The organism is Sphingomonas natans (genome assembly GCF_030546695.1).
GTDB lineage: Bacteria > Pseudomonadota > Alphaproteobacteria > Sphingomonadales > Sphingomonadaceae > Sphingomonas_I > Sphingomonas_I natans.
Map to the genome: position 1 here is coordinate 55,686 of NZ_JAUOTP010000006.1, position 115,343 is coordinate 171,028.

93 protein-coding genes, 5 tRNA genes and 1 pseudogene (2 of these 99 cut by a window edge) are annotated in these 115,343 nt (G+C 67.5%); 53 read left to right on the forward strand and 46 right to left on the reverse strand.

What is annotated here, in order from left to right:
• Positions 1-268, forward strand: partial view of a hypothetical protein gene (locus Q4F19_RS13820; protein ID WP_303543492.1) — the 3' portion only. The gene continues 218 nt to the left of window position 1, outside the view; the window shows 268 of its 486 coding nt (coding positions 219-486); its start codon lies beyond the left edge, outside the window; its stop codon occupies positions 266-268.
• On the opposite strand, the gene Q4F19_RS13825 is transcribed toward Q4F19_RS13820, so the two are convergent.
• Positions 246-998 (reverse strand): helix-turn-helix transcriptional regulator, encoded by a 753-nt coding sequence (locus Q4F19_RS13825; RefSeq protein WP_303543494.1) that lies wholly within the window; start codon positions 996-998, stop codon positions 246-248. The genes Q4F19_RS13820 and Q4F19_RS13825 overlap by 23 nt on opposite strands.
• Positions 999-1,637: 639 nt before the next feature.
• Between Q4F19_RS13825 and Q4F19_RS13830 the strand changes: the two genes are divergently transcribed.
• Entirely contained in the window at positions 1,638-3,071 is a 1,434-nt protein-coding gene (locus tag Q4F19_RS13830; protein ID WP_303543495.1) for a vWA domain-containing protein, read from the forward strand.
• A gap of 154 nt (positions 3,072-3,225) precedes the next feature.
• Here the strand turns inward: Q4F19_RS13830 and Q4F19_RS13835 are convergent, their stop codons facing one another.
• Complete coding sequence (locus Q4F19_RS13835; RefSeq protein WP_303543497.1) at positions 3,226-3,777, reverse strand: DUF4136 domain-containing protein; 552 nt, start codon at positions 3,775-3,777, stop codon at positions 3,226-3,228.
• A gap of 270 nt (positions 3,778-4,047) precedes the next feature.
• Between Q4F19_RS13835 and Q4F19_RS13840 the strand changes: the two genes are divergently transcribed.
• From Q4F19_RS13840 to Q4F19_RS13845, 3 genes and pseudogenes are all read left to right on the forward strand, one after another.
• Positions 4,048-4,278: a hypothetical protein gene (locus Q4F19_RS13840; protein WP_303543498.1), complete on the forward strand. Its 231-nt coding sequence runs from the start codon at positions 4,048-4,050 to the stop codon at positions 4,276-4,278.
• 559 nt (positions 4,279-4,837) lie between these two features.
• Positions 4,838-4,981 (forward strand): annotated as a pseudogene (locus Q4F19_RS21485) (helix-turn-helix domain-containing protein); the annotation flags it as partial.
• 68 nt (positions 4,982-5,049) lie between these two features.
• Positions 5,050-6,165, forward strand: a complete 1,116-nt coding sequence (locus Q4F19_RS13845) for a tyrosine-type recombinase/integrase (RefSeq protein ID WP_303543499.1) — start codon at positions 5,050-5,052, stop codon at positions 6,163-6,165.
• 6 nt (positions 6,166-6,171) lie between these two features.
• On the opposite strand, the gene Q4F19_RS13850 is transcribed toward Q4F19_RS13845, so the two are convergent.
• The 6 genes from Q4F19_RS13850 to Q4F19_RS13875 all read right to left on the reverse strand — a co-directional run bounded on the left by Q4F19_RS13850 (position 6,172) and on the right by Q4F19_RS13875 (position 12,162).
• A tRNA-Lys gene (locus Q4F19_RS13850) sits at positions 6,172-6,247 on the reverse strand.
• A gap of 105 nt (positions 6,248-6,352) precedes the next feature.
• Positions 6,353-7,459, reverse strand: coding sequence for a rod shape-determining protein RodA (rodA, locus tag Q4F19_RS13855; protein WP_303543501.1), 1,107 nt, complete (start codon positions 7,457-7,459; stop codon positions 6,353-6,355).
• Complete coding sequence (mrdA, locus tag Q4F19_RS13860; protein ID WP_303543503.1) at positions 7,456-9,459, reverse strand: penicillin-binding protein 2; 2,004 nt, start codon at positions 9,457-9,459, stop codon at positions 7,456-7,458. Before mrdA ends, rodA begins: the two co-directional genes overlap by 4 nt.
• Positions 9,459-9,986 (reverse strand): rod shape-determining protein MreD, encoded by a 528-nt coding sequence (locus tag Q4F19_RS13865; protein ID WP_303543505.1) that lies wholly within the window; start codon positions 9,984-9,986, stop codon positions 9,459-9,461. Before Q4F19_RS13865 ends, mrdA begins: the two co-directional genes overlap by 1 nt.
• The gene (gene mreC, locus Q4F19_RS13870; RefSeq protein ID WP_303543507.1) at positions 9,986-10,864 is read right to left on the reverse strand and encodes a rod shape-determining protein MreC; all 879 of its coding nucleotides are present in this window, start codon (positions 10,862-10,864) and stop codon (positions 9,986-9,988) included. Before mreC ends, Q4F19_RS13865 begins: the two co-directional genes overlap by 1 nt.
• 263 nt (positions 10,865-11,127) lie before the next feature.
• Positions 11,128-12,162 (reverse strand): rod shape-determining protein, encoded by a 1,035-nt coding sequence (locus Q4F19_RS13875; protein ID WP_303543509.1) that lies wholly within the window; start codon positions 12,160-12,162, stop codon positions 11,128-11,130.
• A gap of 109 nt (positions 12,163-12,271) precedes the next feature.
• Here Q4F19_RS13875 and mutL point away from each other — a divergent pair, with 109 nt between their 5' ends.
• Positions 12,272-14,089 (forward strand): DNA mismatch repair endonuclease MutL, encoded by a 1,818-nt coding sequence (mutL, locus tag Q4F19_RS13880; protein ID WP_303543510.1) that lies wholly within the window; start codon positions 12,272-12,274, stop codon positions 14,087-14,089.
• A gap of 66 nt (positions 14,090-14,155) precedes the next feature.
• On the opposite strand, the gene Q4F19_RS13885 is transcribed toward mutL, so the two are convergent.
• Positions 14,156-14,737 (reverse strand): DUF308 domain-containing protein, encoded by a 582-nt coding sequence (locus Q4F19_RS13885; protein WP_303543512.1) that lies wholly within the window; start codon positions 14,735-14,737, stop codon positions 14,156-14,158.
• A gap of 93 nt (positions 14,738-14,830) precedes the next feature.
• Between Q4F19_RS13885 and Q4F19_RS13890 the strand changes: the two genes are divergently transcribed.
• Positions 14,831-15,409: a TetR/AcrR family transcriptional regulator gene (locus tag Q4F19_RS13890; RefSeq protein WP_303543514.1), complete on the forward strand. Its 579-nt coding sequence runs from the start codon at positions 14,831-14,833 to the stop codon at positions 15,407-15,409.
• Between the two features lie 214 nt (positions 15,410-15,623).
• Here the strand turns inward: Q4F19_RS13890 and Q4F19_RS13895 are convergent, their stop codons facing one another.
• The 3 genes from Q4F19_RS13895 to Q4F19_RS13905 are packed head-to-tail and all read right to left on the reverse strand — an operon-like array spanning position 15,624 to position 18,049.
• Positions 15,624-16,319 (reverse strand): aspartate/glutamate racemase family protein, encoded by a 696-nt coding sequence (locus Q4F19_RS13895; RefSeq protein WP_303543515.1) that lies wholly within the window; start codon positions 16,317-16,319, stop codon positions 15,624-15,626.
• Positions 16,320-16,335: 16 nt separating this feature from the next.
• On the reverse strand, positions 16,336-17,052 hold the full coding sequence (locus Q4F19_RS13900) for an SDR family NAD(P)-dependent oxidoreductase (RefSeq protein ID WP_303543517.1): 717 nt from the start codon (positions 17,050-17,052) through the stop codon (positions 16,336-16,338).
• A gap of 40 nt (positions 17,053-17,092) precedes the next feature.
• On the reverse strand, positions 17,093-18,049 hold the full coding sequence (locus Q4F19_RS13905; RefSeq protein ID WP_303543518.1) for a bifunctional helix-turn-helix transcriptional regulator/GNAT family N-acetyltransferase: 957 nt from the start codon (positions 18,047-18,049) through the stop codon (positions 17,093-17,095).
• 98 nt (positions 18,050-18,147) lie between these two features.
• Here Q4F19_RS13905 and Q4F19_RS13910 point away from each other — a divergent pair, with 98 nt between their 5' ends.
• Both Q4F19_RS13910 and Q4F19_RS13915 read left to right on the forward strand, forming a co-directional pair.
• Positions 18,148-18,666: a GNAT family N-acetyltransferase gene (locus tag Q4F19_RS13910; RefSeq protein ID WP_303543519.1), complete on the forward strand. Its 519-nt coding sequence runs from the start codon at positions 18,148-18,150 to the stop codon at positions 18,664-18,666.
• Positions 18,663-19,076 (forward strand): protein tyrosine phosphatase family protein, encoded by a 414-nt coding sequence (locus Q4F19_RS13915; RefSeq protein ID WP_303543520.1) that lies wholly within the window; start codon positions 18,663-18,665, stop codon positions 19,074-19,076. The genes Q4F19_RS13910 and Q4F19_RS13915 overlap by 4 nt, the downstream gene beginning before the upstream one ends.
• Before the next feature lie 151 nt (positions 19,077-19,227).
• On the opposite strand, the gene zapE is transcribed toward Q4F19_RS13915, so the two are convergent.
• The 3 genes from zapE to Q4F19_RS13930 form a co-directional block, all read right to left on the reverse strand.
• Positions 19,228-20,376, reverse strand: coding sequence for a cell division protein ZapE (zapE, locus tag Q4F19_RS13920; RefSeq protein WP_303543521.1), 1,149 nt, complete (start codon positions 20,374-20,376; stop codon positions 19,228-19,230).
• Positions 20,373-20,768, reverse strand: coding sequence for a PaaI family thioesterase (locus Q4F19_RS13925; protein WP_303543522.1), 396 nt, complete (start codon positions 20,766-20,768; stop codon positions 20,373-20,375). Before Q4F19_RS13925 ends, zapE begins: the two co-directional genes overlap by 4 nt.
• Positions 20,769-20,833: 65 nt before the next feature.
• Positions 20,834-21,616, reverse strand: coding sequence for a succinate dehydrogenase iron-sulfur subunit (locus Q4F19_RS13930; protein WP_303543523.1), 783 nt, complete (start codon positions 21,614-21,616; stop codon positions 20,834-20,836).
• 326 nt (positions 21,617-21,942) lie between these two features.
• Between Q4F19_RS13930 and rpiB the strand changes: the two genes are divergently transcribed.
• From rpiB to Q4F19_RS13960, 6 genes are all read left to right on the forward strand, one after another.
• Positions 21,943-22,401, forward strand: coding sequence for a ribose 5-phosphate isomerase B (gene rpiB, locus Q4F19_RS13935; protein ID WP_303543777.1), 459 nt, complete (start codon positions 21,943-21,945; stop codon positions 22,399-22,401).
• A gap of 6 nt (positions 22,402-22,407) precedes the next feature.
• Positions 22,408-23,718, forward strand: a complete 1,311-nt coding sequence (gene glyA / locus Q4F19_RS13940) for a serine hydroxymethyltransferase (RefSeq protein ID WP_303543524.1) — start codon at positions 22,408-22,410, stop codon at positions 23,716-23,718.
• 177 nt (positions 23,719-23,895) lie between these two features.
• Complete coding sequence (gene nrdR / locus Q4F19_RS13945; protein WP_303543526.1) at positions 23,896-24,357, forward strand: transcriptional regulator NrdR; 462 nt, start codon at positions 23,896-23,898, stop codon at positions 24,355-24,357.
• 90 nt (positions 24,358-24,447) lie between these two features.
• Positions 24,448-25,569, forward strand: coding sequence for a TrmH family RNA methyltransferase (locus Q4F19_RS13950; RefSeq protein WP_303543527.1), 1,122 nt, complete (start codon positions 24,448-24,450; stop codon positions 25,567-25,569).
• Between the two features lie 153 nt (positions 25,570-25,722).
• The gene (gene rpsD / locus Q4F19_RS13955) at positions 25,723-26,337 is read left to right on the forward strand and encodes a 30S ribosomal protein S4 (protein ID WP_303543529.1); all 615 of its coding nucleotides are present in this window, start codon (positions 25,723-25,725) and stop codon (positions 26,335-26,337) included.
• A gap of 223 nt (positions 26,338-26,560) precedes the next feature.
• Positions 26,561-27,163, forward strand: a complete 603-nt coding sequence (locus Q4F19_RS13960; RefSeq protein ID WP_303543530.1) for a PEPxxWA-CTERM sorting domain-containing protein — start codon at positions 26,561-26,563, stop codon at positions 27,161-27,163.
• A 93-nt stretch (positions 27,164-27,256) separates the two neighbouring features.
• Here the strand turns inward: Q4F19_RS13960 and Q4F19_RS13965 are convergent, their stop codons facing one another.
• Together Q4F19_RS13965 and Q4F19_RS13970 are read right to left on the reverse strand one after the other, a co-directional pair.
• Positions 27,257-27,688, reverse strand: coding sequence for a DUF5990 family protein (locus Q4F19_RS13965; protein WP_303543532.1), 432 nt, complete (start codon positions 27,686-27,688; stop codon positions 27,257-27,259).
• A 26-nt stretch (positions 27,689-27,714) separates the two neighbouring features.
• Complete coding sequence (locus Q4F19_RS13970) at positions 27,715-28,998, reverse strand: APC family permease (protein ID WP_303543533.1); 1,284 nt, start codon at positions 28,996-28,998, stop codon at positions 27,715-27,717.
• A 355-nt stretch (positions 28,999-29,353) separates the two neighbouring features.
• Between Q4F19_RS13970 and Q4F19_RS13975 the strand changes: the two genes are divergently transcribed.
• A complete protein-coding gene (locus tag Q4F19_RS13975; protein WP_303543534.1) occupies positions 29,354-32,251 on the forward strand; it encodes a TonB-dependent receptor domain-containing protein in 2,898 nt (965 codons plus the stop codon).
• 67 nt (positions 32,252-32,318) lie between these two features.
• Here Q4F19_RS13975 and Q4F19_RS13980 read toward each other — a convergent pair whose 3' ends face one another.
• From Q4F19_RS13980 to Q4F19_RS13995, 4 genes are all read right to left on the reverse strand, one after another.
• Positions 32,319-32,498: a hypothetical protein gene (locus tag Q4F19_RS13980; RefSeq protein WP_303543536.1), complete on the reverse strand. Its 180-nt coding sequence runs from the start codon at positions 32,496-32,498 to the stop codon at positions 32,319-32,321.
• 35 nt (positions 32,499-32,533) lie between these two features.
• Positions 32,534-33,682 carry a PepSY-associated TM helix domain-containing protein gene (locus tag Q4F19_RS13985; RefSeq protein WP_303543537.1) on the reverse strand — a complete coding sequence of 383 codons (1,149 nt, stop codon included), beginning with the start codon at positions 33,680-33,682 and terminating at the stop codon, positions 32,534-32,536.
• 21 nt (positions 33,683-33,703) lie between these two features.
• Entirely contained in the window at positions 33,704-35,851 is a 2,148-nt protein-coding gene (locus Q4F19_RS13990) for a TonB-dependent siderophore receptor (protein ID WP_303543539.1), read from the reverse strand.
• Between the two features lie 324 nt (positions 35,852-36,175).
• Positions 36,176-38,788, reverse strand: coding sequence for an AAA family ATPase (locus tag Q4F19_RS13995; RefSeq protein ID WP_303543541.1), 2,613 nt, complete (start codon positions 38,786-38,788; stop codon positions 36,176-36,178).
• Positions 38,789-38,823: 35 nt separating this feature from the next.
• Between Q4F19_RS13995 and Q4F19_RS14000 the strand changes: the two genes are divergently transcribed.
• Together Q4F19_RS14000 and Q4F19_RS14005 are read left to right on the forward strand one after the other, a co-directional pair.
• The gene (locus Q4F19_RS14000) at positions 38,824-39,057 is read left to right on the forward strand and encodes a hypothetical protein (RefSeq protein ID WP_303543542.1); all 234 of its coding nucleotides are present in this window, start codon (positions 38,824-38,826) and stop codon (positions 39,055-39,057) included.
• A 536-nt stretch (positions 39,058-39,593) separates the two neighbouring features.
• Positions 39,594-40,871: a patatin-like phospholipase family protein gene (locus Q4F19_RS14005; protein ID WP_303543543.1), complete on the forward strand. Its 1,278-nt coding sequence runs from the start codon at positions 39,594-39,596 to the stop codon at positions 40,869-40,871.
• Here the strand turns inward: Q4F19_RS14005 and Q4F19_RS14010 are convergent.
• From Q4F19_RS14010 to tkt, 9 genes are all read right to left on the reverse strand, one after another.
• The gene (locus tag Q4F19_RS14010) at positions 40,863-42,308 is read right to left on the reverse strand and encodes a hypothetical protein (protein WP_303543544.1); all 1,446 of its coding nucleotides are present in this window, start codon (positions 42,306-42,308) and stop codon (positions 40,863-40,865) included. The two genes, Q4F19_RS14005 and Q4F19_RS14010, sit on opposite strands and share 9 nt — an antisense overlap.
• Positions 42,245-42,940, reverse strand: coding sequence for a thiamine phosphate synthase (gene thiE, locus Q4F19_RS14015; protein ID WP_303543545.1), 696 nt, complete (start codon positions 42,938-42,940; stop codon positions 42,245-42,247). The genes Q4F19_RS14010 and thiE overlap by 64 nt, the downstream gene beginning before the upstream one ends.
• Positions 42,927-43,409 carry a hypothetical protein gene (locus Q4F19_RS14020; protein ID WP_303543547.1) on the reverse strand — a complete coding sequence of 161 codons (483 nt, stop codon included), beginning with the start codon at positions 43,407-43,409 and terminating at the stop codon, positions 42,927-42,929. Before Q4F19_RS14020 ends, thiE begins: the two co-directional genes overlap by 14 nt.
• Positions 43,406-43,717 (reverse strand): DUF2834 domain-containing protein, encoded by a 312-nt coding sequence (locus Q4F19_RS14025; protein ID WP_303543549.1) that lies wholly within the window; start codon positions 43,715-43,717, stop codon positions 43,406-43,408. The genes Q4F19_RS14020 and Q4F19_RS14025 overlap by 4 nt, the downstream gene beginning before the upstream one ends.
• Positions 43,718-43,815: 98 nt before the next feature.
• A complete protein-coding gene (locus Q4F19_RS14030; protein ID WP_431312404.1) occupies positions 43,816-44,697 on the reverse strand; it encodes a fructose bisphosphate aldolase in 882 nt (293 codons plus the stop codon).
• Positions 44,698-44,765: 68 nt separating this feature from the next.
• On the reverse strand, positions 44,766-45,950 hold the full coding sequence (locus Q4F19_RS14035) for a phosphoglycerate kinase (RefSeq protein WP_303543552.1): 1,185 nt from the start codon (positions 45,948-45,950) through the stop codon (positions 44,766-44,768).
• Positions 45,947-46,351 (reverse strand): MOSC domain-containing protein, encoded by a 405-nt coding sequence (locus tag Q4F19_RS14040; protein ID WP_303543554.1) that lies wholly within the window; start codon positions 46,349-46,351, stop codon positions 45,947-45,949. The genes Q4F19_RS14035 and Q4F19_RS14040 overlap by 4 nt, the downstream gene beginning before the upstream one ends.
• 196 nt (positions 46,352-46,547) lie before the next feature.
• Positions 46,548-47,555, reverse strand: a complete 1,008-nt coding sequence (gene gap / locus Q4F19_RS14045) for a type I glyceraldehyde-3-phosphate dehydrogenase (RefSeq protein WP_303543556.1) — start codon at positions 47,553-47,555, stop codon at positions 46,548-46,550.
• 11 nt (positions 47,556-47,566) lie between these two features.
• On the reverse strand, positions 47,567-49,540 hold the full coding sequence (tkt, locus tag Q4F19_RS14050) for a transketolase (RefSeq protein WP_303543559.1): 1,974 nt from the start codon (positions 49,538-49,540) through the stop codon (positions 47,567-47,569).
• Positions 49,541-49,740: 200 nt separating this feature from the next.
• Here tkt and Q4F19_RS14055 point away from each other — a divergent pair, with 200 nt between their 5' ends.
• The 6 genes from Q4F19_RS14055 to Q4F19_RS14080 all read left to right on the forward strand — a co-directional run bounded on the left by Q4F19_RS14055 (position 49,741) and on the right by Q4F19_RS14080 (position 52,474).
• Positions 49,741-49,950, forward strand: coding sequence for a hypothetical protein (locus Q4F19_RS14055; RefSeq protein ID WP_303543560.1), 210 nt, complete (start codon positions 49,741-49,743; stop codon positions 49,948-49,950).
• Positions 49,950-50,294: a cell division protein ZapA gene (zapA, locus tag Q4F19_RS14060; RefSeq protein ID WP_303543562.1), complete on the forward strand. Its 345-nt coding sequence runs from the start codon at positions 49,950-49,952 to the stop codon at positions 50,292-50,294. Before Q4F19_RS14055 ends, zapA begins: the two co-directional genes overlap by 1 nt.
• Positions 50,295-50,447: 153 nt before the next feature.
• Complete coding sequence (locus tag Q4F19_RS14065; protein WP_303543563.1) at positions 50,448-51,068, forward strand: 5-formyltetrahydrofolate cyclo-ligase; 621 nt, start codon at positions 50,448-50,450, stop codon at positions 51,066-51,068.
• Complete coding sequence (locus tag Q4F19_RS14070) at positions 51,065-51,271, forward strand: DUF2842 domain-containing protein (protein ID WP_303543564.1); 207 nt, start codon at positions 51,065-51,067, stop codon at positions 51,269-51,271. The genes Q4F19_RS14065 and Q4F19_RS14070 overlap by 4 nt, the downstream gene beginning before the upstream one ends.
• 71 nt (positions 51,272-51,342) lie before the next feature.
• Complete coding sequence (locus tag Q4F19_RS14075; RefSeq protein ID WP_303543565.1) at positions 51,343-51,531, forward strand: hypothetical protein; 189 nt, start codon at positions 51,343-51,345, stop codon at positions 51,529-51,531.
• Positions 51,532-51,544: 13 nt separating this feature from the next.
• A complete protein-coding gene (locus tag Q4F19_RS14080) occupies positions 51,545-52,474 on the forward strand; it encodes an alpha/beta fold hydrolase (protein WP_303543567.1) in 930 nt (309 codons plus the stop codon).
• A gap of 13 nt (positions 52,475-52,487) precedes the next feature.
• Here the strand turns inward: Q4F19_RS14080 and Q4F19_RS14085 are convergent, their stop codons facing one another.
• From Q4F19_RS14085 to Q4F19_RS14095, 3 genes are all read right to left on the reverse strand, one after another.
• Positions 52,488-52,754, reverse strand: coding sequence for a hypothetical protein (locus tag Q4F19_RS14085; RefSeq protein WP_303543569.1), 267 nt, complete (start codon positions 52,752-52,754; stop codon positions 52,488-52,490).
• Positions 52,755-52,910: 156 nt separating this feature from the next.
• A tRNA-Asp gene (locus tag Q4F19_RS14090) sits at positions 52,911-52,987 on the reverse strand.
• Positions 52,988-53,047: 60 nt separating this feature from the next.
• Entirely contained in the window at positions 53,048-54,220 is a 1,173-nt protein-coding gene (locus Q4F19_RS14095) for an AI-2E family transporter (RefSeq protein ID WP_431312405.1), read from the reverse strand.
• 296 nt (positions 54,221-54,516) lie between these two features.
• On the opposite strand from Q4F19_RS14095, the gene Q4F19_RS14100 reads away from it, so the two are divergent.
• Complete coding sequence (locus tag Q4F19_RS14100) at positions 54,517-55,092, forward strand: cell wall hydrolase (protein ID WP_303543571.1); 576 nt, start codon at positions 54,517-54,519, stop codon at positions 55,090-55,092.
• A gap of 36 nt (positions 55,093-55,128) precedes the next feature.
• Here the strand turns inward: Q4F19_RS14100 and Q4F19_RS14105 are convergent, their stop codons facing one another.
• From Q4F19_RS14105 to Q4F19_RS14130, 6 genes are read right to left on the reverse strand one after another with little or no spacing between them, the layout of a single operon-like run.
• Entirely contained in the window at positions 55,129-55,749 is a 621-nt protein-coding gene (locus Q4F19_RS14105; protein WP_303543573.1) for a DUF4230 domain-containing protein, read from the reverse strand.
• Positions 55,749-56,606, reverse strand: a complete 858-nt coding sequence (locus Q4F19_RS14110; RefSeq protein WP_303543575.1) for an MBL fold metallo-hydrolase — start codon at positions 56,604-56,606, stop codon at positions 55,749-55,751. Before Q4F19_RS14110 ends, Q4F19_RS14105 begins: the two co-directional genes overlap by 1 nt.
• 45 nt (positions 56,607-56,651) lie before the next feature.
• On the reverse strand, positions 56,652-57,644 hold the full coding sequence (locus Q4F19_RS14115; protein ID WP_303543576.1) for a DUF2891 domain-containing protein: 993 nt from the start codon (positions 57,642-57,644) through the stop codon (positions 56,652-56,654).
• Positions 57,641-58,567: a 5-oxoproline transporter, DUF979 family subunit gene (locus tag Q4F19_RS14120; RefSeq protein WP_303543578.1), complete on the reverse strand. Its 927-nt coding sequence runs from the start codon at positions 58,565-58,567 to the stop codon at positions 57,641-57,643. Before Q4F19_RS14120 ends, Q4F19_RS14115 begins: the two co-directional genes overlap by 4 nt.
• Positions 58,564-59,223, reverse strand: a complete 660-nt coding sequence (locus tag Q4F19_RS14125; protein ID WP_303543579.1) for a DUF969 domain-containing protein — start codon at positions 59,221-59,223, stop codon at positions 58,564-58,566. The genes Q4F19_RS14120 and Q4F19_RS14125 overlap by 4 nt, the downstream gene beginning before the upstream one ends.
• A complete protein-coding gene (locus tag Q4F19_RS14130; RefSeq protein ID WP_303543581.1) occupies positions 59,220-62,912 on the reverse strand; it encodes a hydantoinase B/oxoprolinase family protein in 3,693 nt (1,230 codons plus the stop codon). Before Q4F19_RS14130 ends, Q4F19_RS14125 begins: the two co-directional genes overlap by 4 nt.
• A 112-nt stretch (positions 62,913-63,024) precedes the next feature.
• Between Q4F19_RS14130 and moaA the strand changes: the two genes are divergently transcribed.
• The 8 genes from moaA to Q4F19_RS14170 all read left to right on the forward strand — a co-directional run bounded on the left by moaA (position 63,025) and on the right by Q4F19_RS14170 (position 70,659).
• Positions 63,025-64,029: a GTP 3',8-cyclase MoaA gene (gene moaA, locus Q4F19_RS14135; protein WP_303543583.1), complete on the forward strand. Its 1,005-nt coding sequence runs from the start codon at positions 63,025-63,027 to the stop codon at positions 64,027-64,029.
• On the forward strand, positions 64,026-64,802 hold the full coding sequence (locus Q4F19_RS14140; RefSeq protein WP_303543585.1) for an NAD kinase: 777 nt from the start codon (positions 64,026-64,028) through the stop codon (positions 64,800-64,802). Before moaA ends, Q4F19_RS14140 begins: the two co-directional genes overlap by 4 nt.
• A gap of 65 nt (positions 64,803-64,867) precedes the next feature.
• Positions 64,868-64,942 (forward strand) — tRNA-Asn (locus tag Q4F19_RS14145).
• A gap of 476 nt (positions 64,943-65,418) precedes the next feature.
• Complete coding sequence (locus Q4F19_RS14150; protein WP_303543587.1) at positions 65,419-65,805, forward strand: hypothetical protein; 387 nt, start codon at positions 65,419-65,421, stop codon at positions 65,803-65,805.
• Positions 65,806-65,910: 105 nt separating this feature from the next.
• Positions 65,911-67,335, forward strand: a complete 1,425-nt coding sequence (locus Q4F19_RS14155; protein ID WP_303543589.1) for a helix-turn-helix domain-containing protein — start codon at positions 65,911-65,913, stop codon at positions 67,333-67,335.
• A gap of 96 nt (positions 67,336-67,431) precedes the next feature.
• Positions 67,432-68,529, forward strand: a complete 1,098-nt coding sequence (gene ychF / locus Q4F19_RS14160) for a redox-regulated ATPase YchF (RefSeq protein ID WP_303543591.1) — start codon at positions 67,432-67,434, stop codon at positions 68,527-68,529.
• Positions 68,530-68,635: 106 nt separating this feature from the next.
• Positions 68,636-69,082 carry a MaoC family dehydratase gene (locus tag Q4F19_RS14165; RefSeq protein WP_341850193.1) on the forward strand — a complete coding sequence of 149 codons (447 nt, stop codon included), beginning with the start codon at positions 68,636-68,638 and terminating at the stop codon, positions 69,080-69,082.
• A gap of 326 nt (positions 69,083-69,408) precedes the next feature.
• Positions 69,409-70,659 (forward strand): alkaline phosphatase family protein, encoded by a 1,251-nt coding sequence (locus tag Q4F19_RS14170; RefSeq protein ID WP_303543592.1) that lies wholly within the window; start codon positions 69,409-69,411, stop codon positions 70,657-70,659.
• A 115-nt stretch (positions 70,660-70,774) separates the two neighbouring features.
• Here the strand turns inward: Q4F19_RS14170 and Q4F19_RS14175 are convergent, their stop codons facing one another.
• The gene (locus Q4F19_RS14175; protein ID WP_303543594.1) at positions 70,775-72,367 is read right to left on the reverse strand and encodes a peptide chain release factor 3; all 1,593 of its coding nucleotides are present in this window, start codon (positions 72,365-72,367) and stop codon (positions 70,775-70,777) included.
• A 74-nt stretch (positions 72,368-72,441) separates the two neighbouring features.
• A complete protein-coding gene (locus Q4F19_RS14180) occupies positions 72,442-73,095 on the reverse strand; it encodes a hypothetical protein (protein ID WP_303543596.1) in 654 nt (217 codons plus the stop codon).
• Between the two features lie 144 nt (positions 73,096-73,239).
• Here Q4F19_RS14180 and Q4F19_RS14185 point away from each other — a divergent pair, with 144 nt between their 5' ends.
• Both Q4F19_RS14185 and acs read left to right on the forward strand, forming a co-directional pair.
• On the forward strand, positions 73,240-74,220 hold the full coding sequence (locus tag Q4F19_RS14185; protein ID WP_303543598.1) for a bile acid:sodium symporter family protein: 981 nt from the start codon (positions 73,240-73,242) through the stop codon (positions 74,218-74,220).
• Positions 74,221-74,300: 80 nt separating this feature from the next.
• Positions 74,301-76,238 carry an acetate--CoA ligase gene (acs, locus tag Q4F19_RS14190; protein WP_303543600.1) on the forward strand — a complete coding sequence of 646 codons (1,938 nt, stop codon included), beginning with the start codon at positions 74,301-74,303 and terminating at the stop codon, positions 76,236-76,238.
• Between the two features lie 124 nt (positions 76,239-76,362).
• On the opposite strand, the gene Q4F19_RS14195 is transcribed toward acs, so the two are convergent.
• Positions 76,363-77,100 carry a prepilin peptidase gene (locus tag Q4F19_RS14195; RefSeq protein WP_303543602.1) on the reverse strand — a complete coding sequence of 246 codons (738 nt, stop codon included), beginning with the start codon at positions 77,098-77,100 and terminating at the stop codon, positions 76,363-76,365.
• Between the two features lie 130 nt (positions 77,101-77,230).
• Here Q4F19_RS14195 and Q4F19_RS14200 point away from each other — a divergent pair, with 130 nt between their 5' ends.
• From Q4F19_RS14200 to Q4F19_RS14220, 5 genes are read left to right on the forward strand one after another with little or no spacing between them, the layout of a single operon-like run.
• Positions 77,231-80,272 (forward strand): CHAT domain-containing protein, encoded by a 3,042-nt coding sequence (locus Q4F19_RS14200; RefSeq protein ID WP_303543604.1) that lies wholly within the window; start codon positions 77,231-77,233, stop codon positions 80,270-80,272.
• A gap of 10 nt (positions 80,273-80,282) precedes the next feature.
• A complete protein-coding gene (locus Q4F19_RS14205) occupies positions 80,283-82,316 on the forward strand; it encodes an adenylate/guanylate cyclase domain-containing protein (protein WP_303543605.1) in 2,034 nt (677 codons plus the stop codon).
• Positions 82,317-82,341: 25 nt separating this feature from the next.
• Positions 82,342-83,061 carry a hypothetical protein gene (locus Q4F19_RS14210; protein ID WP_303543607.1) on the forward strand — a complete coding sequence of 240 codons (720 nt, stop codon included), beginning with the start codon at positions 82,342-82,344 and terminating at the stop codon, positions 83,059-83,061.
• Between the two features lie 58 nt (positions 83,062-83,119).
• Complete coding sequence (locus Q4F19_RS14215; protein ID WP_303543609.1) at positions 83,120-84,916, forward strand: ShlB/FhaC/HecB family hemolysin secretion/activation protein; 1,797 nt, start codon at positions 83,120-83,122, stop codon at positions 84,914-84,916.
• Positions 84,916-94,740 (forward strand): hypothetical protein, encoded by a 9,825-nt coding sequence (locus Q4F19_RS14220; protein ID WP_303543611.1) that lies wholly within the window; start codon positions 84,916-84,918, stop codon positions 94,738-94,740. Before Q4F19_RS14215 ends, Q4F19_RS14220 begins: the two co-directional genes overlap by 1 nt.
• Positions 94,741-94,770: 30 nt before the next feature.
• Here the strand turns inward: Q4F19_RS14220 and Q4F19_RS14225 are convergent, their stop codons facing one another.
• On the reverse strand, positions 94,771-96,087 hold the full coding sequence (locus Q4F19_RS14225; RefSeq protein WP_303543613.1) for a M28 family peptidase: 1,317 nt from the start codon (positions 96,085-96,087) through the stop codon (positions 94,771-94,773).
• Positions 96,088-96,147: 60 nt separating this feature from the next.
• On the opposite strand from Q4F19_RS14225, the gene Q4F19_RS14230 reads away from it, so the two are divergent.
• Positions 96,148-96,444 carry a GNAT family N-acetyltransferase gene (locus tag Q4F19_RS14230; protein WP_303543615.1) on the forward strand — a complete coding sequence of 99 codons (297 nt, stop codon included), beginning with the start codon at positions 96,148-96,150 and terminating at the stop codon, positions 96,442-96,444.
• Between the two features lie 74 nt (positions 96,445-96,518).
• Positions 96,519-96,592 (forward strand) — tRNA-Cys (locus Q4F19_RS14235).
• Positions 96,593-96,801: 209 nt separating this feature from the next.
• On the opposite strand, the gene Q4F19_RS14240 is transcribed toward Q4F19_RS14235, so the two are convergent.
• On the reverse strand, positions 96,802-97,920 hold the full coding sequence (locus Q4F19_RS14240; RefSeq protein ID WP_303543616.1) for a M14 family metallopeptidase: 1,119 nt from the start codon (positions 97,918-97,920) through the stop codon (positions 96,802-96,804).
• Positions 97,917-98,522, reverse strand: coding sequence for a DUF4136 domain-containing protein (locus Q4F19_RS14245; RefSeq protein ID WP_341850194.1), 606 nt, complete (start codon positions 98,520-98,522; stop codon positions 97,917-97,919). Before Q4F19_RS14245 ends, Q4F19_RS14240 begins: the two co-directional genes overlap by 4 nt.
• A gap of 159 nt (positions 98,523-98,681) precedes the next feature.
• On the opposite strand from Q4F19_RS14245, the gene ykgO reads away from it, so the two are divergent.
• Complete coding sequence (gene ykgO / locus Q4F19_RS14250) at positions 98,682-98,807, forward strand: type B 50S ribosomal protein L36 (RefSeq protein WP_003046794.1); 126 nt, start codon at positions 98,682-98,684, stop codon at positions 98,805-98,807.
• Between the two features lie 205 nt (positions 98,808-99,012).
• On the opposite strand, the gene pyk is transcribed toward ykgO, so the two are convergent.
• On the reverse strand, positions 99,013-100,470 hold the full coding sequence (pyk, locus tag Q4F19_RS14255; protein WP_303543619.1) for a pyruvate kinase: 1,458 nt from the start codon (positions 100,468-100,470) through the stop codon (positions 99,013-99,015).
• A 210-nt stretch (positions 100,471-100,680) separates the two neighbouring features.
• Here pyk and Q4F19_RS14260 point away from each other — a divergent pair.
• The 10 genes from Q4F19_RS14260 to Q4F19_RS14305 form a co-directional block, all read left to right on the forward strand.
• Positions 100,681-100,755 (forward strand) — tRNA-Gly (locus Q4F19_RS14260).
• Positions 100,756-100,830: 75 nt separating this feature from the next.
• Positions 100,831-101,301, forward strand: coding sequence for a YaiI/YqxD family protein (locus Q4F19_RS14265; RefSeq protein WP_303543621.1), 471 nt, complete (start codon positions 100,831-100,833; stop codon positions 101,299-101,301).
• 122 nt (positions 101,302-101,423) lie between these two features.
• Complete coding sequence (locus Q4F19_RS14270) at positions 101,424-102,191, forward strand: sulfite exporter TauE/SafE family protein (RefSeq protein WP_303543623.1); 768 nt, start codon at positions 101,424-101,426, stop codon at positions 102,189-102,191.
• 59 nt (positions 102,192-102,250) lie between these two features.
• Positions 102,251-104,308, forward strand: a complete 2,058-nt coding sequence (locus Q4F19_RS14275; protein WP_303543625.1) for an autotransporter assembly complex protein TamA — start codon at positions 102,251-102,253, stop codon at positions 104,306-104,308.
• Positions 104,308-108,456, forward strand: a complete 4,149-nt coding sequence (locus Q4F19_RS14280; protein WP_303543627.1) for a translocation/assembly module TamB domain-containing protein — start codon at positions 104,308-104,310, stop codon at positions 108,454-108,456. Before Q4F19_RS14275 ends, Q4F19_RS14280 begins: the two co-directional genes overlap by 1 nt.
• A gap of 285 nt (positions 108,457-108,741) precedes the next feature.
• The gene (gene paoA, locus Q4F19_RS14285; protein WP_431312406.1) at positions 108,742-109,380 is read left to right on the forward strand and encodes an aldehyde dehydrogenase iron-sulfur subunit PaoA; all 639 of its coding nucleotides are present in this window, start codon (positions 108,742-108,744) and stop codon (positions 109,378-109,380) included.
• Positions 109,377-110,327 carry an FAD binding domain-containing protein gene (locus Q4F19_RS14290; RefSeq protein WP_303543629.1) on the forward strand — a complete coding sequence of 317 codons (951 nt, stop codon included), beginning with the start codon at positions 109,377-109,379 and terminating at the stop codon, positions 110,325-110,327. Before paoA ends, Q4F19_RS14290 begins: the two co-directional genes overlap by 4 nt.
• Entirely contained in the window at positions 110,324-112,534 is a 2,211-nt protein-coding gene (paoC, locus tag Q4F19_RS14295; RefSeq protein WP_303543631.1) for an aldehyde oxidoreductase molybdenum-binding subunit PaoC, read from the forward strand. The genes Q4F19_RS14290 and paoC overlap by 4 nt, the downstream gene beginning before the upstream one ends.
• Before the next feature lie 257 nt (positions 112,535-112,791).
• Positions 112,792-114,189 carry a polysaccharide biosynthesis tyrosine autokinase gene (locus Q4F19_RS14300; protein WP_303543633.1) on the forward strand — a complete coding sequence of 466 codons (1,398 nt, stop codon included), beginning with the start codon at positions 112,792-112,794 and terminating at the stop codon, positions 114,187-114,189.
• 72 nt (positions 114,190-114,261) lie between these two features.
• Positions 114,262-115,343: the 5' portion of an MFS transporter gene (locus Q4F19_RS14305; RefSeq protein ID WP_303543635.1), read on the forward strand. 238 nt of this gene lie beyond the right edge of the window; 1,082 of the gene's 1,320 nt are visible here — the first part of the coding sequence; the start codon lies at positions 114,262-114,264; its stop codon lies beyond the right edge, outside the window.

The following is a 115,343-nucleotide window of genomic DNA, read 5'->3' on the forward strand; positions in this document are numbered from 1 at the left end:
GGAAAGCCTGAACGCGGACCGTATCAGCTGGGTTTACCCGCGCTCTCCGCCTCAGGCCTGGAGCGTGTATCGCGTCGCGCTGAGCCATGGAGACCGAAGCGTCGACCTGACGTCGCTCGCATCTCGCGATGGTGTTCACCCCGGGGATTACCGAGCAGCGGCCCGGTTGATACTCGTCAGCGCCTTTGCCTCGCGACGCAGGTTGCAACAGCGTGATCGTCAAACCGTTGGCGAGCGGGCTCTGGCTATCGCCGAAGGAGGTCGGTGAAGCTGACCTGCCCATCGAACAGTGCACGTGCGATCAGATGAGGTCGCTGCGCATTGCCATACTTCCTCCTGACGCCTTCGACATGCTCATGGGCGGTAGAACGGCTCACCCCGAGCAATTCCGCTATCTCACTATCATTCTTGCCCCGCCCGATCAGAACAAGCGCGTCCATTTGCCGGGGCGTGAGCCCGGGCACTTCCCCGTTTTCCGAGTGACTCCGCGATCGCATGATCCGGCGCGCAGCCTCGAACGCAAGTGTGCCGCATGCCTGTGCCGCCCAGAGCGTGCTCGCATCGAAGGGTTGAACCGTGTCCGATGCGAACGAACAGGTGCCATTATATTCCCCTGGCACGTGCACCGGGATTGTGAAGCCGCTCACGAGGCCGAATCCCACCGCCTCCGTCAAGATTAGCTTGTGCCGTGGCGTGAGTTTAATGATGTTACCGACATCGCTCCAAGGGAATGCGCCGCCCGTTTTGCTACTCGCAAGGTGCATAGGATCGTCGGCAAAATAGCCGCGCTCCATCACATGATAAATCCAGTCTGTATTGTAAGAAGTCAGTCTGATGGCATCGTCCGCCGGACGCGCCAGATCGACATGATGCCCCATGGCGAACTGCGAAAAGCCGAGTTCCGCCGTCGCTGTCAGCAAAGCTTCGTGAAGCGCGTGCTCGGTTGTGGCGGCGCGAAACGCCGCGACGAGGCCGTCCAACTTGGCAATGGTTATCATCGGCGCGTCCTTCACGAACTTAACTGCCCCGCGTGCGCCTCTCCTTTTGAGCTTCGACAGACTCTCCGGCTATACAGCACGTACACCGTGCATCTTCCTTCAAGATACGGCTTTTTCTGGGAAATTTGCAACGCGGATGATAATTAATTCGGGCGGGTTCGTGAGGCTCGTTCGAAGCACTTCACATCCGGTTCGAAATTCATCTCGCACTCATGCAAGAGCCCGCAGAATGGTTCGGTCGGATGGTATTGCCAAGCGACGACACAGGACAATGAGGCGCTCAACGGACATCAACTTGAGTAATGAGAGAGGGGATATCGAATGGTCTCGCGGATATGCGGATGGGCACTCGTCGCCAGTCTTGTCGCTCCCTCTCCCGTCGCGGTCGCGGCACCAGATCATGCCGCGCACGCCCGAACCGGATCGCCTGTGCGCTGCGCCAATGGCTCGCCGATTAGCTATACGAACGGGCGAGGCTCGGCTGCGGTCGTCACAGGGCAGGCGATTTCGCCTCCGATCGTGGCGGGCCCATTCCCGGCGGCGCCCGTCATCACGCCGGCGGCTCCTCCTGCCCCGCCGCCGCCGCCTTCCGGATTGGCGCGACGACAGGTGCAGAGCGAAGTGTTTGCCGCGCGATCCATGACAGCGCCGTCAATCTTCTTTCAACCGCAGGACCAAGAGCGCTACGCCGGCAAGGCCGTGGCGCCGATCCACGCGGTCGCCGACGAGCCGGTTTCGACCTTCTCGATCGATGTCGACACGGGCGCTTACGCCAACGTCCGGCGAATGCTGAATCAGGGGCAGCGCCCGCCCGTCGCAGCGGTCCGGACAGAGGAACTGCTCAATTATTTCCGCTATGATTATCCGGTCCCTGCGTCGCGCGCCGCGCCCTTCAGCATCACGACCGACGTCTCGCGCACGCCCTGGAACAAGGACACGCGACTGCTTCGCGTCGGCTTGCGCGGCTATGATGTCGGCGCCTCGAAGCGCCCGGCGGCCAATCTGGTCTTTCTGATCGACGTATCCGGATCGATGAATTCCCCGGACAAGCTGCCGCTCGTCAAATCGGCGCTCAATCTGCTCGCGGACCGGCTAACACCACGCGATCACGTGTCGATCGTCGTCTATGCGGGCGCCGCCGGTATCGTCCTCGAGCCGACGTCGGACCCGGCCTATGTCCATCAGGCCATCGATTGCCTGTCCGCCGGCGGTTCGACGGCTGGCGGCGCCGGCATCGCCTTGGCCTATGCCACCGCGCGGGCGACGCGCATTCCCGGCGGCATCAACCGAGTCATCCTCGCGACGGACGGCGACTTCAACGTCGGCGCAGCAAGCGATGAATCGCTCGAGCAACTGGTCAAGCGCAACCGCGACGACGGCATCACGCTGACGTCGCTTGGGTTCGGCCAGGGCAATTACAACGAATCCATGATGGAGAAGATCGCGGACGTCGGAAACGGCAATTACGCTTATATCGACAGCGCGCTCGAAGCGCGAAAGGTGCTGGATGACGAGCTTTCGGCGACGCTCGTGACAATCGCCAAGGACGTGAAGATCCAGATCGAATTCAATCCGGCCGTGGTCTCGGAATATAGACTGATCGGCTACGAGAACCGCGCTCTGGCCGAGGAGGATTTCAAGAACGACGCCGTCGATGCGGGCGATATGGGGGCGGGTCATCAGGTAACCGCGCTCTACGAGATCGTCCCCACGGGCGCAGCCGGCTGGCTGCCCGCGCGACATTTTGCGGCCAACCGCACTGCGGCCGGCGCCGCGAGCGGGTCCGAACTCGCCTGGCTGAAATTGCGATACAAGCTCGCGAACGGAGCGGCCTCCACATTGGTCGAGCGACCGGTGAAGGCGAGTACCATCGCCTCAGCCGTCGGCCCCAAGGGAGATCAGGCCTTCGCCGCCGCTGTCGCCGCTTATGGCCAGATCCTGCGCGAGGACAGTCATTTCAACGGCTTCACGCTCGCGGATACGCGGCGACTGGCAGGTGTGCAGTCGGACTATCGTCGACAAGAGTTTCTCGAACTGACAAGACTCGCGGAGCAGGCGTCGACGGCCAGATAACGCATTAGCCCCCGACTTCGTGACTGTGGCGCCGAGGTTTCCAAGCCTCCCTCGGCGCCACGGCATCAAGCCATTATGCGCTGGTTTGATCCGGCGTGGTGGCTGCTCGAGCCAGTCAGCGGCTTCCCCCGAGAAGGTTAGGGGGGGATGGGTATCAAGGGATGCTGATCGTTTCGCCCGATTGGAGAGGATAGCCGCGGAGAAGCGCGTCGCTCAGGTCTGCGGCCACCGCAGCATCCTTGCCCTTGACCGTGCCAGCGGGCCGAACCGTGAGCGCGGTGCCCTGCCAGAGGATTGTCTCGCTCCCTCGCCTTCGGATCCGGAGCTCGAGCTTCGTTCGCTGAAGGGGGACGCTCCTCGCTTTGTTGATAGGAAACGGAAGAACGACCCCGGCACCGACCCGGTTCGGCGAGTCACTGGTCCGTGCGGCTGGATCGGACTTCGCAACCGGAGCTGACACCGTCCCGAGCTGGTCTCGGGTTACCGCGAGGTCCGCGACCAGCGCGGCGTGTCCGGCTTCGTCTATCGTCGTGAAGCCCCGCTTTGTCAGCGCCTGATCGATCGCATCGACGAACACCGGTCGAAGCGGGCCTGATGAACCATCTTGTTTCGCATCGACAGAGATCGTCCCCGGCGAAGACGCCGAGATGTCCTCCATCTGACCACCAAGGCCTGCTGCCAGCATCAGCGCGGCGAATATGCTCAAGTCGCATTCCTTATTTTCGATCGCGCTTCTCGAGCGAACGATGTTCCTGGCAGAGATGGGCGCTCTTTGTGCCGCCGCTAGGGCGCCTGTCCGATCGCAGCGATCGTTTCGCAGGTGCCGCGGGTCCCCACGGCACGTCATGCCAGCCACACGCCTGACGCGCGCATTCACGACCAAAAAGTGCGCATGTGACGGTGCGCTTTCGATTTTGACCAAGCAATCAAGCGACCTTATCGCTACAGTCTCCGCCCGCGTTGAATGGAGTTGATTTTGAAGCTGCACGGATCGCTGCAAACAAATCTGGAAAGTGCGATCCTGAGCTCGAGACGGCTTCGTGGGCGCGTCGTCTATTCTGATACGCTCATTCATTGGTCCGACCTGTTGGCTCATGCATGGTGGGAGATCGGCAATACTCCTGCACCCGCTGCTTTCATTCTCACCCAGTTGGCCAAGGATCTTGAGGCGGAGCTGGGCATGAGACGGGATGCCGGGCCCGCTTGATCGATTGTGCGTTGCTAGCTTAGCCTATGCCGACTGCCTGCTGGATTTCAGGGCACCAAGCGAGAAGAGCTTGCGCTTCAGCATCATGATTCCGGGGTAAAACACTAATTCGGCTGTCTGCCGCTTGTTAGAAATAACTGCGTGTTTTTCTAACAAGAAAGGAGCTTAGCCGTGTCTGCGATGGCATATAGAATCATGAAGCGTATCGGCGGTAAGGGTCGCGGTTGGGTGTTCACGCCCAAGCGCCGGCTTCCCCCTTGGCCGGCGGGCTCAATTGTTTCCGGCACTGCCTTAGTGTCCGGCTTGATCTAAGACCCTGATCGCGAGATAGTGGCGCCTGGCGGGCAGACCTTTCATTGGAAAGGTCGCCTCATGATTGCCTCTCTGATTGCTGTCGATCTCCCGGTCCCGCTTTGCGCCGGCTGGTACGAACGATTTCCCCCTCCTTTACAGACGTGGCCCTCTCGTCGCGCGTCAGCATCGGCGCTCTCTCGTCTCGCGCCTCGAAGGCCGCGACAATCAGCAGTCCGCTGGCAATCGCCACCAAGGCCTGAGCGCGATGACGACGCCGCTGCTTAAGCTCGGGGAGGCGGCGGGCCTGCTCGGGGTTCACCCTAACACGCTACGTGCGTGGGTCCGCGCTGGTCGCGTGCCCGGCGCGCGGTTTGGCCGGGATTGGCGCTTCATTGAGGCCGATCTTGTTGCGGCGACGCGGGAGAGATATTCTGGCTCCGCACAGACGCAGCTGAGTGCCGACCGACAGGAGGCAATATGGCACTCTGGACACGTGCAGGAATCTATTACGTCAAACTCACAGCACCGGACGGAACGCTCCTTAGACGCTCTACTGGAACGACCGACCGGACGAAGGCCGAAGAGTATCACGACAAGCTGAAGGCCAGCCTGTGGGACCTTGCCAGACTGAAGCTGAAGCCGAAGCGGACCTGGGACGAGGCGGCTTTGCGGTGGTTGCAGGAGAAGGCGCACAAGAAGTCCTACAGGGACGATGTGAGCCGGATCCGGTGGTTCACCCGGCATCTGCGCGGCAAGACATTGGACCAGGTGAGCAGGGACATGATCGACGGGATCGTGTCGCGCCAACTCTCGAAGTCCAGCGCACGCACGAAGGATCTCTATGTGGCGCTCATCCGCGCCATGTTCCGGAAGGCGCAGCGGGAGTGGGAGTGGATCGACCAGATACCGGCGTTCAGGACCTACAGTACGGACAAGTCGGTCAGGGTCAGATATCTGACCCAGGACCAGGCCAAGGTCCTTCTGGAGCGTCTGCCAGCTCACCAGCGTGAGGTAGTGCTGTTCGCGCTTGCGACGGGCCTGCGCCAGGGAAACGTTCTTGGTCTTACCTGGGACAGGGTCGACATGACCCGGCGCCAGGCGACGATCGAGCATGGTGACACCAAGAACGGGGATGCTTTGGGCGTTCCCCTCAACGATGTCGCGATGGGCGTCCTGGGCCGTCAGAAGGGTAAGAACCGCGTCTACGTGTTCACCTATCGGGGCGACAGGCTCCGGTCGGCGAACAACCGGGCCTGGCGGTCCGCATTGAAGGCCTGCGGGATCACCAATTTCCGCTGGCATGATCTGCGGCACACTTGGGCGAGCTGGCTCCGGCAGAATGACGTGCCCACTTGGGTGCTTCAGGAGCTGGGGGGCTGGAAGTCGGAATCGATGGTGCGCCGCTACGCGCACATGTCGGCGAAGCATCTCCAGCCCTACGCCGACAAGCTGATTTTTCCGGTCACACCGGAGGGGTCAGCCCAAGTGGTAGAAAAGCCTGCAGAACCGGGTTTTGCGACGGGTCACAAAAATGGTCACAGTGGAGGCCATTTCCGGCTCAGATTGGTGGCTGGAACCGATGTAAGTAGTTGATAAATATGGTGGACGCACTTGGGCTCGAACCAAGGACCCGCTGATTAAGAGTCAGCTGCTCTACCAACTGAGCTATGCGTCCATTCGCCGGGGCGAAGCGCCCGGAAAGCGGCGATCCGCTTGGGCGAGGCGCGCCTTTAGCGAGCCTCCCTTCCCCTGTAAACACCTCAAATCCAATCCAGCACGATCAGCGTGCCGCAGCCCGCCCCTCGCGGTCGATCGCGATCAGCATTCCCAGGCAGATCAGCACCGTCATCATCGCCGATCCGCCGAACGAGACGAGCGGCAGCGGTATGCCCACCACCGGCGCCAGCCCCATCACCATCGACAGGTTGATCGCCACGTAGAAGAAGATCGTCGTCGCCAGCCCCCCCGCCGCCAGCCGGCCGAAGCGCGTCGCCGCGCGCCTTGCCACGCGCATCCCCCAGCCGATCACGAGCAGATAGCCGGCAATGATGCCCACGCCGCCCAGCAGCCCCCATTCCTCGGCCATCGTCGCGAAGACGAAGTCGGTATGGCCTTCGGGGAGATAATCGAGATGGCTCTGCGTGCCGGCCAGGAACCCCTTGCCCGCGATCCCGCCCGATCCGATCGCGATCTTGGACTGGATGATGTGATAGCCCGTGCCGAGCGGATCGCTCTCGGGATTGAGGAAGATCTCGATGCGGCTGCGCTGATAATCGTGGAGCAGTCCCAAAGCGACCGGGGTCAGCGCCACCAGCGCGGCGATCCCGCCCACGAACAGGCGCACCGGAATGCCGGAGAGGAACATCACCACGATCCCGCCGAACACGATCATCAGCGCGGTGCCCAGATCGGGCTGCGCCATCACGAGCACGAACGGCACGCCGACGAGCGCCGCCGCGGGCCAGATCGCCGACCAGCGGCGGATCTCCGCAGCGGGCAGCATGTCGTAGAACCAGGCGAGCACGAGCACGATCACGGGCTTCATCAGCTCGGACGGCTGCAGGCGGATGATGCCGAGGTCGAGCCAGCGCCGCGAGCCGCCCGCGACCGCCCCCAGCGCCTCGACGCCGACGAGCATCGCCACCAGCCCGACATAGGCGGGCACGGCGAGCGCCTTCAGCGTCTCCGCTCGGATCCGCGACAGCACCAGCGCGCCGCACAGGAACACGCAGAAGCGTATCCCCTGGCTGAACGCCCAGGGCCTCAGGCTCCCGCCCGCCGCCGAATAGAGAACGACCAGCCCGAAGCCGCAGATCGCGCAGACGAGCGCGAGCACGCCCCAGGGCAGCCGCGCGATCGGCGCGGGGACGAGGCTCAGCCGGCTCAATCGCCGCGCTCGCCGGGAGGGATCTTGGCGTCGGGCGTCGCGGGATCGGGATTGGCCTCCTGCTCGGGAGTCGGCCCGGCCAGATGCGCCGTGTCCCAGCGCGCCGTCTCGGCGGCCATCCGCTCGGATATGCCCCCGCCCCATTGCGCCTCGTTGGCGGCCAGCGTCGCCATCGCCCGCTCGGGCGCAAACAGCCAGGTCATGACGTCGCGCGCGACGACGGCGGCGGCCGCGCCATGGCCGGCATGCTCCAGCGTCACGCCGATCGCGTAGCGCGGATTGTCGAAGGGCGCGAAGCCCAGAAAGTGTCCATGATCGCGCAATTTCCAGTCGCCGCCCGTACCGAGCGCGCCGGCGCGCCCGGCGAGGCGATCGGCCATGCTGATCCGCCGCACCTGCGCACTGCCGGTCTTGCCCGCCATTTCGACCCCGGCGACGGGCAGGCGCGCGGCGATCGCGGTGCCGCCGCCGCCGACCACGTCGCGCATCGCCCGGTGGATGAAATCGACATGCTCGGAATCGAAGCCGATGGGCGGCCCCTGCGGGCCATAATGTTTGTTGCCGATGATCCGCGGCTGCAGCACCTGCCCGCTCGCGATCCGGCTCGCCATCACCGCCAGCTGCAGCGGATTGACGAGCATATAGCCCTGCCCGATCGCGCTGTTGACCGTGTCCGCCGCGGTCCAGGGCTTGTGATATTTGGCGAGCTTCCACGCGGTGTCGGGCACCGTGCCGTAGCGCTGCGATCGGAAGGGCAGTTCGTATTTCTCGCCCATGCCGAGCAGCCGCGCCATCCGTGCGATCTGGTCGATGCCGATGCGCCGCGCCATCGTGTAGAAATAGATGTCGCAGCTCTGCGCGATCGCGCGGTGCATGTCGATCGCCCCGTGCCCGCCATGCCGCCAGCAGTGGAACAGGCCGTTGCCGACGCGATACGCGCCCGAGCAGACCACCATGTCGCTTGCCGGCACGCCCGCGCGCAGCAGCGCCAGCGCGACCATCGGCTTCACCGTCGATCCGGGCGGATAGAGGCCCTGCAGCGCCTTGTTCATCAGCGGCAGATGATCGTCGGCCGAGGCCATCGCCCATTCGCTCTGGCCGATCCCGTCGGAAAAGCTGTTCGGATCGTAAGCGGGCATCGATGCCATCGCCAGGATGTTGCCGTTGGCCACGTCGATGACGGTCACGGCGCCGCTGTTGGTGCCCATCCGCCGCGCCGCAAAATCCTGCAGGCCGGCATCGATCGTCAGGCGCAGCATATTGCCCATCTGCTCGGGGCGGGTCGTCAGATCGGCGACGAGCTTGCCGTGCGCGGTCACTTCGGTCCGCTTGGCGCCGGGCTTGCCCCGCAGCCACGGCTCCATCGTCCTCTCGAGCCCCTCCTTGCCGACCTTGAAGCCGGGCGTGATCAGCAACGGATCATGGTTCTTCTTATAATCCTCGACCGAGGCGGGCCCGACATAGCCGACGAGATGCGCGACCGCCGCGCCCAGCGGATACGCGCGCGCATAGCCACTCGACGGCGCCACCCCGGGCAGATCGGCCTGGCGCAGGCTGATCGTCGCATAGCGCTCATAATCGAGATTCTCGGCGACGGGCACGGGCTGGTAGCCCGGCGCCTTGTCGAGCACATCCTTGATCCGCTTGACGTCCTCGGGCGAGAGATCGAGCAGCCCGCGCAGTTCGTCGATGATCCGGTCGGGATCCTGGAGCCGGTCGGGGATCAGATCGACGCGGAAGCTCGTCCGGTTGATCGCGATCGGCTTGCCGTGGCGATCGACGATCCAGCCGCGGCGCGGCGGGATGAGCTGGCTCTGGACGCGGTTGCTCTCGGCGAGCCGGTCATATTTGTCCTTTTGCGCGATCGAGAGCCACGCCATCCGCCCCGCGAGCAGCCCGCCGAGCCCGATCTGGAGCCCGCCCAGCACCAAGGCGCGCCGCGTGAAGGTATAGACGAGCGTCTGATCGGTGATGAACCTGCCCGGGCGCCCGCTCGCCATCAGGCCGTCCGCCCCCGCTCGCCGCGCCGCCAGATGTCGATCGCGCGGCAGATCCGCGCGACCATCGGGAAGGCCAGCGCCGAGAGCAGCATCTGCCCGACGACGGTCCAGTATGGCCCCGCCCCGCCGGTGAAGAGCGCGATGGCCCAGGCCGCGCTCGTCGCGAAGGCGAGCGCCAGCATCGCCAGTCCCCAGTCGGTCGCGAAATCGCGCCACAGCATGCGATGGTCGACGATGTCGAAGCCCAGCATCACGATCGTCCAGATCGCCATCGCCGAACCCAGGGGCGCGCCGCCGATCAGATCGTCGATTAGCCCGAGCGGCAGCGCGACCCATGCGCCCCAGATTTCGGGGCGCAGCAGCCGCCAGCCGATCAGCACGAGCAATCCGAACGGCGGCATGAGCGGCACGTTCGCCACATAGGGCCCGATCGCGAGCAGCGAGCCCGCCACCACCGAAGCGGCGGGCACCAGCCACAGCCGCACCGGCGGCCGCTCCTGCCCGAAGCCCAGCGGCTGGCGCGCCATCAGTTGGCCGAGCCCACGGGCGCGGCCGGCGGCGGCGCGAGCTCCACCTCGGGCAGCACCATCGCCACGTCGAGCCGCGCCGGCTCGGCGAGCGGGCGCCCGGTCGCGAGATCGCCGCTGACCGACAGCACCACCGCCACCGGCACGCCGGCGGGAAACACCCCGCCCGTGCCCGAGGTGAACAGCAAGTCGCCGCGGTGCAAAGGCGGCGCGCCCAATTGGGTCGACTTGATCTCGACCGTCCCGTCGCCCTTGCCCGCGACGAGCGCGGGCTGCCCCGTGCGCGCGACGCGCACCGGCACCGAACTGCCCCCGTCGCTTACCAGCAGCACGCGCGCGACGCGCGCACCCGCCTCGGCGACGCGGCCGACGAGCCCACCCGGCCCGCGCACCGGCTGCCCGGCGCGCACCCCGTCGCTCGTGCCCGCGGCGAGCGTCACGGTCCGGCGATGATTGGCCGCATCCGATCCGATCAGCCGCGCGACGACGATCGGCTGCGTGCCGCGTTCGACGACGTGCAGCAGCCGCTTGAGCCGCGCATTCTCATATTCGGTCGCGCGCGCCTGGATCAGCCGGTTGGCGGTCGCCTCCAGCTCGGCACGCAGCGCGCGATTCTGGCGCGCCGCATCGAGATAGGAGCTTAACCCCCCGCCGATCTCGTCCGCGCCGCGCCCGACATTGCCGAACACCGCCGTCGCCGGCGAGGTCAGATCGAGCGCGAGCCCGCGTATCCCCTGGAACGCGACCGGATCGAAGCGCGCGACGAGCACGAGCCCCAGCCCCGCGACGATCCCGACGATCGCGACGACATAGCCCACGAACAGGCCGTACTGGATCCGCCGCGAAAAGCCGCGGCCACGATGACGGGGCGGTGCCATATCAGGACCGGATCACGACGCGATGGGCCGCGCCACCCAGAAACCTGGCGAGATCGACGGAGGGGCCAAACGTCATGTCGCCTCTAGGTCGCTTTCAATTAAACCGCTCATCCTGAGGAGGGACTGAGCGAAGGCGAAGGCCCGTCTCGAAGGATCCTTCGAGACGCTGCTTCGACGGGCTCAGCAGCTCCTCAGGAAGAGCGGTGAATGAACTCGCTTGTGCGTCTTTTACCACGGGATGCGAAGGACGTAATCCCGCTATTCTAAGCCGTATGCAGCACGCCGCGGAAGATCGGATCCTCCAGCGCGCGCCCCGTGCCCAAAGCGACGCAGGTCAGCGGATTGTCCGCCACCGTCACCGGCAGCCCGGTCGCCTCGCGCAGCACCGCGTCGATCCCCGACAGAAGCGCGCCGCCGCCGGTCAGCACGATCCCCTGGTCGACGATGTCCGCCGCCAGTTCGGGCGCGGTATTCTCCAGCGCGATCCGCACGCCCTCGACGATCGCCGAGATCGGCTCGGAGAGCGCCTCGGCGATCTGCGCCTGCGTGATCTCGATCTCCTTGGGCACGCCGTTGACGAGGTCGCGCCCCTTGATCAGGATCCGCTGGCCGACGCCGTCGGCTGGCATCCGCGCCACGCCATGCTCCTGCTTGATCCGCTCGGCGGTCGCCTCGCCGATCAGCAGATTATGGTTGCGGCGCACGAACGAGACGATCGCCTCGTCCATCTTGTCGCCGCCGACGCGCACGCTGGTCGTGTAGGCGAGGCCGCGCAGCGACAGCACCGCGACTTCGGTCGTGCCGCCGCCGATATCGACGACCATCGATCCGATCGGCTCGGTCACGGGCATGTCCGCGCCGATCGCCGCCGCCATCGGCTCTTCGATCAGGAACACCTGGCTCGCGCCGGCATTGCTCGCCGCGTCGCGGATCGCGCGCCGCTCCACCTTGGTGGAGCCTGACGGCACGCAGATGATGATCTCGGGCCAGGTGAAGGGCCGCTTCTTGCCGCCATGCACCTTGCGGATGAAATATTTGATCATGTCCTCGGCGATGTCGATGTCGGCGATGACGCCGTCGCGCAGCGGCCGGATGACCTCCATATGCTCGGGCGTCTTGCCCATCATCATCTTGGCGTCGTCGCCCACGGCGCGGACTTTCTTGACGCCGTTGACCATCTCGATCGCCACGACCGAAGGCTCGTCCAGGACGATGCCGCGGCCGCGCACGTAAACGAGCGTGTTCGCCGTACCGAGGTCGATCGCCATGTCGTGCGACATGAATTTGAGCCAACGCATCAAGGGCTGATTTCCGTCCTCGCAGGCCGCCTTCCGCGGGCGACGGCTTGCGTACAATAAGGGCTATGGCGGGTCGCGGAAGTCAGCCGCTTGGGCTAGGGCGAACCCCATGTCAATAAGACGGCTCCCCGAGCATCTGGTCAATCGTATCGCCGCCGGCGAGGTCGTCGAGCGCCCCGCGAGCGCGCTGAAGGAACTCGTCGAAAACGCGATCGACGCAGGCGCCACGCGCATCGCCATCCGCCTGTGGGAAGGCGGGATCGCGGGTCTCGAAGTGATCGACGACGGCCATGGCATGAGCCCGCCTGAAATGGCGCTCGCGCTCGAGCGCCACGCCACCTCCAAGCTTCCCGACGACGCGATCGAGGCGGTCGAAACGCTCGGTTTCCGGGGCGAGGCGCTGCCCTCGATCGCCAGCGTCGCGCGCCTCACGATCGAAAGCCGCGTCCGCGGGGCCGAAGGCTGGCGCCGCGTCGTCGATAATGGCGCGGTCGCCGAGGAAGGCCCCGCCGCGCTCCCCCCCGGCACGCGCGTCAAGGTCGAGGCGTTGTTCGGCCGCGTCCCCGCGCGCGCCAAGTTCCTGCGCTCGCCCCGCTCCGAATATGCCGCCTGCCTCGATTCGGTCCGCCGCCTCGCGATGGCGCGTCCCGAAATCGGCTTCTCGGTCGAGCATGACGGCCGCAAATCGCTGTCGGTCCAGCCGGGCGAGACCGCGCCCGAGCGCGTCGCCGCGCTCACCGATCGTGAACTCGTCCGCAATTCGATCGCCGTCGATCATGAGCGCGAGGGCATCCGCCTCGGCGGCGTCGCCGGCCTCCCGACCTTCAACCGTGGCGTCGCCGATCACCAATATCTGTTCGTCAACGGCCGGCCGGTGAAGGATCGCCTGCTGATCGGCGCGGTGCGCGGCGCCTATCAGGACATGCTCGCGCGCGATCGCCACCCGGTCCTCGCCCTGTTCCTCGACGTCCCGACCAGCGAGGTCGACGTCAACGTCCACCCCGCCAAGACCGAGGTCCGCTTCCGCGAACCCTCGCTGGTGCGAGGACTGATCGTCGGCGGCCTGCGCGCCGCGCTCGACGCCGCCGGCCACCGCAGCGCGCAGCGCCCCTCGGCCGCGGCGCTCGGCAACTGGCAACCCGGCGGCGGCTACTCCCCCGCCCCTTCAGGGGCGGGGGCCGGGGGGCGGGGCCCGTCCACCTCACCGTCGCTCTCATATTACACGCCCCACCCCAACCCCGCTCCTGAAGAGGAGGGGCTCTGGTCCTCGCTCCACGATCGCCCGCTCGACTACGCCCCCTCGGGCCGCGCAGAAGCCGCCACGCAAGCGCCACCCGCCGCCGCACGCCACCCGCTCGGCATCGCCCGCGGCCAGGTCGCGCTCACTTACATCGTCGCCGAGACCGACGACGGGCTGATCCTCGTCGATCAGCATGCCGCGCACGAGCGCCTCGTCCTCGAACGGATGCGCCGCGCGGTCGCAGACGGCGGCGTCGCCACGCAGGCGCTCCTGCTCCCCGAAGTCGTCGAGCTCGACGAGCCTGCTTGCGATCGGCTCGAAGCGCGCATCCCCGAACTCGCCGAAATGGGCCTCGAACTTGAGCGCTTCGGCCCCCGCGCCGTCCTCGTCCGCGCGCTCCCCGCGTTGCTCGGCCAGAGCGACGCCCGCGGCCTCGTCACCGATCTCGCCGACGAGCTCGCCGCCTTCGACGAAGCGCTCAGCCTCAAGGAAAAGCTCGATCACGTCGCCGCGACGATGGCCTGCCACGGCTCGGTCCGCGCCGGCCGCCCGCTCTCGGTCGCCGAGATGAACGCGTTGCTGCGCGAAATGGAGGTCACCCCCCACTCCGGCCAGTGCAACCACGGCCGCCCGACCTGGATCAAGCTCGGCCACGCCGACATCGAGAAGCTGTTCGGACGGAAGTGAGCGCACCTCCCCTCCCTGGAAGGGAGGGGATTGAGGGGTGGATCGCCATCCCGTTCGCGGCGAGGCCTATCGCCCCCGACGCACCGTCAGCCACAGCGCCGAAAGCCCGAAATAGAAGGCACCGAACGCCGCATAAGGCGCGACATCGCCGATCCCGGGCACCGCGCTCCCCAGCGATCCCTTGACGAACAGGCACCCCGCCAGCGCCGCCTGCGCCCCGCTGAGGATCATCGCCCATTGCGCGCCGGCCTTCCACCGCCGGACGCCGGTGGCGAGCTGCAACAGCCCGGCGAGGAACGCCCAGGCACCGAACACGCCGAGCACCACGTTCATGCTGCCGATCACGATCGCGACGGCAACCGCGGCCATCCCGCTGACCGCGATGTTGATGCCCTGCGACACGTTGCGCTCGATGCCGCCGTTGCGCTTCGCATCGATCAGGTTGGCGATCGCGTCCCACGCCGGATAGGCGATGAGCAGCGTCGCCGCCGCCACCGGATCGGCCTTGCCGATCGTGAACGCCGCCGCGACCCACAAGGCCGCGACGCCCGCCCGCAGGAAATAATAGCTCCGCAGCTGCGCGGGATTCGCGCCCGTCACGTTGGTCTCCCCCGCCCGCCGGCCCTGCGCGATGAGTCCTGAAGTCATATCCGAGTCCTTTCTACCTTCTAGTAGGTAGCCCGTTACGCCGTTGCGCATCCATTGCAAATGATTATCTACCTATTGGATGGTAGAAATGCGATGAGCGGAACGACCGTCGAGCGGATCGTGGGCGAAGGCCGGCGTTTCATCATGACGCACGGCTATAATGGCTTCAGCTATGCCGACATCGCCGGCGCGGTCGGCATCCGCAAAGCCAGCATCCACCACCATTTCGCCGGCAAGAACGATCTCGTCGTCGCCGTCGTCGAGCAATCGCGCGCGGTGATCCGCATGCAGGTCGCCAGCCTCGCGCAGGCCGAGCCCGACGCCGTCGCCCAGCTCCGCGCTTATGCGGCCTATTGGGAGCGCTGCATCGCCGACGACAGCGCCCCCTTCTGCGTCGCCGCGATCCTCGCCGCCGAGCTGCCGAGCCTGCCCGACGATGTCGCTTTCGCGGTCCGCGCCCACTTCACCGAATTGTCCGACTGGCTCGCCCGGATCCTCGCCGTCGGCGCGCGACAGGGCAGCGTCTCGCTGATCGGAACGCCCGAGGAAGAAGCCGACGCCTTCATGTCGGCGATCTACGGCGCGATGCTCTCCGCCCGCGCCTTCGGCGACCCCGCCCGGTTCGTCTCGATCACCGAGACGTTGCTCGCCCGCGTCGTTCCACTGCGCTGACCGCGTCTGGCCCGAGGGCGGAGCGCTCCCCTCCCTGGAAGGGACCGTTGCAAAGCTTCAAAACCCTCCTCCGTTTGCCCTGAGCTTGTCGAAGGGCCGTACTTTTGTCGAAGCTTCTCAAGAGCAGGACGGTGCTTCGACAGGCTCAGCACGAACGCTTTTTGAAATTAGCCCGAGTTTTGCACCGATTCTTTCCAGGAGAGATGCCCAAACCTCACCCCGCCAGCGCTGCCCCAACCGCCGCCTCGGCATGCAGCGCGGTCGTGTCGAAGAGCGGCACCGCGCTGTCCTCGGGCCGCACAAGCAGCATGATCTCGGTGCAGCCGAGGATCACCGCCTCCGCCCCCGCCGCGACCAGCCGCGCGATCACCCCGCGATAGGCGTCGCGCGAGTCCGCGGTCACCTGTCCCGCGACCAGCTCGTCATAGATGATCCGATGGACCGTCGCGCGATCCGCGTCGCCCGGCACGATCACATTCAGGCCATGCCGCTCGGCCAGCCGCCCCTTGTAGAAATCCTGCTCCATCGTGAACGCGGTCCCGAGCAGCCCGATGGTGCGATACCCCGCCGCCTTGATCCGCTCGGCGGTCGGATCGGCGATATGCAACAGCGGCACCCCGACCGCCGCCTGAACCTCGTCCGCCATGCGGTGCATCGTGTTCGTGCAGATCAGCAACACGTCCGCGCCCGCCGCTTCCAGCCGCCGCGCGGCATCGATCATCCGCACGCTCAGCCCCGCCCAGTCGCCGCGATGCTGGAGCGCCTCGATCTCGGAAAAATCGAACGACCACAGCAGGCACCGCGCCGACGCGGTCGGCCCCAGCCGATCGCGCACCCCCTGGTTGAGCAGCCGATAATATTCGGCCGAGCTTTCCCAGCTCATCCCCCCGATCAGCCCGATCATCCGCATATCGTCACCCCCGGCCTCACCACGGCACCGTCCGCCCGAAGCGATCGAGATAGCGCAGGCCCGGCGCGCCCCGCTGCGCGATCAGCACGTCCACGATCGCCGGCACGCTCTCCGCGATCGTATAAGGCGCGCCGTCGCCGCCGAGGTCGGTCCGGATCCAGCCCGGCGCCATCAGCACCATCGCCCGGCCCGTTCCCGCCTGCCGCGCCGCGAAGCTGCGCATCAGCATGTTGAGCGCCGCCTTGCTCGCGCGATACACGTCGCGCAGCCCCGTCTCGTTATTGGCGATGCTGCCCTGCCCCGACGACATCGCGCCGATCAGCCCGTCTTTGGCCACCAGATCCTGCAGCGCCTCGATCACGCGCATCGGGGCGAGCGCGTTGGTGAGCATCACGCGCACGAAATCGTCCTTTGCGACCGCGCCGACCGCGGCGACGGGATCCTGCGTCGTCGTGCCGGCATTGACGAACAGCAGATCGATCACCCGCCCCGCGAGCCGGTCGCGCAGCGCCGCGATCTGCTCCGCCTCGTCCATGTCGAGCGTCTCGATCTCGATTCGGCCGGCATGCGCGTCCGCCAGATCGTGCAGTGGGGTCCGCGCGCCGCCGCGCACCGTGCCGATCACGCGCCACCCCCTCCTCGCCCCAAATTCGGCGGCCATCGCGCAGCCGAGTCCGCGCGACGCGCCGACGATCAGGATGCAGGGGCTGGCATCGTTCGCACCGCTGGACACTCTGATTTCCTTCAAGGCCGGATCGGCTTCGTGCCGCGCCTTATCGCCGCTTGTACAGCATCGCCACGTCGCACCGTTCATAGCCCGCGCCGAATTCGGCCATGATCCCCGCATCATGCGCGAAGCCGAGCTTTTCGTAGAGGTGGATCGCCGCCTCGGACTTGCGGTTGCTCAACAGGTACAGCCGCTCGATCCCCATCGCCTCGGCGCGCTCCAGCACCGCGCGCAGCAGGAACTCTCCGACCTTCAGCCCGCGCGCGCTTTCCAGCACGCCCATCTTGGTCAGCTCATATTGGTTCGGGCCGGTCGGCCGCAGCGCGCAGGCGCCGACGATGCCGAGCCCCGGCGCCTCGACGAACAGGATCACCCCGCCTTTATCGATGATCCGTTCGCGCGGATGATCGAGCACGTCGATATCGGCCTGCTCCAGCCGGTACATCCGCTCGATCCACTGCGCGTTGATCGTCCGGAAATGCGGCGCCAGTTCGTCGGAAAATTCGCGAATGACGAGACCGGCTCCAGCCAGCTCGGCCGCGCGCCGGTGCAGCGGTCGCGTCGCCAGCCTTGCCTCGATCGCGCTCAGGCTGCCCACGAACGATCCGGGCAGGTCGCCGAGCAGCTCCGCCACCGCCTGCTCGATCTGCGGCCACAAGGCGAGCTTGGCGCGCGCCAGCGCCGCCTGGCCCGCCGCGGTGAGCGCAACCGTCTTCTGGCGCTGGTCTTGCCCGCGCCGCGTCACTTCGACCATCCCCATCTCGACGAGCTTGGCGACATTGCGCGTGATCGCCGGCTGGCTCAACTGCGTCGCCTCGGTCAGTTCGCCGATCGTCGCTGCGCCATCCAGGTCGAGCGTCGCGAGCAAGGGATATTGGCTAGGCTGGATCGCGAGCCCCGCCTGCTCGCCGACCTTGACCACATCCGCCTGCATCCGCTCGGCCAGCCGCTTGAGCCGGCTCCCGAGAAACAGATGTGTCCGCTCGCTCACGATATCGCGCATGATCACTTCCATAGCATGTTATATGTCTGGCTATATGGATGTGCATATCCTCGTCAAGCATCTATGGCGCGGCGCGGAGACGCTGGCATAAGGCGCGCGTGACCGACTCGATCCTCCGCATCCGCCTCGCGGCCTTCCCGGACCTGCCCCATCTCCACCCCGTCATCGAGCGCGCCTATCGCGGCGATGCCGCGCGCGGCGGTTGGACGCACGAGGCCGATCTGCTTGACGGTACGCGCACCGATCTCGCCACGCTCGCGGCGATCCTCGCTGCGCCCGGCGAACGGCTGCTCGTCGCCGAGCAGGGCGGCGCGATCATCGGCTGCGTCCAGGTCAGCGATCGCGGCTCGGGCATTGTCTATCTCGGTCTGCTCTGCATCGATCCGTCGCTCCAGGCCGCCGGCCTCGGCCGCCAGCTCATCGCCGCCGCCGAGGCGACCGCGCGCACCGCCTTCGCGGCCACCGTCGTGGAAATGACCGTCATCGACAGCCGCGCTGAACTGATCGCGTATTACGAGCGCCGCGGCTATCGCCCGACGGGCGAAAAGCGCCCCTTCCCGATCCCGCTCGATCCGCCCTTCTCGATGGTCGTGCTCGCCAAGGAGCTACAGACATGACAACGACCCCGTTCCGCAAGCTCGACGATGCGATCAGCGTTGCCGGCCAGATCCAGCCCTCCGACGTCGCCGAGGCCGCCGCCGCCGGCTATCGGCTGATCATCAACAACCGCCCCGAAGGCGAGGAGCCCGGCCAGCCCGCCGCCGCCGACATCGAGGCCGCCGCGCAGGCTGCGGGCCTGTCCTATGTCGCGATCCCCGTCTCGCCCGCCGGCATGCGCCCCGATCAGGTCGATGCGATGAAGGCGGCGCTGGAAGCCGCCGACGGCCCCGCCTTGGCCTTCTGCCGCTCAGGCACGCGCTCCACCTACCTCTGGGCACTTTCCCGCGCCGAACTCGGCGATGCGCCGGCGGAGCTCGTCGAAAAGGCCGACGCGCAGGGCTACAACGTCAGGCCGCTGTTCGGCTGAATGCCTCGACGTAGGTCCGCGGCTGCAAAAATCAGATTGTTCGCGCGGAGGCGCGGAGAGAAGAAGGCGCGTCGCCGGTTCTTCTTCTTCCTCTCCGCGCCTCCGCGTCTCCGCGTGAACCACTCTTCTTCCGAATAAGGCGGAACGGCGTTTACCGCGCCGCCGGCTCCACCGGCCCGGTCTCCGCCGCATCCGCCACGCCATGCCCGCGCGCCAGATATTCGGCCGACTGCATCTCCATCAGCCGCGACACGGTCCGCTCGAATTCGAACGCATCGTCCCCCGCCGGATACAGATCCTCGGCTGCGGCCGCGGCGGTCGCGAGCAGTTTCACGCCATGCTCGTACAGCGCATCGATCAGCACCTTGAAGCGCGCCGCCTCGTTGCGCTTCTCGGTGCCCAGCAGGGGAATGCCGACGATGATCACCGTGTGGAAGGTGCGCGCGATCGCCAGATAATCGGCCGCGCCCCGCGCCTCGCCGCACAGCCGCTTGAACGAGAAGACCGCCACGCCTTTCAGCGCCTTGGGCACGTGCAGCGTCCGCCCGCCCTGCACCGCCAGATCGCAGGACGGCACGTGCGCGCGGTCCTCGGGCGGATAATCGGTCAGGCGGAAGAAGGAGCGGCTCACCGCCTGCGTCGCGGCATCGCCGAGCGGCATATACCAGGTCGGGAAGCCCGCAAGCCGCTCCAGCCGGTAGTCGGTCGGCCCGTCCAGCGTCATCACGTCCAGCCGCGCCTCCAGCAAAGCGATGAAGGGCAGGAACAGCTGGCGGTTGAGTCCGTCCTTGTAGAGCTCGCCCGGCGCGCGGTTCGATGTCGTCACCACCACGGTGCCGCGATCGATCAGCGCCGCGAACAACCGGCTCATGATCGCCGCATCCGCCATGTTGTTGACGACCATCTCGTCGAAGCAGAGCAGTTTCGCCTCGCCCGCCAGCGCGTCGGCGACGGGCGGGATCGGATCGCCCTTTTCCTTCACGCGCTCGCGGCGCAGGCGATCATGCACCTCCAGCATGAATTCGTGAAAATGGACCCGCCGCTTGGGCGTCACCGCCGCGCACTCGTAGAACAGGTCCATCAGCATCGATTTGCCGCGCCCGACCCCGCCCCATACATAGAGCCCGCGCGGCACCTTCGCTTTGCGACCGATCCATTTGCTCAGGAAGCCACCGCTTTCAGGCACGGCGAGTTCGTCGGCGAGCGCGGCCAGCCGGCGGACGACGCGCTCCTGGTCGGGGTCGGCCTTCAGCTCGCCCCCGGCGATCATCGCCCGATATCGTGCGATCAGCTCGCTCACTGCGCCGGGGTCAGCTTCCGGAAGGTGCCCGCGGTCGTCGCAACGATTCCGCCGTCCTGCTCCATCGTGCCGCGCGCGAATAGCAGCCGCTTGGTCTCGCGCACCCGCTCGACGATCAGGTCCAGCGGCTGACCGATGATGCCGCTGGAGACGAACTGCATCTGCAGGTCGATCGTCACCCCCCCGTCGGGCACGCCGCCCAGCGCGCGCACGCCCGCGACCAGCCCGACATCGGCGAGCATCAGCAGCGCGCCGCCGTGGATCACGTTCAGGCTGTTGCTGTGGCGATGCTCGGGCCACATCCGCACCCGCGCGATCCGCTCGCTTTCGGCGCGCACGATCGTCTTGCCGAGGATGCCGTTGAAGCGCGTGCCGTCCACCGGCGCCCACACGTCCCAGCCGGGATTGTCCGGATCCGGGGCATGCGCGAACGAGCCGCCGGCGACCGGCGTCCAGCTCAGAGCTGGCGCTCCACTTCCATCTTCTTGATCTCGGCGATCGCGCGCGCCGGGCTCAGGCCCTTGGGGCAGACGTTCGCGCAGTTCATGATCGTGTGGCAGCGATAGAGGCGGAACGGATCCTCCAGCTCGTCGAGCCGCTCGCCGGTCATCTCGTCGCGGCTGTCGGCCAGCCAGCGATAGGCCTGCAACAGGATCGCCGGGCCGAGGAACTTGTCGCTGTTCCACCAATAGCTCGGGCACGAGGTCGAGCAGCAGGCGCACAGGATGCACTCGTAGAGCCCGTCGAGCTTCGCGCGATCCGCCGGCGACTGCAGCCGCTCCTTGCCCGAAGGCGGCGGCGTCACCGTCTGCAGCCAGGGCTGGATCGACGAATATTGCGCGTAGAAATGCGTGAAATCGGGGACGAGATCCTTGATCACGTCCATGTGCGGCAGCGGCGTGATCCGCACCTCGCCCTTGCAATCCTCGATCGCGGTCGTGCAGGCGAGCCCGTTGCGGCCGTCGATGTTCATCGAGCAGGATCCGCAGATGCCCTCGCGGCACGAGCGGCGGAAGGTCAGCGAACTGTCGACCTCGTTCTTGATCTTGATGAGCGCGTCGAGGACCATCGGGCCGGTTTCGGCGAGATCGATCTCGAACGTGTCGTAGCGGGGATTCTCGCCGGAGTCGGGATCGTAGCGATAGACCTTGAAGCTGCGCGGTTTCGCCGGGGCACCCTCGGCCTTGTGCGCCTTGCCCTTCTTGACGACGCTGTTCTTGGGGAGCGCGAATTCGGCCATGCGTGATCCTTCCGTTGGGAGGCCGATAGCCGCTGGGGCCGCTCACGAAAAGCCCCGCATCGCTGCGGCGCATCATAAGCTGTCGGCACAAAGAAATCGAAGCTAGTTCTTCGCGTCGCGCATCGATTCCGCATAATACGTCATATGATTGACGGATAGCTTCGATATACGGCCGTAATGGTTGTGGATATGCCGCGAGCCGCCTGCTATGGTAGGCGTGCGGGCCGTGGTGCGGCTTCGCATCCGAAAGCCGGGGTGGCGAAGGGCGCGCCGCGCCCGTAAGGCACCGCCATTCCGAATCGAAACCGGGGGAAATGCTCTTGTCGATGCGCGTCGCCATCGCATCCGATCACGCCGCGATTGCGCTCAAGGCCGCGCTCGTGGCATGGTTGCCCGCGCAGGACGTCTCCGTCGAGGATCTCGGCCCCTTCGATACTTCTTCCGTCGATTATCCCGATTACGGCTATCGCCTCGCCCGTGCGATCGCGGAGGGCCGCGCCGATCGTGGCATCGCGCTCTGCGGTTCGGGCATCGGCATCTCGATCGCGGTCAACCGCAACCCGGCCGCGCGCTGCGCGCTCGTCTCCGAGCCGCTCTCCGCCGCGCTTGCCCGCCAGCATAACGACGCCAACGTCATCGCGCTCGGCGCGCGCCTGATCGGCGAGGAAATGGCCAAGGCCTGCGTCGCCGCCTTCCTCAATACCCCCTTCGAGGGCGACCGGCATGCACGCCGCGTCGCCATGCTCGCCAGCCCGGAGCTCGTCTCCCAACCCCCCGAGGCCTGAACACCCATGAGCACCCAGCCCGCATCCGTCTCCGTCCAGCCCGACGGCTATTTCACCCAGTCGCTCAAGGACAAGGATCCTGCCGTATTCGGCGGCATCAGCCAAGAAATCACGCGCGAGAAGAAGCAGATCGAGCTGATCGCGTCCGAGAATATCGTCTCGAAGGCGGTGCTCGAGGCGCAGGGCTCGGTCTTCACCAACAAATATGCCGAAGGCTATCCCGGCAAGCGTTATTATCAGGGCTGCCACCCGTCCGACGTCGTCGAGCAGCTCGCGATCGATCGCGCCAAGGAGCTGTTCGGCTGCGGCTTCGTCAACGTCCAGCCGCATTCGGGCGCGCAGGCCAATGGCGCGGTGATGCTCGCGCTCACCAAGCCCGGCGACACGATCCTCGGCATGAGCCTCGATGCCGGCGGCCACCTCACGCACGGCGCGCGCCCGGCCATGTCGGGCAAGTGGTTCAATGCGATCCAGTATGGCGTCACCCGCGACACGCACCTGATCGATTATGATCAGGTCGAGGCGCTCGCCCGCGAGAACAAGCCCAAGCTAATCATCGCCGGCGGCTCGGCCTATCCGCGCCATATCGATTTCGCCCGCTTCCGCGCGATCGCGGACGAGGTCGGCGCGATCTTCATGGTCGATATGGCGCATTTCGCGGGCCTCGTCGCCGGCGGCACGCACCCGACCCCGTTCGGCCACGCGCATGTCGTGACCACGACCACGCACAAGACGCTGCGCGGCCCGCGCGGCGGCATGGTCCTCACCGATGACGAAGCGATCGCCAAGAAGATCAATTCGGCCGTCTTCCCGGGCCTGCAGGGCGGCCCGCTGATGCACGTCGTCGCCGCCAAGGCGGTCGCGTTCGGCGAGGCGCTCCAGCCCGATTTCAAGAACTATGCCGCCGCCGTCATCGCCAACGCGCAGGCGCTCGCCGCCCGCCTCAAGGCACGCGGCGCCGAGATCGTCTCGGGCGGCACCGACACGCACCTCGCGCTGGTCGATCTCTCGCCGCTGGGCGTCACCGGCAAGGATGCCGACGAGGCACTCGAGCGTTCGGGCATCACCTGCAACAAGAACGGCATCCCCTTCGATCCGCTCCCCCCGGTCAAGACGTCGGGCATCCGCGTCGGCTCGCCCGCGGGCACGACGCGCGGCTTCGGCGTGGCCGAATTCGAGGAGATCGGCGACATGATCGCCGACGTGCTCGATGGCCTGCGCAAGAATGGCGAACAAGGCGACGCGCAGGTGGAGCAGGCCGTCAAGACGCGCGTCGAAGCCCTGTGCGACCGCTTCCCGATCTACCCGGAGCTGTAAGGCACACCGCCTTCAGGCACCTTATATCCGTTCCAGCCCTTTACCCGCTCATCCTGAGGAGCCATTGAGCTTGCCGAAATGGCGTCTCGAAGGACATGCACCACGGTGCGGATCCTTCGAGACAGGACTTCGACAAGCTCAGTCCTTCCTCAGGATGAGCGGTGGGTATGGAATTCGATGCGCTGCCCCTTCTGCGGACACTCCGATAGCCAGGTGAAGGACAGCCGCCCCGCGGAAGACGGGGCGGCGATCCGTCGCCGGCGCCAGTGCGAGAGCTGCGACGCGCGCTTCTCCACCTTCGAGCGCGTCCAGCTGCGCGAGTTGACCGTCGTCAAGAAGGACGCGCAGCGCCAGCCCTTCGACCGCTCCAAGCTGGAACGCGCCATCGAGACCGCCGCGCGCAAGCGCCCGATCGCGCCCGAGGAGATCGAACGCCTCGTCAGCCGCATCCAGCGCCAGTTCGAGACGAGCGGCGACAGCGAAGTCTCGGCGACGCGCATCGGCGAGGCGGTCATGGAAGGGCTCAAGCGCCTCGACAGCGTCGCCTATATCCGCTTCGCCAGCGTCTATAAGGACTTCCGCGAAGCCAAGGATTTCGAGGACTTCGTCGGCGCGGTACAGGCGGCGCGGGAGGAATAGGCGCCCCCTGCCCCACCCCCCACAACTCCTCCTCCCGCTCATCCTGAGTAGAGACTGAGCCCGGCGAAGGCTCGTATCGAAGGACAGGCCGTGACCTTCCAAGCCTATCTTCTCCGCTGCGCCGACGGTCGCTATTATGTCGGCCATACGGACGATCTCGACCGCCGGGTCGCCGAGCATAATTCCGGGCTCATCCCGGGATATACGCAGATCCGCCGCCCCGTCGCGCTCGTCTGGACAGAGAATTTCCCCGATCGCGAGCAGGCCTTCGCGGTCGAGCGCCAGATCAAGGGTTGGTCGCGCGCGAAGAAGGAGGCGCTGATCGCGGGCGACTTCGGCGCGCTCCGTGATCTGGCCAAGCGGAGGGTCCTTCGAGACGCCACTTCGCCAAGCTCAGTGGCTCCTCAGGATGAGCGGGTCGGCGACTCTTTGTCCGCTCTTCCTGAGGAGGGACTGAGCTTGGGCGAAGGCCCGTCTCGAGGGACCCCCGCCATCGTCCTCGTCCGCCCCCAACTCGCCGAGAATATCGGCAAGGCCGCGCGCGCGATGCTCAATTTCGGGCTCACCGATCTGCGCCTCGTCACCCCGCGCGACGGTTGGCCCAACCCACAAGCCGGCCCCGCCGCCTCGGGCGCGGACAGCGTCATCGCCAACGCCCGCGTCTATGAAAGCGTCGCCGAGGCGGTCGCCGATCGCGCGCACGTCTTCGCCACCACGGTGCGCAAGCGCGGCGTCACCAAGCCCGTCGTCACCCCCGAACAGGCCGCGAGCCTCGTCCACACCGAGCCCGGCGGCAGCGCGATCCTGTTCGGCCCCGAACGCTCGGGGCTCGAGACAGACGACGTCGCGCTCGCGCGCACGATCATCACCGTGCCGATCAATCCCGAATTCGGCAGCCTCAACCTCGCCCAGGCGGTGATCCTCGTCGCCTATGAATGGTCGAAAGGCGAAAATCTCGCCTCGCCCCCCAGCGTCGACATCGATCCCCCCGCCCCGCAAGGCGAGCTCGAAGGCATGCTCGCGCAGCTCGACGTGATGCTGGAAGACTCCGGCTTCTTCTTCCCGCCCAGCCGCGTCGCGACCGTCAAGCGCACCTTGCGCACGATGCTGACCAAGCCCGCCTGGAACAGCCAGGAGGTGCGCACGATGCGCGGCGTCCTCTCCGCGCTCGATCGCCCGCGGCCCCGCCGGGGCGAGACCGCCCAAGATTGACTCGCTCCGCCCCCCTGTCTAAGGGGCCGCCTTCGCAATTGGCTCCGCACCCCGGTGAAGCGGCGGCCCTGTCCTCATCTCGGTGAGCAAAGCAGCGCGGTTCCGGGACATATCGCGGGCTCGCGCCCGCACCACGCAATTGAAGGACATATCATGTCGAAGCGCAACAGCGCCAAGTACAAGCTCGATCGCCGCATGGGCGAGAACATCTGGGGCCGTCCGAAGTCCCCGGTGAACAAGCGCGAATACGGCCCCGGCCAGCACGGCCAGCGCCGCAAGGGCAAGGCTACCGATTTCGGCATCCAGCTCAAGGCGAAGCAGAAGCTCAAGGGCTATTACGGCGACGTCACCGAGAAGCAGTTCAAGAAGGCCTATGCCGAGGCGGACCGCATGAAGGGCGATACCGGCCAGAACCTGGTCGGCCTGCTCGAGCGCCGCCTCGACGCGGTCGTCTATCGCGCCAAGTTCACGCCGACCATCTGGTCCGCGCGTCAGCTCGTCAATCACGGCCATGTCCGCGTCAACGGCGTCAAGTGCAACATCGCGTCGCGTCTGGTGAAGCCGGGCGACGAGATCACGCTCGGCACCAAGGCGCAGGAAATGGCGCTCGTCATGGAAGCCCAGGGCCTCTCCGAGCGCGACATCCCCGAATATGTCGCGCCCGACGGCAGCGCCAAGGTCACCTTCATCCGCGTCCCCACGCTCGATGAAGTGCCCTATCCGGTGAAGATGGAGCCGAACCTGGTCGTCGAGTTCTACTCGCGCTGATCGATCGGCAACGACGAGAAAGGGGGCGGTGCCAGCGATGGCGCCGCCCTTTTTTCATGCGCCGCTAAGCCGTGTCCGATCGGCGCGCCTTTGCCGCCCCGCGCACTTTGTTCCCTATCAAATATTTGAAAAACTTATATTCTCACCGGGGACCTAATAGTTAACGGTGCGTTTACCTTTTTCCGTTCCGGCCATTTCACCCGGGCGGCAAAGGGAATCCCATATGCGCCGTAACCGTATCGTATCCGTATGCCTGCTCGCCGGCGCCACGCTCGTTCCGGCTTTCGCCGCAGCGCAGGCCGCTCCCGTCATCGTCACCCTGAATTCCAGCTTCGCCGCCGCCCCCGCGACGATCGATTTCAGCGGCAGCAGCTTCACCTTCAGCTCGACCGGCGACATCTTTGCCCCCGTCGCGCTGCAGACGTCGGGCGGCGGCGCGGTCAGCGCCTTCGGTGGCTTCCTGGGCATCCCGGTCTCGCCGACGACCGACTTTCCGGGCCGTGGCTCCGGCATCCTGACCTATGGCCCGGGCATGCAGTTCGCCGCGTTCCCGACGACGACGACCATTCCCTATTCGAACGGCGACAATTATCTCGGCCTGCGCGCGACGCTCAACGGGCTCGATTATTACGGTTACGCCTTTACCACCGATACCAAGCTCAACAGCTTCGGCTTCGAGACGACCGCGAACACCGCCTTCACGATCAACACCAACGCCCCCGCCGCCGTCCCCGAGGCGGCGACCTGGGCGATGATGCTCGTCGGCTTCGGCGCGATCGGCGGCGCACTGCGTCGTCAGCGCGCGCCCAAGGTCAACTTCGCCTGAGATCGGCCTGAACCTGGTTGCACGCCCGCTCCGTCGCGGGCGTGCAATGCGGGAGATCTGGGTCGGCAACTCGCGCCGGCTTCTTGGTCCGCGTCAGCGCGCCGCGATGCGCCGGCCGGTCGGCCGCAACGTCCCGCAAGCCGGCGTCCCGTCTTTGCCGGTGCCGATGATCGTCGTCTCGATCACCCCGTCGTCCCTCGCCGCCCGATCGAGCAGGTCCGCGTCGATATCGTGGATGTCGATCTTCATCCGCCGCGACCAGGGCGAAGCGGGATCGCCCGCCAGCGTCCCGATCCTTATATAGACGAAGCGCCGCACCGGCCCCTCGCGCCGCACCTGATCGCCGAAGAATTTGGGCCCCGGCCCGACGCGCACGGCAAAATCGAACACCAGCGGCTCGCCCTCGCGCGACGCCTTCGCATCCAGCGGCAGATCGTCCTTCTCCTGCAGGCTGTACAGCACGCCGATCACCGGCTGCTCGATCGAGATCCGCATCGGAATGACGATCTGGTCCGCTCGCGCCACGCGCCGCCCCCCTCGCTACGCCGCCTTCACGCCGCCCGCTTCGGCCGCATCACCGCGAACAATGCGAGGCTTCCCACCGTCACCGCGACGAAGCCGACGATGTCGCTCGTCTTGCCGATCACGACGAGCACTATCATCGCCACCATTCCCATCCACGCCGCCGGCGTCAGCAGGCGGAAGGCGAGCGGCTGGCCCGAGACCGCGATCCCCCGCCGCCTGAGCGACAAAGCCGCCGCGCAGGCGAGGAAATAGATCCCCGCCGTCGCCAGCGTCGACAGGATCGCCAGCCCCTCGAACGTGCCCGTCACCGCGAGGAAGAAAGCGAGCCCGGTATGGAAGAGGATCGCGACATGCGGCGTCTGCCACGTGGGATGCACCCGCCCGAACACCGCCGGCAGCAGCCCGTCGCGCCCGAACGCGAACAGCACGCGCGGCGCGCCGAAGATGTCGCTCCCGATCCACACGAGCCGCGACAGCGCCGCGCCGAACAGAAGGACGATGCCCAGCGTCGGGCTCACCGTCGCCATCGCATCGGCGAGCGGCTCGGCCGATCCCGCCAGCGCCGGCCCGAGCAGCCCCTGCGCGACCAGCTGGATCGCGATGTAGAGGAACGGCACGAACACCATCGCCAGCATCGTCGCCTTGGGCACGGTCCGCGCCGGATCGGCGACCTCGCCGCTCGCCGCGAGCGGCGTCTCCATCCCGCAAAAGGCGAACAAAGCCAGCTGCACCGCCGCGCCCAACGTCAGCAGATCGAGCGGCTGCGCAACCACGTCGGTCGCGGGCGGCCTGTGCCCCGAAAGGATCGCGAAACCGCCGACGATCAGGAACAGCCCGAGCGGGATCAGCTTGATCACCGTGCCGCTCGCGATGATCCGCGCCGCCAGCCCCACGCCCAGCAGATTGACCGTCGCGATCCCGCCGAACATCGCCAGCAGCATCGCGATGCGCGGCCCCGGCCCGGCCAGCGCGGGGGTCAGCGTCGCGATCCCGTCGCAGAAAGCCGCCGCGATCCCGCCGCACGCCAGCACGCTCGCCAGCCAGATATAGATGCCGCACAGGAAGGCCCAGCGCCGCCCGAACGCGGCCTCGACCGTGCCGTAGGCACCCCCGCTCGTCGGCACGCGGCTGCCGCTCTCGGCGAAGCAGATCACCACCGCGCCCATCACCAGCGCGCAGCCGAGATAGACGAGCAGCGTATAGGGTCCGGCCGAGGCCGCCATCGACTTGGGCAACGTGAAGATGCCGCCGCCGACGACGCCGTTGACGATGCTCGCCGCCAGCGCCCAGGTGCCGACCCCGCGCCGCAACCCCTGATCGCGCGCGACCTCCTCGCGCCCGATTGCCGCCGTTCCCGTCCCAAGACCCGCCAGCGTCGCCCCCTATCGCTTTGGAAACGCGAAGGTGCCCGAGCCGCCCTGCGACTGCAACAGACTTGGGCGTCCGGCGCTTTCGACCTGCCCTTGACGATGCGTCGGAACGCCATGCGATGGCGAAGCCGGGCAGGCTGTTACCCGCGATGTCCCGCACGGATTTCCGGCGTTCTCCGTCCTGTTGCAGGAACGAAACACTTTTGAAACAATCGGCGATGGCCCCGTCGCCCCGGTTGCGCCGCAGCAAGAACGCGGACCACAATTAACCATCAGGTCGGACAGGGGACACGTCATGAACCGCAAGTTTATATTGCGCAGCTATATCGCGCTTTCGGCACTCGTTCTCGGAGCGCCGGTCACGCTGCACGCGCAGGCCGTCAGCATCGGCGGCGCGACGCCGGCCGGCGACAGCGGCGCGGACGATGCCATCATCGTCACCGGATCGCGCATCCGCCGCGATCCGCTCGACAACAGCTCGCCCGTCATCACGCTCGATCAGAGCAGCCTGGCGCAGACGGGCCTCACCTCGGTGGCGGACGTTCTCCAGCGGTTGCCCAGCGCCGCCGGCGGCCTGAACACGAAGGTCAACAATTCGGGCAATATCGGGAATCCGCAGGATGGCGGCGGCGTCGGCGCCGGCACGTCCGAGATCGATCTGCGCTATCTGCTCGCCAAGCGCACGCTCGTGATGGTCGATGGGCTGCGCTATGTGCCCGCGACCGCAGCGAGCGGCATCCCCTCCACGGTCGATCTCAACAGCATCCCGGAAAGCCAGATCGAGCGGATCGAGGTGCTGCAATCCGGGCAATCGCCGCTCTACGGCTCGGACGCGATCGCCGGCGTCGTCAACATCATCACCAAGGCCTCGCAGGATGGCCTGCGGGCATCCGCCCAGTACGGCAAGTTCCGGGCCGGCGACGGCGCCACGCAGGATTACAATGTCAGCTACGGGGTCAAGGGGCCGACCACCTCGATCGTCATCGGTGGCACCTATGTGAAGCAGGACAAGGTCTCCACCGCCGATCGCAGCATCTCGCAATTCCCCAATCCGGGCCAGACGAGCTGCACCGATCCGATCGGCGGCTGTTCGTCCGGCGCGGTCAACGGCCGCATCGTCTTCAATCCCGGCAATCCCTCCTTGCCGGCCGGCGGCAGCATCACCGTCCGCAATGCGCCGCTTACCTCGCGTGGTGTTTACGATCCGACGCTCGTCGGCGGCAGCTTCCGCGCCTTCACCACGGCCGACCGGTTCAACTTCTCGCCGTTCAACTATTTCCTGACGCCGTCCGAGCGCTTCGGCGGCTTCCTGAGCGCCAAGCAGGAGCTGGGCAGCGACATCAATCTGCGCGTGAAGGCGGTCTATAACCGTCGTAACTCGCAGAACCAGGCAGCCTTCCTGCCGCTGTTCGTCGGCCCCGACGCGGGCAACGGCAATCTGCTCGATACCGTCTCGATCGATGCGACCAACCCGTTCAACCCGTTCGGCATCACGCTTTCGTCCGGCGCGAACGGCACGCCCGCCACCTACAGCTTCATCGGCCGCCGCCTCGTCGAGGCCGGTCAGCGCACCTACACCCAGCATGTCGATACTTGGTCGACGACGGGCACGCTCGATGGCAGCTTCGATGTCGGCGCGCACAAATTCTACTGGGACGTGAATGCGGTCGTCGGCCTCAACGACGCCCGCCAGACCTTCACCGGCAACGTCAACGCCGCCAATGTCGCGCGTGCTCTCGGCCCGGTCGCGGCCTGCACCGGCACCTGCGTCCCGCTCAACATCTTCGGCGGCGCCGGTTCGATCACGCCCGCCATGCTCAACTACATCTCGTTCATCGAGCGCGATACGAGCTACCAGCGCCTCTATGATTACACGGCGAACCTGAGCGGCGATCTGTTCAGCCTGCCCGCCGGCAATGTCGGCGTCGCTCTCGGCTATGAGCATCGCCTCCAGAAGGGCGGCTTCACCCCCGATCCGATCATTCAGGCGGGCCTCGGCGCGGACATTCCCGCGCAAGCCGCGAGCGGCAAGTTCAACACGGACGAAGTCTATGGCGAAATCCGCGTGCCGATCCTGAAGGACGTGCCGTTCTTCCGCTCGCTGGAAGCCGACGGCGCCGTCCGCCACTCGAGCTATTCCACGAGCGGATCGAGCACGACCTTCACCGGCACCGGCCTGTGGAAGCCGATCGACGACCTGCTCCTGCGCGGCTCCTATGCCGAGGGCTTCCGCGCCCCCAGCATCGGCGAGCTGTTCGGCGCGCAGTCGCGCACCGATGCGCCGATCGACGATCCTTGCACCAACGTCGCCGGCTCGCGCTTCCGCGCCTCAGCGACCGTCCGCACCAACTGCATCGCCAACGGCGTCCCGGCGAGCGGCAGCTATGCCGAGCCGCTGGGCGGCCAGATCGGTACGCTGACCGGCGGCAACAACGCGCTCACTCCCGAGACGTCGAAGACGTGGCTGTTCGGCGGCGTGTACAGCCCGCGCTGGGCGCGCGAGAGCGGCTTTGCCAGCCAGCTGAGCATCGAGGCCAATTATTACGACATCAAGGTCAGCGGCGCGATCGCGGCGATCAACCCGCAGGTGACGCTGTCGCGCTGCGCCGAACTCGGCGATCCTGCCGCCTGCGGCAACGTCGTCCGCACCGCAAGCGGCATCATCTCGCGCGTCGTAGGGCTTTTGCAGAATATCGGTGAGATCCGCACGCGCGGCATCGATCTGACGGTCACCTATCGGACGCCGGAGACGAGCGCCGGCATCTTCGGGCTGACTCTGAACGGCAACCACCTCGCCCGCTATACGGAGAGCTTCCCCACCGCCGATGGCGTCACGACGATCAGCTACAAGGGCACCACGCGCGGCTTCCCCGATCAGTCCTATCCCAAGTTCAAGGGCAATGCCGTCGCCAGCTGGAGCCTCGGCGATCTGGGCGCGTCTTTCACCGGCCGCTACATCAATCACGTCGCCGAGGCCGATGGCAGCCGCCTGCGCAACACCTTCTACGGCGACGTCCAGATCGTCCTCACGCCGAGCTTCCTCGACAAGAAGTTCGATTTCACGATCGGCGTGATCAACGTCTTCAACCGCACCCCGCCCGCCTGCACGAGCTGCACCGGCCCGAACTACGATCCGACGACCTATGACGTGCCCGGCCAGTTCGGCTATCTGCGCGTCGCCTACAAGATGTGAGCCGCGCGGGGCCGGGACGGTGCCGCACGGGCGCCGTTCCCGGCCCGCCGGTCACGGAGCGGCCCGCTCAGCCTGCCGACCAGCCCCGCCACGCGGCGATCATGATCGCCAGCGTCGCCCCGAGCGTCACCCACGACACCAGATCATAGGCGCCGTCGCCGATCAGCGCCGCGACGAGCCCCACCGCATTGGCCAGCCCCATCACGATCGGCCAGCGGAAGATGCGCCACCCGCTCTGCGGCGCCACCGTACGGGCTGGCGGGCGGGAGGTCGCCTCCGGCCTCACTCCGCGGGCTCCAGCGCACCGCCGGTGCGCAGCTCGGCCACCCGCCGGTTGAGCGGCGTCCGCCGCTTGCCCAGCCACAGATACAGGCCGCTCACCAGCACCACGATCGCCGCGATATCGAGCAGCGCCCAGATGATCTTGAGCGGCAGCCCGCCATAATCGCCGAAGTGGAGCGGCGCCGACAGGAACAGCGCCTTCATGTAGAGCGGCATCTGCCGCAGGTCGGTCAGCCGGCCCGTCTCGGCATCCACCATCGCCGGGTTGATCAGCCGCGCGGTCAGCGGCGTATTGCCGGCCAGCGCGACCATATAATGGTGCTTGGTGCTGTAGGTCGTTCCCGGCCAGGCGACGAAGCTGACGCGCGCGTTGGGCGCCGCCGCGCGCACCGTCGCCACCGCTTTGTCGATCGAGGCGAGCCGCTCGGGCGGCCTGGCATGCGCATAAGGCGCGGACATTTCGCCCAATTGGTCGGCCTGCCAGATCATCGTGATCGGCACGGTCATCGTGATGATGAAGCCGGTCAGCCCCACCACCGCGACCCAGCCCAAGGTGACGATCCCCACCATATTGTGCGTATCGAGCCATTTGAGCCGGCGGCTCCTGTCCTTGCGCACTGTGCCGAAGCGCAATTTGCGCATGAACGGCGCGTAAACGACGACGCCGGACACCACCGCGACCAGGAACACCACGCCCGTCAGCCCGAGGAACAACTGCCCCGGCAGGCCGAGCAGCAGATTGGCGTGCAGATCGAGGATGAAGGCCATCACGCCCTCGTCCAGCGGCGGCGTCTCGATCCGCGTACCGCTGCGCGCATCGAACAGCTGATATTTCATCTGCGCGGGGCTGGCATCGTAGGTCGGGCCGACCGTCACGTAGAGGAGCGGCTTGTCCTCGTCCCACGTCAGATACAGCATCTTCCAGCCGGGCAGCTCCGCCACCGCGGCGGTCGCGACCTTGTCGAGATCGAGCCGCGCGCCGGCCGGCGGCGCGGCCAGCACCGGCGCGCGCGTCGCCTCGTCGATCTCGTGCGCGAAGATCAGCGGCAGCCCGGTGAGGCAGAACATCAGCAGGAACAGCGTGCAGACGAGGCTCGTCCACTTGTGGACGAGATACCAGCCCCGCGTCGCAGCTTGCGAAAGCGCCATCGCTCTAGCCCGTCCGTCCGATCAATATGTCCACGAGACCGTGCCCAATATCGTGCGCGGCGCGCCATAATAGCCCTGGTCGAAGTTGAGCGCGGTCAGATATTTCTTGTTGGTGACGTTCTTCAGATTGACGCTCACCGCCACCCGCTCGCTCAGCGCATAGCGCGCGAGCAGGTCGAGCAGCGCATAGCCGCTCTGCGTGATCCGGATCGGCGCGCCGGCGGGCGTCACCGTCCCCGGCTCCAGATAGATCCGGCTCTGATATTGAAGCGCCGCGCCGACCTTCAGCTTGGCGAACGACGGCGGCGAGTAGCTCAGGTTGAGCCGCCCGGTGTTGCGCGGCACGAAGGTGCGCACCGGCTCCTTGTCCTCGCCGCGCACGCGCATCAGCGTATAGCTGCCCGTCGCCTGCAGCCCCGGCACGAGCTGCCCGCCGAATTCCAGCTCGACGCCCTCGCTCTTGGCGTCGACGCCGCGATAGATGGTCTGGCCGATCGTCGGATCGAAGCCCGCGCTCTCCGCCGTATTGTCCTGCCGCGCCTGGAAGACCGCCGCGCTCGCATGCAGCCGCCCCTCGAACCACTCGCCCTTCAGCCCGCCCTCGAGATTGGAGCCCTTGATCGGCGGGAGCAGGTTGCGCGCGCCGTTGGTTTCGGTCTGCGGCTTGAAGATCGAGGCATAGCTCGCATAGGCGCTGATATTCGCCGTCAGATCGAGCGTCGTCCCCACGAACGGCAGGAACCGGTTGCGCGTATAGCTGGTGTCGACCCCGTAGGAATAACCTTCGCTCACCGCATGCGTGTAATTGCCGCCGACCATCACCTTCAGCGGATCGGCGAGGTTGAGCCGGAGCAGCCCGTACACGCTCTCGCGCCGCGTATGCGTGTCGGTGCTGGAGGCGCGGCTGCCGTCATAGGTCGTCGGGAAAGCGGGCCGCGGGAAACTGCCGTCGAACGCGTTCTCCACCGGCAGCGCCACGCCCACCGTGCTATAATCGTAGCTGGAGAGCTGGCGATATTGCTCGGCGCCGCGATTGACCCCGATCATCACGTCATGCTCGCGCCCGAACAAAGCGACCTTGCCGCCGACATAGGCGTCCAAAGTCAGGTTGCGCGTCTTGGCGAGGAAGGCGCCGGGATAGGTGTAGATCCCCGCGGGGCTGGCCGGATCGAGGCTGATCCCGCCCGGCGAGGTCCGGTCCGGATTGCCATAGACGTAGAACAGCTTGTTATCCTCGTCGATCGCGCGGCGGATCACGCTTGCCTTGGCGATCCAGCCATTGCCGAAGCTGTGCGTGACATCGCCGAAGATCTGCCGGTCGATCACCCCCCAGCCCGCCCAGTCCGGCCCGGTATTGGCCGAGCGGTCGAGCGGGATGCGCGTCCCGTCCGTATAATAAAGCGGCAGCGCGCCCCACATCGCGCCGTGGCTCTGGTGGTTCTGATAGCCATAGCCCGCGCTCGCCACCGTATTCTCGCCCAGATCCGCCTCGACGATGCCATAGCCCGTCCAGCGGCGCAGCGTGTAGCGATCGAGATAGGAGTCGTTGTCGACGAACGCGCCCACCGCGCGCGCGCGGATTGATCCGTTGGCGGTGATCGGCACGCTCAGATCGGCATCGAGCCGCTTGTTGTCGTAGGAGCCATATTGCGCGCTGGCCGAGGCCTGCAGGTCCGTCGTCGGCCGCTTGCGCACGAAGTTGATCACCGCGGAGGGATTGCCCGTCGAGGAGAGCAGCCCCGGCGCGCCGCGCACCACCTCGATATGATCGTAGATCGCGGTGTCGATCGAGCCGACCTGCACGCCGAACGAGAAAGGCAGGCCGACCCCGTCGATCTGGAAGGTCTGGATGTCGAAGCCGCGCGCCGAATAATAGAAGCGGTCGGTCTCCTGCGCCTGCACGTTGATGCCGGGCGCGGTCGCCAGCAGCGAATTGACGTCGTTGAGCTGGAAATCCTGGATCTGCGCGCGGGTGATGACGCTCACCGATTGCGGCGTCTCGCGCAGGCTGAGCGGCAGCCGCGTCGCCGTGCTCTGCGCCTTGGTCGTATAATCGTCGCTCCCCTCGGTGCGTCCGGTGACGACGATCTCCTCGCCGCGGACGGGATCTGCGGCAGCATCGGCCGCGTCCGGAGCGACAGCGGCGAGCAGGGCGACGAGGGCGATCATGCGAAGTTCCTTGGGTGGCAAAACGATGCCGCCCCGATACGGCGCTCACATGATATTGCAAGTCGTTATCAATATCGGCCTGTCCCGCACTAGCGTGTTTGTGCACTAGCTTTTTTACATGAGGCCGTGCATCGGTCGCCGCACCGGGGGAAAATGCCGCGTTTCGGACGTTTCCTCTCGTTGGCGCGATCCGCCAACCAAGCTGGGCAGTCGCCCGACGAAATTGCGCGCGGGCGACAAGGTATTAGCCTCTCACCCGGCCGGGGCGGTACCCGCATTGTTGACAAGCGAGAACGTGACGAAGCAAAAAATAAAATTATACGATTATGCGATGCTCGCCTTCGGCGGCTGTTCCATTTCCTTGCGGCGTTCGCTCGCTGCCAACGACTTCTTCTTGTGCGTTGCAATGAATCCTCTAAGTTCAAGCAAATCAGAATTCATCTGCTTCTTGTCTGGTGTATCCAACTGCTTTGCAGCAGGCTGATCATGACCTGATCGCCCAGAAGCGCGTTTCATAGCAAAAAATATCTTGCGGTAGTCTGCATCATCGACATCGACCATTTTCAGACTTTGGGTTTTAACATCAGTCCCAAAACGCTCAACAACGCCCCCCAAAACTATTTCCTCCACCGCACGCTCCCAAGTTTCCCTTAGATCAGTGTAAAATTGCTTGGCGAGGATACGCGATTTCTCGCCGTCGGCCGCTACGCTATCGGGCATCGCGCTCAACTGAGCCTCGAGCGATCGCTCTCGTTCGCGCACTTTCTTGGCAATCCAAGGCTGATCGTTGACTGAGACGAAGCCAAAGCCGGCTCCCGACTGCTGGATCATGCAGGGAAGCGCCGGCACTTGGGGATCGCGATCCGCGCAGGCGCGAATCACCTCTTGGTAAAACAGCAAGTTATGCGTGAAGATGATAACCTGCCGACCGCATGCAGCTTCGGCCACGAAGCGGTTTGCAACCCGTCGGATGCGCTGGTGGTCTAGGCTGGTCACCGGATCGTCAACGATGATCGCACCCTTGCTCTGGCTTACGTGCGCATCTGCCAAAAAGCACGCGATTGCGAGCGCCCGCTGCTCGCCTTCGCTAAGGACAGTCGATTTCTTCGCGCGACCTGCACTGTCGAGCGCCACCTCAAAGAAGCTCTTACCCGACGCGCTCTGCTCAGTAAAACGAAGCGGCACATGGTCTAATCCAAGCGCGGAGATTTCTCGCTCTATCCGACTACGCAACTCTGGCGTCACGAGTTCACCCCGCAATGAGGAGGCGAGCAGCGAAATTGGACGAGTGCTGAGCGCAGTCACGCAGCCCAGATAGCGTTGGCGGTCGGCGAGGCCGTCGCGCCGAGCAACAATGATGTCAATGCAGCCGGCGAGGGCCTCGCGGTCGCGTAACTCCTGCTCCAACGCCACCGCTGCCGGATCGGCACCGCCGTCTCTCTCTAGTATCTCCGCACGCAACACGAGGTCCTGAGCAGCTTGGGAAAGCGCAACGATTGGGGCCATATTGGGCAAAGTCACGACTGCCGGTCCGCCCGCTAAGTGGGCCACAAGATGCTGGCGGTGCTCTAGTAGGGCGCGCAAAGTCTGCGCCGCGTCGTCCACGATCGCGCAGAGAGCCTCGTCGTGCGAGCGATGCTCCGCGAGCGCTTGAAGGACATGCTCCTCGGTATCGATATTAAGCCCTTTTAGCGAAGCGATCCTGGCATCAATTTCGCGCTTAGTGACCTCGACCGCAGCCGCAGCTTCGCCGGCAATATAAGCGTCAAACGCAACCATTCGGTCGCGAGCGTCTTCATCGAGGGGACGTTGGCAGAGCAAGCAGGGGTCGCCAATCTCGAAAGCGCCGTTATCGGGTACGACGTCCGCTTCGGCTGCAAATTTACGGGCGAGGAGAAATAATTGTTTCCATGTTTCACTCCCGGTGCCAGCGATCGGGAAACGGCCCGCCTGTTCGCTTGCAAACGTCTCGGCGGCCGCGCGTGCTTCAGCAGATCTTTGTACTAGCTCGGAGTCTCGATCGATCTGCTGCCTGCCGAGAGACGCCATTACCGCAACCGCCTTGTCTGCGAGCAGCTTGGCCGGCTCGCCGAGGCGACGGAGGATCCGCGCCTGAGCCGCCGGCCCTTTCGCGAGCCGAAGGCGAACATCTGCGAGCTGATTAGCCGCAGTGTCGTCCCAAACGGCGGCCGCGCGCAATCGCTCGACCGCCGGAAGCCTCGCGAGCGGTGTCTCTGTGGTCAGCAGGGCAACAAGTTGTCCGACAGAGGTGTTCGGACCGAATTGGGCACCAAGTGAAACACCATGTGCAATTGCCAGTTGATTGGCGGCGATCTGGCACCGCTCCGCGGCAAGAACATAGAGTTGCCCCAAGATAGTGAGGCATCTCACCTCGGGAGGTAAGAACAATATCTCCGTCTTGTCCTCCAAATAGGCTCGCGCATTAGCTGTGTCGAGGAAGGTCATGTGGGTACAGACATCAGGCAGCGCCGAACCTTCGACCCATTGATGAGGGATCGGCTCGCCCTCGCCATTTCTCACGGTGAAGGTGACTGTCGGTGCTACTCCGCTCGGCGTGAATACATTGCCCTGAAGTGTGATCGGCACTCGCGACGTGCAAAGGCGACGCGCAGCACGCGCGTAGCCGCTTTTGCCCGAGCCATTCTCTCCAAAGATAATTGTTAGCCCCTTGAGAGCAAACTTAAGCACCTGTCCCGGCGCAAGCCTATCGACATGATCTAAGGGACCTATCGAGCAAAGCACTGGAATTTCGGCGCCGTCGACGACCGCAGAAAGGCAGGTCTCTTCAAAGGCGATGCATTCCAAAAGGGTGTCGCCTCCTAGTCCTAGTGCTGCTTGGACCCTTAAGGCGATGGAATCGGCATCTTCGGCCGTTGCAACACCTGCCACCGCCGCCCGACGTAACGCGTCACTCACCCAAGCGTCCTGCCCCCCAATCCATTCCTTTAAACTTGCCACTCGTGATCTCCCCCACTGACAAGCTCGTTGCTTCTCGTTGCTTTGGCAATAGTAATCGAGCCCGTCCGGATGCTCCCGTCGATTTGCTAAAAACTGTTTATGAGAATTTCTTTGACGTGATCGAATGGCCGCCTCAGCGCGTCACCAAAAGAACGGACGGCGATGATCGCGCCGGTGCTTATAAAGCGCCCATTTGCAATGTAGGATTTCATGTGAAATTTGGTTGATCCGCTGCCTCTCAGGAGCCCGGATTCATGCCCTCGGTTCGCCGCCTGTCGCCCGCTTCGCCCTCGTGCCGAGCCTTGCCCGCAGCGCCCCACGGCTCGCCCGCAGCGAACCCCGCTGCCATAGCCCGCGTCGCCCACTCGGCCCGCGCCGCATCGCCGGCCCGCCTCGATCGCACCGCGACCAGCCTCCGCCCTCCCCGTGCGCGCGCCAGCGCCCTCGCGCGTATGCGGGCGCGCGCGTTGAGGTGCGACTTTCCAGTGACCTTTCGTCGCCCCGCGGTCCGGCCGGCCGCCGTTCCGATCCCACGATCCGCCCTCGGGCAAGGGCTCCCGGGGGGTGACGTAGTGTCAACTTTGTCAACTTCCGGCCGCCTCGCGCCCGGCGCCGGGCAGCGCGTCCGCCGCCGCCGCGCCGCCCGCCGCGCGGCTTCGCGGCCATTGTTCGCGCGCGCGGCATCGCATATCCTGCGCGGGTCGATCCGGTGAGTCCTCCCGGCCTCCCTCCCGGTGCGGCGCTGCATAAGGACGGATCCACGATGCGGTCTCAGCCAGCCGGCCAATCCCCCACGCCAGTGTCGCCCGCGAAGGATCCCGCTCCGCAGGCTCCGGCCTCGCCCGCCACCGCGCGCAAGCCGCGCCCGCCCGCGCGCGCGCCCGCCGCGAAGGCCAAGAGCAACGGCACCCCGTTCGAGAGCGTCGCCCTGCTGCTCCAGGGCGGCGGCGCGCTCGGCTCGTATCAGGCGGGCGTGTACGAGGCTCTGTGCGAGCATAATATCGATCCCAGCTGGGTCGCGGGCATCTCGATCGGCGCGATCAACAGCGCGATCATCGCCGGCAATGCGCCCAAGGAGCGCGTCGCCAAGCTGCGCGCCTTCTGGGAGCTCGTCAGCACCCCCATCACGACGCTGAGCAGCTTCCTCCCCAAATTCCTCCACGAAGGGCAGAGCCGCGGCGTCATCAACCAGCTCGCCGCCGCCGGCGTCATGACGAAGGGCGTGCAGGGTTTCTTCGAGCCGCGCGTGCCGCCCCCCTTCGCCCAGCCCGCCGCCAACGGCGCCGCGACGAGCTGGTACGATACCGCCCCGCTCAAGGCGACGCTGGAGAGCCTCGTCGATTTCGATCGGATCAATCACAAGGACGCGATGCGCTTCAGCGTCGGCGCGGTGAATGTCGAGACCGCCAATTTCGCCTATTTCGACAATGCCACCGATACGATCATCCCCGAACATATCATGGCCAGCGGCGCGCTGCCGCCCGCCTTCGCCGCGGTCGAGATAGACGGCCAGTTTTATTGGGACGGCGGGCTCGTCTCCAATACGCCGCTCAGCTGGGTCCTGTCGGCGCATTCCGATCTCGATACATTGGTCTTCCAGGTCGATCTGTGGAGCGCGTCGGGGCAGATGCCGACCGATCTCGCCGGCGTGGCGACGCGGATCAAGGACATCCAATTCTCCAGCCGCACGCGCGCCGCGACCAAGGAATTCGCGGTCGGGCAGGAATTGCGCGCCGCCTATCGCCAGTTGATGAAGGATATGCCCGCCGAGCTGGCCGCGACGCCCGCGGCCAAGCGGCTCGCTGCCGCCTCCGATCCGGCGGTCTACAATATCGTCCAGCTCATCTACAAGTCACCCGGCTATGAACAACAGTCGAAGGACTATGAATTTTCGCGCTGGACGATGGAGGATCATTGGCGGACGGGCTATGAGAATGCGATCACCTCGCTCTCGCATCCCGAGGTCCTGACGCTGCCGCCCGAATTGCCGGGCCTCGCCGTCTATGATTTCGTCAGCAAGCCGGAGCCCAGATCAGCCTAGCCGCCACGCGCTGGCGAGCGCGGTCACGATCAGCAGCGGCAGCGCCGCGGCGACCAGCCGGGCCCGCGGCACCCCGCGCCAGTCGATCGCCGCCGCGGCGAGGATCGCCGCGAGCAGCGCCGCCAGCATCGTCCACAGATGATAGCGCATCTCGGACGCGACGCTCAGCGGCAGATACCCGAGCCCATAGAGCAGGCTGGACCAGGCCAGGGGCAGCGCCGCCCCGCCCGCGGAGACAAAGGGAGAGAGCAGCAACACCCCCGCCGCGACCGCCATCCACCAGATCGGCCACCCGATCGGCGCCGCCTCGCTCGCCACCGCGATCCGGTCGATGACGCGGAACAAGCCATTCTGCGTGATTCCGTACCCCCACTCATTGGGGTCTGTCTGCCGGAAGACGGGCACGTTCGGCGGCCCGTGGATCAGGAAGCGGCTGTTGATCGAGAAATGCGCGAGCCGGTGCGCCGCATAAGCCACGGGATGCGCCGCGATCGCCCGCAGCCACCACCCCGTCGGGCTGATGTGCGCCTTGGCGAAGGCGTCGCGCAGCTGATTGAACCCCATCGGACATGGCTCTTCCACCCACCAGGCATAGCTGTCCCACTTGGCGGGATCGTAGCAAAGATGATTGACCGCGACCGGATCGGCCACCGTCTGCGGCGGGAAGGCATCGGCCCCGCTCTGCTCGGTGATCCCGCCCAGATCGAAGATGACGAGCGACAGCCCCACCCCGCTCGGCTCAGCGCGGAGCAAGGCATTGGCCAAGGGCAGCGCGGCGACCAGCGGCAGCGCGACCGCGATCGTCGCCAGCCCCAGCCGTACTGTGCCCGCCCGCCACGCCGCGGGCAGCAGCATCAGCGCGAGCGGCACCTCGGCGAAGAAGGCGTTGAAGCGTATCGTCGCCGCCGCGATCAGCAGCAGCCCCGCCGCGACGCGCCACCGCCACGCGGCGAGCCCCACCGCGAGCAACAGCGCCCCCGCCATCAGCCCGTCCTTCGTGATCGCCCCCATCAGCGCGAACGGGATCGGCAGCAGCCCCGCCGCAAGGATCGCCAGCCCCAGGCGCAGCCGCCCGTCCCGTTCGGCCCGCGCCGCCAGCAGCATGAGCCCGCCCCACAGCATCCCCGTCTGCAGCAGCAGCATCGGCGCGGGGCCTTTGTGGATCGCGGTCAGCTGGCGCCACAGCCAGTCCATCGCCGGCGGATGCCAGTCGTCATATTGCCCCGCCAGCGCCTCGCGATACTGGCGGATCGAATCCCAGATCAGGATCCCCGGCCAATAAGCCGCGATCTGCAGCGCGGCGGCCGCCAGCGCGAGCAGGACCAGCGCGGCCAGCCCGCGCCGCTCCCGGATCGCCCCGAGCGCGCTCCGGCTCAGTGCCCCAGCACCGCCGCGAACGCCTTCATCGCCGCCGCATCGCCTTGCGGGTCGTTCCACACCGCGCCGCTCACCGCGATGAAGTCCGCCCCCGCCGCGATCAGCGGCGGGGCATTGGCGGGCGTGATCCCGCCGATCGCCACGCACGGCGGCTCGAACAAGGTTGTCCACCAGCCGAGGATCGAGGGCTCGGGCGTGTGCCGCGTGTCCTTCGTGCTCGTCGGATAAAAGGCGCCGAACGCGACATAGTCCGCGCCCGCCTCGCCCGCTTCCATCGCGAGGTGGCGGCTGTCGTGGCAGGTCACGCCGATCTGCGCCTGCGGACCAAGCATCGCGCGGGCATCGCGCGGATCGCCATCGTCCTGCCCGAGATGCACGCCGTCTGCGCCGAGCCTCTTGGCGAGACCCACGCTGTCGTTGACGATGAAGGTTACCTCGCGGTCGGCGCACAGCCGCTGGATCGGCTCGGCCAGCGCCGCGATCGCATGATCGTCGATCCCCTTCAGCCGCAGCTGGAAGGCGCGCGCCGGTCCGGCATCGAGGGCGGCGGCAAGCCGATCGCGAAAGCCCGCGTCGATCGCGGGCGGCGAGATCAGGTAAAGCTGGCAAGCCGGCCGGCGCGGATCGCGCTCGAACCGGTCGGCGAAGCCGGGGTCCAGCGCCAGCGGGTCGAGTTCGTCATCGTCTATCATCCGCGCCCTGTAGCTCCGCAAGCGCGGCGGAGAAAGCGGCGGGATCGTCGAGCCGGTGCGCGACCGCGCGGATCGCGCGTTTGCCGTGCGGCAGCGGCTGGGTCAGATCGATCACGACATTGGGATAAGCGAGCAGGGACAGGCGCAGGACGGAGCGCTGCTTGAGTGCCTCGGCCGTCCAGCTCGCGCGCAGTCGGGCGATTGCGTCGGCCGGCACGTCGATCCGGCGCAGCGTCCCTACCCGCATCACGACGATGTCTTCGCCCACTAGGACGGGCAGACGTGGAAACGAGCGGACGAGCCGCACCAGCCAGGCAATTCCCAGAAGGGTGACCGCAGACAGGCAGAGACCGACGGCAGGCTTCCACAGGGCAATCAGCGCATGGACCACGCCCATCTCGACCACCGACAGGCCGACGAGCGCCCAAATCATCGGCGCGATGCTCCGATGATAAGCGAAGGCCTTCACCGCGTCCGCGCCGCCTCGCGCAGCGCGAGGAACAGCGGTAGCCCACAGGATACGCCGATCAGGCAGGTCGCGACGACCGGCAGCCAGCGCCGCCGCATGCCAAGCCTGCGCCCTTCCACCGCCACGAACAGGATCAGCACCACCGCCGAGACGATCACGTCGAGCCCGAAAAAGGCGCTCACCCGGTTCGCAAACAGATCGGCGAGGAGGAGCGGCACATCGAGGCCATGCGCCGCGAGCCACGGAAGAAAAGCCGCGAGCGGGATCATCGTCCCGAGGACTGCAAGCAGCCAGTATATCCGTGCCAAACCCAATTCCCGTTCGTGCTGAGCCTGTCGAAGCACCGTCCTTTTGCCAAGAAGAACGGCCCTCCGACAAGCTCAAGGCAAGCGGGAAAGGCTCAGTTTTACGCCGTCTTGTTGACCGAAGCCCCGTAGATCGCGTCGATCGCTTCGGCCAGCGCCGCATCGAACTCCGCATCCGTCATCTGGAAGCGAAGATCCTCGAGCAGCGCGCGGCTGAAGCTCGCGATGATCCCCGGATTCCTGGCCAGCTCCACGCACGCCTCGGGCCGCTTGAACCCACCCGACAGCGCCACGACGCGCAGCACGCGCGGATGATCGACGAGCGGCTGGAACAGGCCTTCCTTCGCCGGCAGCGAGAGCTTCAGCATCACCTTGTCGGTCCCCGGAAACGCATCCAGCGCCTTCAATATCTCGTCCATCAGGATCTGGTCGGCTTCGGCACGCTCCGGGCTCTTGATGTTCACCTCGGGCTCCAGGATCGGCATCAGCCCGCCGGCGATGACCTGCGCGCCAATCTCGAACTGCTGCTTCACGATTCCTGCAATGCCAGCCGGATTGGCGAGATTGACGACCGAGCGCTCTTTCGTGCCGAACACGCCGAGCCCCTTGGCGCGCGCCAGCAGCGCGTCGAGCTCGGGCATCGGCTTCATCAGCTGGACGCCGTCTTTCTCGTCCTCCAGCCCCTTGTCGATCTTGATGAATGGAACGACGCCGCGCTCGATCAGCGCGGTCGGCACGGGCTTGCCGCCCGCCTGCCCGTCCATCGTCCGCTCGAACAGGATCGCGCCGATCACCTTTTCGCCGGTGAAGACGGGCGAGGTGATGATCCGGCTGCGCATGTCGTGGATCAGCCCGAACATCGCCTCGTCGCCCGAATAGGCGCTCGGCTCGATGCCATAGCCTGCCAGCGCCTTGGGAGTGGAGCCGCCCGACTGGTCCAGTGCGGCGATGAAGCCGTGACCGGCCGCAATCTTGGTCGTCATGTCCTGGATATTCATACGCTTTACCCCCTTTTGGTCGAACAAGCCCCGATCGTCGGGGAGGAAATTTCTCAGGCTTCCAGCGCCTTCACACCAGGCAACTCCTTGCCTTCCATCCACTCCAGGAAGGCGCCGCCCGCCGTCGAGACGAAGGTCAGATCATCCGCTACGCCGGCGACGTTGACCGCCGCGACCGTATCGCCGCCGCCCGCGACCGAGACGAGCCCGCCAGACTTGGTCAGCGCCGCCGCGGTGTGCGCCAGCGCCATCGTCGCGGTATCGAACGGCTGCATCTCGAACGCGCCGAGCGGCCCGTTCCACACCAAGGTCCGGCAGGTCTTGAGCGCATCCGAGATCGCCTCGCTCGCCGCCGGCCCGCAATCGAGGATCATCTCGTCCGCGGCGACCTCGTGGACGTTGATCGTCCGCGACGGCGCATGCGCCCGGAATTCCTTGGCGACGACCACATCATACGGCAGGTGCACGGTGCAGCCCGCGCGATCGGCCGCATCGAGGATCGCGAGCGCGGTCTCGGCCAGATCATGCTCGCACAGCGATTTGCCGACATCCACGCCGCGCGCCGCGAGGAAGGTATTGGCCATGCCGCCGCCGATGATCAGATGATCTACCTTCGTGACGAGGTGCGTGAGCACGTCGAGCTTGCTCGACACCTTCGCCCCGCCGACCACCGCCGCGACCGGATGCTCGGGAATGCCGAGCGCCTTCTGCAGCGCCTCCAATTCCGCCTGCATCGATCGCCCGGCATAAGCCGGCAGACGGTGCGCGAGCCCCTCGGTCGAGGCGTGCGCGCGGTGCGCGGCCGAGAAGGCATCGTTTACGTAGAGATCGCCGAGCGCCGCGAACCGGTCCACCACTGCAGGGTCGTTTTTCTCCTCGCCCCCGAAGAAGCGCGTATTCTCGAGCACCGCGATATCGCCCGGCTGGAGCGTCGCGACCGCGGCGACGGTGTCGCCCTCCCAGTCGATATAGCGGACCTCGCGACCGAGCACGTCGCTGAGCGGGCGCGTTACCTGCGCCAGCGAATATTCCGGCGCAGGCGCCTTGGGCCGGCCGAAATGCGCGAGCACCAGCACGATCGCGCCCTTGTCCGAAAGCTCCGCAATCGTCGGCGCCGCGGCGCGCAGGCGGGTATCGTCGGTCACGCGCGCGCCATCCATCGGCACGTTCAGATCCTCGCGCACCAGCACGCGCTTGCCGCGCACGTCGCCCATGTCGTCCAGCGTCTTGAAGCTCATCGCTCGATCCTCACTTCGTCGCCGACCGCGATGCGGCCCTCTTGTCGCACGATGCACGTCACCCCGCCGCGCCAATGCGGCAGCAGCGCCCCTTTCAGCCCCGGCGCGATCTCCTCCATGCGGCTGCACGGATCGCATTCGCCGGTAATCTCCAGCACCACGCCGCCCGAAAAGACCAGCAGCGCGCCCCTCGTCTCTTCCAGTGCCACGCCGTCGACCAGCAGGTTCACGCGGCGTAATTCCCACGCGATGCTGGCACCGAGTTCGGTCAGCGCAGCGCGCCAACCGTCCGCCGTCATCACCGTTACCTGCCGCTTGTTGCGGCCCGGCTTCAAAGACCCGCGAAAATCGCCCTGCACGCCGGTTTCGAGGCCGATCGTCACATGGTCGATCGTCGCCATCGGGCCGCGCGGCCGATCGTGGCGGGCGATGCCGAGCAGGCGCCCGGTCACGACCGCGCCTTTCTATCCCGAACCCGTTCGCTTCGAGCGACGTTCGAGCTTGCCGAGAACGAAGTCGAGAAGGGTTCTCGACCACCGCAGCTCGACAGGCTCGATGCTGCTCGAAACAAACGGGCCTGGTCCATTCGCTCCAAGATTACAGGAGTTTCGCCATCGCGCCGGCCGTATCGACCATGCGGTTCGAGAAACCCCATTCATTGTCGTACCAGCTCAGCACGCGCACCAGCTTGCCTTCGAGCACCGCCGTCTCGAGGCTGTCGACCGACGACGAATGCGGATTGCCCATGAAATCGATCGAGACGAGCGGCTCGGTCACATATTCGAGGATGCCCTTCAGCGGCCCGCTCTCGGCGGCCGCCTTCAGCACCGCATTGACCTCGTCCTTCGTCGTGTCGCGCTTCGGCGTGAACGTCAGGTCGACGACCGAGACGTCCGGGGTCGGCACGCGGATCGAGGAGCCGTCCAGCTTGCCCTTCAGCTCCGGCAGAACCTCGCCGACCGCCCGCGCGGCGCCGGTGGTGGTCGGGATCATCGACATGGCGGCGGCGCGCGCACGGCGCATGTCGCTGTGGATCTGGTCGAGGATCTTCTGGTCGTTCGTGTAGCTGTGGATCGTCGTCATCAGGCCGCGCTCGATGCCGATCGCATCGTTGAGTACCTTGGCGATCGGCGCAAGGCAGTTGGTCGTGCACGAGGCGTTGGAGACGATGACGTGCTCGGACGTCAGCTTGTCGTGATTGACGCCGAACACGACGGTCAGGTCGACATTCTTGCCCGGTGCCGAGATCAGCACCTTCTTGGCGCCCGCGGCGATATGCTTCTCGCAAGACGCCTTGTCGGTGAAGAAGCCGGTGCACTCGAGCGCAATGTCCACGCCAAGCGCGGCATGCGGCAGGTTGGCGGGATCGCGCTCGGCGGTCACCTTGATGCGCTTGCCGTCGATGACGAGCTCGTCGCCTTCGGCGGCAACTTCGCCCTTCCAGGCGCCGTGGACGCTGTCGCGCTTGAACAGCAAGGCGTTGGACTTGGCGTCGCCAAGGTCGTTGATCGCCACCAACTCGAGGCCGCATTCCGGCCGCAGCAGGATCGCGCGCGCGACGAGGCGGCCGATCCGCCCGAACCCGTTGATCGCTACCTTCGCCATGTGTCTCTCCCTCAAACGCCGCGTACGGCTGCCAGGACCTTCGGCGCGATCTGCTCCGCCGTCAGCCCGAATTTCTTGTAGAGATCGCCCGCCGGAGCGGATGCCCCGAACCGATCGATGCCGAAGCGCAGGCCCTTCAGGCCGACATAACGCTCCCAGCCGATCGTCGTCCCCGCCTCGATCGAGACGCGCAGCACATCGTCGGGAAGCACGTCCGCGCGATAGGCCTCGTCCTGATCGTCGAACGCTTCCCAGCTCGGCATCGAGACGACGTCGGCGCCGATGCCCTCGGCCTCCAGCGCCGCCGCGACATCGGCGGCGATCTCGACTTCGGATCCGGTCGCGATCAGCACGACGCGGCGCGCGGCCTTCGCAGCGACGAGCCGGTAGCCACCCTTGGCCGACAGGTTCTCGCTGGCCACCTCGGTCCGCACCTGGCGGAGGTTCTGCCGCGAGAGCGCGATCAGCGACGGACCGTCGGAACGCTCCAACGCGAGCTGCCAGCATTCCGCCGTCTCGACCGCATCGGCCGGGCGGAACACGGTCAGGTTCGGGATCAGGCGCAGGCTCATCACATGCTCGATCGGCTGGTGCGTCGGACCATCTTCGCCCAATCCGATCGAATCGTGCGTCATCACATAGACGACGCGCGTCCGCTGCAGCGCCGAAAGCCGGATCGCCGGCCGCGCATAATCGGCGAACACGAGGAAGGTGCCGCCATAGGGAATGACGCCGCCGTGCAGCGCCATGCCGTTCATCGCCGCCGACATGCCGAATTCGCGGATACCGTAATGGACGTAGCGCCCGGAATAATCCTCTGCCGTCAGCGGCTGGAGGCCTTTGGTCGCGGTGTTGTTCGAAGGCGTCAGATCGGCGGATCCGCCGATCGTCTCGGGCAGCGCCGCGTTGATCGCATCCAACGCGAGTTGCGAGGCGACGCGCGTCGCGATCTTCTGCGGCGTCTCGATCAGGCTGCCAATATGTCCCCCGAGACTGAAGCCCTCTGGCAGATCGCCCGCCGTCCGGCGCGACAGTTCCAGACCTTCCGGCGCTGCGGCAAGCCGCGCCTCCCAGGCTTCGCGCTCGGCAGCGCCCTGCTTGCCGATCTCGCTCCACGCAGCGACGATCTCACCCGGGAGTTCGAAGGCGGGATTGATCCACTCGAGCGTCTCGCGCGCGGCCTTGATCTCGTCGGCGCCCAGCGGCGAGCCATGCACCGAATGCGTGCCCTGCTTGTTCGGCGAACCGAAGCCGATCACCGTGCGGCACGCCACCAGCGAGGGCCGGGGGTCGAACACCGCCTCGCCCAGTGCGCGCTCGACATCTTCGCCGTCCAGCCCGTCGCACTCGACGACATGCCAGCCCGTCGCACGATAGCGCGCCTTCACGTCCTCGCTCGTCGAAAGTGAGGTCGGCCCGTCGATCGTGATGCGATTGTCGTCCCACAGCACGATCAGCCGGCCGAGCTTCAAATGGCCGGCGAGCCCGATCGCCTCGTGGTTGATGCCTTCCATCAGGCAGCCGTCGCCGGCGATCACCCAGGTCCGGTGATCGACGAGATCGTCGCCGAAGGTGGCGTTCAGGTGCCGCTCGGCGATCGCCATGCCGACGGCCATCGCCAGACCCTGGCCGAGCGGACCGGTCGTCGCCTCGATGCCTTCCAGCTCGAAATTCTCGGGGTGGCCCGCGCAGACCGAATCCAGCTGACGGAAATTGCGCAGGTCATCCAGCGTCGGCCGCGCATAGCCGGTCAGGTGCATCAGCGAATAGATCAGCATCGATCCATGGCCGGCCGACAGCACGAAGCGGTCGCGGTCCGGCCATTTCGGCGAGGTCGGATCGAACTTCAGATATTTCCGGAACAGGATGGTCACGGCATCGGCCATGCCCATCGGCATGCCCGGATGCCCCGAATTGGCCGCCTGCACCGCATCCATCGAAAGCGCCCGGATGGCATTCGCGAGATGGCGCGTGGACTGAGACATTGTGCCCCTTAAGATTGCCGCGGCGCGGCGTGACGATGTCCCGCATGGGCGGTGAATTCGGATGTCCCTATCGGGATTCGCACAGGCTGGGCCGCGCGCGGTTTCTTTGGCCTCGCCGGGCGAGAGCGTCAACCGCACCGCACAACCGGCGGGCCGCAGGCTCGCTTGTCGCAGACGGCGGGCCTGCTATCTCTGCCGACATGAGCGAAACCCCTCTCGACGCCGCCTTGGCGCGACTCGATCGCGCCGTGACGCGGATCGAGCGCGCCAACCCGCCTGCGCCGACCGCTTCTCCCGGACTTGCGGTCGCTTATGCCGAACTCGACGAGCGTCATGGCCTGCTCCGGCTGCGGATCCAGGAGACGATCGAGCGGCTCGATGCGCTGATCGATCACGAGACGAACGGCTGATGGCTCAGGTCACGCTTGATATTGCCGGCCGCCGTTACGAACTGACCGTCCGCGACGGCCAGGAAGCGCATTTCCGCGATCTCGCCGCGATCGTCGATGCCAAGGTCCGCTCCGTGTCGGGCGCGGTCGGCACGATCAACGAATCGCGCCAGTTGCTGATGGCGGCGCTGCTACTGGCCGACGAGAGCGGCGGTAGTGCGGCCGTCCCGCCCCCGGTCCCGGCCTCCCCGACACCGCCAGTAGCCGACGAAAGCATGATCGCCGTGGCGCGGCAGATCGATGCTCTTGCCGATCGGCTCGAAAGGTTCGCGCAGAAGCTTGAGAAGAGCGGCGACAATCCCTAGATTGTTTTCTGGTGGGACTGCCCGGTACGATCGCTGGGAATATCCCTGAGGCGATTCATCTTCCTAGGGGGCTGTCCCTGGTAGGGCCCTGGCCCGAACTACATGGTCCCCACCTGACGTTTACGGCGTCAGAGGATACTCCGGAAAACGGCCATGGCGGTTCCACCACCTTTCTCTCCGCCTGACGGCATCGCCCCGCATCCGGACAAGCCGGCGCTGCGCGATGTTCTCCGCGCGCGCCGCGGCGAGCATGTCGTCCGGCTCGGCGAAGCCGGCGCACGCGCCGCGGCCGAAAGCGCCGCCGCCCTGCTGCTTCCCCACATACCCCCCACCGCCATGGTGGCGCTCTATCTCGCCTTCCACGAGGAACTGGATCCCGAACCGCTTGCAAATATCCTCGCCGCGCGAGGCCAGCGCCTCGCTCTGCCCGCGCTCTACGATTCGGTGACGATGGATTTCCGCGTCTGGCAGCCCGGCGATCCGCTCGAGCGCGGCCCCTTCCGGCTGCGCCAGCCGCCCGCGGCCGCTGCCATCGTGTCACCCGATGTGATCGTCATGCCGATGGTCGGCTTCGATCGCCACGGCGGCCGCATCGGCCAGGGCAAGAGCCATTATGATCGCGCGCTCGTTCGCTATCCCGGCGCGCATCGCATGGGCTTCGCTTGGAGCGTGCAGGAGGTGCCCGATCGCCTTCCGCACGATCCCTGGGATATGGCGCTCCACGCAGTCGTGACCGAACGGGAATGGATCCCCATGCCCGATACGCCCGCATGACGCCCTCCTGGCGCAAGCCCGTCGGCATGGGGCTGATCCTCGCCCTCATCCTGATCTGGTGCTTCGGCGTGGCAAGCCTGTCGGTGCCGCTTGGCCATTTGCACGCGCTCGTGCAGGCGCCGATCTACTGCTTCCTCGGCATTGCCTGGATCGCGCCGCTAAAACCGTTGCTGCGCTGGATGGAAGTCGGACGTTGGCGCTGAGCAACGATAGCGCCGCGAAAATGTTGAGCCGATATATGGAATCTTTACCCCGTCCCTCTATCGCCCGCAGGATGGAGCTTCGCGATCGTGCCCGCCGGTTGGCCGAATCCGGCGATTACGCCGATTCCCATGCGGTGATCTTCGCACTCTTCAAGCTCGGCTATGGTCGCGCGCCGCGCGCGTTCGGCTTCCTCGAGCGCTTCCGCCTCAACCAGATATGTCGGGCCAGCACGCGGCGCAGCCGCACCATCCACTCTTGATGAGGCAGGCTGCATGACGCGCGGTAAAGTTGCCGCCACAGCCCTCACCATCGGAACGGTACTCGGCGCAGGCTATTTGTTCTCGGCGTTAGCGCGCCGCCGGTCGGAGAGGATCGCGCCCGCCACCGGCCACTTCGTCACCATCGACGGCGTCCGGCTCCATTATCTCGAAGCGGGCGATGGTCCCCCGATCCTGCTGATCCATGGCCTGGGCGGACAGCTTCGCCATTTCTCCTATGCGCTGCTGGAGAAGCTGGCGCGGCGCCACCGCGTCATCATGATCGATCGTCCGGGCGCCGGCCATTCGGCCCGGATGCGCGGCTACGGCATCGCCGAACATGCCGCGATCGTCGCGCGCTTCATCGAAACGCTCGCGCTCGATCACCCGATCATCGCCGCCCATTCGTTCGGCGGCGCGGTCGCGCTGTCGCTCGCGCTCGATCACCCGGAGTTGGTCGGCAAGCTCGCTCTGATCGCGCCGTTGAGCCAGCCCGACATGGTCGTCCAGCAGCCGTTCAAGACGTTCCTGGCGGCGCCTCTATGGTTGCGGGAGATGGCGTGCCGCACCGCCGCCGTGCCTATCGGCGTCGCGATCCGCGGCCGCGTCCACCGGGCCACCTTCGCCCCCGAAGCTGTCGCTCCGGATTTCGATGCGGAAGGGGGCGGCCTGCTCGTGCTCAGGCCGGAAACGCTGGCGGCGGGCTTCGAGGAGATTTCGACCGCGTCCACGCAGCTCTCCCGCATGGTGTCGCGCTACCCCGAGATCACCGTCCCGGTCTCGATCCTGTTCGGGCGCGAAGATCAGGTGCTCGATCCGGCGATCCACGGCGAACGGACCGCATTGTCGATCGCGCACAGCCGGCTGGCATGGATAGAGGGCGGCCATATGCTGCCAGTCACGCAGCCCGATGCGGTCGCACGCTTCATCCTCGAAGAAAGCTGAGCGATCCGGCGGATCAGAAACCGGGGACGAGCACCCGCAGAACGACGCTTACGCCGATCACTACCAACGCCGGTCCCACATAATTGGCAATCACGCGCAACGCCATCGCGCGCCGCTTGCGCAGCAGCTCCCCGGCGCGCCGCGCTTGGGCGATCTCGTCCGGAACCGGATCGAAGGCAGGGGCGAACCCGGCGAGCCGCAATTCCTCGCGGATCGAACAGGCAAGCTGATCCAGCTCATCCTCATAGGCTTCGGTCGGCTTGTAGGCAGACTCGCTCATGTGCAGCAGTGTCGCGCTTGATGGTCCGGCGCGCAATAGGCTTTGCACGGCAGACGCGACGCTGACGGGACGGCACGACGATGCAGGCAAATCGCAGCGGCAGCGGCATGACCGCCCGCAAGCACACTATCCGACGTCCAATTTCCGCCATGGAAATGGCGCGAGTGACGGGGCTCGAACCCGCGACCTCCGGCGTGACAGGCCGGCGCTCTAACCAACTGAGCTACACCCGCAGATAGGCCTTACCGGCGGAGCGGGCCAACTAGGCAGCGCCCGCCCTGCTGTCAACGGGCTTATGCCGCGCCCGGCGGATCCGTCTGCGGATTGGTGAGCGTACCCTCCTCGAACAGGAAGCCGGCAATGTCCGGCTTGCCTGCCGAGGCGAGCACGGTCTTGGTGATGATCAGCAGCGGCACCGCCAGCAGCGCGCCCGCCGCACCCCATACCCAGCCCCAGAAACTCAGCGCGACGAGAATCAGCAGCGGATTGATCGTCAGCCGCCGTCCCACGAGCGTCGGCGTGATCATGTTCGCCTCGATCATGTGGCAAACCACGAATATCAAGGGCGGGAACAGCGCGTACCAGGCGTCCTTGAAGCTCATAAGTGCGCCCAGCGCGAGCAGCAGGGCCGCCATGATCGGGCCGAGATAGGGCATGTAATTGAAGAGCGCGACGATCCCGCCCCACATCAAAGGCGTCGGCAGGCCGATGATCCACAGGCCCAGCGCCACGAGCAGCCCGAGCGAGATATTGATGATCGTGATCGTCGAGAGATAGGCCGAGGTCCGGTCCACCATCTCCTGGATCACGCGCGCCGTCGCCATAGCGCTCGAGAAGCTGCCCCGGCTCGTGATCGTCTGGCGGCGCAAGCGCGTCCAGCCGGACAGGAAGAAGAAGACGACGAGGATCGCGAAAAACGCCTCGATGATCGCCACCGGCGCGGATGTCGCAACGATGTCGATCAGCGAACTGGGCTGCTGCACGGTCACCGTCCGCGCACCGCCCGAGCTGCGCATGAACGTCGCCGACGTATCGCTGATGAACCGGTCGAGGCTTGAATAAAGGTCGAGGATCGGGCGCAGATTGTGGCGGATCCGCCCGATCCGCTCGGGCAGCACCGCGAACCAGCCCGCCGCCGGCACCACGATCGCGGCGATCGCGGCATTAGCGATGGCGAGGAAGGTCGCGATGCAGAGGAACGCAGCGAGTCCCGAGGGGATGCCGCGCCGCTCCAGCCACTCCAGCATCGGCACGAGCGCGATCGCGATGACGAGCGCGGCGGTGATCGGCAGGAAGAAGGAGGCGCCCGCCTGCAGCGCGAACGGCAAGGCGAGAAGCAGGCCGAGCCCGAGGAACAACGCGATCGCAGCAAGCAGCCTGTCGCGCCGCAGCGACTCGCTCTCGCGCGACGTCATGGCGCTCTTGATCAGTTGCAGAAGTCCCGAATTGCCCCCGTCGTCCACCATTCGTCCCCTTGGCGACAGAGCTAGCGCGGGCCGCCCGGAATTTCGATCGAAATAAGCGGCTAAGCAGGCCTTCTTGCCATGTTTTGCTGCAAATCGTCGAATTTCGGTTCCGCGGTTCGTCCCGGTATCGTCACAATTCGTCGTGGATCGTTTGACGAATCGCCGAGGGTTAACAAACTGGCGGGCATCCGGTCAGGCGACGAGCGTTTTTCGGCTCCTGTACACGACGTAAAATTCGCGAGCGCAGCCAAGGTTTCGGCAGCGTGGGCGGTTTCGCGCATGCACAAGAGTATTCAATGCACGCCATCCGGCGCACGTTCGTTGTTTCCGCTGGCGCGCTGATTGCCGCTGCGGTCGTGATTCTTCCCGCCAGCACCGGTCTTGCCGCAGAGCGCGTCCCGATGCTGAGCTACGATTTCACCGGCATGGCTCCCTCCGCCCCGATAGCGCAGGATGCTGCCCCCGCCGAAACCTCCACCCCGGTTGTCCAGCCCGTCGCGCAGTTCGACGAGGCGTCGGTCACCTGCCTCGCCAAGGTCGTCCACCACGAGGCGCGCAACCAGCCGCGCTCGGGCCAGGTCGCCGTCGCGCAGACGCTCGTCAATCGCATGAAGATCGGCGGCCGCTTCGGCAGCACGATCTGCGAGGTCGCGAACAAGCCCGGCCAATATTTCAAGATCGCCGCCTATCGCCCGCGTGAGGACGATACGTGGGAAGCCGCGCTCGATGTCGCACGCGACACGCTCAGCGGCGAAGAGAGCCCGGTCGTCCCCGGCGCGACCTTCTTCCGCGCCGCCTACAGCCCGCAGACGAGCTTCTTCCGCAGCCGCCAGCGCGTTGCCGCGGTCGGCGATCACGTCTTCTATCGGTAAGCCGTCACCCCGGCCCGGCCGGGGTGATCGACAGGCCTAGCGCGGATCGTCCCGGAACCGCGCCACAACCGTTGCATTCGCACCCGCCGCCTTCAGCGGCATCGCGAAGCTCCGCTCGATCGCCATCCGCGCCGCGTCGGCTGCGAGCCGCATCGGCAGCGCGTCGTGCGCCTGCGCGACGAGCTCGGCCTGGCCCGCCTTGCGATTGGCCGCGTCCAGTTCCTTCTCGGCATCGGTCAGCGTCATCAGCACGCCGCCCTGGCCATATTCGCGGATGGCGGTCAGATCGACCTCCGGTCCTTCCAATTCGATCGGCGGCAGCGTCACGGTCAGCGTCCGCGTCGCGCCGTTCCACGTCAAATCGCGGTCGCGCAGCTTCGCCAGATCGATCGAATAACGGACGAGCCCCGGCATGATCAGCGTCTTGCGCGCCGAGAAGCCGAACTTGCTCTCCTCGGCGGTCACCACCGCCACGAACCGCGCGGCGAACGGCACGAGCCGGTTCTGCTGGCGCACCGCCTGCAGGCTCGCGCGCGCGACCGTGGACGGATCGCTCTCGAACATGTGCCGCAGCCGCCAGCCGACACCGACATAGAGCAGCCCCACGATCCCGGCGATGAGGATGGCGCCGCCCACGGCGCGCAGGACCGGGCGCATCAGGCCGCCACCAGCCAGTGATCGCCATCGCGCCACACGGCGTCGCGCGATTCCAGATCGATCAGATGCGCCTGCACCGATCGCCCGGCCGCGCCGATAAGTCTCGTGTCGAGGCCGACATACATACGCGCCACCATGTCCGGGATCGTCTGCGGGCCATCGCCCAGCAGCTTGAGTATCTGGTTTTCGCGGCCCTTGCGGTGCCCGGCAAGATGACGAACGAAGCGTTGCGGCTGTTCCACGCTCTCGCCGTGCGCCGGATAATAGATGCGATCGTCGCGCTCCATCAGCTTGGCGAGGCTCGCCATATAATCGCCCATGTCCCCGTCCGGCGGCGAGACGACGCTCGTCGACCAGCCCATCACATGATCGCCCGTGAACAGCGCCCCCGCCTCCGGCAGCGCGAAGCAGATATGGTTGGAGGTGTGGCCGGGCGTCGCCACCGCCTCCAGCGTCCAGCCTTTGCCCGCGAGCGTCTCGCCGTCCGACAGGATCCGATCGGGCCGATAAGCGATGTCGAAGGCGGCATCCGCGCGCGGCCCATCGTCGATGAGCGCGAGCGGCGGACAGCCGATGATCGGCGCGCCTGTCGCCGCCTGAAGCGGCCGGCTCCCCGGGCTGTGATCGCGATGCGTGTGGGTGCACAGGATCGCCATGATCCGCTCGCCTGCGGTCGCCGCCAGGATCGCGGCGAGATGCTCGGCATCCTCCGGCCCCGGATCGATCACCGCCACCTCGCCTCGGCCGACGATATAGGTCTGCGTGCCCGTAAAGGTGAAAGGCGAGGGATTGGGGGCGAGCACGCGCCGGATCAAAGGGTGCAAGGTCTCGGCGACGCCGGTCGTCTGTTCGGGCATGCGCCGGATGTGGCATCGCCCCGCGCGGATGTGAAGGGCGACGGCTTACGCCGTCAGCGCCAGCAGGGCGAAGGTCGCGAGCCAATGCTCGCCGGCATAATCGCCGGAAATATGAGGCATCGCCGTCACGAAATGAAAGTCCGCCGCCTCCAGCGCCCGCGCGGAGGCCGGATGGTCCGGTCCCAGCCGCCCCGCCAGAGTCCGCCAGCACCAGGCGCGGCTCAGGTTGAGGCCGTCGAGATGCGCGATCTTCGGATCGGTACGGTCGTGGACGAAGGCCGGCGTGAACAAGGTCGCGGGCTCGCCGTGCGCGACATCGGGCAGGAAGGCATCGAACCAAGCGCGAAAGGCGCCCGGCTCGAGCAGTTCGGACATGAGCAGCGCCTCACACAAGGTGCCGGACAGGAAATCGTCGCCCGCCGGCTCCCACGCCTGCGCCGCCCGGTCGCCGCTATACCAGCCGATGGCCTTGTCGCGGATCAGATCGAGCAGGGCCCGGTCATATTCGCGCGCCCAGCGTGAGGCGTGGATCAGCGCGAAGGCGCTGTTGCCGTGCGCGCCGACGCGCAGCGGATAGGTCAGCTTCGACAGATAGGTTCCGAAGCGGGTGGCGAAGGCGGACGCGAGCGGCGCCAGGGCATCGCCCCAGCCGCTCGGATGGCGCGCGGCCTCCTGGTGCAGAGCGAGCAGCCAAGCCCAGCCATAAGGCCGCTCGAAGCCGGCCGAGAGCGGGCGTGCCAGATACGCCAGTTCCCCCGCCACTTTCTCCGGCACCAGCATCTCGTCCGCCCGCGCGCGGATCAGCCCGGCTTCGTACGTGTCCGGATGGAGCCGCGCTACCGTTAGCAACTGCCACCAGCCATGGACGCAGCTGTGCCAATCGAAACTGCCGTGGAAGATCGGGTGGAGCACGCGCGGCAGCACTGCGTCCTTGTCCTCCAGCATGACGTGGTCGAGCTTGTAGGGATATTGCCGGCCGATATGGCCGAGCGTCAGGCGGGCGAAGGCGGCGGCGGTCTCGGGCGTCAGCGGGATCATCGGAAGGCCATCCAGTAGAGAATGAATATGTTGGCGATCCACAGCAGGATCGCCGTCGGCGCCTGCGCACGGATCACCGCGTAGCGATCGGAGAGGTTGAGGAGACCGACGGGCACGATGTTGAAATTGGCGGCCATCGGCGTCAGCAGTGTCCCGCAGAAGCCCGCCAGCATGCCGAGCGCGGCTACCGCCGCGGGATGGCCGTGATGCGCGTGGATCAGCAGGGGCAGGCCGACCGCGGCGGTCATCACCGGGAAGGCGGCGAAGGCATTGCCCATCGCCATCGTCAGCAAGGCCATGCCCCCCATATAGACGATCACCGCCGCGATCAGATTGTCGCCGGGGATCAGCCCGCCGAGCAGCCCACCCATCGTCTCGCCGAGGCCGGCAGCGGCGAATAAGGCGCCGAGCGCCGCCAGCATCTGCGGCAGCACCGCCGCCCAACCGACCGAGTCCATCAGGCGCACGCCCTCCTCCAGCGGGGCGATCACGGGCGGGCGGAAGAACCACGCGGCCAGCCCGAGCGCCGTGATCGCGGCGACGGTCAGCGCGACGAGCGTCGCCTGTTTGGGATCGACGAGCGAATGCATCGCCTTGAACAGGAAGGTGCCGCCGATCGTGATCGCGGGCACGGCGAGTGCGGGGACGAACAGGCGATTGCCGTAGCGCGCGGCGCCGGCGAGCTTCTGCTCGGGCGTGACGACGGACGGCGCCGGACGACGGATGCCGATAGTGGCGACCGCGACGAGCGCGAGGACGAGCACGCCATTGCCGACATCGCCGATCCGGTCGCCGGCCAGAAAACTCAGCGCCAGCAAGGCCCACATCGCGCCGTTCGGCCAGCGGCGCCGCGCCAGAGACCAGGCGGCGAAGCCCGCGAACATCATGCCCGCGACCGTATAAGGGAAGCCGGTCGAGATCATCGCGCACGCCGCCGCTGTCGATCGATCAGCATCAGCCTGCCGCCGTGGATCAGGAAGGCGCAGATCGCGCTCGGGATCGCCCAGACCGACAAGGCGAGAGGCTCGAGCTGGATACCATATTGTTCGAGAAAGCCCTTCATCAGCAGGATCGATCCGATCGCGATGAACACATCCTCGCCGAAGAAGAGCGCGATATTGTCGGTCGCCGCCGCCAGCGCGCGGACCTTCTCGCGCTCGGGCTCGATCATCGTGCCGGCCGGATCCGCCGCGGCCTCGGCCATCGGCGCGACGAGCGGGCGCACGGTCTGCGGGTGGCCGGCGATCGAGACGAGGCCGAGCCCGGCCGAGAGCTGGCGCAGCAGCATATAGCCCGCTAGCAGCCGCCCGAGCGATAGCCCGCGCATCCCCGCGACCAGCGCGCGGGCGCGCTCCTGCAGGCCATTCCGCTCCAGCAGCCCGATCAGTGGCAGCACGACATAGACGACGGTCACGAAGCGGTTGCCGTTGAAGGCCTTGCCGAACGCGGCGAGAATCGCAATCGGCGCCATGCCCGCCGCCAGCCCCGTGATCGCGGCAGCGACCGCGACGACCAGCAAGGGCTGGAGCCGCAGCAGGAAGCCGATCAGAATCACCGCAAGCCCGGCGAGTGCGATCATGCGCGCGGTCCATCCGTTTGCCCTGAGCTTGTCGAAGGGCCGTCCTTCTTTGAGGACGGAGACAAAAAGGACGGTACTTCGACAAGCTCAGCACGAACGGGAGGGAAGTGCGGGTTCCCATAACCCCCGCCCCCCGGCGTCTCGATCACGAACGCATCGCCCGCCTCGAGCTCCGCCGCACCCGTCGATCCCAGCGTCTCGATCGTCCCGTCCGCCCGCTCGACCCAGTTGCGCCCGAGTCCGCCATCCACGCCGCCGGCCAGCCCGAACGGCGGCACGCGCCGGCGATTGGCGAGGATGCCCGCCGTCATCGACTCGCGGAAGCGGACTCGGCGCCGCGCGCCATCACCGCCCGCCCACTGCCCTGCCCCGCCCGATCCTTCACGGATCGAGAACTCTTCGAGGATCACCGGAAAGCGCGTCTCCAATATCTCGGGATCGGTCAGGCGGCTGTTGGTCATATGCGTCTGGACGACGTCCGCGCCGCCAAAGCCCGGCCCCGCGCCCGATCCGCCCGCGATCGTTTCATAATATTGGCGGCGCGCATCGCCGAAGGTGAAGTTGTTCATCGTCCCCTGCGCCCCCGCCATTGCCCCGAGCGCGCCGAACAGGGCATCGGTGACGACTTGGCTCGTCTCGACATTGCCGGCGACGACCGCGGCGGGAAAACGCGGCTTGAGCATCGATCCTTCGGGGACGATGATCGTAATCGGCGCGAGGCAGCCGTCGTTCATCGGGATCGGCTGATCCACCAGCGTCCGGAAGACGTAGAGCACGGCGGCACGCGTGATCGATCGGGGCGCGTTGAAATTGGTTGGGCGCTGCGCGCTGGTGCCGGTGAAATCGACGGTCGCACTGCGAGCCGCCCGATCGATCCGGATCGCGACCCGAACCACGGCGCCATCGTCCATCTCATAGGCGAAGTCGCCATCGTCCAGCCTCCCGAGCAAGGCGCGCACCGCTGTCTCGGCATTGGCGTGGACATGGCCCATATAGGCCGTGACGACCCCGCGCCCATAATCCGCGACCATCCGCGCGAGCCCGTCCGCGCCGCGCACGCAGGCGGCGATCTGCGCCTGCAGATCGGCGATGTTGCGATCGGGATCGCGCGCCGGCCACTCGCCCGATCCGAGCAAGGCGCGAACCTCCTCCTCGAGGAAGCGCCCCTCTTCCACGATCAGCATATTGTCGATCAGCACGCCTTCCTCGCGCACGTCCGTGCTGTCGGGCGGGACCGACCCGGGGCAGATCCCGCCCACATCCGAATGATGCCCGCGCGCCGCGACAAAGAAAGTCGGCGCGTCGCTGCCCGCGCTGAACACGGGCATGATCACCGTGATGTCGGGCAGATGCGTGCCGCCATCATAGGGCGCGTTGAGCGCATAGGCATCGCCGGGACGCAGGCCCCGCCCGTCGCGCCCCTGCGCACGCTTGTCGACGATCGCGCGGATGCTGTCGCCCATCGAGCCGAGGTGGACGGGCATGTGCGGCGCATTCGCGACGAGCGCGCCGCCAGCATCGAACAAGGCGCAGGAGAAATCGAGTCGCTCGCGGATATTGACCGACAGCGCGCTCGCCTGGAGCGCAGCGCCCATTTCCTCGGCCAGCGCCATGAACAGCCCGTTGAACAGCTCGATCCGCACCGGATCCGCCTCCGCGCCGATCCGGGCGACCGCGCGCGCGGTGGTCCGCTCGAGGATGAGGTTCGCGAACGCATCGACGCGCGCCGCCCAGCCCGCCTCGACGACGATCGTCGAGACCGGATCGAGGATCAACGCCGGGCCGGCGAGCGAGGCGCCCTCCGGCAAGGCTGCGCGATCGTGGATCGGCGCATCCCGCCACGCGCCCTCGCCGAAGATCGGCGCGGTCGCGATCGGCGCACCGAGATTGCCGGCAGGCGGCGGCGGCAAAGGCGGCACTGCCCCCGCTTCCTCCGCCAGCTCGATGCGGATCGATTCGAGGATCAGCGCCACATCGTCGGCATAGCCAAAGCGCTTGCGATATTGCGCGGCATAGCCGTCCCGCATCGCCTCGATCGGTCCGAACGGCAGATCGACCAGCCACTCGGAATTGGCGCGGCGGATGCGCGCGACAAGATCGCGACGGCGCGCGGCGCCGAGCCCCGCTTCGTCCGCCTTCGCATCGGCCTCGGCGGCGATCCGGTGAGCGATGGCGACGAGATCGCGATCCCCGTCCAGCGACAGCCCGATGGTCTCCTCGTGGACCAGCCCCCGCGCAGCCAGCCCGATGCCATGCGCCGACAGCACCCCAGCCAGCGGATGGATCATCACCCGGTCCATTCCCAGCGCATCGGCGACGAGGCAACCATGCTGCCCGCCCGCCCCGCCGAAGCAAACGAGCGTATAGCGCGTCACGTCATGCCCCTGCTCGATCGAGATCTTGCGGATCGCATTGGCCATGCTCGCGACGGCGATCCCGACCAATCCCTCGGCGAGCTCCTCGGCGGGCGGCGCGGTCATGCCGGCGGCGATCATCTCCGCGCGCAGTTCCTCGATGCGCGCTGCGACCGCTTTCGCATCCAGCGGCTCGTCCCCGCTTGGCCCGAACACGCGCGGGAAGTGATCGGGGCGGAGCTTGCCGAGCGCGACGTTGCAATCGGTGACCGTCAGTGGCCCGCCGCGGCGATAGGCGGCCGGCCCGGGGATCGCACCCGCCGAGGCCGGGCCGACCGTCAAACGCCCGCCCGCCAGCGAACAGATCGATCCGCCTCCCGCCGCGACTGTATGGATGCGGAGCATTGGCGCCCGGATCCGCGCGCCCGCCACCACGGTCTCGTCCTGGCGCTCGAACGTGCCGGCATAATGCGAGACGTCGGTGGAGGTGCCGCCCATATCGAAGCCGATGATGCGATCGAACCCGGCCTCCTCTGCCGTCCGCACCATGCCGACGATCCCGCCTGCCGGTCCGGACAGGATCGCGTCCTTGCCCGAAAAGGCCGCCCCGTCCGCCAGCGCGCCGCTGGACTGCATGAACAAGGGCCGCACCCCGCCTAGCGCGCCCGTCACCTCGGCGACGTAGCGCCCCAGCACCGGCGACAGATAGGCGTCCGCCACCGTCGTATGCCCGCGCCCGATCAGCCGGATCAACGCGCCGACCCGGTGGCTGACCGAAATCTGCGCGAAGCCCGCCTCCGCCGCCAGCGTCGCCAGCCGCGCCTCGTGGGCCGAGTGGCGATAGCCGTGCACCAGCACGATCGCGACCGAAACGATCCCCGCCGCACGCGCCTCGGCCAGCGCCGCGCGTGCACCGGCCTCGTCGAGCGGCAGCAGCACGTCGCCCTCGGCCGTCACCCGCTCGTCCACCTCGGCGACCCGCGCATAGAGCGGCGCCGGCTTGACGATCGCCTTGGCGAACAGCTCGGGCCGATCCTGATAGCCGATCGCCAGCGCATCGCCGAAGCCGCGCGTGATCAGCAGAAGCGTCGCCTCGCCCCTGCGCTCAAGCAGCGCATTGGTCGCGATGGTGGTGCCAATGCGCACCTCGATCGGCGGCAAGGCCCCCTCGCTTACCCCGGTCAGCCGCCTGATCCCCTCGACCGCCGCGTCCGCATAAGCCGATGGATTTTCGGAGAGCAATTTTGCCGTCACCAGCCGTCCCTCGGGATCGACGCCGACGATATCGGTGAAGGTGCCGCCGCGATCGACGGCGAATCGCCAGCAGTCGCTCATCGCGCGTGATCGGCCGGAAAGTGTCGCATCCAGCGACGATGACCGCGCGGAACGCGACGCGCAACCGCGCCCTGCCCTTGCCGCCGCCCCCCGCCCGCCCTAGCTACCGGGCGTGATCGCTCCCGCGCCCGCTTTGATCGACGCGTTCGGCCGCCGGATCACCTATGTCCGCATCTCGGTGACCGACCGGTGCGACCTGCGCTGCCGCTATTGCATGGCCGAGGAGATGACGTTCCTGCCCAAGAGCGCGATCATGACGCTGGAGGAGATCGCTGCCATCTCCGATGCGTTCATCGATCGCGGCGTCCGGCGCATCCGCCTGACCGGCGGCGAGCCGCTCGTCCGGCGCGGCGTGCCCGATCTCGCGCGGATGATTGGCGCGCGGCTCGGCCACGGGCTCGACGAACTGACGCTCACGACCAACGGCACGCGCCTGGCCGATCATGCCGGCGCGCTGCGCGATGCGGGCATGCGCCGGATCAATGTGAGCCTCGACAGCCTGGATCCGGAGCGCTTCCGCCACATCACCCGTGTCGGCGATCTTCCGCGCGTGCTCGCGGGCATCACCGCGGCGAGCGCCGCGGGCATCGCGATCAAGATCAACATGGTCGCGCTGAAAGGTCTCAACGAGGATGAGATCGAGCCGATGCTGCGCTGGTGCGCCGATAACGGCCATGATCTGACGCTCATCGAGACGATGCCGCTCGGCGCGATCGACGAGGATCGTGTCGATCGCTTCCTGCCGCTGGATGGCGTGAAGGCGGCTCTGGCCGAGCGCTACACGATACGGCCGCTGATCGAGCGGACCGGCGGGCCCGCGCGCTATTTCCACGTCGAGGAACTGGGCGTGAAGCTGGGCCTCATTACCCCGCTCAGCGAGAATTTCTGCGCGACCTGCAATCGCGTGCGCCTCACCGTCTCGGGCGAGCTCTTCTTGTGCCTTGGCAGCGAGACGAAGGTCGATCTGCGCGCCGCCTGGCGCGAAGGCGGCCGCCCCGGCCTCGACGCGGCGCTGGAACGCGCGCTCGCGATCAAGCCGCTCGCGCATGATTTCCATATCGCTGCGCGCGGCGCCGCGCCCGCGGTCGGCCGCCATATGAGCGTGACCGGCGGATGAGCGGCGAACCCCGGCTCGCTTTGGCCGTCTCGCCCACGCCGGCGGCGCTGGCCGCGGCCGAGGAACTCAAGCGCCGCTACGAATGGGTGCCGATCGCGCAGGCCGAGATGGTCGTGGCGCTGGGCGGCGACGGCTTCCTGCTCCAGTCGCTACACCAGATGCTCGATCGGCGTCGCTCGCTGCCGATCTTCGGGATGAACCTCGGCACGGTCGGCTTCCTGATGAACGAATTCAGCGCCGATCTTCTGGAAGACCGGCTGGGGCGTGCGAAGACGGTGAAGGTCCAGCCGCTGCGAATGGACGCGGTCACCGTGGACGGCACCAAGATCTCGATTCCCGCGATCAACGAGGTCTCGCTGCTGCGCGAGACGCGCCAGACGGCGTGGATCGAAATCTCGATCGACGGGCGCGTCGTCCTGCCCGAACTCGTCGCCGATGGCGTGCTCGTCGCGACCCCGGTGGGGTCGACCGCCTACAATCTCTCCGCGCAGGGGCCGATCCTGCCGCTCGACAGTTCGCTGATCGCGCTGACCCCGATCAGCGCCTTCCGCCCGCGCCGCTGGCGCGGCGCGATCCTGCCGGATCGGACGCGCGTCACCTTTCGCGTGCTCGATCCCGTCAAGCGCCCGGTCAGCGCCGTCGCCGACCAGCGCGAAGTCCGCGATGTCGCGCAGATCGACGTCAGCATAGATCGAACGACGCAACTCACCCTGATGTTCGATCCCGAACATGCGCTGGACGACCGGATCGCGCGCGAACAATTCGCTTTCTGAAGGCATGTCGCACCACAAGGCTTGCCTGCCACGCGGACCCGCAATATAGGCGCGCCTCCGCTCGTTCCCCGATAGCTCAGCGGTAGAGCATTCGACTGTTAATCGAATGGCCGTAGGTTCGAATCCTACTCGGGGAGCCAGCGGCCATCTCGGCACGCGGCGCCGGGCGCGCCCGCAAGATGTGCGTAATTGCGTCTCCTATAGCAGGCTTATCGACAAAGGTCGCAAGCCGACGCTGCGATTCGGCTCTCCCTGATGTAATCCCGGATCGCTTTCCTATCTTGGATCAAGGCCTGGGGTCCGGTGGCAGCGCGCCGATGCTTTGCCGTCAGAATATCGGTGTAATGAGCGCTTTCCTGTTCCGGTTTCGTGTTGAAAAGCATTGACCCAGGTTGTGGAGATATTGTTCATCGATTCCTAATATGACAAATGCCTTCCCCTGGAACTCCGGGGGGAGGGAAGGAGAGCAAGGCGTAAAGGCGCCGAAATGCTGGCTTCCGGTCGGCGGCAAGTTGAATGCTCGTTGGGCAGGCACTTTGATCGGGAAGCCATCATCGAGGCGATTTTGTCATCGGCATGGACTCCCGAGATGTTCATGCGAGAGATTGGGGCTAGAATGGACGACGCGAAGATCACGGTAAAGAAATCGACCGAACGGCGAGGTCCGGTGACGAAGCTTTCCGAGGAACAGGTTCGGGAGATCCGCCGGCTTGCTGAAGAGCAGTGCCCGGTGTGCGGATCCAAGCCTTCATTGCGCACTCTCGGCGGGCGCTTCGGCGTCAGCGCGCCCAGCATTCTCAGCATCATCGAGCGCCGGACCTGGCGCCATGTCGACAAGGCCGCGCCCTCGCCCGTCTCCTTCCCCGGCGGACGTCGCCTGTCCGATGTCGCCGAACTGCTCCGCAAGCATGGCGTGTCGTGGCAGGGTGAGGATCAACTTCGTCTGGCCGCCGAGGTCTTGCGCGCCGCCCGCGAGGATAGCGAAGACACGAGCCAGGCCTGAACGACAGGCCGCCCGGCGCCCATCAGCTTGCGAACTTGCCGATAGGGGGTTTGCGGAATATGCGGCGGGGCGATGGTCCTGCCCACCCGCCCCCCCGCAGGCTCCATGGCTTTGCCGGCTCGCAGGCGAATCTTCGCCGGGCATCAGGTCCGCGATCTGCGCCGCCGGCTGTCGCTCAGCCAGGCGGCGATGGCGCTGCGGCTCAACCTTTCCATCTCCTATCTCTCGCAGATCGAGAATGATGATCGGCCGCTGACCGGCCCAGTCCTGCTCAGCCTCGCGCGCGTCTTCCCGCAGGAATGGGGTGATCTCGACGCGAGCGACGAGGATACGTTGCTGATCGAGGCGATGGAGGCCGCCGCCGATCCGACCGTACCCCAGGCCGGAATGGACGAGGAAGCGCTGCGGCGCGGCGTCCGCCAGCAGCCTCTGCTCGCGCGGCGCATGGTCGCGCTTCACACCGCCTATCTGAGCGCGCAGGATCAGCTGCGCGTGCTCGACGACCGGATCGAGACCGGATCGGCCGCAGGCGGACCGCTGCCCTGGGAAGAGGTGCGCGACTGGTTTCAAGCGGCAGGCAATTATGTCGATGTGATCGATCGCGGCGCCGAGCGGATCGCCGGCGAACTGGGCGGCGATGCCGGACCGGTCGCCGGGATCGAGGACCGGCTGGCCGGCACGCACGATGTCACGATCCGCACGCGCGCCGAGGCCAGCGGCGGTGCTCCCCTGCGCGATTACGATCCGGACTCCCGCACGCTCACGATCGATCGATCGCTTCCCCCCGAAAGCGCGCATTTCCTGCTCGCGCACCAGCTGATGCGGCTCGAAATGGCCGACGTCATCGCCGACATCGCGAGCACCGCCCCGCTCCAGTCGGAAGCCGCGCGCAAATTGCTGTCCGTGGGCCTCGCCAATTATGCGGCCGGCGCCTTGCTCATGCCCTATGCGCGCTTTCGGCAGGCGGCGCGCGCGCTGCGCCACGACATCGATCGATTGCGGCAGGGCTTCGGCGTCAGCTTCGAACAGGCCTGCCACCGGCTTTCGACATTGCAGCGCACGGGATCGGGCGGCGTCCCCTTCTTCTTCGCGCGCGTCGATATGGCGGGCAACATCACCAAGCGCCATTCCGCCACGCGCTTGCAGTTCGCTCGGCTCGGCGGCGCCTGTCCCTTGTGGAATGTCCACGAAGCGGCCGCGATTCCGGACCGCATCCTCGTCCAGCTGGCCGAGACGCCGGACGGGATACGCTATGTGCTGATGGCCAAGGGGCTGGTGAAGCCGACCGGCAGCTATCACCGGCCCGCCCGGCGCTATGCGGTCGTGCTGGGCTGCGAGGTCGGGCATGCCGGCGACTATATCTATGCCGACCAGCTCGATCTGACGGGCCCGTACAGCGCGACTCCGATCGGCACCTCGTGTCGCATCTGCCCGCGCTCGGAATGCGAGCAGCGTGCCTTCCCGCCGGCGGGCCGCGCGATCGAGGTCGATCCCGATCGCCGGACCGTGGTGCCTTACTCGTTCAGCTGACCCTGCCACCGGGGCGCGAGCACCGATGGTTGCGCACCCCCGGCCCCAGCGGCTAGGAGCGCCGCCTTCCTTACCCCACTGACGAAGGCTTTCCCGATGGGATTCCGCTGCGGCATCGTCGGCCTGCCCAATGTCGGCAAGTCGACCCTCTTCAATGCCTTGACCGAGACGGCCGCCGCGCAGGCGGCGAATTATCCGTTCTGCACGATCGAGCCCAATGTCGGCCAGGTCGCGGTGCCCGATCCGCGCCTCGACGATATCGCGCGCATCGCCGGCTCGGCCAAGATCATCGAGACGCAATTGGGCTTCGTCGACATTGCCGGCCTCGTCCGCGGCGCGTCCAAGGGCGAGGGTCTCGGCAACCAGTTCCTCGGCAACATCCGCGAGTGCGACGCGATCATCCACGTCCTGCGCTGCTTCGAGGGCGAAGTGACGCATGTCGAGGGCAAGGTCGATCCGATCGCGGATGCCGAGACGGTCGAGACCGAATTGATGCTCGCCGATCTCGAAAGCCTCGAGAAGCGCGTTCCCGCCTTCCAGAAGAAGGCGACGCAGGGCGACAAGGAATCGAAGATCGCCGCCTCGGTGCTCGGCGAGGCGCTGGAGCTGCTGCGCGAGGGCAAGCCCGCGCGCCTGACCAAGCCGAAGGACGAGGACGAGAAGCGCATCTTCGAACAGGCGCAATTGCTGACCGCCAAGCCTGTCCTCTACGTCTGCAACGTCGATGAAGGCGCTGCCGCCGACGGCAATGCGCTGTCCGCGCGCGTCTTCGCCAAGGCGGAGGCCGAAGGCGCGAAGGCGGTGATCGTCTCCGCCGAGATCGAGGCCGAGATCGTCACGCTCGATCCCGCCGACCGCGCCGATTTCCTGGCCGATCTGGGGCTGAAGGAAACCGGCCTCGCCCGCGTCATCCGCGCCGGCTACGATCTGCTCCATCTCCAGACCTTCTTCACCGCCGGCCCCAAGGAAGCGCGCGCCTGGACGATCCCGATGGGCGCCAAGGCGCCGCAGGCGGCCGGCGCGATCCACACCGATTTCGAGCGCGGCTTCATCCGCGCCGAGACGATCGCCTTCGCCGATTTCGTCGCCTTCAAGGGCGAGGCCGGCGCGCGCGAAGCGGGCAAGCTGCGCTCGGAAGGCAAAGAGTATGTCGTCCACGACGGCGACATCCTGCTGTTCCGCTTCAACGTCTGAACCCTCTCCGTTCGCTTCGAGCGGAGATCGAGCTCGTCGAGATCGTAGTCGAGAAGTCGGCTCGGAGTTCTCGACAAGCTCGAACCAAACGGATTTAAGCTGTATCATGTGGTTCGAGGATATCGAGGTCGGCCGGATCGATCGCTTCGGCGCCTATCCGGTCACGCGCGAGGAGGTGCTCGCCTTCGCGCGCGCTTACGATCCCCAGCCCTTCCACATCGATGACGAGGCCGCGGCGAAGAGCCCGCTGTTCGGCAGGCTGGCCGCGAGCGGCTGGCATACGGCGGCGATCGGCATGCGGATGACGGTCGATTATTGGGAGCCGCTCGACTTCCACACGCTGGGCGCCGCGGGGATCGACGAGATGCGCTTCCTCGCTCCCGTTTTTCCCGGCGACACGCTGCGCGCCGAGGCCGAGGTGCTGGACACGCGCACCTCCGCCTCGCGCCCCGGCGTCGGCATCGTCCGATCGCGGACGACGATCTTCAACCAAGCCGACAAGCCCGTCCTCAGCCACGTCGCGACCGTCTTCATTCCGATGCGGCCGGCCTGAACGCCCGCCGATCCGCCGGCGCGCGGATCCGGCCGGAAGTTGACAAAGTTGACACTACGTCAGGGGGGGATGGCCCTCCCCGCGCGTGCGGCGGGGCCTTGGCCGGACCGGCCGGCAGCCGACCGGACACGGCCTGGCATTCGCCCGTCGAGCGGCAGGGTAGGTTCGGCAGAAAATAGGATCATCGGTCCAGCCTCATGCGAGCGAGCGGACAGACCAAGTGTCAGGCCAAATCCTACATTGCAAGGCGCCTTTCGAGCGCAGTTCGCCCGATATCGGCACCGATCGCGCTTCCTCCCGTAACGTTGCTCGGGCAGCATCCCGACATGCTCCTTGCCACCCGAATCGTCGCGCTGGCCGCGCTCCTGTCGCTGGCCGCCTGCACGCCCATGCCCCACCCGGCCGCCCCGTCACCGCCACCCGTGGCAACCGCCGGGCAACGCGCGCCGATCACGGTCCTCGTCTCGATCGACGCCTTCCGGCCCGATTATCGCGGCCACGGCCTGACCCCGAATCTCGATGCGATCGCGGCGCAGGGACTGAGCGGGACGATGACGCCGAGCTTCCCGACGCTCACCTTCCCCAATCATTATGCGATGGCGACCGGCCTGCGCCCCGATCGCAACGGCATCGTCGAGAACAAGATGCGCGATCCCGCGCGCCCAGACGGTCTGTTCGAATCCAAGGAGAAATCGTCGGCCGATCCCTTCTGGTGGGATCAGGCCGAGCCGATCTGGGTGACGGCCGAGAAGGCCGGCATCCGCACCGGCATCCTGTTCTATCCCGGCTCCGATCGCGCGATCCGGGGGACGCGGCCGGGCATCTGGCTGCCCTTCGACGGCGCGATCACGAGCGAGCAGCGGATCGATTTCCTGCTCGACTGGGCCCGCCGGCCCGCGCCTGACCGCCCACGCTTCCTCTCCGTCTATTTCGACGCGGTCGACAAGGCCGGCCACGCGCACGGCGCCGGCGCACCCGAGACAGACGCCGCGATCCGCGAGGTGGATTCCGCGATCGGCCGGCTCCGGCGTGAGTTCGCGGCGATGGGTCAGCCGATCAACCTGCTCGTCGTTTCCGATCACGGACTCGGCACGATCCCGCCCGAGCATGTCCTGCCGCTGGCCAACATCGTCGATCGCTCGGTCATGGACGTGATGACGGCGGGCGGCCCGGCCATCTCGGTCTGGCCGAAGCCGGGGCAGGAGGCGAAGGTCGCGGCGATGCTGCTCAGGCCGCATCCGCATCTGCAATGCTGGCGCCGCGAGGACCTGCCCGCGCGCTTCCATTACGGGCACAATCCGCGCGTCCCGCCCTTTTACTGCGTCGTGCAGGACCGCGGCTGGATCTATGTCGACAAGGTCGTGACGACGACGGTCGGCGATCACGGTTACGACAATGAAAACCCGGACATGACCGCGCTGTTCCTCGCGACCGGCCCGGCCTTTCCCAAAAAGGCGACGCTGCCCAAGTTCGACAATGTCGACGTGTATCCGCTGCTGCGGGAGCTGATCGGCCTGCCGCCGCAGCCGGATATCGACGGCACCGTCGCGCCGTTCAGGGGGCTGGCGAGGCCCTGACGGCTCCCCTCCCTGCAAGGGAGGGGCTGGGGGTCGGTTGGCCATCCTCGAAGCGCGGGCCGATGTTGAGCCACCCACCCCTCAATCCCCTCCCTTCCAGGGAGGGGAGGAAGGTCTAACGCCTATCCTTCGTCGCCGCGAAGCGCACGTCCGGATTGCGCTGCTGGACGTAGCTCAGCTCCCACAGATCCTTGGCCATGAACACCGGCGCGCCGTCGCGGTCCTCGGCCATCGCCGAGCGATGATCGGCGAGGAAGCCCTCGATCACCTTCGCCTCGCCCATCACCCAGCGCGCCGTGTCCCAGGGCGAGGGCTCGAACCCGGCATCCACCTTATATTCGGCCTGCAGGCGGGAGATCAGCACCTCCAGCTGCAGCTGCCCGACCACGCCGACGATCCACTGCGATCCGATCGAGGGATGGAAGACCTGCATGATCCCCTCCTCGGCCATGTCGTTGAGCGCGTTGCGCAACTGCTTGGTCTTGGTCGGATCGGCGAGCCGCACGCGGCGCAGGATTTCCGGCGCGAAATTGGGGAGCCCCGTGAAGCGCAGTTCCTCGCCCTCGGTGAGCGTATCGCCGACGCGCAAGGTGCCGTGATTGGGGATGCCGATGATGTCGCCGGGATAGGCCTCGTCGGCCAGTTCGCGATCGCGCGCCATGAACAGCAAAGGCGAATGGACCGCGATCGTCTTGCCCGTGCCGATCTGCGAAAGCTTCATCCCCCGCCGGAAGCGCCCCGCACACAGCCGCATGAACGCGATCCGGTCGCGATGCTGCGGGTTCATATTGGCCTGCACCTTGAAGATGAAGCCGGAGACCGCCGTCTCGTCCGGCTTGACCTCCCGCGGCTCGGCCGGCTGCGCGCGCGGCGGCGGCGCATGTTCGGCGAGCGCCTCGATCAGTTGCTCGACCCCGAAATCCTTCAGCGCGGAGCCGAAATAGACCGGCGTCAGGTCGCCCGCGCGATACGCTTCCAGGTCGAAGCTCGCATAGCCGCCCTGCGCCAGCTCGGCCTCGTCGCGCAGCTTCGCCAGCGCCTGCTCGGACAGAAGCCCTTCCAGCTTGGCATCGTCGAGCCCGGAGACGGGCTCCTGTCGCCCCTCATAGGCGCCGGTCGCATCGTCGGCCGGCATGTGGAGCCGGTCGCGGGCAAGATCGTAAATTCCTTCGAATTCGCCGCCCATTCCGGCGGGCCAGCTCATCGGGCACACGTCCAATGCCAGCTTGTCGGCGATCTCGTCGAGCAAAGCGAAGCCGCCCAGCCCTTCGCGATCCACCTTGTTGACGAAGGTGATGATCGGCACGTTGCGCAGCCGGCACACTTCGAACAGCTTCAGCGTCTGCGCCTCGATGCCACGCGCGGCATCGATCACCATCACCGCCGAATCGACCGCGGTGAGCGTGCGATACGTATCCTCGGAGAAATCCTCGTGCCCCGGCGTATCGAGCAGGTTGAAGGTGATGCCCTGCCGCTCGAACGTCATCACGCTGGACGTGACCGAGATGCCGCGCTGCTGCTCGATCTTCATCCAGTCGGACCGCGCGCGCCGCGCCTGCCCGCGCGCGCGGACTTCGCCTGCGGCGTGGATCGCGCCGCCGAACAGCAGCAGCTTCTCGGTGAGCGTGGTCTTGCCGGCGTCCGGATGCGAGATGATCGCGAAGGTGCGGCGCGGCGACGATTTGGGAGATGAGGTGGGTGATGCCATGATAGGCCGCGGCGCTTAGCAGCCGCGATGCGGGGCGTCATCCGTCGCGAACGACGCCCCGCCTGCGGACGAACTCAATTCTGCGAGGTCGTCACCTTGGTCGTCGTCGTCTCGGCGACGCGGGCGGCGGGCCGCGCGGTCGTCTTGCGGACGACGACGCGCTTCTTGGTCGCGACACTCGGTGCGGCCTTCGTCGTGGTCGTCGTCACCTCGGTCGTCGTCGGCGCGGGCGCCTGCGCGATCACGACCGGCGGGGCGGCGCGCGCGGCGGCCGCATCGGCGGAGGCGGCGTTCGCCGCCTGCTCGGCCGAGGCGGCGCGGGCATTGGCGTCGGCCGCGCTCGCCTGAGCGGACGCGACATCGGCGCTGGCATTGGCCGCGCGCTGCGCACTCACGGTCTTGGCTTCGGCGACGGCGCGATCGGAAAGCTCGCTCCCCTTCATCGCCAGCGTGATCGCCTCTTCCTTGTGCCCGGACGAGCGCGCCTCACGCGATTCGCGCAGAGCCGCGGAAGCGTCCGCCTGCATCTGCGCGGTCGCGCCGCCGCCGGGCAGCTTGGCCGCCATATCGACCTTGCCCTGCGCTTCGGCGATCGCCTTGTCGGCGCGGTCGCCCTTGCCCTCGGCATGCGCAGGCGCGGTGAGCGCGATCAGGATGCCCGGCGTGGCCGCCAGCGCGATCAGGCCGGCGACGCTCGTGTCCCGGAAGAATCGGTTGATGCGGTTCATGTCATCTACTCCAAACTACTCTTCGGTGTTGCGGAAAGAACGGACCCCCTTTGCGAAGGTTCCGGTTCGGCCCCTGCGCGGGCGCCTGCCGGGGCGCGCGAACCGGCCTTCCCAAGCGCCCCCCCGCCTGCCAGACCGCGGCTCATGCTCCGCAAGATTGTCCCCGATCCCTTCCTGCTGATCCTCGTCGGCACCGTCCTCCTCGCCAGCTTCCTGCCCGCGCGCGGCGCCTTCGCGATCGCCGTCTCGTGGCTGGCGACCGCGACCGTGGTGCTGCTGTTCTTCTTCCACGGCGCGAAGCTCGCCCGCGAGCAGATCCTCGCCGGCATCACGCACTGGCGCCTCCACCTCGCGATCCTCGGCACCACCTTCGTGCTGTTCCCGCTGATCGGCATCGCCGCGACCAAAGGCCTCGCCGGCTACCTGCCCGCGCCGCTTCTTACCGGCATCCTGTTCCTCACGGTCCTGCCCAGCACGGTCCAGTCGGCGATCGCGTTCGTCGGGATCGCGCACGGCAATGTCGGCGCGGCGGTAGCGTCGGCCTCGGCCTCGCAAATGCTCGGCGTCGTGCTGACGCCGCTGCTGATGAGCCTACTCGCGGGCACGCATGGCGGCGCAGGCGGGCTCGAGGGCATGGGCGAGGTCGCGCTGCAGATCCTCGTGCCGTTCGTCGTCGGCCACCTGTTGCGGCCGTGGCTGAAGGATTGGATCGCGCGCCACAAGGCGCACGTGAACCTCACCGATCGCTCGACGATCATCATCGCCGTCTACAGCGCCTTCTCCGCCGCCGTCCTCGGCGGCATCTGGCACCAGCTTCCGCCCTCGGCGCTGGCGGCGCTGTTCGCGATCGACGCCGTGCTGCTCGCGCTCGGCCTGGCCTTCACCTGGGGGCTCGGCGGGCTCTGCGGGTTCGCGCGCGAGGATCGCATCGCCTTGCTCTTCTGCGGCACCAAGAAGAGCCTCGTCCAGGGCGTGCCGATGGCGCGCGTGCTGTTCCCCGGCGGCGAAGCGGGCGTGATCGTGCTGCCGGTGATGATCTTCCACCAGATGCAGCTCATGGCCTGCGCGTTCATCGCGCGCGGCTTCGCGCGCGGCTTCGACGCCGAAATCCGCGACGAGGCCTGATCGCGCGGGCTTGTGGGGCACGCGCCGCAGGCGCTAGGCCACGCGCCGCGCCGACGCGGGAGCGGCCGTCCGGAGGGATGATGAGCGACGAAGTCTATGCCGTACCGGCCGAGTGGGCGGCGCATGCGAAGATCGATGCGACCCGCTATGCGGACATGTACCGCGCCTCGCTCGATGACGCGGATGCCTTCTGGCTCGACCAGGCGAAGCGGCTCGACTGGCTGACCTTTCCCACCAAGGCGGATGAGAGCAGCTTCCACGCGGAAGGCTTCGGCGTCCGCTGGTTCCCCGATGGCCATCTCAACGTCGCCGCCAATTGCCTCGATCGCCATCTCGCCAGTCGCGGCAATGCGACCGCGATCATCTGGGAGCCCGACGATCCCGCCGAGGCACCGCGCACGCTCACCTATCTCGAGCTCTACGAGCAGGTCTGCCGCCTCGCCAACGTGCTGAAGGCGCAGGGCGTCGCCAAGGGCGATCGCGTTACGATCTACATGCCGATGATCCCCGAGGCGGCGGTCGCCCTGCTCGCCTGCGCGCGGATCGGCGCGATCCACTCGGTCGTGTTCGGCGGCTTCTCGCCCGAGGCGCTCGCCGGCCGGATCGAGGATTGCGGCTCCCGCGTCGTCATCACCGCCGACGAGGGCCGGCGCGGCGGCAAGCCCGTGCCGCTCAAGGCCAATGTCGATGTCGCCTGCCACCATGCGCCGATCGTCGAGACGGTCATCGTCGTCGCCGCGACGGGCGGCAAGGTGACGATGCAGGCCGGCCGCGATGTGGATTATGCGACCGAAATGGCGAAGGCCTCGATCGATTGCCCGCCCGAGCCGATGCGCGCGGAGGATCCCCTGTTCGTGCTCTATACGAGCGGATCGACGGGCAAGCCCAAGGGCGTGATGCACACGAGCGGAGGCTATCTGCTGTGGGCGAGCCTCACGCACGATATCACCTTCGATCACCGTCCGGGCCAGATCTACTGGTGCGCGGCCGACATCGGCTGGGTCACCGGCCACAGCTATATCGTCTATGGCCCGCTCGCCAACGGCGGCACGACGCTGATGTACGAAGGCGTCCCCAACTGGCCCGATGCCAGTCGCATCTGGCAGGTGGTCGATCGCCACCAGGTCGAGATCCTCTACACCGCCCCGACGGCGCTGCGCGCGCTGATGAAGGACGGCGACGATTTCGTCGCAAGCACGAGCCGCAAGTCTCTGAAACTGCTCGGCACGGTCGGCGAGCCGATCAATCCCGAAGCCTGGCGCTGGTATCACGAGATCGTCGGCAAGGGCCGCTGCCCGATCGTCGACACCTGGTGGCAGACCGAGACCGGGGGGCATATGATCACCCCGCTCCCCGGAGCCACCCCGCTCAAGCCCGGCTCGGCCACGCATCCCTTCTTCGGCGTCGAACCCAGACTGCTCGATGCCGAAGGGCAAACGCTGGAGGGCGCGGCCGAGGGCAACCTCGTCATCGCGCGCAGCTGGCCGGGGATGATGCGCGGCGTCTGGGGCGATCCCGAGCGCTTCTTCCAGACCTATTTCACGACCTACAAGGGCGTCTACACGACCGGCGACGGCGCGCGCCGCGATGCGGACGGCTATTGGTGGATTACAGGCCGGGTCGACGACGTGATCAACGTCTCCGGCCACCGCATGGGCACCGCCGAGGTGGAGAGCGCGCTCGTCCTCCACGCCAAGGTCGCCGAGGCCGCGGTCGTCGGCTTCCCGCACGACATCAAGGGCCAGGGCATCTACGCTTACGTCACGCTCAACGCGGGCGAGGCGCCCTCGGACGATCTCCGCAAGGAGCTGCGCACCTGGGTGCGCGAGGAGATCGGGCCGATCGCGACGCCCGATGCGATCCAGTTCGCGCCGGGCCTGCCCAAGACTCGCTCGGGCAAGATCATGCGCCGCATCCTGCGCAAGGTCGCCGAGGGCGACGTGTCGAGCCTGGGCGACACGAGCACGCTGGCCGATCCGGCCGTGGTGGACGATCTGATCGCCAATCGGGTCTCCTGAAGTCCGCTCATCCTGAGGAGCCATTGAGCGAAGTCGAAATGGCGTCTCGAAGGACTTCGACCGACATCGCAGGTCCTTCGAGACGGGCCTTCGCCTTAGCTCAGTCCCTCCTCAGGATGGGCGGTCAGAAGACGTGAGTCACAACCCAAAGCCAGCCGCCCCATCCCGCCACCGCGAGCAACGTCCCTAGCGGGAGCCGATCCAGCGCCTGCTTCCGCGCCGCGAGAGCCCAGACGATCCCGATTGCGCACGCACCCAGCACGACCCAAGGCAGCATTTGCCACCCGAGCCACGCGCCTATCGCGCCGAGCAGTTTCGCATCCCCCTGCCCCAGCCCGACCCGTCCACGCGCGCGCCGATAGGCCGCCGCGATCAATGCGAGCGCGGCATAGCCCGCCACCGCGCCGGTCAGCCTGTCGGCCAAAGGCGCCGGCCCCGCCAGCAGACCCAGCGCAGCGAGCGGGAAGGTGAGCCGATCGGGCAGCCAGAAATGGTCGAAATCGATCAGCGCCAGCGCGGCCAGCAACCACCCGAACAACGCCCCCGCCACGCCGACAGCATCCGGCCGCCACAGCATCGCGAACAGGCCGATCAGCCCGCAGGCCAGTTCCATCGCCGGATGGCGCCAGTCGATCACGCCGCCGCAGGCGCCGCATCGCCCGCGCTGCGCGACGAAACTCACCAGCGGCACCAGCCGCCAGCCCGGGATCGGCACGTTGCACGCGTCGCACGCCGATCGCCCGCGCGCGATCGATCGCCCTGCCGGCCAGCGGATCGCCAGCGTCGCCAGAAAACTGCCCGCGATCATGCCCATCAGCAGAGCTGCAACCGGAACCAGCCAAGGATACGTATCGGTAGTCATGAGCGACAGGCGGGCCTCGACTTTTGGCGCGGTTGGGGGCAGCAGCAATATTCCAGAGTCGCCGGGGGCAATAGGCGGCACTGAGCACGTACGTTGGGGGGCGGCGATGTTGCGGAGGCTTATATCGGGCGTGTCTCTGGTTGCGGCCGGACTTGCGTCAACTGCTTCGATCGCGGCGGCGCCGACGCCGATCATCCGCCCCAGCGTCGCCGACAGTTTCCGCCTGGGCTCGGGCGGCTCCAGCCTCTGCCGCGTCCAGAGCCTCGCGACCAGCCCGGTCTCGCGCGGCATGTTCGATCGCAGCTACGCCATCGCCTGCCGCGATGCCGCCACGCCCGTCGGCGAGATCCACGTCATCCGCCCCGCAGGCGGGGAAGATCCGCTCGCCCGGCTCCCTGCCGCCAAGTGCGAGCCGCCCACGACTCAGGCGCTCGACGATGTCGGCGAAGCGAGCGTCGCTCCTTGCGAGGGCAAGCAGGCGGATGTCCCGCTCCGCCGCTACGTCATCCGCCGCCGCGGCAACGTCTATGTGGCGCAGGGCCTTGCAGGCTATGACAGCGCGCTGACGCTCGCGCTCCGCTCGGTCGTCGCCGATCGCGTGCTGCCGGGCGAGGTTTCGGTCGCGGTCACCGAGGCCGGCGACGCCGCCGCCTTCGCGCGCGTCCAGGCGGGCAGCCTCGATCTCGATCAGGCGCTGGCCGAGGGCTATCGCCGCAACAATGGCGGCAATTATGCCGAGGCCGCCGAATTCTTCGACACTTTGCTCCAGCGCCGCTTCTCCTCGGCCGATCCGAACCGGCGCTACGGCGAATATGTCGTCAACCGCGCGCTCCAGAAATCGAACCTCGGCGAGTTCGCCGAGTCCGACGCGCTCTTCGCCGAGGCGCGCCGCATCCCGACGGCCGACCCGGTCGAGCTGCGCCTCCGCCGCAATCTCGAGGCGATCAACCATCTGAACCAGGGCCGCCTGCCCCAGGCGCTCGCGATCCTGGCCGCGCCGGTCGCGCCGATCGGCGGGGTCGAGGTTACCGCCGACCAGATCGACAAGGCGACCTCCGCCGCGATCAACAGCGAAGGGCCGTTCGCGTCCGAGCTTGGCGTCGGCGCGGTCGCCGCGCTCACGCCCGAGGAAAAGGCCGCGATCCTCGATGCGCAGGCGGTCTCGATCCGCGGCAGCATCTATCGCCTGCAGGGCAAGAATGCGCAGGCGCGCGCCGCGATGGACGAGATGCTCGGCAAGATCGCGCGCATCCGCGGCGGCAATGTCAGTTCGCTGACCCGCCTGCGCGCGCAGGCGCTCTCCGAAGTCGCACAGATTGACGAGAGCGAGGGCAATATTCCCCGCGCCGAAGCGGGACTGCGGCAGTCGCTCGCGATCCTCGATTCCGAATATCCGGGCTCGGCAGCGGTCAATGCGGCGCGCGCGCGCCTCGGCGCCTTCCTCGCCCGCACCAACCGCACCGCGGAGTCGCTCGCCCTCTACCGCCAGGTGGTCGATGCGATGATCGCCAATGGCGGCGCGACCGCCGGCTTCGAGGGCCTGCTGGCGCCCTATTTCACGTTGCTCGCGCAGCAGATCCCGACCAATCCCGGCTTGACCGCGGATTTCTTCGGCGCCGCGCAGACATTGCAGCGCCCCGGCCTCGCCGAGACGCAGGCGATCCTGACGCGCGAGCTTTCGGGCGGTGACGATGCCGCCTCGGCGCTGTTCCGCCAGTCGGTGACGCTCGGCCGCGAGATCGAGAGGCAGCGCATCACGCTCGCCCGCCTGGCCTCGATCGAGACGCCCACGCCCGAGCAGGCGGCCCTGATCACGCAGGGCCGCGATCGCCTCAACCAGCTCCAGGCCGATCAGGTCGGCGTCCAGTCGCGACTCGGCGCCTTCCCGCGCTATCGCGTCGTCTCGGGCCGCATCTCCTCGCTGCCCGAGCTCCAGCAGACGCTGAAGCCGGGCGAGGCCTATTGGAAACTGCTCGTCGTCGGCGGGCGCGTGTTCGGCTTCTTCGCGGGCCAGAGCGAGGCGACCGCCTGGGCGGTCCCGCTCGATGCGCCGCAGCTCGAGACGACCGTCGATGCGATCCGCGAGAGCATCGCCGTCACCGTCGACGGCAAGCTGGAGACGCATCCGTTCGACGTCGCCCGTGCGCGCGCGCTTTACGTGGCGCTCGCCGGACCGCAGGCCGCGGCGCTGCCCAAGGTCAAGCATCTGATCTTCGAGCCCGACGGCGCGATGCTTCGCCTGCCCGCCAATCTGCTCGTCACCGATCAGGCCGGGGTCGATCGCTATCTGAAACAGGCCGACGATCCCAAGGGCGATGCGTTCGATTTCCGCGGTATCGCCTGGCTCGGCCGCGGGATCGAAATCTCAACCTCGGTGAGCCCGCGCTCGTTCGAGGATGTCCGCCGCACCCCGCCCTCGACCGCCAAGAAGCAGTATCTCGGCCTCGGCCACAATGCGCCGGTGCCGGCGATGGTCCAGCTCACCTCGTTCACGCCGCCCGCCGCGGGCACGCTCGATTGCTCGTGGCCGCTCGCCGCGTGGAGCAACCCGATCTCGGCCAAGGAGCTGTTCCTCGCGCAGAAGGTGATCGGCACCGACAAGGCCGACGTCATCACCGGCGAGCCCTTCAACGACACCGCGATCCGCGACAGCAAGGATCTCGGCCAGTATCGCATCCTCCATTTCGCGACGCACGGACTGGTCGCGGCGCCCCGCCCGTCCTGCCTCGCGCGGCCCGCTCTGCTCACCTCGTTCGGTCCGACGGCCAGCGACGGCCTGCTGAGTTTCGTCGAAATCTACGATCTGAAGCTCGACGCCGATCTCGTCATCCTCTCCGCTTGCGATACCGCCGGCAGCGCCTCTGTCGATGCGACGCGCGAGGCGGGCGTCACTTCGGGCGGCGGTCGCGCACTCGACGGCCTCGTCCGCGCCTTCATCGGCGCCGGCAGCCGTTCGGTGCTGGCGACGCACTGGCCCGCGCCCGACGATTATCGCGCCACCGAGCGGCTGATCTCCGGCCTGTTCGATGCGCCGCCCGGCACGCCGATCTCGGAGGCGCTGCGCCTGGGACAGGTGAAGCTAATGGACGATGCCGACACGTCGCACCCTTATTACTGGTCCGCTTTCGCCCTGATCGGCGACGGCGCGCAGCCCGTGCTGCGGGCGCGCTGAGAGGAAATCGATGGCGACCGAAGCACTGCCGGCTCCGGAGCCTATCGAAGTTCCGGCGGCGAAGGCGATCGCGCGGATGGTCCGCCGGATCGGCGCGCGCCAGCTGATCGGCACGATCCTCGTCATGAGCGTGGCGTTGCTCTTCGCGCGCTACAGCTGGTCGCTGCCGCTCGGCGTCGATGCCGAACATGCGCTCTACGACGTCCGCCTGCTGATGACCTCGCAGCGCATTCCCCAGGATCCGCGCATCGTGATGGTCGTCTATACGGACGAGACGCTCGAGGCGACCGCGCGCCGCTCCCCGCTCGATCGCGGCCTGCTCGCCAAGGCGCTGACCAATCTCGACAAACTGGGCGCCAAGGCGATCGGCATCGATATCCTGATCGATGAGCCGCAGCCCGAGGACGACCAGCTCGTCGCCGCCTTCCGCGGCATGAAGACGCCCGTGCATCTCGCCTTCGCGGGCAATGCCACGAACGGCGTGTTCGTGCAGCCGTGGCAGGAAGACTTCATGCGCAAGTTCCAGGCGAGCCTGAAGCCGGGCAATGTCTGGCCGACCTCGATCCGCGTGGAAGCCGATCCCGATGGCGTGATGCGCAGCTGGCCGACGCGCCCTCCGGGCCTCCCGCCTCTCCTCTCCAACGCGATGGCGAAGCACGACAAGCGCTTCGAGGATTATCATGGCAGCCTGCTCTACCGGCTGCCGCAGCGCGCCGACCGGCCGGTGTTTTCGAAGCTGCCGATCGATCTGTTCGCCCTGCCCGAAGCGGCGGAGATGCTGCGCAGCCAGATCCAGGGGCGCTATGTGCTGATGGGCGGGGACATTTCGGACGTCGACCAGTTCGATACGCCCGCGACCCGGCTCAGCAAGGAGGGCGAATCCGGCACCACCACCGGCCTCGAAATCCACGCGACGATGCTCGCGCAACAACTCGACAATCGCATCCCGCGCCGGATCCTGCCGACCGCCTTGTGGGGCGCCGCGCTGCTGGTGGTCGTGGCGGCGGCGATGGCGGGCTTCACTGAGCTTTCGGCCGCGCGCAACGCGGTCGTCATCGTCGGATCGCTGGCGCTGCTCATCGCCACGCCGCTCATCCTCCAGCGCGCGGGCTTCGATACGCAGCGCCTGCCGATGTTCGGCTGGCTAGGCGGCTGGGTGCTCGCCTTCATCGCCTCGTCCGCAGCGGGCCGCGCGGTCAGTTCGGACGAGCGGCGCTTCGCCCAATCGGCGCTCGGCAAATATCTGCCCCCGGACGTCGCCAAGCAGATCCTGCGCGATCCGGACAAACTGGCCCTGCACGGCGAGCAGCGCGAGATCTTCGCGATGTTCACCGATCTGGAGGGCTTCACCCAGCTGTCGTCGCAGATCGCGCCGGCGATGGTCGCGCAATTGCTCAACCGCTATCTCGATCTGCTGTCGGATGTCGTGCTCGAACATGGCGGCACGCTCGACAAGTTCGTTGGCGATGCCGTGATCGCCTTCTGGGGCGCGCCCATCTCCCGGCCCGACGATGCCGATCGCGCGGTCAAGGCATCGATGGCGATGTACGCGGCGGGCGAACGCTTCCGCCGCGAGGCGCCCGCCGGCGTCCCGCCGATCGGCCGGACGCGAGTCGGCCTCCACATGGGCGTCGCGATCGTCGGCAATTTCGGCGGCGAGGGCCGGATCCAATATACCGCGCTCGGCGACAGCATGAACGCCGCCTCCCGGCTCGAGAGTGCGAACAAGAAGCTGCATACGACCCTGCTGGTGAGCGGCGATGTCGTCGCCCGCTCGACGCTGAAATGCTTCCGCCCGATGGGCCGCATCACCGTCCGCGGCCGATCCGAGACGCCGATGGCGATCTACGAGGCGCTGCCGGATTGCGATCTGGAGCAGGCCGCGGCGCTGACCGACATCCTCGCCCGCTTCGATGCCGGCGACGCGAGTGCGATTTCGTCGCTCGAGACGCTGATTTCGCAGAACCCGAAGGACTTGGCGCTCGTAAATCTGCTAGAGCGTCTACAAAGACTTGGCCCTGGAGGCAGTTATGCACTCGACTAATCTTCGCGCGCCGCATTTTGCGGCAGTGGCTCTTCTCGCGGCGGCCATCGCTGCCCCGCTGTCGGCGGCGACGCTGGTCGTCCGCTCGGCCGGGCCCTCCGCCGGTGCCTATCCCCCCGGCAAGGTGCTCCAGCCGACCGCCAAGCTGGCGCTGAAGGCCAATGATCTGGTCACCCTGCTCGACGAGCATGGCACGCGCACGCTGCGCGGGCCCGGCAGCTTCACCGCGACCGCGACCGCGGCGGCCGATGCCGACGGCGGCAACACCGCGATTGCGGCGCTCGTCTCGCAGCGCGGCGATCGCCGCGTCCGCATCGGGGCCGTGCGCGGCGTCGAGAGCGACACGGGCCGCCCGCCCAACATCTGGTTCGTCGATGCCTCGCGCGCGGGCACGGTCTGCGTCGCCAATCCGGCGGCCGCCAATCTGTGGCGCCCCGGCAGCGAGGCTCCCGCCAAGACGATGATCGCCAGCGTCACGGGCGCGAGCAAGGCGACCGTCGATTGGTCGCCGGGGCAGGCCGTCCAGGCATGGCCCTCGGCGCTTCCCATCGCGGAGGGCGCCCGATACAGATTGACGACGGGGACGGCAGCGCCGGTCGAGATTCGCATGACATTGAGCGGCGAACCGAAGCCGGACGTGCAGGGAATGGCGTCCGCCTTGATCGCCAAGGGCTGCACCGCGCAGCTCGATCAGCTGGTCGAGACGACGGCTGCGGCGACGAAGGCGAGCGGCGGGGCGAATTAGGCGCCGGACGGAATGACGGCGGCATAGCGCGGCTGGGAGGCCGCGTCGGGGGGTATGGATGCGGCGTGACGGGGGCGTTTGGCGTAAACGGATCGGATCGGGCGCGGCTGCGCTCGTCGCGTCCGCATCGGTTGCTCCGGTCCAGGCGCAGAGCATTCCTACCGCCCCGACCCGCGAGGCGATCCAGCGGGCCGCTCCGATCGAGGAAGGCGCCGCGCCGCCTTCGAAGCTGACCGTCGACGGCGGCATCGAACGCGCGCCCTGCCCGCTCGCCGAACCGCGCTTCGCGGGCGTCACGGTCGATTTCAAGGGCGCGGTATTCGATAATCTGAAGGGCCTGACCCCCGAGGATCTGGCCTCGGCTTATGCCGATTTCGTCGGCAAGAAGGTGCCGATCGCCGCGATCTGCGACGTGCGCGATGCCGCCGCCACGATCCTGCGGCGCGCGGGCTATATCGCCGCCGTCCAGGTGCCGCCGCAGCGCATCGCCGACGGCATCGTCCATTTCGATGTGCTGATGGCGAAGCTCGTGCGCGTGCAGGTGCGCGGCGATGCCGGCCATTCCGAGAAGCTGCTCGCCGCCTATCTCGACAAGCTCACCGCGCAGCCTTTGTTCAACGAGAAGGAGGCCGAGCGCTATCTGCTGCTCGCGCGCGATCTGCCGGGCTATGACGTGCGCCTGACCTTGCGCCCCGCCGGCACCGCGCCCGGCGAAGTGGTGGGCGAGGTCATCGCCAGCCGCATTCCCTATGTGGTGACCGCCAATCTGCAGAATTACGGCAGCCACCAAGTCGGCCGCTGGGGCGGGCTGATCACCGGCCAGGCGAACGACCTGCTCGGCTTCGGCGACCGGCTCACGCTCGGCCTGTTCCAGAGCCTCCAGACGCGCGAGCAGACCGTGCTCCAGTCGGGCTACGACATCCGCGTCGGCGGCGAGGGCCTCACCATCGGCGGACGCTTCACCTATGCGTGGACCCGGCCGAGCGTCGGCCAGGGCGATCCGCTCAAATCGAAGACGCTCGTCGCCTCGCTGGAGGCGAGCTACCCGCTCCGGCGCTCGCAGGCATCGAACATCCGCCTGAGCGGCGGCGGCGATCTCGTGAATCAGGATCTGCGCTTCAACGACGTGCTGCTGACGCGCGACAATCTGCGCGCCGCCTATCTGCAGCTCGATATGGACGCGACCGATCCGCACAGCATCACCGGCGGCGGCGGCTATTCGAGCATCCTGCCGCGCTGGCGCGTCTCGGGCACGTTCGAAGTGCGGCGCGGGCTCGGCATCTTCGGCGCGAGCGAGGATTGTGGCGCCGCGCCGCTCTACACGTCGTGCGCGGCGGGCGTCTCCCTCAGCCGCATCCAGGCCGATCCGACCGCCACGGTCGTGCGCTTCACCGGCTTCGGCGAAGTCCGCCCGCGCCCCAATATCGGCATCGCCTTCTCGCCCCGGCTCCAATACGGCTTCTCGCCGCTGATGAGCTACGAGCAATATTCGGGCGGCGCCTATACGATCGGGCGCGGCTACGATCCGGGCGCGATCATCGGCGACAGCGGCGCGGGCTTCTCGATCGAGGGCCGCTACGGCACGCTCCTGCCGCGCAGCCGGACGAGCTTCGCCTTCCAGCCTTACGCCTTCTTCGACGCGGCCTGGGTGTGGAACCGGCGGACCTTGGTGGCGGAGAACGACCCTCTCAAGCTATACTCGATCGGCGGCGGCCTGCGCATCGCTTATGGCGATCGCGGGCGGCTGGACATCACCGCCGCGACGCCTCTGAAGAAGGCGCCGAACGATCTCCAGCGCGGCGACACGCGCGTGATGGTGTCGCTCACGACCCGTCTCATTCCGTGGGGTAGGTAATGCGTAGCACCGATCCGAAGACGCCCGCCAAGCTCGGCACCCGCCGCCGCAAGCTGGAACTTTACGCGACCGCCGCGATCGGTGGGCTGAGCGTCTTCTTCATGGAAACCCCGCCCAGTTGGGCGCAGGCGATCAACGCCACCGGCATCGGCCGCTACAATCTCGCGCAGAACACGACGAGCGCAACCGTCACGCTCAATTCTGGCAACGCGACGAACATTCAGGTCAACACCAGCCAGGCGATCATCGACTGGAACATCCCCGGCGGCGCCGGCGACTATCAGTTCCTCAACGCGAACACGACCGCGACCTTCTACAATTCGTCAGGCGCCTACACTGTCCTGAACGTGCTCAACGGCGGCACGCGCGCGATGCGGTTCGACGGCGCGGTCGTCGCACGCACCGGCGGCGTCACGGGGGCAATCGGCGGCAATGTCTGGTTCTACAGCCCCGGCGGGATCCTCGTCGGCTCGGGCGCGAGCTTCAACGTCGGCAGCCTGCTGCTGACGACGCTCAATCCCGATCCGAACAACTTGCCAGGCCAGAACTTCTCCAGCTTCAACGACGGCACGAACGGCAACACGATCGGGCTCCGGACCGACACGAACATTTTCCCGACGAACAACACCAGCCAGATCCAGATCGCCGCGGGCGCGACGCTTACCGCGCAGAATTATATCGGCATCGTCGCGCCGCGCATCGTCCAGGGCGGCACGATCGCGCCAAAGGGTGCACTGGGCCTGATCGCGGGCGAACAGGTCAATCTCGACATTTCGTCGGATGGGGGCCTGTTCGGCATCTCGATCCCGGTCGGCAGCAATTTCGCGGGCGATGCGGATGACTCCGCGAACGTCGCCATCCTCCAGAGCGGCACGATCAGCGGGACCTTCTCCGGCAACGGCGCGCCCACGAAGCGCAACATTTACATGGTTGCGGTGCCGAAGAACACGGCGATCACCATGCTGCTGACGGCCCAGATGGGCTATGGCTTCGAGTCCAGCAACGCGGTGGTCACCGCCCAGGGTATCGTGCTGCTCGCGGGCACGGGCGTGGGTACCGCGATCAATACAGCCGCACCGGACGGGCTCGGCTACACCTCGCCGATCGACAGTGTGAAGACCGGCCAGATTCGGATCAGCGGCGGATCGGACTTCCGATCGCGCGTTACGACGGCCGGTACGCGCACCGAGGCGTTCGCGCAGACGGGCAACATCAACTTCCGCCTCCCTTCCACCCTTTACGGTACGCAGGTCGCGTCGCTCGACATCGCCTCCGGCCAGACGGTGACGACGGTGGGAATGGGCGTTCGCAGCGGCATAACGCGGGCGGACGGCAGTTTCGATGCGCTGGGCTCCAGCGCCACGGTCACCGTGGCCGGCACACTTCGGATCGATCCCAACGGCATACTGAGTATCGATGCCTCCAGCACGGGCGTAATCGCCCTCGACGGCGTCACCAATTCCGGCGTCGGCGGCAGCGTGACGGGTGGCACCACGACGCTGACGATCAACGACGGGACCATCGAAGGCACCACCCCCGGCACGACGGGCGGCCTGATAACGTTGCTCGCCGATGCGAGCGGCGGCGGCGGCACGAGCGGCGGTGGCACTGCGGTGGGCGGCGCCGCCAACGTCACGATCAATGGCGGTACGTTCGATGGCACAGGCCTGTCGCTGTCGGCCCGCGCCATAGGCGGCGACGACGAGACCGTTGCCGCGGGCCTCGCGACGGGCGGCACGGTCAGCGTCACGCTGCAGGCAGGCGCCACCCAGCCGCGCCTGCATACGACGGGCGATCTCGCTCTGACCGCGACCGCGACGGGTGGCAGCGCATATTGCGGTTTCAACTGCCATGACGGTTCGGGCCTTCTGATCGGTGCGCCCGGCACCCCGGCCGGCAACGCAGTCGGCGGCACGGCGACAGTGACGATGGGCGCGGTCGGCGGCGCGATCCAGGTCGTCAATCTCAATCTCGATGTAAGCGCGATCGGCGGCGGTGGCGGGCTGGCGATCGGCACGGGTCCGGACGGCTATTATAATGCGGCCCCCGGTGGGCAGGGTTCGGGCGGAACCGCCAAGATCGTCCAGAGCGGCGGCGATATCACCGCCTTGGGCATCGCCCTGACCGCGGAAGGCCGTGGCGGGCTCGGCGGCGATGCCAGCTTCGACGATTACGGGCAGTTCGATCAGACGGGCAATGCGGGCAATGGCGGGATCGGCCAGGGCGGCATCCTGGAAGTCCGCCTTTCCAACGCGGCGCGGATCATCGGCCAGAGCGGCAGCACGCTCTCGCTTAGTGGCTTCGGATTGGGTGGCGGTGGCGGCACCGCTGCCTATGAAGGCGCCTTCATGGGCGTCGGCGGGATCGGCCGGGGGCCCCTCGCCGGCAATCCCGTCCGCATCACCCTCGCCGACACCGCATCGATCACGCGCGATACCGTGACGCTGACGGGCGCGGGCTATGGCGGCAACGGCCGCGACCATTCCGATGCCACGGCCGGCGACGGCGGCGCCGCCTTCGGCAACGACGTCATCGTCGAGGCGACGTCGGCCGGCGGCGCGCAGTTCATCGCCACCACGCTAGAGCTCGACAGCTCGGCGCAGGGCGGAACCGGTGGCTTCGGCAGCAACATCAGCACCGGCGGCAACGCGACGGGCGGAACATCGACCATCGCGTTCACCGGCGCGGCGCTCACCACGACGACGACGCAGATCTACGCGACCGGGCAGGGCGGCGCCGGCGGCAGCCCGAGCAGCAGCGGCGCCCAGGGAATCAGCGTCTCCGGCGATGCGGTGATCACCGCGACGAACGCCCTTCTCGCGCTCGGCACCGCCAATATCTACACCTACGCCAACGGCAATGGGTTCGATGGCGAGTATGGCACGAACGGCTTCGCCGGCGACATCACGATCTCCACGCTGTCCGGCGCCGGGATCAACGCCGGGTCGGGCTTCAATCTCCAAGCTTATGCTTATGGCGGAGCGGGCTCGCTAGGCGCCGGGACCGGCTATGGCGGTTCCATCTCGCTCGTCGCCAATAGCGGCAACATCACAGCCAACGGATCGAGCACGTTCGATACGCGCGGCTATGGCGGCAATCAGCCCAATGGTGTGGCCGGCTTCGGCTTCGGCGGCGCCCAGTCGATCCAGGCTGTGGGCGGCGGCACGGTCAATCTGGCGGCCACGCAGATCGAGGCGAGTGGCACGGGCGGGGACGGCGTGACCGGCGGCAACGGCCTCGGCGGGGCCGTGACCCTCTTGGCCGACAATGGCACCTTCAACGCGACCTCCACGCTGCAGATCAACAGCAGCGGCTTCGTCGGCAGCTCCCAGTCCGGCATCGCGCAAGGCACGGGCGGGGCAGTGATCGTGCGCGCCAATGCCGGCAGCTTCACGTTCGCCGACACTCTCGGCATCGATACCACCGCCAACAGCAACGGCGCCGGCGGCGACATCACGATCGAGGCGATCGGCAGCGGTCCGCTGTCGCAGGACTCCGTTATTCTCGGCGCGACCGATCTCGATGCGTCCGCGGGCTTCAGCCCAGGCGCCGGCGCGGGCGCGGGCACGATCACGATCCGCAACATGTCGAGCACGGCGCTGAACTTTGCCGATGTCACCGCTAATGCGCTGGGCAGCAGCGCCGACGCGCCCCGGATCGTGCTGGAATCCGGCAGCAATCGGATCAACGGCAGTCGGATCGAACTCAACACGGATGCGGGGTTGACGGTGACGGCCGTCACGCCCGGCGGCGGCATCTACGCCAGCGGCAATTTCATCACGTCCGCCGCGGGTTCGACGATCATTTCGGGCTATGGCGTCGACCCGACGATCCAGGCCGCGAATATCGACATCGAATATTACGACCTGACCTCGTCCAGCAGTTTCCTCAACGCGATCGGCGCGGACAGCGATACGGGGTACATCTCGGTTCGCGGCTATGGCGCCATGCAGCTGGGCCAGCTTCGCGCGACCAACGGCATCGAACTGATCGCAGGCACCGACATCACCGTCGACGGTGCCTTCGTCACGGCCCCCGCAGTGTTCGACGGCTCGGGCAATCTCGATACCTCGATCGGCTATTTCCGCGCCGAGGCCGGCTCCTATGAGGGCAATTTAGGAAGCATCACCTCGAACGGTGCGGTGACGGTGCTCAGCGCCTCGGCATCCTCCCGCGTCAGCCTCTATGCGCGCGGCAACATCACCGTAGCGGGCCAGGTCGATTCGCAGAATCTGATCGACATCAGCGTCGGCAACGATCTGGTCGTGACGCAGAACGCGCAGATCAACGCCAACACCGCGCCGCTCTCGGCCTCCACCGGCGGAATCTCGTTCCAGATCGGCAATGGCTATGGCGACCCCGGCGATCCCTCTAGTTTCATCAGTTCGGGCTCGATCAACGCCAACGGCACCCCACTGGCGATCTATGCCGATGCCATTCAGGCGAAGACCGGGACTTTCGCCGGCAGCAGCGTCACCTTCGGGCTCAACGGCAATGCCGTCTCGGGCGATGACGGCGGGCAGCTGACCGCCGACTGCACCGCGGGCTCGCTGTGCCTGGGCAACATCAATGCGACCGAGTCGATCCTCGTCGATTCGTCGAACAGCATACCGACGACGGTGACGCTCGCGGGCACGATCTCGGGTGCCGACCTGACCGTCATCGCCGGCGGCGTCATCCTCGGCAACAACGGCGTCGTCAACGACATGCTGCTGAGCAGCTATGCGTCGCTCGATGTCGATACGGGCGCGATCACCGGGGCGATCGGCGGCAGCGGCACGCTGACCGCCTCCGACATCTACATCCGGGCATCGTCCGTCTCGGCGACCAATTTTGGTTTTGCCACAAGCAGCGGCGATTTCGCCGCCAACGTCACCGGCGGCATCGAAGTCGGCACGCTGGATATTGCCGGCCGCCTCGGCAGCCGGCCGGACGGTTTCGCCAACGGCCTGAACCTGGCCGGTCCCTTCGCGGCGATCAATCGGCTCTCGGTCGGCAGCGACACGATCGACATCACCGCAGCCGGCATCACGATCGGCCAGATGATCGGCAGCGGCGACGCGCGCTTGGCGGCCCCGGGCAACACGATCATCGTGAACGACGTGCTCGTACCGGGGGTCGTCTCGGCATCTGGCACCCTGATCAATCTCGGGTCGAGCGGCAATCTGGCCATTGACGACTTGACCGGGGGCAGCGGCGGCACGACGCTGCTCGCCGCGGGCACCCTGTCTCTCACGAACGTCACGAGCACAGGGCCGCTCATCGTGACCGGCAGCAGCGTCGATGCCAATGTCGGAACGCTCACCTTCACCCAGCTGAACACGACCGCGGGCGACGCGAACGTGACGGGCACGGGCAATCTCGTCGTCAACGGCGGCAATGCGATCGGCTCGGTCTTCTTCAGCGGCTCGGGCGTCACCGCGACCAACTATAGCGCGACGCAGGACATCACGCTGGCCGGCACCACGATCGGCAATTTCTCGAGCCTCACCGGCCGCAACATCTCGATCACCGCGCAGAGCGGGAGCTTCGGCGGCACCGCGCTGAACGCGTCGGGCACGACCTTCCTGTCGGCGCCGATCAACGTCTCGGTCTCCGCGCTGAACTCGACCGGCGGCGTCACCGCCAATGCGCGCGGGCTCCAGCTGATCGCGCCCGCTGCGATGACCGTGACGAGCGCGACCGCCGGCACCGGCGGCATGACGCTCAGCGCCGGCGGCCAGCTCATTGTCGCCAGCGCGACGAGCGGCGCGGACATCGTTCTCGAAAGCGCCAACGCCGGCATCGCCGCGCAGACGACCTCCTCGACGACCGGAACCGCCATCCGCGCGCCCGGCGCGGTGACGGTCGCGAGCCTGACCTCGGGCGGCAACGTCAGTGCGCAGGCCGGTAGCCTGCAGATCGTCTCGCCCGGCGCGCTGACCTTCTCGCGCGCGATCGCTACGAACGGCGGCATCAGCGTCACGACGCAAGGCGCACTGACCGTGCTCGCGGGCACCCAGAGCATCCCCAACCCGTCGGCAACGGGCGACAGCAGCTTCGTCGCGAGCGGCATCCTGACGCTGCCGACCTTCACGACGCCAGGCAACCTTTCCCTGCAGGGCAATTTCATCGGGACCTTCACCGCGCTGTCGGGGGCGAACGTCTCGCTCGTCGCCCAATCGGGCAGCATCGGCGGCCAGACGCTCACTGCGAGCGGCACGACCTTCCTTTCCGCGCCGACCAACGTCTCGGTCTCCGCGCTCAACTCGGCGGGCGGCGTCACCGTGAACGCGCGCGGCGTCTCGCTGTTCGCACCGGGCGCGTTGACCGTGACCAGCGCGATCGCCGGCCCGGGCGGCATGACGCTCAGCGCCGGCGGCCAGCTCACCGTCGCCAGCGCGACGAGCGCGGCGGACATCGTCCTCGAGACCACGAACGGCGGCATCACCGCACAGACCATCTCCTCGACGACCGGCACCGGCATCCGCGCACCTGGCGCGGTGACGATCGCCAGTTTGACCTCGACCGGCAATGTCGGCGTCCAGGCGGGCAGCATCCAGATCGCGTCGCCCGGCGCGCTGACCTTATCGCGCGCGATCGCCACGAACGGCGGCATCAACGTCACGACGCAGGGCGCGCTGACCGTCCTGCCGGGCCAGCAGCAGATACCGAACCCGTCGGCGACCGGCGACAGCAGCTTCATCGCCGGCGGCCAACTGACGCTCACGACCTTCGCGACGCCGGGCAACCTGACGCTTCAGGGCAATGGCATCGCGGCCTTCAATACGCTGTCGGGCGCCAACGTCTCGCTCGTTGCCGCCAGCGGCGCGATCTCAGGCCCGTCGCTGACGGCGACCGGCACGACCTTCCTCTCGACCCCCGGCGCGATCAACATCTCGGCGCTGCGCTCGAGCGGCGCGGTCACCGCCAGCGGCAGCCGCATCACGCTCGTCTCGCCCGACGCGCTCACGATCGCGAACTTCACCACGGCGCAAGGCGATGCGAGCTTCCAGTCCGCCAACCTGCTCACCGTCGCGGACGGCACCAGCGCCGGCGCGCTGGCGATGACGAGCACCGGTGCCGGCCTGACCGTCGGCACGGTCAACGCGGCAGGGGCGGTGACTGGCAATGCGGCCGGCGCGATCGGCTTCGGCCAGATCAGCGGCGACACCGTTTCTCTCTCCACGTCCGCGGGCGGCATCACCGGCCAGCGGCTCGCTGCGACCGGCGCCGCGACGCTCAGTGCGCCAGGTGCGATCGCCGTCTCGGGCGATTTCCGTGCGGCGAGCGCCAGCGTCAGCGGCTCGAGCGTCGCGATCGCCTCGACCAGCGACCTGACCTTCGCCACGCTATCGGCAACAAGCGGCGACGCCGTCGTCACCACCTCGGGCGCGCTCACCGTCAACGGCGGCAGCGCGGCCGGCGCGGCCAATCTTGCGTCGGGCGGCACGCTGACGCTCGCTTCCTATACGAGCGGCACCGACCTCGTCCTGTCCGGCGCGCGCCTGCCGACCTTCGGCACCCTGTCGGCGCGCAATATCAGCCTGACCGCGCTCGCAAGCGATCTGACCGGCGGCACCTTGATCGCCAGCGGCACGACGACCCTCTCCTCTTCGGGCGTGCTGACGATCACCGACCTTCGCTCCGCAGGCGCCGCCACGTTAAGCGGCGCCACGATCAATGTCGGTTCGACCGTGGCGCTCAACGTCGCCAATGCGACCGCAGGCGACGGCGGGCTGCGCCTGCGCTCCACCGGCGCGCTGACCGTCACCAATGCCACAAGCCAGGCCGGCGTCGATCTCGCCAGCACCGGCGGCAACGTCACGGTCGGCCGGATCGCGATGACCGGCACCCCTGCAATCACGACGCAGGCGGTAGCCGGCACCTCGCCGCTCACGATCGCCTCGGCCGGCACGACGACGCTCACCGATGCGATCACCGGCGCGGGCGCGGCGACGATCAGCGGCACGAGCCTCGTCCTCAACGGTCTGATCGACGCGAGCGGGATCAGCCTGGCCTCGCAGACGATCGCAGTCGGCCCCGCGGCGCTGATCGGCACGCTCCAGCGCACCGGCACCGTCGCCTTCACCAACAGCGGCACCGGCCGCAGCTTCATCGGCGGCACAGGCAGCCAGAGCGGCTATTCGCTCGACGGCGCCGCACTCTCGCGCGTCCAGGCGAGCTCGGTCTCGCTCACGCTGCCGAGGACCGCGACCAGCTCCGTCGCCAATCCCGACGTCGTCATCGGCGCGCTCACGCTCTACGGCACGGGCGCGGCCGCCCCTCAGGGTGCACGGCAGAATCTGGGCACGGGCCTGCTCACGATCACGACGCCCGGGCAGGTCCAGGTCAACGGCGCGGTCCGGCTCGCCAATCTCGCGACCGGCGGCAGCGGCGGCCTCACCGTCCGCGCGGCGGGCATCGATGTCGTCGCGCCGAACGGATCGATCGTCCAGACCGACGCTGCCGGCACCCCCGCCGGCACGCTGGAGCTCGACGGACGCAGCGTGCGCGTCGCCAGCAGCAGCGCGCTCGCCGACCTTGCCACGCTCGCCACGCCGACCGAGCGCGAGGCGCGGCTCGCGCAGAATGACGGCAATATGAGCGACACGGGCTGGCTCAGCGCGAACACGATCCGCTTCGCTTATCCGTCGGGCGTCGCCGCGACGGGCGGGATCGCGGCCATCTACGTCCAGAATAGCGGCGGCTCCGGGTCGGCGGCGCGGCGCGGCCTGACGACGGGCACGGGCGGCGTCGTCATCGCCAATTTCCCGACGAGCGATATCCCCGAGGTGTTCATCAACGGCCGCCTGCAGACGACCCCGACGACCTTCGTCACCGGATCGGCCTTCCTCGCAAGCATCTCGCAGGTCGGCACGGGAACGGCGAGCGACATCCTCGTCAACGGCTGCGTGCTCTCGAGCGGCCTGTGCGGCGGCGCGCCCACGCCGCTCACCTTGCTCTCGCAACTCGCGCCACCGCAGGATCTGATCGGCGTGATCAGCAACTCGACCGAGGATGACGAGGACGAGGATACGAACAAGCCGGGCGATCCGGTCCCGAGCAAGGATCCGCAGGCGATCGTCCAGTTCGCGCCGGCAAACCCCGAGGCCGCCAGCCAATCGACCGACGATCCCGTCATCGGCTCGGGCAATGAGAGCCTGTGGACCGGTGGCGGAGCGGGCGCGGGCGAAGCGGGCGGCGTGACGCCGTTCGACACGACGATCGGCGTCGGCAACGATGCCGGCGCACCCGACAACGGCCAGCCGCGCACCACCGGCGGTGCGACCGGCGGCACGGGCGCACCGCAACAACCCGGCGAGCGCGCGACGGGCGTGAACCCGGCGACCGAGGGCGGACTCGGCATCGGCAGCGATGCCGCCGCGGGCGGCGAGCAGCGCTCCGGCGCCGGCGGCACGAGCGGCAATGCCGGCGCCGCGGGCGCGATCAATACCCCGAACACGCCGGCGACGCCGGGCAGTGTGCCGAACAATGGTGGCGGCGTCGGCGTCGGCGCGGACACCGGCGGCGGCGCACCGGGCGCGGCCGGTTCCGGCAACGCGGGCACGGCCCTGCCCGGCGCGGCGCAGGGCACGACCGGCGGCAGCACGACCGGCGACACGACCAACGGCCGTCCGAACACCGGCAACGGCGCCGGCGCGAATGCCGGCCAGGGCGCGCCGACCACCGAGCAGACGACGGGCACCGGCGGAGACGCGGGCGCGTCGGGTTCGGCCGGCACCGCCGGCACGCCGGGCGGCGCAGCCGGCACGACGGGCCCCTCCGCACCCGGCACGACCAACAACGGCACCCGCCAGACGACGCCGAACACCCCGCGCTAAGCGGGCGCGGCTAGCGGCGCGCGAAGGGGATCAGCGCGCCGTCGTCCCCGGCGTCGGCCGCAGCGGCGCGCCCGCGAAGGTCGGCAGGCTCTCCTCGCCGCCTGCGGCCAGCGCCGAGACCGCAAAGAAATGGTCGTCGATATTGGTGCGCACCAATATCGTGCTCGTCACGTCCGCGCCCACGTCGCGGGCGTCGGTCCAGGCGATCCCGTCGGCGCGCCGCCAGCGGATGCGATAGCCCGCCGCGCCCGGCACCGCGGGCCAGCTGACCGCCGTATCGTCGCTCACCGCACCGGAAATCGCCGCCGAGGCGGGCGCCGCGGGCGCCCCGGCCAGCCGCCGGATCACGGCCATGTTGAGCGCGGTCACCCGCGCCAGATAGGGGAAATCGACATATTCGATCACGTCGCCGTAGCGCCGCCCGTTTTCGGTCCGGATCGTCTGGTGCTGGCGGTCGTAATTCTCGGTCGCCTCGGTGAAGCGCACCGCGGGGATCCCCGCCTCCAGGAACGGAGTCTGGTCGCCGCCGCGCCCGAACCGATCGGGCCGGCGCATCGCCAGCGCCTCCAGCCCCAGCCCTGGATCGCCCGCTGCGGTCGCCACGACGACCTTGGCCAGAGCGCGCGACGGGCTGTCATCCTCCTCGCCGATCTGTCGCTGCAATTTGGGATCGCCGAGGAAGCGGATCCCTTCGGAGAAGACGCGCACCTTGTCGTCGACATGCTCGCCGCCGATGCCGTGGGTATTGCCGACGATATCGTTGTTGAGCACCGCCGCCACCTTCCAGCCGCGTGCCTTGGCGGTGTCAGCAAGCAGCTTGCCGCCCCACAGCCCCTGCTCCTCGCCCGACAGCAACGCATAGACGACCGTGCCCGTGAATTTTTCCTTCGACAGGATCCGCGCCGCCTCCATCACGAGCGCGCTGCCCGAGGCATCGTCGTTCGCGCCCGGCGCATCGGTGGTCACGTCCATCACGTCGTTGACGCGGCTGTCGATATGCCCCTGCACGATCACGACCCGATCGGGATCGCCGCTGCCCTTCTGGATCGCGATCACATCCTCGACGCGCACCCCGTCGGGGGCGCGCGGCCCGGTGAACGTGTCGCCGATCGTCTCGATCGTCAGGCACCCGCCGCACGCCTTCGAATAGCTTTGGAAGCGCCCCGCCGCCCAGCGACGCGCCGCGCCGATCCCTCGCTTGGAGTCGGTCGTCGTCGACAGCGTATGGCGCGTGCCGAAGCCAACGAGCGAGGTGATCGTGCCCTTCAGCTGGGCGGGATCGGGCGCAGGCGGCGCCGCGGCGGTCAGGAGCGAGGCGGCGGTGGCGAGGAGCAGGGCTTTTGTCATGGGCCGGAACCTGCTGAGCAAGCCCACGCGTTGCAACCGGAAATCGCAAGGGAGCGCCAGATGAACGAGACGACCGCCGAGCCGGCAGAGGTGATCGATCATCCGGACCGGAGCCGTTTCGAGATCCTCGTCGACGGCCATATCGCCTTCGCCGCCTATCGGCTGGACGGCGATGTCATGGCGCTGACCCACACGATCGTGCCGAACGCGCTGGCGGGGCACGGTGTCGGCACAAGGCTGATCGCCGGCATGCTGAAGCAGGTCCGCGCGCGGCATCTGAAGATCATCCCCGAATGCTCGTTCGTCGTCGCCTATCTGCAGAAGCATCCCGAAGAGGCCGATCTCGTCGCCAACTGACGGCGCGGCTTGCCGGGGGGCGCCCTGCCCGCTATCAGCCCGCTTCCTTCGAGAGAGGCGCGCTTTCCAAGCATGGCCCGATGGCGGAGTGGTGACGTAGAGGACTGCAAATCCTCGCACCCGGGTTCGATTCCCGGTCGGGCCTCCACCTCTCTCGAATGTGAACTCGGATCAGTCCCGCGGGTGCGCCCGGCGCTTGGTGTACATCGCCAAGCCCCAACCGGCTGCTGCAACTGCCAGACCGGCGATCGCCGGGAATAGCTCTGCAACGACGGGTGGCAGGACGATCATGTCGCTTCTCCGATCCAAGCGGCTTGATTTAAGTTCTGCTTCAATAGCAAATCCGGCCGCTCCGCGTCAGATCTCGCCGATGATCTCGTGCAGCGCGCCCAGGCAATCCGCGCCCATGCGCATCGATCGCTCGGCCGACCAGCCAAACTCCGCATCGGGCAGCGAAGCATTGTCCTTGAACGGCATTTCCAGCGTTATCGAGACCGCACCGAAGCGGTTGGCGAGCTGGTTGGTCGACATCGTCAGGTTCGCAGCTCCCGGCCCGGCCACGCCATAGCCATGCTCGATCTGGAAATCGGGCGAGCGCCGCGCGAGAATCTCGCGATAGCGGCGATAGAGATCGCCCTGCCGCTCGGTCCAGTTCGGAATGCCCTCGAAGCCCGCGACGAACACGTACGGGATCGCCTCGTCGCCGTGGATATCCATCGCGAAGGCAACGCCGGTCTCGTCCATCCGGTTGCGCACCGCGAGCACTTCCGGACTGCGCTCGGGCTTCGGATCGTGCCACTCGCGGTTGAGGTTCACGCCCGCCGCATTGGTGCGCAGATGCCCGCGCCGCGATCCGTCCGGATTCATGTTGGGCACGACATGGAAGGTCGCCTCGCGCCGCAGCACGCGCGCGGCGGGATCATGCGTATCGGTCAGCTTGGCCAGCGCGCCTTCCATCCACCATTCGGCCATGCTCTCGCCCGGGTGCTGGCGCGCGAACAGCCAGACCGGCTTGGCGCCCTCGCCGATCGTCAGGCAGTCCATCTCCTGGCCGTCGAGCGTCTGCCCCAGCGAGCGATACGCCACGCCCGGCAGCGCCGCCGTGCGCGCGATCAGATCATGATGCCGCTCCATCGGATAAGGCGCGAAATAGGCGAACCACAGATTGTCGCTCTGTGCCGCATGGCGGATCGTCAGCACGCCGTCGCGATAGTCGGTCTCGGCCAGCCGCCAGTAAACGCGATCGTCCGACACGCGCGCCGAATAGCCCGGCCAGCCCGCGGGGTAAGCCGATCCGCCGGCGTTGACGATGCGCAGTTCCACATTCCGCCCGGCCGCACCCGTCAGCCGGAACGAGAACCACTGGTAGAAGTCGCTGCCCGCATCCTTCACAATCTCGAGATCGAACCGGTCACCCTCGCTGGCGAGGACGCGGATATTGCCGGCGTCGAAATCCGCCGAGATGCGCGCGCTCATTTGACCGTGATCGTCCGTCCCGAAACGCCGGGGAAATCGCGGAACAGCGCGGAGGCCAGCATCTTGACCGTGGTCCCCGGCTCCGCGGCAGCCGAACCGCCCGCGGCCGAACTCTCGGCGCGGCCTTCCCAGATGACGGTGCCTTCCGAGCGGCGCTTGATCTGCACCGAGAGCCTGGTCATCACGATCTCGTTCGAGCGCTTCTTGCCGATCGGGAAGCTGATGCCGAGGCCAACGCCGCCCCCGCCATAGCCGCCCGTGCTGCCGCCCACGCCGACCGAGACGGGCGAACGCTGCGCCAGCGTCTCGCGCGAGCCGCGCTCGACCGAGACGACCGCGACCTGTTCGGATTGCTTGAGGCCCGGCGCCTCGCTGAAGCCGATCTTCGCCAGCTCGGCGCCGACGATCGAGGCGTAGGTCTGATATTCCAGGCTGTCGCGATCCGCGGGCACCAGCGGCTCGACCGCAATCTCGCCGCGCGCGATCGGCTGGCCGAGGTGAAAGCGGGTCACGCGGGTGGAGGGGGTGGTGGCGCAACCGGCGAGCGCCAGGACGGCGACGGCGGCGGCAAGCGGCTTCAGGCGCATCGAAATATCTCCCAAGGCCGCCTCCGTAGGATGGCCATATCGGGGGTGCAACGTTCTATGCGGCGAATAAGCTGCATTGCCCGAAACCGCCCCGATCGCTTGACTCGGGGAACGGCTTTACCTAACGGGACGCCTCTCTTTTGACCATCCAGACCAGGCAGGCAGTACCGGGCCATGAAGATCCGCAATTCATTGAAGTCGCTCAAGGACCGGCACCGGGATAACCGCGTGATTCGCCGCCGTGGTCGCACCTACGTCATCAACAAGACGAATCGTCGCTTCAAGGCCCGCCAGGGCTGATCCGACCTTTCGGCTGAACGAAACGGCCGCGCGGGCAACTGCGCGGCCGTTTTCGTGCGTCCGCGCGGGATGGCGCGCATTCGCCGTTCGGTTCGAGCAGCTTCGAGCTTGTCGAGAAGCGTCCGTCGAGAACTCTTCTCGATTATGAGATCGACAAGCTCGATCTCCACTCGAAGCAAACGGTAAGAACGGAATCGATCGCGACTCAATCGGTATAGCCGTCCAGTTCCTTCCCGGTCAGCCGCTGGACATGGAGCACGTTGGTAGAGCCCGGCGTCCCGAACGGCACGCCGGCCATGATCACGATCCGGTCGCCCGCCTTCGCCAGTCCGTGGCGCAGCGCCATCCGCTTCGCCTTGCCGACCATCTCCTCGAAGCTCGCCACGTCGCGCGTCTGCACCGCGTGCGCGCCCCACAGCAGGCCCATCCGCCGCGCGGTCTGCAGCTTGGGCGTCAGCACCAGCATCGGCACGGTCGGGCGATCGCGCGCGATCCGCCGCGCCGAGGAGCCCGAGAGCGTGAAGCAGATGATCGCGCTGGCCGAGACCGTATCGGCGATGCTGCGCGCGGCGAGGCTCAGCGCGTCGGCGGTCGTCGCATCGGGCAACGTCTCGGTGAAGTGCAGGCGCTTCGCATAGCCCGGATCGGCCTCGACCGCCTTGGCGATCGAATCCATCATCGCCACCGATTCGACCGGCCAGGCGCCCGCGGCGCTCTCGGCCGAGAGCATCACCGCGTCCGCACCGTCATAGATGGCGGTCGCGACGTCGGACACTTCGGCGCGCGTCGGCGTCGGCGAGAGGATCATCGATTCCAGCATCTGCGTGGCGACCACGACCGGCCGGCCCATCGCGCGCGCCGCGGCGACGATCTGCTTCTGGACGAGCGGCACCTGCTGCGGCGGGCATTCCACGCCGAGATCGCCGCGCGCGACCATCACCGCATCGGCCAGCTCGAGGATCCCCTCGAGCCGCTCGACCGCGGCGGGCTTCTCGATCTTGGCCAGCAGCGAAGCCTTGCCGCCGATCAATGTCCGCGCCTCGGCGACGTCCTCGGGGCGCTGCACGAAGGAGAGCGCGATCCAATCGGCACCCTCTTCCAGCGCGAACACCAGATCGCGGCGATCCTTCTCGGTCAGCGCCGCCATCGGCAGCACCACGTCGGGCACGTTGAGCCCCTTCGAATTGGAGAGGATCCCGCCGACCTCGACGCGCGTGACGATCCGGTCCTCGCTCACTGAAAGCGCGCGCAGCACCATCTTGCCGTCGTCGAGCAACAGCCGCGCGCCGACTTCCAGCGCCGCGAAGATCTCGGGATGCGGCAGGCTCACGCGCGTCGCGTCGCCGGCCTGATCGAGCCGGTCGAGCACGAACTCGCTGCCCGTCTCCAGCATCACGCGGCCCTCCTCGAAGCGGCCGACGCGCAGCTTGGGGCCCTGCAGATCGAACAGGATCGTCGTCGCGCGCTTCAGATCCTTCTCGATCGCGCGGATCGCGGCGATGAGCGGCTTCTTATCCTCGTGCCCGCCGTGGCTCATGTTGATGCGGAACGTGTCCGCGCCCGCGAGCATCAGCTTGCGGATCATATCAGGGCTACTGGAGGCAGGCCCCAATGTCGCGACGACGCGCACCTTGCGTCCGCGGGGAGCGATCTGGCTCGGCATGGGCTTGGTCTCTTATTGTGGCGGCGGCGGCCTTATGCCCGCGTTGGGCGACGATGCAACCTCGCTGCGCCCAGCCGCGATCCAGCTTCGGCCCGAAGCACCCTGTCGATGAAATGATCGTCGCGGGCATCAAATGCGGGCTTGCGATCCGAAAAACATGGGGCTATCAGCCGCGCTCCCCGGGGGGCCTAGCCCTCCCAACAACGCCGAGCGGGCGTAGCTCAGGGGTAGAGCACGACCTTGCCAAGGTCGGGGTCGAGGGTTCGAATCCCTTCGCCCGCTCCAGCGTTTCCCGTCGATGCCTCCCCCGTGAGGCGCGACATTGCGGGGATCGTCACTTTGCCGATAGGGAACGCCGCGATGACCGCGCCCGTGTCCATTCTCGTCGATGCAGACGCCTGCCCGGTCAAGGAAGAGATCTACAAGACCGCCTTCCGTCATGAGGTGCCGGTCACGATCGTCAGCAACAGCCATTTCCGCGTCCCCGCCCATCCGCTGATCCGCCGCGAGATCGTCAGCGCCGGATTCGATGCCGCCGACGACTGGATCGCGGAGGCCGCCGGGCCGGGATCGATCGTGATCACCGCCGATATCCTGCTCGCCGATCGCTGTATCAAGGCGGGCGCTACCGTCCTCTCGCCGACGGGCAAGCCCTTTACCGGCGGCTCGATCGGCAACGCGATCGCGGTGCGCGCGATCATGGCGGATCTGCGCGCGGGTGGCGAGCAGCTGGGCGGGCCGGCGCCGTTCGCGAAGGCGGATCGCTCGCGCTTCCTCTCCGCGCTCGACGGCGCACTGGTCCGGCTCAAGCGGCAGCCCGTCGCGCGCTAGGCGCCAAGCTCCGGTTCTCGTGCTGAAAGAGAAGAGCGCAGGCGCGGAGCCGCCCTGCCCGCTAGGCGAAGGCGCGCAGCCGGACGTTCGTCGGGGCTTCGGGGCAAGAACAAGGGCAACAGGTGCACCAACTCCTCTCCTCTTTCGATATTGGGCTCGTCCTGCCGTTCATCGCCGTCGGTTTCGCCGCGCAGCTCGTGGATGGCGCGCTGGGCATGGCATTCGGCGTGATCTCCAGCACGCTGCTGATCAGCCTCGGCCTGCCCCCCGCCGCCGCCTCGGCGAGCGTCCATGTCGTCGAGACGTTCACGACCGCCGCTTCGGGGATCAGCCACATCCTCCACCGCAATGTCGACTGGAAATTGTTCGCGCGGCTTGTCATCCCGTCGGTGATCGGCGGCGCGCTCGGCGCCTATGTGCTGACGTCGATCGACGCGAGCACCGCGCGGCCGCTGATCCTCGCATATCTGCTGGCGATCGGCGTCTATATCGTCTGGCGCGGGCTCGCTTATCCCCCGCGCGAGCGCACGCCCAAGATCATCGAGCCTTTGGGCTTCGCCGGCGGTTTCCTCGATGCGGCGGGCGGCGGCGGCTACGGCCCGGTCGTGACGAGCAATCTGCTCGTCCAGGGCGGCGCACCCCGCAAGGTGATCGGCACGGTCAATACGTCCGAATTCTTCCTGACGATCACCGTGTCGGCGACCTTCATCGTCTCGATGGGCTTCTCCGCCTTCACGCACGCGACGGTGGGCCTGCTGATCGGCGGGCTTGCCGCCTCGCCGTTCGGCGCGATCCTCGCCAAGCGCGTGCCCACCAAACCCTTGATGATCATGGTCGGCACGGTGCTGATCCTGACGAGCGGTTACGGCGTCTATTCCGCCTTGCGCTGACTCGGTTCATCGAATTGACAGGAACCGTCCGGCCCGCGCGCGGTTACCTCCTCCACGGGATGGCGATTACAGGGGCAATAAGGAAGCGGCGCGGCCGCGATCATGGGCTGCGCGCGCTGTTGCTGGCGGGTGGCCTGTGGACCGGTGCGCTCTGCGCGCAACAACCCGCGCCGACGCCCCCCCCGCCCGCACCCGCGCCGGCGCTCGACGAAGCCGAATTCGATCGCGCGCTCCCGCCGCTCGAGGACAACGCACCCGGGCCGGTGCCCCCGCCCGAAACCCCCGTGACCGCGCCCGAGCTGGAACAGCCGCTCCCGCCGCTCGCGACCTTCGATTCCGCGCCGGCCCCCACTCTCGCCGCAGATGCCGGCGAGCAGGCGCGGCAGATCCCCTATACGTTGCAGGTCGAAGGCCTGAAGCCGCTCGGACTGGAGCCGCGCTTCCGCGAGCTCTCGGCCTTGCTTCACGACGGCAAGAAGGCCGCCAACGCCACGCAGATCAGCGCGCGCGCCGACGAGGATGTCGCGCTCGCCGGCCGCCTGCTCCGCGCGGAGGGCTATCTCGACGGGACCGCGCTGGCGACGATCCCGCCCTCGTCCGATCCCGCCGCAACCGTGCCCGTCACGATCACCGCCACGCCCGGCACGCTCTACAAGCTCGGCACGATCAGCATCACCGGCGCCCCGCCCGAGCCGACCCAGCTCGCGACCGCGGCGCTGAAGCTCCACACCGGCGATCCGATCGCCGCCGCGCCGATCGAGGAAGCCGAAGCGCGCGTCGCGCTCCATCTGCCCGAGCAGGCCTATCCGTTCGTCAAGGTCGGCCAGCGCGACATCCTCGTCGACGAGGCGCATGCGACGGGCGACTACACGCTCCCGATCGAGGCCGGTCCCAAGGCGCGCTACGGCACGCTCAGGACCGAAGGCGATCCGGTTTTCGCGCTCGATCATCTCGCCGTCTTCCCGCGCTTCAAGGCCGGCCAGCTCTATGACAGCCGCCAGGTCGATGATCTGCGCCAGGCGCTGATCGGCACCAACCTCCTCTCGACCGTCTCGGTCGAGCCCGTCCGCACCGGCGAGACCGCGGCCGACGGCACCGAGGCGGTCGATCTGCTCGTCCGCCAGACGCGCGGCCCCGCCCGCGCGCTCGCCGCGAGCGGGGGCTACGGCACGGGCGAGGGCATCAAGCTCACCGGCAGCTGGGAGCATCGCAACCTCTTCCCGCCCGAAGGCGCCTTGATCCTCGACGCGACCGCGGGCACGCAATTGCAGTCGGTCTCGTCCACCTTCCGCCGCTCGAACGCCGGCAAGCGCGATCGCACGTTCGAGGCGGGCGCCACTGTCAGCCGCCAACGCTTCGACGCCTACAATGCCGAGACGGTCACGCTCGCCGGCAGCATCGCGCGCCAGTCGACCCCGATCTGGCAGAAGCGCTGGACCTATTCGATCGGCACCGAGCTGACCGCGACGCGCGAAACGCCGTTCGATCCGGCCTCGCTGACGCGCCCGAAGGACACCTATTTCATCGCCGCTCTGCCGCTCCAGGGCGGCTACGACACGTCGGACAGCCTGCTCGATCCGACGCGCGGGTTGCGCGTCAACGGCCGGCTCAGCCCCGAGGCGCAGAAGCGCAGCGGCGGCGGCTTCGACACCTATCTGCGCGCGCTGGTCGAGACGAGCACCTACCGCCCGATCACGGACAATATCGTGCTGGCCGGCCGCATCCGCGTCGGCTCGATCCTCGGCGTCAGCCGCGACGATATCGCGCCGTCGCGCCGGCTCTATTCGGGCGGCGGCGGATCAGTGCGCGGCTTCGGCTATCAGCAGCTCGGCCCCAAGGACGCGAACAATGATCCGGTCGGCGGCCGCTCGCTCACCGAATTCGCGGTCGAGGCGCGATATCGCTTCGGCACGTACGGGATCGTGCCCTTCTTCGACGGCGGCCGCGTCGGCGACAAGTCGACGCCGTCGATCAGCGGCATGCGCTACGGCGCGGGCATCGGCGCGCGTTATTATACGAATTTTGGACCCATGCGGATCGATCTGGCGACGCCGATCAACCGCAAGCCCGGCGAATCCAAGCTCGCACTCTACATCTCGATCGGCCAGGCCTTCTGATGGCGCTTCGCATCGCCAAATGGATCGGCATCGGGCTGGCGACGCTCGTCGCGCTCATCGGCCTGCTGCTGCTGGCGCTGAACACCGGCCCGGGCAAGCGCCTCATCGCCAACCAGCTCGCCGGGTTCGAGACCGCCTCGGGCCTCAATTTCCGCGTCTCGCGCATTACCGGATCGATCTACGGGCACATGGTGCTGCGCGGCGTCGAGGTGCGCGATACGAAGGGTGCGTTCATCACCGTCCCCGAAGTGACGATCGACTGGCGCCCCTTCGCTTACGCCCATTCGAAGATCGACGTCCGCGAGTTCACTGCGCCGCTGATGATCGTCCAGCGCAATCCGGCGCTGAAGGTCGTGCCGTCGGACCCCAACGCGCCCTTGCTGCCTGATATCGATCTGTCGCTGCGCAGGCTCCGCATCGATCGCCTGATCATCCAGCCCCCCGTCACCGGCCAGCGCCATATCGTGAAGCTGGCGGGCTCGGCCGAGATCGCCGACGGGCGCGCGCAGCTCAATGTCGATGCCGGCGCGCTGCGCGGCGCCGGGATTGCGGGCGGGGATCGGCTGCACCTCGTGCTCGACGCGCGACCCGATGCGAACCGCTTCGGGCTCGACGCCCGGCTGGAGGCGCCGAAGGGCGGCCTCGTCGATAGCTATGCCAAGCTCGGCAAGCCCTTGTCGTTGCTGGCGAAGGGCAATGGCGACTGGGCCGACTGGAAGGGCCGCCTGACCGGCGCGCTCGGCGGCGAAGCGCTCGCCAAGCTCGACGTGACCGGCCGCAACGGCACCTTCCGTTCCATCGGCGCGATCCGGCCCGGCCTGATCCTCACCGGCCCCGCGGCACGCCTGACCGAGCCGGCGATCCAGCTCGATCTCGTCACCGCGCTCGCCGGACGAAAGGTCGATACCAAACTCGTCGCGCGCTCGTCGGCCTTCGCGCTCGATGCGGCCGGGCTCATCGATCTCGGCGCAAGCCGTCTCGGCAATCTGCGGATCAACGCGAGCCTGCTCAAGCCCGGCGCGATCGCGCCCAACGTCAGCGCGAGGGACCTGCGCCTCGCCGCGACGCTCGACGGTGCCTTCGCCACACCGACGATCGACTATCGCCTGACCGCCGCGACGATCGGCTTCGACGCCACAATCGTCCGGGGCCTCGCCGCGAGCGGCAAGGCCGTGATCAGCACCGAGCGGATCCTCGTCCCCGTCCATGCGACCGCGCGCGCCGTGACCGGGCTCAATGCCGCGGCCGGCGGCCTGCTCACCAACATCCGCATCGACGGCGACATCGCCTATCAGGAGGGGAAGGTCGCCAGCGACAATCTGCGCATCCGCTCCGACCGGATCGACGCGACCGCGCTTATTCTCGCGGATCTCGCCAAGGGCACCTACACCGGCGCGATCAAGGGCCGCGTCAACGATTATGACGTGAACGGCCTCGGCCGGATCAATCTCGTCACCGATGCGAAGCTGGTCCCCGGCATCGGCGGCGGCTTCGCGATCAGGGGCAAGGTCCGGATCGTCACGCGCCGGCTGACGAATGAGAGCGTCCGCGATCAGCTCGGCGGCAATGCGCTGATCACCGCCGATGTCGGCTACGATCTCGCCGGCGGCGCCTCGATCCGCAACCTGCGCCTGACCGCACCCAAGCTGCGCATCACGCGCGGTGACGGCTTCTACCGGCCCAATGGACAGATCGGCTTCAAGGGCGCGGCGCTGTCGCAGGCTTATGGTCCGGTCACGGTCGAGGTGTCCGGCACCGTCGCCAAGCCGGTCGCGCATCTGCGCGCCGCCCGTCCCGGTCTCGGCGCCAACATCACGAATCTCGATGCGACCCTCACCGGCACCGGGCGCGGCTATCGCGTCCGCGCCGCCGGCCAGTCCGATTACGGCCCCTTCTCCGCCGACGTCATGCTCAACACCGGGCGCGGGCCGATGAGCTTCGACATCGCCTCGGCCGTCTTCGCCGGCATCCGCTTCGGCGGGCATGTCGCGCAGACCCCGGCCGGGCCGTTTGCGGGCCTGCTGACGATGGAGGGCTCTGGCCTGAACGGCACCGTCCGCCTCGCCGCCGCCGGATCGGTCCAGCGCGCCGACATCGACGTCCGCGCCAATTCGGCCCGCGTCCCCGGCCCTGCCCCGATCACGATCGGCAGCGGCACCGTCCGCGCGACGGTGCTGATGACGCCGGGCGCGCCCTCGGTCACCGGCACTTTCGCGCTCGCCGATCTGCGCAGCGGGCAGATGCAGGTCGCCCGCGCGCAGGGCCGGATCGATTACCGGGGCGGCCAGGGCAAGGTCGCGTTGGTCGCCAGGGGCGGACAGGCCGGAGCACCCTTCGACATCGCCGCGCAGGCCGCGCTCTCGCCGACGCGCGTCGTCGCCAATCTGCGCGGCACGCTGAACGGCATCCCCGTCCACCTCGCGCGCCCCGCTGTCGTCACCAAAGGCCCGGCCGGCTGGACGCTCGCGCCCGCGACTTTGGTCCTGCCGCAGGGACAGGTCGATCTCACCGGCGGCTATGGCGCGCGCACCACGCTGCAGGCGCGGTTGCGCTCGCTCGATCTGTCGATCGCCAACGCCTTCGTCCCCGGCCTCGGGCTCGGCGGCAAGGCGAGCGGCACGGTCGACTATACCGCCGCGGGCACCGTCCCCGATCTGCGCGCGCGCATCGACATCGCCCGCTTCACGCGAACCGCCTCGCTCGTCGTCTCGCAGCCCGTCGACATCGCTTTGCTCGCGACGCTGAACGGCACCGGCGGCGACGCGCGCGCGCTGATCCGCCGCGGCGGCGCGGTGCTCGGGCGGATGCAGGCGCGGCTCGCCCCGCTCGGCGCCGGCGCCTCGCTCAGCGAGCGGCTGCTCGCCTCGCCGCTGTCGGGCGGCATCCGCTACAATGGCCCGGCCGAGATCCTTTGGACTCTCACCGGCATCGCCAAGCAGCAGCTGTCGGGCTCGGTCGCGATCGGCGCCGATTTCGGCGGCCGGCTCGATCAGCCGAGCATCACTGGCATCGTCCGCGCCAATGCGCTTCGCTACGAGAACGAGACCTACGGCACCGTCCTGGCGAACATGGTGGTCGACGGCCGCTTCACGCGCTCCGAATTCCTGCTCAATCGCCTGACCGCCAAGGCCGGCGACGGCAGCGTATCGGCGAGCGGGCGCGTCGGGCTCGATGCTGCGAGCGGCTTCCCGATCGACATTCAGGCCAAGCTCGACCGCGCCCGCCTCGCGCGCGGCGACGATATCGACGCGACCGCCACCGGGACGATCGCCATCACCAACAGCAAGGCGGCGGGCGGCCTGGTCAAGGGCGAGATCAACATCCCCGAGGCGCGCTATGCGATCGTCCGCCAGGGCGCGGCCGCCGTGCCCGAGCTGACCGGCATCCGCCGCAAGGGCGCCCCGCCCGTCGTGCCGGAGGCGAGCGCGCTGCCGAGCAACTGGAAGCTCGACGTCCATATCCGCGCCGACAACCAGATCTTCGTCAGCGGCATGGGGCTCGAGGCCGAGTGGAAGACCGACATGCGTGTCGGCGGCACCTCCACCGCGCCCAACGTCGTCGGCAAGCTCGAGGTCGTGCGCGGCACGTACAGCTTCGCCGGACGCCGCTTCGATATCGATCACGGCATCGTCACCTTCCAGGGCGGCATGCTGAACCCAGCGCTCGACATCGCCGCCAACACGACCGTGGATGGCGTGACCGCGACGATCGCGATCGGCGGTTATGCGCAGGCGCCGCGCATCACCTTCACTTCCTCACCCACGCTGCCGCAGGACGAGGTCCTCTCGCGCCTGCTGTTCGGCAGCTCGGTCACGTCGCTCTCGCCGACGCAGGCGATCCAGCTCGCCGCCGCGCTCAATTCGCTGCGCGGCTCGGGCGGCGGGCTCAATCCGCTCGGCAAGCTGCGCACGGTCGCGGGCATCGATCGCCTGCGCGTGCTCGGCGCGGACGAAAGCGCCGGACGCGGCACCGCGCTCGCCGCCGGCAAATATATCAGCAACAATATCTACGTGGAGATCGTCACGGATGCGCGCGGCTTCACCGCGACGCAGCTCGAAGTCTCGCTCTCGAAGGCGCTGAGCGTGCTCAGCCAGACCGGATCGTTCGGCGGATCGAACGTCAGCCTCCGCTACAAGAAGAGCTATTGAGAGCAGTCGCGCCGTGCGTTTTCCGCTGCCTCCGGACGAAATAGCCATTCCGGTCACAGCACGAACAAGAAACCATCTCTATATACCGGTGAATATAGAGGATAACGATGACCGTCTGTTCCTGCGAATAGCGGGCCAAAACTTGATTTTGCTCATGAGCAGGGTGCCTTTTTGCGTCGCGGGCGTTAGACACTCCTCGAAGCTGGTGACCGCGGACCCTGCGCGTCCCCGCCGGCTCGAAAGCGCGACCCGCCAGCCTGGCGGCGCGGAAAGGATCGAGCAATCGTGGAACGACCCGGCGACATGGAAATTTCACGGCGCGGCATCCTTGCCGGCACTGCGGCGACGGCGGCGTTCGCCGTGGTTCCCGTCAGCGAAGGGAATGCGGCCATGACATCCGGAGCGGCACCCCCGATGATGAAATTGTCCCTGAAGGTGAACGGCAAGGCGCGCGAGCTGGAGCTCGATACGCGCACCACCCTGCTGGATGCGCTGCGCGAGCATCTCCACCTGACGGGCACCAAGAAAGGCTGCGATCACGGCCAGTGCGGCGCTTGCACGGTGATCGTCGATGGCCGCCGGATCAACTCCTGCCTGAGCCTTGCGATCATGCACGAGGGCGACAGCGTGACCACCGTCGAGGGCCTCGGCACTGTTGGCGATCTGCACCCGATGCAGGCGGCCTTCATCAAGCATGACGGCTATCAGTGCGGCTATTGCACGCCCGGCCAGATTTGCTCGGCCGTGTCCGTGCTGGACGAGATCAAGCGCGGCATCCCCAGCCACGTCACCGCTGATCTGACCGCCAAGCCGGCGATCACCAACGACGAGATGCGCGAGCGGATGAGCGGCAACATCTGCCGCTGCGGCGCTTATTCCAACATCCTGGAAGCGATGACCGAAGTCGCGGAGCAGCGCGCATGAAGCCCTTCACCTACGAACGCGCCGCCTCGCCCGCCAAGGCCGCCGCCGCCGCGCTCGCCACCCCGAACGCCAAGTTCATCGCCGGCGGCACCAATCTGCTCGATCTGATGAAGCTGCAGATCGAGGCCCCCGCGCATCTGATCGACGTCAACGGCCTCGGCCTCGACAGGATCGAGCGTACCGATGCCGGCCTGCGCATCGGCGCGCTCGTCCGCAACACCGATCTTGCCGCGGACATGATCGTGCGGCGCGATTATGCGGTGCTCAGCCGCGCATTGCTCGCCGGGGCCTCGGGCCAGCTGCGCAACAAGGCGACGACCGCGGGCAATCTGCTCCAGCGCACGCGCTGCCCCTATTTCTATGACACGGCGCAAGCCTGCAACAAGCGCCAGCCGGGCTCGGGCTGCGCGGCGATCGGCGGCGTCTCGCGCCAGCTGGCCGTAATCGGCACGAGCGACGCCTGCATCGCCACCCACCCCAGCGACATGGCGGTCGCGATGCGTCTGCTCGACGCGAGCGTCGAGACGGTGACGGCCGACGGCAAGACCCGCGCGATCCCGATGGTGGATTTCCACCGCCTTCCCGCCGCCACGCCGCATATCGAGACGGCGCTGGCACCGGGCGAGTTCATCACCGCCGTCACTTTGCCCAAGCCGCTCGGCGGCAAGCACGGCTACTGGAAGGTGCGCGACCGCAACTCCTATGCGTTCGCGCTGATCTCGGTCGCGACCGTTATCCAGCCCGACGGCACGGGCCGCGTCGCCGTCGGCGGCGTCGCGCACAAGCCGTGGCGGATCGAGGCCGCCGAGGCCGAGCTGCCCAAGGGCGCGAAGGCCGTCACCGCGCATCTGCTCGCCGGCGCCAAGCCGTCGCGCGACAATGCGTTCAAGATCCCACTCGTCGAGCGCACGCTCGCCGGCGTGCTGGCCGAAGCGAGGACCGCATGAAGTTCGATACGCCCGCCACGACCAATCCGATCGATCAGCTCAAGATCATCGGCCATCCGACCGACCGGATCGACGGCCCGCTGAAGACCACCGGCAGCGCGCCTTATGCCTATGAGCGGCACGATGTCGTCGCCAACCAGGCCTATGGCGTGATCCTCGGCAGCGCGATCGCCAAGGGGCGGATCGCGGCGATGGACCTCGCCGCCGCCAAGGCCGCGCCCGGCGTGCTCGCGATCGTCACCGCCGCCAATGCCGGACCGATCGCCAAGGCGAAGTCGCATACCGCCAAGATGCTCGCCGGCCCTGACATCCAGCATTATGATCAGGCGATAGCGATCGTCGTCGCCGAGACGTTCGAGCAGGCGCGCGACGGCGCCAAGCTGATCCGCGTCGATTACGAGCGCGCCAAGGGCCGCTTCGATCTCGACGCCGAGATGAAAGCCGCACCCCCCAAGGGCGACGAGGAGAGCGGCAGCAAGCCGATCGAGCGCATCGGCGATTTCGACGGCGCTTTCCACGCCGCTCCCGTGAAACTCGACGCGACCTATTCGACGCCCGCGCACAGCCACGCGATGATGGAGCCGCACGCGACGATCGCGGCGTGGGAGGGCGACACGCTCACCTTGTGGACGTCGAACCAGATGATCGCCTGGGCGGTCCGCGACGTCAGCCAGACGCTGATGATCCCCAAGGAAAAGATCCGAATCGTCTCGCCCTATATCGGCGGCGGCTTCGGATCGAAATTGTGGATCCGCAGCGACGCGATCATGGCCGCGCTCGCCGCGAAGGCGGCAGGCCGACCGGTCAAGGTCGCGCTCGCCCGCCCGCAGATCGCCAACAACACGACGCACCGCCCCGCGACGATCCAGCGCATCCGCCTGGGCGCCGCCAAGGACGGGAAGCTCACCGCGATCGGCCACGAAAGCTGGTCCGGCAATCTGCCGCAGGGCGGGCCCGAGACCGCGACCGCGCAGACCAAATTGCTCTATGCGGGCGCCAACCGCCTGACCGCGACGCGCCTCGCCGTGCTCGATCTGCCCGAGGGCAATGCGATGCGCGCGCCGGGCGAAGCCTCCGGGCTAATGGCGCTGGAGATCGCGATGGACGAGATGGCCGAGAAGCTCGGCATGGATCCGATCGCCTTTCGCATCGCCAACGATACGCAGGAAGACCCCAACAAGCCCGGCCGCACATTCTCGTACCGCAACCTGATCGGTTGCCTGCAGACCGGCGCCGAGAAGTTCGGCTGGGACAAGAGGCAGGCCAAGCCCGCCTCGGTGCGCGACGGCCGCTGGCTCGTCGGCATGGGCGTCGCCGCCGCCTTCCGCAACAATATGCTGACCAAGTCCGCTGCGCGCGTCCGGCTCAGCGCCAAGGGCATCGTCACGGTCGAGACCGACATGACCGATATCGGCACCGGCACCTACACGATCATCGCCCAGACCGCCGCCGAGACGATGGGCATCCCGCTCGATCATGTCGTCGTCAGCCTCGGCGATTCCCGCTTCCCCGTCTCGGCGGGCTCTGGAGGCCAGTGGGGCGCGAACAACAGCACGGCGGGCGTCTATGCCGCCTGCATGAAGCTGCGCGAGACGGTCGCGGTGAAGCTCGGCTTCAATTCGGCCGATGCGGTGTTCAGCGATGGCAAGGTTGGCACGGGCAACCGCCACGTCTCGCTGGCGTCGGCGGCGAAGGATGGCGAGATCGTCGCCGAGGATGCGATCGAATATGGCAGCCTCGACAAGACCTATCAGCAATCCACCTTCGGCGGCCATTTCGTCGAGGTCGGCGTCGATGCCTATACCGGCCAGATCCGCATCCGGCGGATGCTCGCGGTCTGCTCGGCGGGGCGCATCCTCAATCCGAAATCGGCACGCAGCCAGGTGATCGGCGCGATGACGATGGGCGCGGGCGCGGCGCTGATGGAGGAGCTCGCGGTCGACACGCGCTTCGGCTTCTTCGTCAATCACGATCTCGCCGGCTACGAAGTCCCCGTTCATGGCGACATCCCGCACCAGGAGGTCATCTTCCTCGACGAGACCGATCCGATCTCGTCGCCGATGAAGGCCAAGGGCGTCGGCGAGCTCGGCATCTGCGGCGTCGCCGCGGCGGTCGCCAACGCGATCTACAACGCGACCGGCGTGCGCGTGCGCGATTATCCGATCACGCTGGACAAGCATCTGGAAAAGCTGCCCGCCGTCGCCTGATCCCCACCATGGAAACGGGATGGCGGCCGCTCGTGGCCGCCATCCCGTTCCCGGATACCCGTGCCGCACGGGGCCGTTCGCGGCCGGACCATTGCGAATAGCCTGCAATCCGTCCCTTCCGACGACCTGCCCGCCCCTCCCCGACCGGACACGCTTTGCGCCCGCGCCGTCGATGGCTTACGGCGGTATCGGCTTACGATATGTTAGGCCGTATCATGAGGCGGTGCGTGACGACGGAGACGGCGACAGGAGGGTCGATGGTGCGCGCCGAACCCGGCCGCCGCATCGCTATGCCCGCACTGGTCTCGCCTTTGGGGGTCCACATGGCGTGGGTAATCGCCAGCGCGCTCGGCGCCGCGATCCTGATCCTCGGCCTCTATGTCACCTTCGCGACGCGCTACACGGCGACCGCGCAGATCGCGTTCGACGCGCGACGCTCCGCCGTCCAGGCAGCCCAGATCGACGATTATCTGTTCGCGCCCGATCGCATCGCGACGATCGCGGATCGCCTGCACCTCGTGGCGCCGGGCGGTGACGATTGGCTGCCCGCGCGCGTCGGGGCGCTGGCGCGGCAGCGCGCGGTCGAGCGTCTCCGCAAGGGATTCCGGGTCGAGCAGACCGATCTGACCAACGTCTTCCTGCTCCGCTATTCGGACGGCGCGCGCCGGCGTGTCGCGCCGATCGCCGATGCGTTCGCCGCCGCGATCGTCCGGGCGGACGCTTTGCCCCCGGGCGGTCATGCCCGTCTCATTGCGCGAGCGACCGACCCCACCGCCCCCGACGGCTCGCTCATCCTCCCGATTGCGCTGGTCGCGCTCGGCGCGGCAGCTGCGGCCGGGACTGCTCTGACATTGTGCGAAACGCTGCAGAAAGGGCCCCGGTCGCCCGCCGCGGCCGAAAAGGCGCTGGGCCTGCCCGTCGTCGCGATGATCCCCGCCGTCCGGGACGTCGCGGCCGGCGCGCGCGCCGCGCTGACCGAAATGCCGGTGACCGCACCGCAATCCGATTATGCGCGCGGCTTCCGCCGCCTCCTCGCGGCCCATCCGTCGGGTCGCATCATCGCCGTCTGTTCGGCGCTCGCCGGCGAGGGCAAATCGACCTTCGCCATCTCGCTGGCGCGCACCGCGGCGCTTGCCGGACGACGCGTCGCGCTCATCGACTGCGACGGGCGGATCCGCGCCGCCAGCGCCGCGCTCGATGTCGTCGGTCGCCCCGGACTGGTCCAGGTGATGGACGAGGCGCTGCCGCTCGACGACGCGCTGATCGCGGACCCGCGCTCGCCGCTGATGATCCTCGCGCACAGCCGCGACGCCGCGGTGAAGAGCTTCTGGTCGCGCGAGGCGATGGCCGGCCTGCGCGAGGTCACCCAGGCGCTGGCCCGCTCCTTCGATCTCGTCGTGATCGACACGCCACCCCTCCTCGCTCTGGTCGAGGCGCGCGATATCGCAAGCGTCGCCGACGAAGCGCTCCTCATCGCGCGCTGGCGCAGGACGCCGTTCGGCGCGCTGCGGCACGCCAGGGATATCCTTGCCGCCAAAAGCGTGCGGGCCTCGCTCGTGCTGAGCTTCGTCCGGCTGGCCGCACCGGATCGCGAACCGATCGTCCCCTCCGCCCAACGCCGTCGCCGCCCGGGCCATCAACTCGTCCTGTCCTGATATTTCGCACCGGCATTGTTGCGTGACATAACGATCGCTACACAAGCGCCATAAAAGCGGGAGGAGGACGGGATGCAGGATCCGAGGGACGTGATCGACAGGGAGCCGATGTCGCGCTTCCAGTGGATCGTGGTGGCGATCATGATCGGGCTGAACGCGCTCGACGGGTTCGACGTCCTCTCCATCAGTTTCGCCTCGCCCGGCATCTCCAAAGCCTGGGGCGTCGATCGCGCCGCGCTCGGCTTCGTCCTCTCGATGGAGCTGATCGGCATGGCCGGCGGCTCGTTCCTGCTGGGCGGCCTCGCCGACCTGATCGGCCGCCGCAAGACGATCCTCGGCTGCCTTGTCGTCATGGCAATCGGCATGTTCGGCGCTTCCACCGCAAGCGGCGTCGTCATCCTGTCGATCTGGCGCGTCGTCACCGGCTTCGGCATCGGCGGGATGCTGGCCGCGACCAACGCCGCCGTCGCCGAGGCCTCGAACGCCAAGCACCGCAACCTCGCCGTCGTGCTGATGGCGGGCGGCTATCCGGTCGGCGCGATCATCGGCGGTTCGATCTCGGCGGCGCTGCTCCAGCGCTACGACTGGCCCGCCGTCTTCGAGTTCGGCGCGATCGCCACGCTCTGCTTCATCCCGCTCGTCCTGTGGCGCGCGCCCGAATCGATCGCCTTCCTGCTCCAGCGCCCGGGCGGCGACGCGCTCGCGAAGGTGAATACGACGCTCGTCCGCATGGGCCACGCCTCCGTCGCCGAACTGCCGCCCGCCCCTCCCGCGCGCCCCCGCGTCCCGCTCGTGCAGCTGTTCGAGGGCGCGCTCGCGCGGCCGACCATTCTGCTCACCCTCGCCTATCTGGCGCACATCATGACCTTCTACTTCACGCTCAAGTGGATCCCCAAGATCGTCGTCGACATGGGCTTCGCGCCGTCGGCGGCGGCGGGCGTGCTCGTCTGGGCCAATGTCGGCGGCGCGGCGGGCTCGATCCTGCTCGGCCTCATGACCGCGCGCGTCCGCCTGACCCGGCTCGCGATCGTGGCGATGCTCGCCTCGGTCGTGCTCGTGACCCTGTTCGGGCGGATGACGAGCGGGATCGGCGAACTCTCGGGCATCGCCGCGGTCGCGGGCTTCTGCACGAATGCCGGCGTCGTCGCGCTCTA

Excerpts from the sequence above, each read along its gene's own strand:
- Q4F19_RS13960 (WP_303543530.1), top strand. The coding sequence starts at position 26,561 with ATGCGCCGTAACCGTATCGTATCCGTATGCCTGCTCGCCGGCGCCACG.
- rpiB (WP_303543777.1), top strand. The coding sequence starts at position 21,943 with ATGCGCGTCGCCATCGCATCCGATCACGCCGCGATTGCGCTCAAGGCC.
- ykgO (WP_003046794.1), top strand. The coding sequence starts at position 98,682 with ATGAAGATCCGCAATTCATTGAAGTCGCTCAAGGACCGGCACCGGGAT.
- paoC (WP_303543631.1), top strand. The coding sequence starts at position 110,324 with ATGAAGTTCGATACGCCCGCCACGACCAATCCGATCGATCAGCTCAAG.
- Q4F19_RS14130 (WP_303543581.1), bottom strand. The coding sequence starts at position 62,912 with ATGAGCGACTGCTGGCGATTCGCCGTCGATCGCGGCGGCACCTTCACC.
- ychF (WP_303543591.1), top strand. The coding sequence starts at position 67,432 with ATGGGATTCCGCTGCGGCATCGTCGGCCTGCCCAATGTCGGCAAGTCG.
- Q4F19_RS14095 (WP_431312405.1), bottom strand. The coding sequence starts at position 54,220 with ATGGTGGACGACGGGGGCAATTCGGGACTTCTGCAACTGATCAAGAGC.
- Q4F19_RS14110 (WP_303543575.1), bottom strand. The coding sequence starts at position 56,606 with ATGCCCGAACAGACGACCGGCGTCGCCGAGACCTTGCACCCTTTGATC.
- Q4F19_RS14280 (WP_303543627.1), top strand. The coding sequence starts at position 104,308 with ATGGCGCTTCGCATCGCCAAATGGATCGGCATCGGGCTGGCGACGCTC.
- zapA (WP_303543562.1), top strand. The coding sequence starts at position 49,950 with ATGGCTCAGGTCACGCTTGATATTGCCGGCCGCCGTTACGAACTGACC.
- Q4F19_RS13890 (WP_303543514.1), top strand. The coding sequence starts at position 14,831 with ATGAGCGGAACGACCGTCGAGCGGATCGTGGGCGAAGGCCGGCGTTTC.
- Q4F19_RS14290 (WP_303543629.1), top strand. The coding sequence starts at position 109,377 with ATGAAGCCCTTCACCTACGAACGCGCCGCCTCGCCCGCCAAGGCCGCC.
- mrdA (WP_303543503.1), bottom strand. The coding sequence starts at position 9,459 with ATGGCGAGCGGGCGCCCGGGCAGGTTCATCACCGATCAGACGCTCGTC.
- mreC (WP_303543507.1), bottom strand. The coding sequence starts at position 10,864 with ATGGCACCGCCCCGTCATCGTGGCCGCGGCTTTTCGCGGCGGATCCAG.
- Q4F19_RS14275 (WP_303543625.1), top strand. The coding sequence starts at position 102,251 with ATGGCGATTACAGGGGCAATAAGGAAGCGGCGCGGCCGCGATCATGGG.
- Q4F19_RS13845 (WP_303543499.1), top strand. The coding sequence starts at position 5,050 with ATGGCACTCTGGACACGTGCAGGAATCTATTACGTCAAACTCACAGCA.
- thiE (WP_303543545.1), bottom strand. The coding sequence starts at position 42,940 with ATGATAGACGATGACGAACTCGACCCGCTGGCGCTGGACCCCGGCTTC.
- Q4F19_RS14265 (WP_303543621.1), top strand. The coding sequence starts at position 100,831 with ATGACCGCGCCCGTGTCCATTCTCGTCGATGCAGACGCCTGCCCGGTC.
- Q4F19_RS14215 (WP_303543609.1), top strand. The coding sequence starts at position 83,120 with ATGCGGCGTGACGGGGGCGTTTGGCGTAAACGGATCGGATCGGGCGCG.
- Q4F19_RS14055 (WP_303543560.1), top strand. The coding sequence starts at position 49,741 with ATGAGCGAAACCCCTCTCGACGCCGCCTTGGCGCGACTCGATCGCGCC.
- Q4F19_RS14115 (WP_303543576.1), bottom strand. The coding sequence starts at position 57,644 with ATGATCCCGCTGACGCCCGAGACCGCCGCCGCCTTCGCCCGCCTGACG.
- acs (WP_303543600.1), top strand. The coding sequence starts at position 74,301 with ATGAGCGACGAAGTCTATGCCGTACCGGCCGAGTGGGCGGCGCATGCG.
- Q4F19_RS14105 (WP_303543573.1), bottom strand. The coding sequence starts at position 55,749 with ATGCGCCCGGTCCTGCGCGCCGTGGGCGGCGCCATCCTCATCGCCGGG.
- Q4F19_RS14300 (WP_303543633.1), top strand. The coding sequence starts at position 112,792 with ATGGTGCGCGCCGAACCCGGCCGCCGCATCGCTATGCCCGCACTGGTC.
- mutL (WP_303543510.1), top strand. The coding sequence starts at position 12,272 with ATGTCAATAAGACGGCTCCCCGAGCATCTGGTCAATCGTATCGCCGCC.
- pyk (WP_303543619.1), bottom strand. The coding sequence starts at position 100,470 with ATGCCGAGCCAGATCGCTCCCCGCGGACGCAAGGTGCGCGTCGTCGCG.
- Q4F19_RS13875 (WP_303543509.1), bottom strand. The coding sequence starts at position 12,162 with ATGCGTTGGCTCAAATTCATGTCGCACGACATGGCGATCGACCTCGGT.
- Q4F19_RS14185 (WP_303543598.1), top strand. The coding sequence starts at position 73,240 with ATGCTCCGCAAGATTGTCCCCGATCCCTTCCTGCTGATCCTCGTCGGC.
- Q4F19_RS13865 (WP_303543505.1), bottom strand. The coding sequence starts at position 9,986 with ATGGCGCGCCAGCCGCTGGGCTTCGGGCAGGAGCGGCCGCCGGTGCGG.
- Q4F19_RS14085 (WP_303543569.1), bottom strand. The coding sequence starts at position 52,754 with ATGAGCGAGTCTGCCTACAAGCCGACCGAAGCCTATGAGGATGAGCTG.
- Q4F19_RS13990 (WP_303543539.1), bottom strand. The coding sequence starts at position 35,851 with ATGATCGCCCTCGTCGCCCTGCTCGCCGCTGTCGCTCCGGACGCGGCC.
- Q4F19_RS13975 (WP_303543534.1), top strand. The coding sequence starts at position 29,354 with ATGAACCGCAAGTTTATATTGCGCAGCTATATCGCGCTTTCGGCACTC.
- Q4F19_RS14035 (WP_303543552.1), bottom strand. The coding sequence starts at position 45,950 with ATGAGCTTCAAGACGCTGGACGACATGGGCGACGTGCGCGGCAAGCGC.
- Q4F19_RS14030 (WP_431312404.1), bottom strand. The coding sequence starts at position 44,697 with ATGACGACCAAGATTGCGGCCGGTCACGGCTTCATCGCCGCACTGGAC.
- nrdR (WP_303543526.1), top strand. The coding sequence starts at position 23,896 with ATGCGCTGCCCCTTCTGCGGACACTCCGATAGCCAGGTGAAGGACAGC.
- Q4F19_RS14100 (WP_303543571.1), top strand. The coding sequence starts at position 54,517 with ATGCACGCCATCCGGCGCACGTTCGTTGTTTCCGCTGGCGCGCTGATT.
- Q4F19_RS13825 (WP_303543494.1), bottom strand. The coding sequence starts at position 998 with ATGATAACCATTGCCAAGTTGGACGGCCTCGTCGCGGCGTTTCGCGCC.
- glyA (WP_303543524.1), top strand. The coding sequence starts at position 22,408 with ATGAGCACCCAGCCCGCATCCGTCTCCGTCCAGCCCGACGGCTATTTC.
- gap (WP_303543556.1), bottom strand. The coding sequence starts at position 47,555 with ATGGCGAAGGTAGCGATCAACGGGTTCGGGCGGATCGGCCGCCTCGTC.
- Q4F19_RS13830 (WP_303543495.1), top strand. The coding sequence starts at position 1,638 with ATGACAGCGCCGTCAATCTTCTTTCAACCGCAGGACCAAGAGCGCTAC.
- Q4F19_RS14220 (WP_303543611.1), top strand. The coding sequence starts at position 84,916 with ATGCGTAGCACCGATCCGAAGACGCCCGCCAAGCTCGGCACCCGCCGC.
- Q4F19_RS14120 (WP_303543578.1), bottom strand. The coding sequence starts at position 58,567 with ATGATCTCGACCGGCTTCCCTTATACGGTCGCGGGCATGATGTTCGCG.
- Q4F19_RS14225 (WP_303543613.1), bottom strand. The coding sequence starts at position 96,087 with ATGACAAAAGCCCTGCTCCTCGCCACCGCCGCCTCGCTCCTGACCGCC.
- Q4F19_RS14230 (WP_303543615.1), top strand. The coding sequence starts at position 96,148 with ATGAACGAGACGACCGCCGAGCCGGCAGAGGTGATCGATCATCCGGAC.
- Q4F19_RS14075 (WP_303543565.1), top strand. The coding sequence starts at position 51,343 with ATGGAGCTTCGCGATCGTGCCCGCCGGTTGGCCGAATCCGGCGATTAC.
- Q4F19_RS14040 (WP_303543554.1), bottom strand. The coding sequence starts at position 46,351 with ATGGCGACGATCGACCATGTGACGATCGGCCTCGAAACCGGCGTGCAG.
- Q4F19_RS14155 (WP_303543589.1), top strand. The coding sequence starts at position 65,911 with ATGGCTTTGCCGGCTCGCAGGCGAATCTTCGCCGGGCATCAGGTCCGC.
- Q4F19_RS13895 (WP_303543515.1), bottom strand. The coding sequence starts at position 16,319 with ATGCGGATGATCGGGCTGATCGGGGGGATGAGCTGGGAAAGCTCGGCC.
- Q4F19_RS14150 (WP_303543587.1), top strand. The coding sequence starts at position 65,419 with ATGGACGACGCGAAGATCACGGTAAAGAAATCGACCGAACGGCGAGGT.
- Q4F19_RS13930 (WP_303543523.1), bottom strand. The coding sequence starts at position 21,616 with ATGGCCGAATTCGCGCTCCCCAAGAACAGCGTCGTCAAGAAGGGCAAG.
- Q4F19_RS13905 (WP_303543518.1), bottom strand. The coding sequence starts at position 18,049 with ATGCGCGATATCGTGAGCGAGCGGACACATCTGTTTCTCGGGAGCCGG.
- Q4F19_RS14170 (WP_303543592.1), top strand. The coding sequence starts at position 69,409 with ATGCTCCTTGCCACCCGAATCGTCGCGCTGGCCGCGCTCCTGTCGCTG.
- Q4F19_RS13885 (WP_303543512.1), bottom strand. The coding sequence starts at position 14,737 with ATGACTTCAGGACTCATCGCGCAGGGCCGGCGGGCGGGGGAGACCAAC.
- Q4F19_RS14140 (WP_303543585.1), top strand. The coding sequence starts at position 64,026 with ATGAGCGGCGAACCCCGGCTCGCTTTGGCCGTCTCGCCCACGCCGGCG.
- Q4F19_RS13915 (WP_303543520.1), top strand. The coding sequence starts at position 18,663 with ATGACAACGACCCCGTTCCGCAAGCTCGACGATGCGATCAGCGTTGCC.
- Q4F19_RS14065 (WP_303543563.1), top strand. The coding sequence starts at position 50,448 with ATGGCGGTTCCACCACCTTTCTCTCCGCCTGACGGCATCGCCCCGCAT.
- tkt (WP_303543559.1), bottom strand. The coding sequence starts at position 49,540 with ATGTCTCAGTCCACGCGCCATCTCGCGAATGCCATCCGGGCGCTTTCG.
- Q4F19_RS14165 (WP_341850193.1), top strand. The coding sequence starts at position 68,636 with ATGTGGTTCGAGGATATCGAGGTCGGCCGGATCGATCGCTTCGGCGCC.
- Q4F19_RS14005 (WP_303543543.1), top strand. The coding sequence starts at position 39,594 with ATGCGGTCTCAGCCAGCCGGCCAATCCCCCACGCCAGTGTCGCCCGCG.
- Q4F19_RS14240 (WP_303543616.1), bottom strand. The coding sequence starts at position 97,920 with ATGAGCGCGCGCATCTCGGCGGATTTCGACGCCGGCAATATCCGCGTC.
- Q4F19_RS14080 (WP_303543567.1), top strand. The coding sequence starts at position 51,545 with ATGACGCGCGGTAAAGTTGCCGCCACAGCCCTCACCATCGGAACGGTA.
- Q4F19_RS14125 (WP_303543579.1), bottom strand. The coding sequence starts at position 59,223 with ATGATCGCACTCGCCGGGCTTGCGGTGATTCTGATCGGCTTCCTGCTG.
- Q4F19_RS13985 (WP_303543537.1), bottom strand. The coding sequence starts at position 33,682 with ATGGCGCTTTCGCAAGCTGCGACGCGGGGCTGGTATCTCGTCCACAAG.
- Q4F19_RS14195 (WP_303543602.1), bottom strand. The coding sequence starts at position 77,100 with ATGACTACCGATACGTATCCTTGGCTGGTTCCGGTTGCAGCTCTGCTG.
- Q4F19_RS14070 (WP_303543564.1), top strand. The coding sequence starts at position 51,065 with ATGACGCCCTCCTGGCGCAAGCCCGTCGGCATGGGGCTGATCCTCGCC.
- rpsD (WP_303543529.1), top strand. The coding sequence starts at position 25,723 with ATGTCGAAGCGCAACAGCGCCAAGTACAAGCTCGATCGCCGCATGGGC.
- Q4F19_RS14205 (WP_303543605.1), top strand. The coding sequence starts at position 80,283 with ATGGCGACCGAAGCACTGCCGGCTCCGGAGCCTATCGAAGTTCCGGCG.
- Q4F19_RS14180 (WP_303543596.1), bottom strand. The coding sequence starts at position 73,095 with ATGAACCGCATCAACCGATTCTTCCGGGACACGAGCGTCGCCGGCCTG.
- Q4F19_RS14175 (WP_303543594.1), bottom strand. The coding sequence starts at position 72,367 with ATGGCATCACCCACCTCATCTCCCAAATCGTCGCCGCGCCGCACCTTC.